Source organism: Aeromonas sp. R1-2, from assembly GCF_040908505.1.
In the GTDB taxonomy this organism is placed as follows: Bacteria; Pseudomonadota; Gammaproteobacteria; order Enterobacterales; family Aeromonadaceae; genus Aeromonas; species Aeromonas veronii.
Genome location: NZ_JBFODU010000052.1, coordinates 1 through 110,237, shown reverse-complemented (window position 1 = coordinate 110,237; position 110,237 = coordinate 1). Strand labels below are relative to the sequence as shown.

The 110,237-nt window shown below is 56.4% G+C and carries 119 protein-coding genes, 1 tRNA gene, 2 other RNA genes and 4 pseudogenes (1 of these 126 running past the window's edge); 61 read left to right on the top strand and 65 right to left on the bottom strand.

Annotated features, from left to right (window positions below; all coding sequences use genetic code 11):
- From AB5Y76_RS18425 to AB5Y76_RS18375, 11 genes are all read right to left on the bottom strand, one after another.
- Positions 1-315 carry the 5' portion of a terminase family protein gene (locus AB5Y76_RS18425; protein ID WP_368177788.1) on the bottom strand. Its footprint begins 1,254 nt before the window's first position, so only the first 315 of its 1,569 coding nucleotides appear in the window; the start codon lies at positions 313-315; its stop codon lies off the left edge, out of view.
- A complete protein-coding gene (locus tag AB5Y76_RS18420; RefSeq protein WP_106843604.1) occupies positions 315-890 on the bottom strand; it encodes a DUF3486 family protein in 576 nt (191 codons plus the stop codon). Before AB5Y76_RS18420 ends, AB5Y76_RS18425 begins: the two co-directional genes overlap by 1 nt.
- Before the next feature lie 14 nt (positions 891-904).
- On the bottom strand, positions 905-1,201 hold the full coding sequence (locus tag AB5Y76_RS18415) for a hypothetical protein (RefSeq protein WP_068982158.1): 297 nt from the start codon (positions 1,199-1,201) through the stop codon (positions 905-907).
- Positions 1,198-1,512 (bottom strand): DUF2730 family protein, encoded by a 315-nt coding sequence (locus tag AB5Y76_RS18410; RefSeq protein ID WP_016350122.1) that lies wholly within the window; start codon positions 1,510-1,512, stop codon positions 1,198-1,200. The genes AB5Y76_RS18415 and AB5Y76_RS18410 overlap by 4 nt, the downstream gene beginning before the upstream one ends.
- Complete coding sequence (locus tag AB5Y76_RS18405) at positions 1,493-1,720, bottom strand: TraR/DksA C4-type zinc finger protein (protein WP_368177789.1); 228 nt, start codon at positions 1,718-1,720, stop codon at positions 1,493-1,495. Before AB5Y76_RS18405 ends, AB5Y76_RS18410 begins: the two co-directional genes overlap by 20 nt.
- Before the next feature lie 167 nt (positions 1,721-1,887).
- Complete coding sequence (locus AB5Y76_RS18400) at positions 1,888-2,109, bottom strand: hypothetical protein (RefSeq protein WP_005353373.1); 222 nt, start codon at positions 2,107-2,109, stop codon at positions 1,888-1,890.
- The gene (locus AB5Y76_RS18395) at positions 2,102-2,419 is read right to left on the bottom strand and encodes a hypothetical protein (RefSeq protein ID WP_368177790.1); all 318 of its coding nucleotides are present in this window, start codon (positions 2,417-2,419) and stop codon (positions 2,102-2,104) included. Before AB5Y76_RS18395 ends, AB5Y76_RS18400 begins: the two co-directional genes overlap by 8 nt.
- A complete protein-coding gene (locus AB5Y76_RS18390; protein WP_368177791.1) occupies positions 2,416-2,991 on the bottom strand; it encodes a glycoside hydrolase family 108 protein in 576 nt (191 codons plus the stop codon). The genes AB5Y76_RS18395 and AB5Y76_RS18390 overlap by 4 nt, the downstream gene beginning before the upstream one ends.
- 440 nt (positions 2,992-3,431) lie before the next feature.
- Positions 3,432-4,013 carry a hypothetical protein gene (locus tag AB5Y76_RS18385; RefSeq protein ID WP_257124841.1) on the bottom strand — a complete coding sequence of 194 codons (582 nt, stop codon included), beginning with the start codon at positions 4,011-4,013 and terminating at the stop codon, positions 3,432-3,434.
- 5 nt (positions 4,014-4,018) lie between these two features.
- A complete protein-coding gene (locus AB5Y76_RS18380) occupies positions 4,019-4,357 on the bottom strand; it encodes a hypothetical protein (protein ID WP_257124840.1) in 339 nt (112 codons plus the stop codon).
- 111 nt (positions 4,358-4,468) lie between these two features.
- Positions 4,469-4,903: a Mor transcription activator family protein gene (locus AB5Y76_RS18375; protein ID WP_368177792.1), complete on the bottom strand. Its 435-nt coding sequence runs from the start codon at positions 4,901-4,903 to the stop codon at positions 4,469-4,471.
- 130 nt (positions 4,904-5,033) lie between these two features.
- On the opposite strand from AB5Y76_RS18375, the gene AB5Y76_RS18370 reads away from it, so the two are divergent.
- Positions 5,034-5,411 carry a hypothetical protein gene (locus AB5Y76_RS18370; protein ID WP_368177793.1) on the top strand — a complete coding sequence of 126 codons (378 nt, stop codon included), beginning with the start codon at positions 5,034-5,036 and terminating at the stop codon, positions 5,409-5,411.
- Positions 5,412-5,481: 70 nt separating this feature from the next.
- Entirely contained in the window at positions 5,482-6,276 is a 795-nt protein-coding gene (locus AB5Y76_RS18365; RefSeq protein WP_368177794.1) for a toll/interleukin-1 receptor domain-containing protein, read from the top strand.
- Here the strand turns inward: AB5Y76_RS18365 and AB5Y76_RS18360 are convergent.
- The 12 genes from AB5Y76_RS18360 to AB5Y76_RS18305 all read right to left on the bottom strand — a co-directional run bounded on the left by AB5Y76_RS18360 (position 6,263) and on the right by AB5Y76_RS18305 (position 12,863).
- A complete protein-coding gene (locus AB5Y76_RS18360; protein WP_368177795.1) occupies positions 6,263-6,727 on the bottom strand; it encodes a gp16 family protein in 465 nt (154 codons plus the stop codon). The two genes, AB5Y76_RS18365 and AB5Y76_RS18360, sit on opposite strands and share 14 nt — an antisense overlap.
- Positions 6,727-6,993, bottom strand: coding sequence for a hypothetical protein (locus tag AB5Y76_RS18355; protein WP_368177796.1), 267 nt, complete (start codon positions 6,991-6,993; stop codon positions 6,727-6,729). The genes AB5Y76_RS18360 and AB5Y76_RS18355 overlap by 1 nt, the downstream gene beginning before the upstream one ends.
- Positions 6,980-7,237 (bottom strand): hypothetical protein, encoded by a 258-nt coding sequence (locus tag AB5Y76_RS18350; RefSeq protein WP_368177797.1) that lies wholly within the window; start codon positions 7,235-7,237, stop codon positions 6,980-6,982. Before AB5Y76_RS18350 ends, AB5Y76_RS18355 begins: the two co-directional genes overlap by 14 nt.
- A gap of 45 nt (positions 7,238-7,282) precedes the next feature.
- An RNA gene (locus AB5Y76_RS18345) (hammerhead ribozyme type II) lies at positions 7,283-7,352 on the bottom strand.
- 7 nt (positions 7,353-7,359) lie between these two features.
- Entirely contained in the window at positions 7,360-7,554 is a 195-nt protein-coding gene (locus tag AB5Y76_RS18340) for a hypothetical protein (RefSeq protein WP_368177798.1), read from the bottom strand.
- 12 nt (positions 7,555-7,566) lie between these two features.
- On the bottom strand, positions 7,567-8,187 hold the full coding sequence (locus AB5Y76_RS18335; protein ID WP_167567774.1) for a DUF3164 family protein: 621 nt from the start codon (positions 8,185-8,187) through the stop codon (positions 7,567-7,569).
- Positions 8,188-8,197: 10 nt separating this feature from the next.
- Entirely contained in the window at positions 8,198-8,377 is a 180-nt protein-coding gene (locus AB5Y76_RS18330; RefSeq protein ID WP_368177799.1) for a hypothetical protein, read from the bottom strand.
- A gap of 19 nt (positions 8,378-8,396) precedes the next feature.
- Positions 8,397-8,645, bottom strand: coding sequence for a hypothetical protein (locus AB5Y76_RS18325; RefSeq protein ID WP_005353401.1), 249 nt, complete (start codon positions 8,643-8,645; stop codon positions 8,397-8,399).
- Between the two features lie 56 nt (positions 8,646-8,701).
- Entirely contained in the window at positions 8,702-9,253 is a 552-nt protein-coding gene (locus AB5Y76_RS18320) for a transcriptional regulator (RefSeq protein ID WP_041217404.1), read from the bottom strand.
- A complete protein-coding gene (locus tag AB5Y76_RS18315) occupies positions 9,237-9,815 on the bottom strand; it encodes a hypothetical protein (RefSeq protein WP_052143514.1) in 579 nt (192 codons plus the stop codon). Before AB5Y76_RS18315 ends, AB5Y76_RS18320 begins: the two co-directional genes overlap by 17 nt.
- Before the next feature lie 69 nt (positions 9,816-9,884).
- The gene (locus tag AB5Y76_RS18310) at positions 9,885-10,607 is read right to left on the bottom strand and encodes an AAA family ATPase (protein ID WP_029300291.1); all 723 of its coding nucleotides are present in this window, start codon (positions 10,605-10,607) and stop codon (positions 9,885-9,887) included.
- Positions 10,608-10,649: 42 nt separating this feature from the next.
- The gene (locus AB5Y76_RS18305; RefSeq protein ID WP_368177800.1) at positions 10,650-12,863 is read right to left on the bottom strand and encodes a DNA-binding protein; all 2,214 of its coding nucleotides are present in this window, start codon (positions 12,861-12,863) and stop codon (positions 10,650-10,652) included.
- A 408-nt stretch (positions 12,864-13,271) separates the two neighbouring features.
- On the opposite strand from AB5Y76_RS18305, the gene AB5Y76_RS18300 reads away from it, so the two are divergent.
- Entirely contained in the window at positions 13,272-14,018 is a 747-nt protein-coding gene (locus AB5Y76_RS18300; protein ID WP_081318870.1) for a helix-turn-helix transcriptional regulator, read from the top strand.
- A 267-nt stretch (positions 14,019-14,285) separates the two neighbouring features.
- Here the strand turns inward: AB5Y76_RS18300 and AB5Y76_RS18295 are convergent.
- The 4 genes and pseudogenes from AB5Y76_RS18295 to fadR all read right to left on the bottom strand — a co-directional run.
- Positions 14,286-14,783: pseudogene (locus tag AB5Y76_RS18295) on the bottom strand (AEC family transporter); the annotation flags it as partial.
- A gap of 12 nt (positions 14,784-14,795) precedes the next feature.
- Positions 14,796-15,353, bottom strand: a complete 558-nt coding sequence (locus tag AB5Y76_RS18290; protein WP_005336887.1) for a YaeQ family protein — start codon at positions 15,351-15,353, stop codon at positions 14,796-14,798.
- A gap of 188 nt (positions 15,354-15,541) precedes the next feature.
- Positions 15,542-15,682, bottom strand: a complete 141-nt coding sequence (locus AB5Y76_RS18285) for a TIGR02808 family protein (RefSeq protein WP_005345965.1) — start codon at positions 15,680-15,682, stop codon at positions 15,542-15,544.
- A gap of 265 nt (positions 15,683-15,947) precedes the next feature.
- A complete protein-coding gene (fadR, locus tag AB5Y76_RS18280) occupies positions 15,948-16,661 on the bottom strand; it encodes a fatty acid metabolism transcriptional regulator FadR (protein ID WP_026034983.1) in 714 nt (237 codons plus the stop codon).
- 333 nt (positions 16,662-16,994) lie between these two features.
- Between fadR and nhaB the strand changes: the two genes are divergently transcribed.
- Both nhaB and dsbB read left to right on the top strand, forming a co-directional pair.
- Positions 16,995-18,575, top strand: a complete 1,581-nt coding sequence (gene nhaB / locus AB5Y76_RS18275) for a Na(+)/H(+) antiporter NhaB (protein ID WP_263717117.1) — start codon at positions 16,995-16,997, stop codon at positions 18,573-18,575.
- A 98-nt stretch (positions 18,576-18,673) separates the two neighbouring features.
- Complete coding sequence (gene dsbB / locus AB5Y76_RS18270) at positions 18,674-19,195, top strand: disulfide bond formation protein DsbB (protein ID WP_005336895.1); 522 nt, start codon at positions 18,674-18,676, stop codon at positions 19,193-19,195.
- 77 nt (positions 19,196-19,272) lie between these two features.
- Here dsbB and AB5Y76_RS18265 read toward each other — a convergent pair whose 3' ends face one another.
- The 3 genes from AB5Y76_RS18265 to uvrB all read right to left on the bottom strand — a co-directional run bounded on the left by AB5Y76_RS18265 (position 19,273) and on the right by uvrB (position 22,366).
- Positions 19,273-19,920 (bottom strand): DedA family protein, encoded by a 648-nt coding sequence (locus AB5Y76_RS18265; protein WP_040069761.1) that lies wholly within the window; start codon positions 19,918-19,920, stop codon positions 19,273-19,275.
- Positions 19,921-20,099: 179 nt separating this feature from the next.
- On the bottom strand, positions 20,100-20,357 hold the full coding sequence (locus AB5Y76_RS18260; protein ID WP_005360976.1) for a YkvA family protein: 258 nt from the start codon (positions 20,355-20,357) through the stop codon (positions 20,100-20,102).
- Complete coding sequence (gene uvrB / locus AB5Y76_RS18255) at positions 20,354-22,366, bottom strand: excinuclease ABC subunit UvrB (protein ID WP_263717116.1); 2,013 nt, start codon at positions 22,364-22,366, stop codon at positions 20,354-20,356. The genes AB5Y76_RS18260 and uvrB overlap by 4 nt, the downstream gene beginning before the upstream one ends.
- Before the next feature lie 133 nt (positions 22,367-22,499).
- Between uvrB and AB5Y76_RS18250 the strand changes: the two genes are divergently transcribed.
- Together AB5Y76_RS18250 and AB5Y76_RS18245 are read left to right on the top strand one after the other, a co-directional pair.
- Positions 22,500-22,575: transfer RNA gene (locus tag AB5Y76_RS18250), tRNA-Asn, on the top strand.
- Between the two features lie 773 nt (positions 22,576-23,348).
- Positions 23,349-25,034 carry an aspartate:alanine antiporter gene (locus tag AB5Y76_RS18245; RefSeq protein WP_005336899.1) on the top strand — a complete coding sequence of 562 codons (1,686 nt, stop codon included), beginning with the start codon at positions 23,349-23,351 and terminating at the stop codon, positions 25,032-25,034.
- Between the two features lie 327 nt (positions 25,035-25,361).
- On the opposite strand, the gene fabB is transcribed toward AB5Y76_RS18245, so the two are convergent.
- The 7 genes from fabB to AB5Y76_RS18210 all read right to left on the bottom strand — a co-directional run bounded on the left by fabB (position 25,362) and on the right by AB5Y76_RS18210 (position 33,244).
- Positions 25,362-26,573 (bottom strand): beta-ketoacyl-ACP synthase I, encoded by a 1,212-nt coding sequence (fabB, locus tag AB5Y76_RS18240; RefSeq protein WP_100645761.1) that lies wholly within the window; start codon positions 26,571-26,573, stop codon positions 25,362-25,364.
- Between the two features lie 530 nt (positions 26,574-27,103).
- Complete coding sequence (locus tag AB5Y76_RS18235; protein ID WP_368177806.1) at positions 27,104-28,183, bottom strand: hypothetical protein; 1,080 nt, start codon at positions 28,181-28,183, stop codon at positions 27,104-27,106.
- A 78-nt stretch (positions 28,184-28,261) separates the two neighbouring features.
- A complete protein-coding gene (locus AB5Y76_RS18230; RefSeq protein ID WP_368177805.1) occupies positions 28,262-28,705 on the bottom strand; it encodes a hypothetical protein in 444 nt (147 codons plus the stop codon).
- Positions 28,702-29,091, bottom strand: a complete 390-nt coding sequence (locus AB5Y76_RS18225) for a hypothetical protein (protein ID WP_338771087.1) — start codon at positions 29,089-29,091, stop codon at positions 28,702-28,704. The genes AB5Y76_RS18230 and AB5Y76_RS18225 overlap by 4 nt, the downstream gene beginning before the upstream one ends.
- A 151-nt stretch (positions 29,092-29,242) precedes the next feature.
- On the bottom strand, positions 29,243-29,842 hold the full coding sequence (locus tag AB5Y76_RS18220) for a Bro-N domain-containing protein (protein ID WP_368177804.1): 600 nt from the start codon (positions 29,840-29,842) through the stop codon (positions 29,243-29,245).
- Between the two features lie 1,256 nt (positions 29,843-31,098).
- A complete protein-coding gene (locus AB5Y76_RS18215) occupies positions 31,099-31,665 on the bottom strand; it encodes a recombinase family protein (RefSeq protein WP_368163426.1) in 567 nt (188 codons plus the stop codon).
- A gap of 334 nt (positions 31,666-31,999) precedes the next feature.
- Positions 32,000-33,244 (bottom strand): tyrosine-type recombinase/integrase, encoded by a 1,245-nt coding sequence (locus tag AB5Y76_RS18210; RefSeq protein WP_368177803.1) that lies wholly within the window; start codon positions 33,242-33,244, stop codon positions 32,000-32,002.
- A gap of 193 nt (positions 33,245-33,437) precedes the next feature.
- On the opposite strand from AB5Y76_RS18210, the gene mnmC reads away from it, so the two are divergent.
- Positions 33,438-35,456, top strand: a complete 2,019-nt coding sequence (mnmC, locus tag AB5Y76_RS18205; protein WP_263717114.1) for a bifunctional tRNA (5-methylaminomethyl-2-thiouridine)(34)-methyltransferase MnmD/FAD-dependent 5-carboxymethylaminomethyl-2-thiouridine(34) oxidoreductase MnmC — start codon at positions 33,438-33,440, stop codon at positions 35,454-35,456.
- A 95-nt stretch (positions 35,457-35,551) separates the two neighbouring features.
- Here mnmC and AB5Y76_RS18200 read toward each other — a convergent pair whose 3' ends face one another.
- Together AB5Y76_RS18200 and AB5Y76_RS18195 are read right to left on the bottom strand one after the other, a co-directional pair.
- Positions 35,552-36,148 carry a DUF922 domain-containing protein gene (locus AB5Y76_RS18200; RefSeq protein ID WP_103252452.1) on the bottom strand — a complete coding sequence of 199 codons (597 nt, stop codon included), beginning with the start codon at positions 36,146-36,148 and terminating at the stop codon, positions 35,552-35,554.
- 183 nt (positions 36,149-36,331) lie between these two features.
- A complete protein-coding gene (locus AB5Y76_RS18195) occupies positions 36,332-36,796 on the bottom strand; it encodes a hypothetical protein (protein ID WP_263717113.1) in 465 nt (154 codons plus the stop codon).
- A gap of 195 nt (positions 36,797-36,991) precedes the next feature.
- Between AB5Y76_RS18195 and dcuC the strand changes: the two genes are divergently transcribed.
- From dcuC to AB5Y76_RS18180, 3 genes are all read left to right on the top strand, one after another.
- Positions 36,992-38,344, top strand: coding sequence for an anaerobic C4-dicarboxylate transporter DcuC (dcuC, locus tag AB5Y76_RS18190; RefSeq protein WP_128815305.1), 1,353 nt, complete (start codon positions 36,992-36,994; stop codon positions 38,342-38,344).
- Positions 38,345-38,435: 91 nt separating this feature from the next.
- Positions 38,436-40,082 (top strand): bifunctional UDP-sugar hydrolase/5'-nucleotidase, encoded by a 1,647-nt coding sequence (locus AB5Y76_RS18185; RefSeq protein WP_263717112.1) that lies wholly within the window; start codon positions 38,436-38,438, stop codon positions 40,080-40,082.
- 186 nt (positions 40,083-40,268) lie between these two features.
- Positions 40,269-41,912 carry a hypothetical protein gene (locus AB5Y76_RS18180; protein ID WP_263717111.1) on the top strand — a complete coding sequence of 548 codons (1,644 nt, stop codon included), beginning with the start codon at positions 40,269-40,271 and terminating at the stop codon, positions 41,910-41,912.
- 196 nt (positions 41,913-42,108) lie between these two features.
- Here AB5Y76_RS18180 and AB5Y76_RS18175 read toward each other — a convergent pair whose 3' ends face one another.
- On the bottom strand, positions 42,109-43,152 hold the full coding sequence (locus tag AB5Y76_RS18175) for an IS110 family transposase (protein ID WP_263717110.1): 1,044 nt from the start codon (positions 43,150-43,152) through the stop codon (positions 42,109-42,111).
- A 61-nt stretch (positions 43,153-43,213) separates the two neighbouring features.
- Here AB5Y76_RS18175 and AB5Y76_RS18170 point away from each other — a divergent pair.
- Positions 43,214-43,961, top strand: a pseudogene (locus tag AB5Y76_RS18170) (IS3 family transposase); the annotation flags it as partial.
- A 42-nt stretch (positions 43,962-44,003) separates the two neighbouring features.
- On the opposite strand, the gene AB5Y76_RS18165 reads toward AB5Y76_RS18170, so the two are convergent.
- From AB5Y76_RS18165 to sixA, 3 genes are all read right to left on the bottom strand, one after another.
- Entirely contained in the window at positions 44,004-44,909 is a 906-nt protein-coding gene (locus tag AB5Y76_RS18165; RefSeq protein ID WP_263717109.1) for a DMT family transporter, read from the bottom strand.
- Between the two features lie 164 nt (positions 44,910-45,073).
- Positions 45,074-45,280, bottom strand: coding sequence for a DUF1107 domain-containing protein (locus tag AB5Y76_RS18160; RefSeq protein ID WP_005336998.1), 207 nt, complete (start codon positions 45,278-45,280; stop codon positions 45,074-45,076).
- Positions 45,281-45,413: 133 nt separating this feature from the next.
- On the bottom strand, positions 45,414-45,881 hold the full coding sequence (gene sixA / locus AB5Y76_RS18155) for a phosphohistidine phosphatase SixA (protein ID WP_263717108.1): 468 nt from the start codon (positions 45,879-45,881) through the stop codon (positions 45,414-45,416).
- 162 nt (positions 45,882-46,043) lie between these two features.
- Here sixA and AB5Y76_RS18150 point away from each other — a divergent pair, with 162 nt between their 5' ends.
- Complete coding sequence (locus tag AB5Y76_RS18150; RefSeq protein ID WP_263717107.1) at positions 46,044-48,830, top strand: insulinase family protein; 2,787 nt, start codon at positions 46,044-46,046, stop codon at positions 48,828-48,830.
- 331 nt (positions 48,831-49,161) lie between these two features.
- Here the strand turns inward: AB5Y76_RS18150 and AB5Y76_RS18145 are convergent, their stop codons facing one another.
- A complete protein-coding gene (locus tag AB5Y76_RS18145; protein ID WP_263717106.1) occupies positions 49,162-49,809 on the bottom strand; it encodes a thiopurine S-methyltransferase in 648 nt (215 codons plus the stop codon).
- Between the two features lie 461 nt (positions 49,810-50,270).
- Here AB5Y76_RS18145 and AB5Y76_RS18140 point away from each other — a divergent pair, with 461 nt between their 5' ends.
- Together AB5Y76_RS18140 and AB5Y76_RS18135 are read left to right on the top strand one after the other, a co-directional pair.
- Positions 50,271-50,774 carry a M48 family metallopeptidase gene (locus tag AB5Y76_RS18140; RefSeq protein WP_005333421.1) on the top strand — a complete coding sequence of 168 codons (504 nt, stop codon included), beginning with the start codon at positions 50,271-50,273 and terminating at the stop codon, positions 50,772-50,774.
- A 26-nt stretch (positions 50,775-50,800) separates the two neighbouring features.
- The gene (locus AB5Y76_RS18135; protein WP_263717105.1) at positions 50,801-51,664 is read left to right on the top strand and encodes a DUF2927 domain-containing protein; all 864 of its coding nucleotides are present in this window, start codon (positions 50,801-50,803) and stop codon (positions 51,662-51,664) included.
- A 176-nt stretch (positions 51,665-51,840) separates the two neighbouring features.
- Here the strand turns inward: AB5Y76_RS18135 and AB5Y76_RS18130 are convergent, their stop codons facing one another.
- A complete protein-coding gene (locus AB5Y76_RS18130) occupies positions 51,841-52,092 on the bottom strand; it encodes a DinI family protein (protein ID WP_005352362.1) in 252 nt (83 codons plus the stop codon).
- Positions 52,093-52,166: 74 nt separating this feature from the next.
- Positions 52,167-54,593 carry a DNA polymerase II gene (locus AB5Y76_RS18125; RefSeq protein ID WP_263717104.1) on the bottom strand — a complete coding sequence of 809 codons (2,427 nt, stop codon included), beginning with the start codon at positions 54,591-54,593 and terminating at the stop codon, positions 52,167-52,169.
- A gap of 166 nt (positions 54,594-54,759) precedes the next feature.
- On the opposite strand from AB5Y76_RS18125, the pseudogene AB5Y76_RS18120 reads away from it, so the two are divergent.
- Positions 54,760-54,969: pseudogene (locus tag AB5Y76_RS18120) on the top strand (YbaK/EbsC family protein); the annotation flags it as partial.
- Between the two features lie 5 nt (positions 54,970-54,974).
- On the opposite strand, the pseudogene AB5Y76_RS18115 reads toward AB5Y76_RS18120, so the two are convergent.
- A pseudogene (locus AB5Y76_RS18115) lies at positions 54,975-55,214 on the bottom strand (thiopurine S-methyltransferase); the annotation flags it as partial.
- Between AB5Y76_RS18115 and AB5Y76_RS18110 the strand changes: the two are divergent.
- Entirely contained in the window at positions 55,143-55,328 is a 186-nt protein-coding gene (locus AB5Y76_RS18110) for a hypothetical protein (protein WP_263717103.1), read from the top strand. The pseudogene AB5Y76_RS18115 and the gene AB5Y76_RS18110 overlap by 72 nt on opposite strands.
- Positions 55,329-55,496: 168 nt before the next feature.
- Here the strand turns inward: AB5Y76_RS18110 and AB5Y76_RS18105 are convergent, their stop codons facing one another.
- Positions 55,497-56,867 (bottom strand): leucine-rich repeat-containing protein kinase family protein, encoded by a 1,371-nt coding sequence (locus tag AB5Y76_RS18105; protein WP_263717102.1) that lies wholly within the window; start codon positions 56,865-56,867, stop codon positions 55,497-55,499.
- A 322-nt stretch (positions 56,868-57,189) separates the two neighbouring features.
- On the opposite strand from AB5Y76_RS18105, the gene AB5Y76_RS18100 reads away from it, so the two are divergent.
- Both AB5Y76_RS18100 and AB5Y76_RS18095 read left to right on the top strand, forming a co-directional pair.
- Positions 57,190-57,954, top strand: a complete 765-nt coding sequence (locus AB5Y76_RS18100; RefSeq protein WP_263717101.1) for an SDR family oxidoreductase — start codon at positions 57,190-57,192, stop codon at positions 57,952-57,954.
- A 51-nt stretch (positions 57,955-58,005) separates the two neighbouring features.
- On the top strand, positions 58,006-58,833 hold the full coding sequence (locus AB5Y76_RS18095; RefSeq protein WP_263717100.1) for a bifunctional transcriptional activator/DNA repair enzyme AdaA: 828 nt from the start codon (positions 58,006-58,008) through the stop codon (positions 58,831-58,833).
- 421 nt (positions 58,834-59,254) lie between these two features.
- Here the strand turns inward: AB5Y76_RS18095 and AB5Y76_RS18090 are convergent, their stop codons facing one another.
- From AB5Y76_RS18090 to AB5Y76_RS18065, 6 genes are all read right to left on the bottom strand, one after another.
- A complete protein-coding gene (locus AB5Y76_RS18090; RefSeq protein ID WP_263717099.1) occupies positions 59,255-60,034 on the bottom strand; it encodes a hypothetical protein in 780 nt (259 codons plus the stop codon).
- A gap of 97 nt (positions 60,035-60,131) precedes the next feature.
- Positions 60,132-60,773 (bottom strand): hypothetical protein, encoded by a 642-nt coding sequence (locus AB5Y76_RS18085; protein WP_263717098.1) that lies wholly within the window; start codon positions 60,771-60,773, stop codon positions 60,132-60,134.
- A 520-nt stretch (positions 60,774-61,293) separates the two neighbouring features.
- Entirely contained in the window at positions 61,294-61,566 is a 273-nt protein-coding gene (locus AB5Y76_RS18080) for a hypothetical protein (protein WP_005337011.1), read from the bottom strand.
- A 380-nt stretch (positions 61,567-61,946) separates the two neighbouring features.
- Positions 61,947-63,536 carry a glutamine-hydrolyzing GMP synthase gene (guaA, locus tag AB5Y76_RS18075; protein WP_040066364.1) on the bottom strand — a complete coding sequence of 530 codons (1,590 nt, stop codon included), beginning with the start codon at positions 63,534-63,536 and terminating at the stop codon, positions 61,947-61,949.
- 84 nt (positions 63,537-63,620) lie between these two features.
- The gene (gene guaB, locus AB5Y76_RS18070; protein WP_005360033.1) at positions 63,621-65,084 is read right to left on the bottom strand and encodes an IMP dehydrogenase; all 1,464 of its coding nucleotides are present in this window, start codon (positions 65,082-65,084) and stop codon (positions 63,621-63,623) included.
- Positions 65,085-65,528: 444 nt separating this feature from the next.
- Entirely contained in the window at positions 65,529-66,080 is a 552-nt protein-coding gene (locus AB5Y76_RS18065) for a cytochrome b (RefSeq protein WP_263717097.1), read from the bottom strand.
- Between the two features lie 290 nt (positions 66,081-66,370).
- Between AB5Y76_RS18065 and xseA the strand changes: the two genes are divergently transcribed.
- A complete protein-coding gene (xseA, locus tag AB5Y76_RS18060) occupies positions 66,371-67,750 on the top strand; it encodes an exodeoxyribonuclease VII large subunit (protein ID WP_263717096.1) in 1,380 nt (459 codons plus the stop codon).
- 116 nt (positions 67,751-67,866) lie between these two features.
- Here xseA and AB5Y76_RS18055 read toward each other — a convergent pair whose 3' ends face one another.
- Entirely contained in the window at positions 67,867-68,586 is a 720-nt protein-coding gene (locus tag AB5Y76_RS18055) for a GntR family transcriptional regulator (RefSeq protein WP_005360030.1), read from the bottom strand.
- 247 nt (positions 68,587-68,833) lie between these two features.
- Between AB5Y76_RS18055 and AB5Y76_RS18050 the strand changes: the two genes are divergently transcribed.
- Positions 68,834-69,289 carry a PTS sugar transporter subunit IIA gene (locus tag AB5Y76_RS18050; protein WP_368177802.1) on the top strand — a complete coding sequence of 152 codons (456 nt, stop codon included), beginning with the start codon at positions 68,834-68,836 and terminating at the stop codon, positions 69,287-69,289.
- Between the two features lie 150 nt (positions 69,290-69,439).
- On the opposite strand, the gene AB5Y76_RS18045 is transcribed toward AB5Y76_RS18050, so the two are convergent.
- Positions 69,440-70,186, bottom strand: a complete 747-nt coding sequence (locus tag AB5Y76_RS18045) for a helix-turn-helix transcriptional regulator (protein ID WP_081318870.1) — start codon at positions 70,184-70,186, stop codon at positions 69,440-69,442.
- A gap of 408 nt (positions 70,187-70,594) precedes the next feature.
- Between AB5Y76_RS18045 and AB5Y76_RS18040 the strand changes: the two genes are divergently transcribed.
- The 12 genes from AB5Y76_RS18040 to AB5Y76_RS17985 all read left to right on the top strand — a co-directional run bounded on the left by AB5Y76_RS18040 (position 70,595) and on the right by AB5Y76_RS17985 (position 77,195).
- Positions 70,595-72,808 carry a DNA-binding protein gene (locus AB5Y76_RS18040; RefSeq protein ID WP_368177800.1) on the top strand — a complete coding sequence of 738 codons (2,214 nt, stop codon included), beginning with the start codon at positions 70,595-70,597 and terminating at the stop codon, positions 72,806-72,808.
- Between the two features lie 42 nt (positions 72,809-72,850).
- Complete coding sequence (locus AB5Y76_RS18035) at positions 72,851-73,573, top strand: AAA family ATPase (protein WP_029300291.1); 723 nt, start codon at positions 72,851-72,853, stop codon at positions 73,571-73,573.
- Positions 73,574-73,642: 69 nt separating this feature from the next.
- On the top strand, positions 73,643-74,221 hold the full coding sequence (locus AB5Y76_RS18030) for a hypothetical protein (RefSeq protein WP_052143514.1): 579 nt from the start codon (positions 73,643-73,645) through the stop codon (positions 74,219-74,221).
- On the top strand, positions 74,205-74,756 hold the full coding sequence (locus tag AB5Y76_RS18025) for a transcriptional regulator (RefSeq protein WP_041217404.1): 552 nt from the start codon (positions 74,205-74,207) through the stop codon (positions 74,754-74,756). Before AB5Y76_RS18030 ends, AB5Y76_RS18025 begins: the two co-directional genes overlap by 17 nt.
- 56 nt (positions 74,757-74,812) lie before the next feature.
- Positions 74,813-75,061 (top strand): hypothetical protein, encoded by a 249-nt coding sequence (locus AB5Y76_RS18020; protein WP_005353401.1) that lies wholly within the window; start codon positions 74,813-74,815, stop codon positions 75,059-75,061.
- A 19-nt stretch (positions 75,062-75,080) separates the two neighbouring features.
- The gene (locus tag AB5Y76_RS18015) at positions 75,081-75,260 is read left to right on the top strand and encodes a hypothetical protein (protein ID WP_368177799.1); all 180 of its coding nucleotides are present in this window, start codon (positions 75,081-75,083) and stop codon (positions 75,258-75,260) included.
- Between the two features lie 10 nt (positions 75,261-75,270).
- Positions 75,271-75,891, top strand: a complete 621-nt coding sequence (locus tag AB5Y76_RS18010) for a DUF3164 family protein (RefSeq protein ID WP_167567774.1) — start codon at positions 75,271-75,273, stop codon at positions 75,889-75,891.
- Between the two features lie 12 nt (positions 75,892-75,903).
- Positions 75,904-76,098: a hypothetical protein gene (locus AB5Y76_RS18005; RefSeq protein WP_368177798.1), complete on the top strand. Its 195-nt coding sequence runs from the start codon at positions 75,904-75,906 to the stop codon at positions 76,096-76,098.
- 7 nt (positions 76,099-76,105) lie between these two features.
- An RNA gene (locus tag AB5Y76_RS18000) (hammerhead ribozyme type II) lies at positions 76,106-76,175 on the top strand.
- A 45-nt stretch (positions 76,176-76,220) separates the two neighbouring features.
- Positions 76,221-76,478, top strand: a complete 258-nt coding sequence (locus AB5Y76_RS17995; RefSeq protein ID WP_368177797.1) for a hypothetical protein — start codon at positions 76,221-76,223, stop codon at positions 76,476-76,478.
- The gene (locus AB5Y76_RS17990) at positions 76,465-76,731 is read left to right on the top strand and encodes a hypothetical protein (protein ID WP_368177796.1); all 267 of its coding nucleotides are present in this window, start codon (positions 76,465-76,467) and stop codon (positions 76,729-76,731) included. Before AB5Y76_RS17995 ends, AB5Y76_RS17990 begins: the two co-directional genes overlap by 14 nt.
- A complete protein-coding gene (locus AB5Y76_RS17985) occupies positions 76,731-77,195 on the top strand; it encodes a gp16 family protein (RefSeq protein ID WP_368177795.1) in 465 nt (154 codons plus the stop codon). The genes AB5Y76_RS17990 and AB5Y76_RS17985 overlap by 1 nt, the downstream gene beginning before the upstream one ends.
- Here the strand turns inward: AB5Y76_RS17985 and AB5Y76_RS17980 are convergent.
- Both AB5Y76_RS17980 and AB5Y76_RS17975 read right to left on the bottom strand, forming a co-directional pair.
- Positions 77,182-77,976: a toll/interleukin-1 receptor domain-containing protein gene (locus AB5Y76_RS17980; RefSeq protein ID WP_368177794.1), complete on the bottom strand. Its 795-nt coding sequence runs from the start codon at positions 77,974-77,976 to the stop codon at positions 77,182-77,184. The two genes, AB5Y76_RS17985 and AB5Y76_RS17980, sit on opposite strands and share 14 nt — an antisense overlap.
- Positions 77,977-78,046: 70 nt before the next feature.
- Positions 78,047-78,424: a hypothetical protein gene (locus AB5Y76_RS17975; protein WP_368177793.1), complete on the bottom strand. Its 378-nt coding sequence runs from the start codon at positions 78,422-78,424 to the stop codon at positions 78,047-78,049.
- Positions 78,425-78,554: 130 nt separating this feature from the next.
- Here AB5Y76_RS17975 and AB5Y76_RS17970 point away from each other — a divergent pair, with 130 nt between their 5' ends.
- The 12 genes from AB5Y76_RS17970 (at position 78,555) to AB5Y76_RS17915 (ending at position 86,009) form a co-directional block, all read left to right on the top strand.
- On the top strand, positions 78,555-78,989 hold the full coding sequence (locus tag AB5Y76_RS17970) for a Mor transcription activator family protein (protein WP_368177792.1): 435 nt from the start codon (positions 78,555-78,557) through the stop codon (positions 78,987-78,989).
- A 111-nt stretch (positions 78,990-79,100) separates the two neighbouring features.
- The gene (locus AB5Y76_RS17965; protein ID WP_257124840.1) at positions 79,101-79,439 is read left to right on the top strand and encodes a hypothetical protein; all 339 of its coding nucleotides are present in this window, start codon (positions 79,101-79,103) and stop codon (positions 79,437-79,439) included.
- 5 nt (positions 79,440-79,444) lie between these two features.
- The gene (locus AB5Y76_RS17960; RefSeq protein ID WP_257124841.1) at positions 79,445-80,026 is read left to right on the top strand and encodes a hypothetical protein; all 582 of its coding nucleotides are present in this window, start codon (positions 79,445-79,447) and stop codon (positions 80,024-80,026) included.
- A 440-nt stretch (positions 80,027-80,466) separates the two neighbouring features.
- Complete coding sequence (locus AB5Y76_RS17955) at positions 80,467-81,042, top strand: glycoside hydrolase family 108 protein (protein WP_368177791.1); 576 nt, start codon at positions 80,467-80,469, stop codon at positions 81,040-81,042.
- Entirely contained in the window at positions 81,039-81,356 is a 318-nt protein-coding gene (locus AB5Y76_RS17950) for a hypothetical protein (protein ID WP_368177790.1), read from the top strand. Before AB5Y76_RS17955 ends, AB5Y76_RS17950 begins: the two co-directional genes overlap by 4 nt.
- Positions 81,349-81,570 (top strand): hypothetical protein, encoded by a 222-nt coding sequence (locus AB5Y76_RS17945; protein WP_005353373.1) that lies wholly within the window; start codon positions 81,349-81,351, stop codon positions 81,568-81,570. Before AB5Y76_RS17950 ends, AB5Y76_RS17945 begins: the two co-directional genes overlap by 8 nt.
- A 167-nt stretch (positions 81,571-81,737) precedes the next feature.
- Positions 81,738-81,965: a TraR/DksA C4-type zinc finger protein gene (locus tag AB5Y76_RS17940; protein WP_368177789.1), complete on the top strand. Its 228-nt coding sequence runs from the start codon at positions 81,738-81,740 to the stop codon at positions 81,963-81,965.
- Complete coding sequence (locus AB5Y76_RS17935; protein ID WP_016350122.1) at positions 81,946-82,260, top strand: DUF2730 family protein; 315 nt, start codon at positions 81,946-81,948, stop codon at positions 82,258-82,260. The genes AB5Y76_RS17940 and AB5Y76_RS17935 overlap by 20 nt, the downstream gene beginning before the upstream one ends.
- The gene (locus AB5Y76_RS17930; protein ID WP_068982158.1) at positions 82,257-82,553 is read left to right on the top strand and encodes a hypothetical protein; all 297 of its coding nucleotides are present in this window, start codon (positions 82,257-82,259) and stop codon (positions 82,551-82,553) included. Before AB5Y76_RS17935 ends, AB5Y76_RS17930 begins: the two co-directional genes overlap by 4 nt.
- Before the next feature lie 14 nt (positions 82,554-82,567).
- Positions 82,568-83,143, top strand: a complete 576-nt coding sequence (locus AB5Y76_RS17925; protein WP_106843604.1) for a DUF3486 family protein — start codon at positions 82,568-82,570, stop codon at positions 83,141-83,143.
- Positions 83,143-84,711, top strand: a complete 1,569-nt coding sequence (locus AB5Y76_RS17920; RefSeq protein WP_368177788.1) for a terminase family protein — start codon at positions 83,143-83,145, stop codon at positions 84,709-84,711. Before AB5Y76_RS17925 ends, AB5Y76_RS17920 begins: the two co-directional genes overlap by 1 nt.
- Positions 84,711-86,009 carry a DUF935 domain-containing protein gene (locus AB5Y76_RS17915; RefSeq protein WP_368177787.1) on the top strand — a complete coding sequence of 433 codons (1,299 nt, stop codon included), beginning with the start codon at positions 84,711-84,713 and terminating at the stop codon, positions 86,007-86,009. The genes AB5Y76_RS17920 and AB5Y76_RS17915 overlap by 1 nt, the downstream gene beginning before the upstream one ends.
- Before the next feature lie 359 nt (positions 86,010-86,368).
- Here the strand turns inward: AB5Y76_RS17915 and AB5Y76_RS17910 are convergent, their stop codons facing one another.
- Both AB5Y76_RS17910 and AB5Y76_RS17905 read right to left on the bottom strand, forming a co-directional pair.
- Entirely contained in the window at positions 86,369-87,031 is a 663-nt protein-coding gene (locus AB5Y76_RS17910; RefSeq protein ID WP_335838130.1) for a hypothetical protein, read from the bottom strand.
- A gap of 44 nt (positions 87,032-87,075) precedes the next feature.
- Entirely contained in the window at positions 87,076-87,219 is a 144-nt protein-coding gene (locus AB5Y76_RS17905) for a hypothetical protein (RefSeq protein ID WP_335838131.1), read from the bottom strand.
- Positions 87,220-87,391: 172 nt separating this feature from the next.
- On the opposite strand from AB5Y76_RS17905, the gene AB5Y76_RS17900 reads away from it, so the two are divergent.
- Positions 87,392-87,703 carry a phage virion morphogenesis protein gene (locus tag AB5Y76_RS17900; protein ID WP_368177786.1) on the top strand — a complete coding sequence of 104 codons (312 nt, stop codon included), beginning with the start codon at positions 87,392-87,394 and terminating at the stop codon, positions 87,701-87,703.
- 62 nt (positions 87,704-87,765) lie between these two features.
- Positions 87,766-89,103 carry a DUF6161 domain-containing protein gene (locus AB5Y76_RS17895; protein ID WP_148610706.1) on the top strand — a complete coding sequence of 446 codons (1,338 nt, stop codon included), beginning with the start codon at positions 87,766-87,768 and terminating at the stop codon, positions 89,101-89,103.
- Positions 89,104-89,185: 82 nt separating this feature from the next.
- Here AB5Y76_RS17895 and AB5Y76_RS17890 read toward each other — a convergent pair whose 3' ends face one another.
- A complete protein-coding gene (locus AB5Y76_RS17890) occupies positions 89,186-90,340 on the bottom strand; it encodes an HNH endonuclease (RefSeq protein ID WP_368177785.1) in 1,155 nt (384 codons plus the stop codon).
- Between the two features lie 73 nt (positions 90,341-90,413).
- Here AB5Y76_RS17890 and AB5Y76_RS17885 point away from each other — a divergent pair, with 73 nt between their 5' ends.
- The 6 genes from AB5Y76_RS17885 to AB5Y76_RS17860 all read left to right on the top strand — a co-directional run bounded on the left by AB5Y76_RS17885 (position 90,414) and on the right by AB5Y76_RS17860 (position 94,819).
- Positions 90,414-91,634 carry a phage protease gene (locus AB5Y76_RS17885; RefSeq protein ID WP_368177784.1) on the top strand — a complete coding sequence of 407 codons (1,221 nt, stop codon included), beginning with the start codon at positions 90,414-90,416 and terminating at the stop codon, positions 91,632-91,634.
- 80 nt (positions 91,635-91,714) lie between these two features.
- The gene (locus AB5Y76_RS17880) at positions 91,715-92,623 is read left to right on the top strand and encodes a Mu-like prophage major head subunit gpT family protein (protein WP_368177783.1); all 909 of its coding nucleotides are present in this window, start codon (positions 91,715-91,717) and stop codon (positions 92,621-92,623) included.
- A 103-nt stretch (positions 92,624-92,726) separates the two neighbouring features.
- Positions 92,727-93,200: a Rho termination factor N-terminal domain-containing protein gene (locus AB5Y76_RS17875; protein WP_368177782.1), complete on the top strand. Its 474-nt coding sequence runs from the start codon at positions 92,727-92,729 to the stop codon at positions 93,198-93,200.
- Between the two features lies 1 nt (position 93,201).
- Positions 93,202-93,627 carry a gp436 family protein gene (locus AB5Y76_RS17870; protein WP_368177781.1) on the top strand — a complete coding sequence of 142 codons (426 nt, stop codon included), beginning with the start codon at positions 93,202-93,204 and terminating at the stop codon, positions 93,625-93,627.
- The gene (locus AB5Y76_RS17865) at positions 93,624-94,070 is read left to right on the top strand and encodes a hypothetical protein (RefSeq protein WP_368177780.1); all 447 of its coding nucleotides are present in this window, start codon (positions 93,624-93,626) and stop codon (positions 94,068-94,070) included. Before AB5Y76_RS17870 ends, AB5Y76_RS17865 begins: the two co-directional genes overlap by 4 nt.
- A complete protein-coding gene (locus AB5Y76_RS17860; RefSeq protein ID WP_368177801.1) occupies positions 94,070-94,819 on the top strand; it encodes a hypothetical protein in 750 nt (249 codons plus the stop codon). Before AB5Y76_RS17865 ends, AB5Y76_RS17860 begins: the two co-directional genes overlap by 1 nt.
- Before the next feature lie 89 nt (positions 94,820-94,908).
- Here AB5Y76_RS17860 and AB5Y76_RS17855 read toward each other — a convergent pair whose 3' ends face one another.
- From AB5Y76_RS17855 to AB5Y76_RS17840, 4 genes are all read right to left on the bottom strand, one after another.
- Positions 94,909-95,583, bottom strand: coding sequence for a hypothetical protein (locus AB5Y76_RS17855; RefSeq protein WP_368177779.1), 675 nt, complete (start codon positions 95,581-95,583; stop codon positions 94,909-94,911).
- Between the two features lie 177 nt (positions 95,584-95,760).
- Positions 95,761-96,045 (bottom strand): hypothetical protein, encoded by a 285-nt coding sequence (locus AB5Y76_RS17850; RefSeq protein WP_368177778.1) that lies wholly within the window; start codon positions 96,043-96,045, stop codon positions 95,761-95,763.
- Between the two features lie 217 nt (positions 96,046-96,262).
- Positions 96,263-96,934, bottom strand: a complete 672-nt coding sequence (locus AB5Y76_RS17845; RefSeq protein ID WP_139747531.1) for a hypothetical protein — start codon at positions 96,932-96,934, stop codon at positions 96,263-96,265.
- Positions 96,935-97,064: 130 nt separating this feature from the next.
- Positions 97,065-97,763 carry a hypothetical protein gene (locus AB5Y76_RS17840; protein ID WP_368177777.1) on the bottom strand — a complete coding sequence of 233 codons (699 nt, stop codon included), beginning with the start codon at positions 97,761-97,763 and terminating at the stop codon, positions 97,065-97,067.
- Between the two features lie 94 nt (positions 97,764-97,857).
- On the opposite strand from AB5Y76_RS17840, the gene AB5Y76_RS17835 reads away from it, so the two are divergent.
- The 8 genes from AB5Y76_RS17835 to AB5Y76_RS17800 all read left to right on the top strand — a co-directional run bounded on the left by AB5Y76_RS17835 (position 97,858) and on the right by AB5Y76_RS17800 (position 110,117).
- Complete coding sequence (locus AB5Y76_RS17835; RefSeq protein WP_368177776.1) at positions 97,858-100,701, top strand: tape measure protein; 2,844 nt, start codon at positions 97,858-97,860, stop codon at positions 100,699-100,701.
- Positions 100,698-101,066: a hypothetical protein gene (locus AB5Y76_RS17830; protein ID WP_016350137.1), complete on the top strand. Its 369-nt coding sequence runs from the start codon at positions 100,698-100,700 to the stop codon at positions 101,064-101,066. The genes AB5Y76_RS17835 and AB5Y76_RS17830 overlap by 4 nt, the downstream gene beginning before the upstream one ends.
- Entirely contained in the window at positions 101,063-104,656 is a 3,594-nt protein-coding gene (locus AB5Y76_RS17825) for a curculin (mannose-binding) lectin protein (protein WP_368177775.1), read from the top strand. Before AB5Y76_RS17830 ends, AB5Y76_RS17825 begins: the two co-directional genes overlap by 4 nt.
- 87 nt (positions 104,657-104,743) lie before the next feature.
- Positions 104,744-105,943, top strand: coding sequence for a hypothetical protein (locus tag AB5Y76_RS17820; protein WP_368177774.1), 1,200 nt, complete (start codon positions 104,744-104,746; stop codon positions 105,941-105,943).
- 3 nt (positions 105,944-105,946) lie between these two features.
- On the top strand, positions 105,947-107,527 hold the full coding sequence (locus tag AB5Y76_RS17815) for a hypothetical protein (protein ID WP_368177773.1): 1,581 nt from the start codon (positions 105,947-105,949) through the stop codon (positions 107,525-107,527).
- A gap of 2 nt (positions 107,528-107,529) precedes the next feature.
- On the top strand, positions 107,530-107,934 hold the full coding sequence (locus AB5Y76_RS17810) for a hypothetical protein (RefSeq protein ID WP_368177772.1): 405 nt from the start codon (positions 107,530-107,532) through the stop codon (positions 107,932-107,934).
- Positions 107,935-107,946: 12 nt separating this feature from the next.
- A complete protein-coding gene (locus AB5Y76_RS17805) occupies positions 107,947-109,896 on the top strand; it encodes a hypothetical protein (protein WP_368177771.1) in 1,950 nt (649 codons plus the stop codon).
- Positions 109,893-110,117 (top strand): hypothetical protein, encoded by a 225-nt coding sequence (locus AB5Y76_RS17800; RefSeq protein WP_111900168.1) that lies wholly within the window; start codon positions 109,893-109,895, stop codon positions 110,115-110,117. The genes AB5Y76_RS17805 and AB5Y76_RS17800 overlap by 4 nt, the downstream gene beginning before the upstream one ends.
- Positions 110,118-110,237: the final 120 nt, after the last annotated feature.

Below are 110,237 nucleotides of genomic sequence, written 5' to 3'. Positions count from 1 at the left end.
CTCACCGGCCGCCTTGTTGTACGCCTTGGCCCACATCGCTACCGCATCGATAAACTCGCGGGCCATCTCCTTGTTGCTGCCCACATAAAAGTGGTGGCAGCCCCCGGCCGTCTTGGTCTTGGAGGCCGTCAGGGCTGCATCAGCAGCCTCCGCCCAGGTGATACCGGTGCGGCGGCTCTTCTCGGCAATCTTGAGCGGGCTCTCGTCGGCAATCCAGATGCGCTGGTATGGCAGCAACACCTCGTCGGGGTTGTATTCGGTACCCAGGGTCTGGGCCAACTGTTGGGCGATAGGGGTCTGAGTAATGGAGGTCATCAGGCAATCCCCAGGATTTCGCGGCGTATCTCGGCGGCGGCTTCACCGCTCAAGCCCGCCTGAGTCACGATGGCTTCAGTCTTGGCGGCGATCTCTTCGGCAAATGCCTGGCGGATCTCTTTCTCCCGCTTGTGACTCTGCATCGCGGTCGATTCGAGCCGCTGGGCCGCCAGCATGGCGTTTTTCAGCATGTCGATATCCACCGCCTCCTCCGGGTTCTGCACCTGAGCCAGCATCGCCTTGAACAACTGGGAACGGCCCAGCTCCAGAATGAGCTTGGTGGTCTCCCCCATCGGCTTGTCGCCAAGCTGGGAGGTCAAGGCGGCCGTGGTTTCGCGCAAATCCCGCAGGTGCTGGCCGACCTGTTCAACCTGGCTGGCATGACGGCTCAACCCGGAGCGGGATAGCTTGAGATCATCGGGCAACCCCGCCTCCTCGATCAGGCCGTTGATCTCATCCAGGATGGCAGCCTGACTGTTGCCCTTGTCCCGCAGCATCTCGTTGAGCGCGTTGCGGATGGACTCAGGCAGCAGCCACACCTTGCTGGCGCGGCCTCGGGTAGGCTTCTCACTCATGCTTAATCCTCCCCTTAATCCCCAGCCCTGGGCTTCTTGACGCCGGGTACCGTTGCCCGGCCCTCTGCCGCATCCTGGCCACGACCGGTCAGGTGAGCCACCTGCACCGTAGCCAGTCGCTCGATGCGTACCAGCCCCTGCTCTTCCAGCCAGGCCAGCAGGATCTTCACCCGATCCCGCGTCACCCGGCCGGTACCCAGCTGGTCAAGGCAGTCATTGAGGATTGACTCGTTGGCGGCACCACCGATATCCAGCAGGGAGCGCAGGATCACCAGCCGCTGCTGGGCGTCCAATATTTGTTGAATGCTCATGGCTTCTCCTTCTGTACAGCGGCGAGCTCATTTTCCAACAGCAGATCGGCAAGGCGACGGGCTTGGCGCAGCTCCGGCTTCACCTCCCGCAACTCCCCCCGCAACTCGCTGATCTCCAACTGCAGCTTGTGCAGCTCACGCTCGCTCGGCAGATCAGCCAGTACCTGCTCCACCCGCTGGACTCTCTGCACCAGGGCCGTGAGGTCTTCGCGCTTGGCGTAGGTTTTGGAGAGCAAGATGATGACCACCAGACCCACCAAGCTGGCCAATGCATAAAGAGGCCCCCAGTTCTTAACGATGAATTCCCACACGGGTCGCCTCCTTGCGCTCATACAGGGTCTGGCACTCGATACAGCGCTCGGCACCAGGCTCGGCGGCAAGGCGGGAGGACGGGATGGCTTCGTCACAATCGCAACAGATACCATCGCCGTGTGGCCTTTCCCTGTTCTGGTGGGCTTCGATAATGCGCCCAGTTCGATCGGCATCGGCCAGCTGGGCACGGTCTATTTGGTCTGTCACATGACCTCTCTCGGAGCCCATCCCATTAGGCTATTTCACTTGCCATTTTGGCCCTGGGCAGTGCTCGAAAGCCTCACGTACTGCGTGTACGCTGCGGTTTCTGCGCGCTGTCCGAGACCAAACTGGCTGCGCCAATAACGCCTACTGGAACAGGCTCAAACAGTGTTTTAACGGACGGTATGGGTCGCCTTGATGCGGCCCCAGATGGCGAGCAGGCCACCCACCGCACTGGCCAGATCCACCAGAGTGGATGCCAAGCTCGCTTGGGTACCCGCATCGACCGGCACACCGAACAGACCCGCAATACCGGCCCCCACGGCAATCACACCACCGATCACGGTGCGGCTTTTAAAGGCAGACTTCGCTTGAGGTAACAGGGAATCAGGCATGATGGACTTCCTTCTTTTTGGGGTGAAATAACGGAGGTTGGCAATGACGGGCACGGGCCCGCAGGCGATCCAGTTCGGTCACCGAACGCCAGCCTTTCTCAAACAGGGATTGACGGGTCTGGTGGTGGCTATAGAGCGGGATCGCCTTCGGGTCAGCGATCTGATTGGCCAGAGCGGCCTTGAGATGGGCTTTGCGCCCATCCTTGAAGCAAGCGAGGTAACGGGGGTTCTTGAGCTCAGGAATGCCAAAGTAGCCCGCAGCCTGGATCGCGGCCGCCGCCTTCTGTTGCTTGATGGTCAGCACGCTCATGCCACCACCTCGCCAACCACGTCGGAAAGGAGGTAGCTCTGCAGACGCAGCAGCCGGTTGATCCAGCCATCGGCATTGGCCCACTGGCTCGGGTCTTTGCGCACAATGCCGTGCATGAAGCTGGCCCGCTGCATCATCAACGCCAGCAACAACTGGCCTTCACCCTTGGCGCCCAGTTGCTGCTTGAGCCTGCCAATCGATACCGGGCCAAGGCGACCATCTGCCATCACCCCCAAGACCTGCTGCAGCTGTTGGATGGCGCGTTTCGGCCCGTGATGCACCGCTGCATCAAACACGGCGATAGCGAGGGCCGGGCTTAAGCTGGCGATCAGGTCACAGCGGGCGGGCGCCCAGTAGTTCTGGCGGTAAAAGGGCTCGGTATGGGCCGGAGTCAGATCACCGATAGCGATATCGGGTACCCCATCCCGATCGAGGTCGGCCATGCCGTCCTTCTTGCCATCGGCGGCATCGGCGATGCCGTACTTGGTATGACCACCCCGGTCTGCCGGGTGGTTGACTTCCCCCCCTTCCACATCAGGACGAAGCAACCATTTAAGAGCGAGTGATAACATAAAGGCCCCTCGGTGAACTGCGTTATCAGCAGCGTACCGAGGGGCCTCTATGGCATGGGTTTATGGTGGGTTAGTTAACTTGAATGCTAGCAAAAAGCCCCTCAGCAAGTCACTGAAGGGCCGAAGCTATTCTTTTTTAAACAGTGTTGTGACCCAGCATAGAAAAGCCATCACGCCACCGGATAAAAATGCGATGTCTATGCGACTAATAATCTCGAGAACCAAGTCCATTTTGTCACTGTTGGTTACACCCAACGTTGCATACAAAATAAATGCGTAACAAACTATAAATAAGAGCGCAATTATATCAAATGTAAGATTGAATCTATGGTTGTCTTTGGTTGGCAAAAAAGATGCCAACTCTTTAAGAGTATTTGGTATGAAGTTAAACAACTGACTAAAATCAGGCATTTTATCAAATCATTTCCTTGACTGGGCCATTACTGTTTTCTTAAAGCATCAACTTTGTTCAGCTGAATGCCACAAGACCCCAGAACCCCAATGCCAGCTAAAACACCTGGAACAACATCTACCCAGCTTAGTAGACCAAAGACTGCAGACGCAATCCCCGCCCCTATGAGTAACGTCACACTATTGACGGTGGTCTTGAAGATTCTTTCACGGTGATCAAGATCGGCAGGACTCAGCATAGAACCTTCCTCCCTTACTGTTTCAGAGACTACAGAAGAGCCTTCAAAAGCTTGGCAATCGCTAGTTGGCTCGATGCTCTCTTCTTCAACGTACACGTCAGACTCACACTTGTCACGTCGTATAACACGAGAAACCTCTGTGGAAACAACGATTGGTGCTGGAGAAATCTTGACATTGCTAGCGCTAGATTGCTGCATAGGAGTCAACGAAACGACTGCAACCGCTGCGCATGAAGTTAAGACTTTAAGCACACCGTTAGAACTCCACGATGGAACTGCTTCATTGACTGAAGAACTCCGAACATAAGGAGGAAACTGCGCAGTGTTTTTTGCACCGTCTTTATGACCGTGAGTGACCATGTCTGTAGCCATCTGGATCAAGGATTGGGGCGCTGTTGCATAGAAATATCTTCAATTAGAGAGTTAAGCATATCCCTTAGACCCATAAGACTCTCTATTGACATACTAACCCCTGTTACATGTTCACGTAACGGGCTCGCCTCAATTTGACCATTCGCACGCATTACAGAGGGGTTGTGTTCATCAGTGACAAGTCCCTCTCGATTATATCGAACTCTATCAGCAAAAAATGACATCTCGATGCGACCATCCATCGGATTTACGGTGACACCACTAGCTACATGAACCTGATAGTTGGAGCTACGAGCATGTTCAACTGTCAGCATTGTTTGATTGTTAGTTGGATGTTCTGTCATTTTAGGACTCAAGCGAATTCATTTTGGTGCCAAATAGGGCTGAACTATATCACGCTAATATCGATAAATCACCATCAACCAATGACTTACTTTATCTTCATCACGAAAACTTCATGTATCAACCGACACAAATAGTCTTCCTTGTCGTTGTTTTAATGCTAATGATCTCTGCTCCGCAACCACAGCATAGGTCTGCGGAACCGAGAGGCCATGCTTACGGGCAAGCTGGTCGATATTGCGGCCATTGAACTCATCCCAGATAGCTCTGTCCCGCAGCGCTGCCTTGAGATGCTCCCCGGTGGGGATGTAGTAGGCACGCCCCCCCATGTAATGGGCCTGTACCAGCGCCAGCTTTCGCGCCTGAGCCTTGGCCTGTTCTTGCACCATTCCCCCTCTTACCAGTTCGCAGGCCAGCACATCCACCAGCTCGCTCAGGGCTTTGGGCCATTTGGCCGTCAGTTCCGAGGCCGGGACCTGGTCGAGGCGATCGACCAGTTGCCCCAACGAGGCGTGATCATCAGCAAAGAGATCCTGATTCTGTTCCATGACTCCCCCGACAAAATAGAAAAAGCGGTGCGCCGATTAGAACACAGGCCATTTTATGCGCACATTTTTTAGCGCATACTGAGTCCCTTAACTCTCTTCCCAACAAAATTCATGGAAAGGTCTGAAAACTATGGGCCGACGTTATTATCGACGGAGAAACCAGTCACTTATTACCGACACCGCCAGCACTATGCTGATGAGTTCCTGGTGGGGTGCTCTAATGCTGGGCCTGATCGGATATGGGCTTTTCTACTGGCTACTACCCGCATGGATCATCAGCAAGATTCAAGAAATCCCTCAGCTCACAACCGGTTTGGATCTCCGAACCATGGCCTTCCAAGCTGTTGCGCGCAGACTACATTGGTCTGAGTTCGTTGGAATGGCATTCCTATGGTTAGGTCTCTTGATTGCAGGTATCAAGCTGCTGGCAACGGGACTGGAACCGAGCCAACACCATTCAGGGCTGCTCGGTTTTCTAGCCCGCTTGCTGGCGCGGTGGAGTGACTAGGATTCTGCTGGCCCCTGTTTCGCCCATCAGATAAAATCCCCCTTCAATCAGCGGGTTAATGGGGTAAGCGATGAAGGTATTTCTGAGTTGGTCGGGGGAACGCAGTCGATTGGTGGCCACCTTGCTGGATGAGTGGCTGCGTTGCGTATTGCAGGCGATCCGCCCCTGGATCTCCACCAAGGATATTGACCGGGGTTCACTCTGGTTTAGCGAAATCCAAGACCAGTTGCAGGATGTGACAACCGGCATAATCTGCCTGACCCAAGAGAACAAAGAGAAACCCTGGATACTCTTTGAGGCTGGCGCACTGGCCAAGGGCCTCTCCAACTCTCGTGTCTGCACCCTGCTGATCGACCTGGAGCCCCACGATATTCGAGACCCCTTGGCTCAGTTCAACCATACCAAGCCAGACCAAGGTGGTATTTATGCCCTAGTGCATACGCTCAACAACCGCTTGGGGGATAACCGCCTAGACCCCGCTATTCTGACCAAGGTACTGGACACCTATTGGGCGCAATTTGAGCAGCAATTTCAAGCCATTATTGCTAATACCCCGGTTACTGAAAGACCAAAAACACGACCAGAGAAAGACATTCTGGCAGAAATTCTTGAGCATACACGTTCACTTAACCAACGTTTAAACCAATTGGAACGCTCACAGGAACAGCCAAAAGATACTTTTTCACTAGCTAGAACAGTGAATGATATTGAAATCAAAGACCGTGGGATTTTATGCTTAGAAATGGCAAACAGTAATATTGAACCAAAAGATATCGCCAAAGAACTTAAAGTTCCCTTGCAGTGGGTATTAAAAACCTTAGATAAATACGATGCCAAGACATCGTATACTTCTAATATGCCCTAATCTTCCTTTCCCACCACTTTTTCAGCGCCTCCAGCACTTTGACGGCCAGAGGCGCATCCAGCCAGCCCACCTCGGCCACCCCGACCCCACCGTTTAAACGGGCGGTCATCCGTTGCACCCAGTGGTTTAATGCGGTTTCCGAGCCATCCCTGATGATGCCAAGGCGGGCCATCTCGCACCAGATGGCCCTGATTTTGGCAATTTCATTGACCCTGACGTGGCTACCGGTCACCGGACTCAGCCGTCTGTTGGCGGCATGGCGAGCAGGCTTGGGCGTAAAGCCCGCCGTCTTGAAGGCAGCCAGCACCAGTTCCAGCTCCTGCTCGTTCAACAGGGCGGCGCTGCGCTTGCCGGTGTGGCTGGCCAACAGGTCGCGGTAACACTCGTCATCGAGCGCCAACGCACGGCGCCCTACCTGTACCAACCGGATCAGTCTGCTGCGTTTATCCATCACCTATCCCCTCCCCGTTCGGCCTTGCTGTCATGGTGCTGCCCGGCCACTCTCAGCTGTTGGTAGTGCTCATTGAGGCACCCCCGACACCAGCTGGAGAGCCCAGAGGCATCGCTAGCCATACCGAAAAACTCGGTATCCCATGGCCAGAACTCGCCACAACGGGGGCAGCGCTGCTCCAGCCCCAGTTCGGTGATGCAGGCCCGACCGCTTTGCAGGCGACGGGCCAGAATATGGGGAGCCAACAGGGGGCTATAGATGGCCATGGCAATCCCCGGCTTCGTGTACCCCGCCACAATCTCTGGCCAATTTCGCCTGCTGCAATTCGGCCACCAGTTGCCAGCGCATCTGGCAGGCTTCTCCGGCCAGCGCATGAAAACCACGGGCGCGCGCCTCTTTATCAAACTGTTTGAGCTGTTTGCACACAGCCCGTTTGTCAGCCGCTACCAGTGCAATGGCTGCGCTGCTGAATAACTTGGTAAGTCGAATATCCATCTCTGTTTTGGTCATCGCCGTGCTCCTTGTATCAAGACGGTGAAGACCTGGGCCCAGATCGTTTGGTTGCTCATCAGTACCCGGCCACCACACCGGGCAGACAGGGCGGCATCGTCGCCCTGTTTCGCAGCGGGCCATTACTCGAACTGCAGTGGCGTCACCCCTTGATACTCCTCGGCATTGAGGGGGGCAGGCCTCAGCCCCAGCGCCCAGAGCAAGGCGGCCTTGATGCCATCCTCATAGGTGTCGTCGGGGTAGCAGGTGCCCTCGGTTTCGGTGATCTGCTCACAGAGCAGCAGTTGCTCTTCGGCTTTTTCTACGTTGATTTCCATCACGCCTCCTCCCTATACCTTGGCCAGATCCAGGCTCATCTGGATGTAACGCCCGTGAGCGTCACGCTCGTAGAGCCGCAGATATTGGCTGGTGCCGGTCACCTGGATGGCATCGACAGCAGCTTGCATGGCCAATAGCCAATCCGGGTCATCGATATTGAGCTGGCGCAGGGAGAGCACCTGGTTCACGTCGATATGACCGCTCTTGGATACCCGAAAGGCATGGTCTACCAGAGCGCGGATCTCGCTGCTGGCGCCATCGCTCCAACGTTCGATGCACTGGTCAATTAGCGCTTTGGCGGCCTGGATCCGTTCATCAAATTTGCGGTGCTCCCCCACTGCCCGAATGAGCTTGTAACGGCCATCAAAACTGAGCAGGGTCACGTTGCCCTTGGTACCGCCCCACGCCACGCCGTACTGCTCGGCGGAGAGATCCACAAAGTCGGCGATCTGTTGCATGGCGCCAATCTTGAAGGCTGCCAGCTGCGAACGCTGCTCGCGGGCAGCAGCGATAATGGCCAGCACCACTTCATCGCGCAGCTTGTCTGCCGGGGCGATCAGGTTTTCCGGTACCCAGTGCCCCTGAGCGTTCTGGCGCATCGGGGTGGTACTGCTTGTTTGTGCTTCTTGCATGGACTTCTCCTTAATGGATCTTTTTGCTGCCGGGCACCGGAGGGCACATCACGGCGCAGTGTTGCTTTGCTGTCGCGCTCGCCAGCTCCTCCTGGTGGGCCGCGCTGCAGAATTCGAGAAACTTGGGTAACTGGCGCAGCACCACCCGCGCCAGCGCCTCGTCTTCTATCTCAAGCTGGATCTTGCTCATCTCATACCCCTTGCCAGTTTCAGGATTCTTGGCGCCAGTGCAGCAGGCACCCGCCAAAGCGCACCAGGGCAACTTCACGCACCACGCCCGCCAGACATTCACGGCTTAACACGGCGCGCGCCTGCATCTCTTTGGGCAGTGGCCCGGTAACCGCCAGCAGCGGGGTATGGCAAACCCGACTGGTGCGAACGTCATATCCCTTGGCCGTCAGCCAGTGGCTGAGTTGCTCGGCGGTCTTTTGCAAATTGCTGTGCAGATGCTTTTTCATCCCGTTCTCCTTGTGATCTCGTCACCGGGCCCACCGCGAAAGAGCCCCACCAACCCTTATTTGCCTTCTTGCTTGTCGAGCAGCCGGTTGTATTTGATGGCCATGATTTTCAGCTCTTCGGCCAGCAGCTCACTTAGGATGCGCAGGCTGCTGCTGGCATTGTCGCCATCGCTTTTGGCCTGACGGCGCAATCTCGAGAGGGTGGCCTCGGCGTCATAGCGAGCCGTTTTCTGCGACCCTTTGCCCTGCTCTACCGATAACCGCATCGGGCGGCGCAGTTGCTGCGCCTCGGTCAGCTGGCTATGGGGGCAACCGCTGCGGCATGCCTTCCAGAGCTTGATATCCATCGGACTGCTGCCCACTTCGCTGGGGCCTCGGCGTTGGTGCGCGAGACACTGATGCGCCGGGATATCACCCAGGATGGGGCACCTCACCTTGTTGCCCATCAGGGCCCCTTCCACCAGGGTCTGTACCCTTGCCATATCGCCGGGATACTTTTCGTTACAGACCTGGCTGATGGTGGTGCGAGAGAGCCCGAGCTTCTCGGCCACCTGGGCTAGCGAACTGGCCGCCACTTCGGCCTGCAACACCTCAAGCCACGTTTCCATGTGTCTCCTCCTCCCGTTGGAACGGGTATAACTGCTGCTGGTTTTGATCCCAGCAACCATGGTCACGACACAGCGGGGCATAACGGCCTGTATCCCTGACCAGCTGATAGCGTCCTGTCAGGCCGTGTCTGGCGGGTACAGGCAGCAAACTGTCAACTTTGAACAGCACTTTGACGTAACCGGCTTTTACCAACCTATCGGTGTAAAACCAGGCTTGTTTCTGACCCGTCTCTGCCGTCAGCATCAGGTCTGTCAGGGTGAAGAAGCGGCTGATCTTCATGGTGTTCCACATTTTCTGTTGATTGGTTTTGCGCTTGTTCCTGCATTTGGGCCGCTTCTGGCCACTGCTTTTGCCAATCGGTGGCATGTATTGAGCGCTAACCACTTTGAAATAGGCCGGGCGGGATACCACGCCGTCCGGGTGTTTAATGAGGTGGCCAGCGGCCAACCAGTCACGCACGACCTTGTAGATATGTGCCTCCGACATTCCCGTCACGGCGATCACGTCCTTGATCAGAAAAGTCTCTTGCTGGCACATCCATTCCCAGGCTTGCAACGTCATTAGCGTTGCTTTTGTATCAACCACTGGAATCCCTCCCGTGCTTTGTTTTTATTGGCTGTAGCCTGACGGCTAGCGGCTGCGACGCACGTCATGGAGCAGCTCGCTGGCGTCAACGTCCTCCAGCCGGATAATCCGGGCATCAGAGGCCATCGCCATTTTTTCAATCTTGTCGAGGGCCGAGACGATGGTGCGCACCACGCCATTGGAACGCTTGCGGATCAGATCCAGCAGTGCATCGTCGATCTCCACGTCCACCTCCAGCATTTCGCTGGCAATCAGGGACACGTCATCGAGATCGGCCGGTTTGAATTCGATCCACTGGGAGATGCGGTTAAACAGTTGCTTGCGCTGGCTGATGCGGCGGGCAATCTCTTCCATCCCGACCAGGATCAGGGGTTGTTCGGTGGCATCGTAGATATCGCGCAGGGTCTCCATGATGCGGGCATTGCCGACCACGTAATCGGCCTCATCCACGAAGATGGCCAGCTCTTCGGCACGGACGGATTCGATGATGCTATCGACCTGAGCACGCAGGTTATGGCGCTGGGGAATGCCGATCTCTTTGGCAATCTGTTCCAGCAGGCTGGTCACCGTGTCGGCCTTGTAGCAGCGGACATAGATGCCGTTCACTTCGTCCTGGTTGAACAGCCATTCCACAGCGGTGGTCTTGCCAAAGCCGGAGGGGCCATGGATCAGGCCAATGCCTGGCACTATGCTGGAGCGGTTGAGCAAGTTGTCGAGCAGCTGCTCGGTCTTGATCATGTTTTTGACTTCAACGATCTTGTGTTTCATAGTGGGTTTGTCCTTTGTTTTTGGGCCTTTTCGGGCTACTCGCTAACCTTTTGCCTGGGTGCGGCGGGTAGCCCGAACTTCATCCAGATGGCGGTTAATGCGTTTTGCCATCAGCTTGTGGCTGTAGAGGTATCGGGTCAGCCACTCCTTCTCCCGCTCTGTCAGCGGGGTATCCAGCTCCCGCTCTGCCAGATAGATGGCTTGCTCGTACTCGGTCTTGAGTGCTCTCGATTCCTGCCCTGCGGTGGCTTGCGCCCGCTGCGCTTTCGCTTCTCGTCTGGCTTCTATGGCGGCCAGCTCTGCCGCATTGAAACGGGCGGGTTCAGCGGGGGTTGAGACCCCGGTGAGCGCGGCCAATGCCGGGTTATCGAGGGTGAGATCGCGCCGACTGAACGCTTCAATACCCTTGGCCTGATCGACGAAGTGGCGCACCACATCCTGATGGAGCTGGTCGATGCCAAAGGTCTTGGCAAGGTTGCGCATCTCGCGGCGAAAACTGGCCAACGCCTTGGCATCGGCTTTTTTGGCCGCCCGGAAGGCATCGGGACTGATGCCATTGCCCAGCAGGTCGATGTTGATAGCCTCGATCCGCTCGTTCCAATCGCCGGTGCGGTACAAGATGGCGCGGCCCACATCGCTCGGATCGAGAAAGACGCTGACCCGCTGGCTCTTCCAGTTGTGCTCCAACAGTTCGGGGGCGCTGTATTTGAGGCCACCGGCCTTGATAAAGCCTTTGGAGACGGTCGCCTCGCCGATATGGTTGAGCAGCAGATCCAGCGCAGCTTCATCGGGGATGGCGCGGCGCTGATAACGGGCCAGTTGGTACTTTTCATTGGGGCTGACCCCTAGGGCACTGTGCTTGCGGTTGTGGTAACGGGCATCGAGCCAGTTATCGAGCAGGGTTTGCAGCTCTGCGGCTGTCATGGCCAGCTCGTAAATCTCTTTTTGCGCATCCGGTTTGCGCTTCTCTTCCAGGCGCTGGGCAAAGCTCTTGCGGGCCTCTATCACCTGACGGTCTGCCACGCAGTGGCCGATATAGGAGGGCAACAGCTCTATCAGGCCATGGCTCAAGGTGCGGAAAAACCGCTCGATATGGGGTTTCTCCCACCCCGAGTAGGCGTTGGAGCGGCTGATGTTCATACCAAGCAGAGTGCAGATGGACATGACCCGCTGGCTCACGTAGTCAGAGCCGTTATCGGTGCGCATCACGCCGTTATCGTTGAGGGTGCCCCAGGCCAGCAGGGTCTTGCGCAACAGCAAGCAGATCCCTTCGCTCGATGAGCTCTTGGCCACCAGCAGACGAACGCGACGGGTATACACGTCGATCACCGCGATGATGCTGTGGCGACCATCCACCAGCATGGCATCGACCGGAGTGCTATCGAACTCCCACACGTCGTTGGGCTGGGCCATCCAGGGGTACATCTCCTCGATCGCGCTGCGGTATTTGTTGTTGTAGGCATCCGGGTTGGTGGTGTAGGTAAACGCCACCTTGTTCTCTGCCAACCATTTCACCATCCAGCGACGCAAGGAGGATTGGCTGGGGATCTGCCATCCCAGCTGGTTCATTTCGCTGTATTGGCTGGCCAGTTCGTGCAGCGCCCCCCACTTGTTGGCCAGATGGGGCTTGGTAGTGACCAGTGCGGTGAGAAACTGGGCCAGATCCGGGCTCTGTTCGACGGTTGATGGCCGCTCCCGCTGATAGTTGCCAGCCAGGGCTGCGGGGCCTTCATCCGCCAGCGCACTTTGCCAGCGGCGCAGGGTGATCAGACTGAATGGCTTTTGCCTTTCATAAACGCTGACAGGCAGGGCTAGAGTGCGGGCGCGGTATGCCTCGATAAAGGCGCGGCGACCCACCTCCCCTTGCTGGCAGGCGTGATAGGGGGCCAGGAAGATATCGGCGGCCTGCAGGATGAGCAGTCTGGCATCGACCTTCTGGCGAGCCCCCTCCCCCAAAGTCAGCAATTTGCGGCCTGCCTCCGGTTTGACCGGCACCTCGCGTGCCAGCAACTTGGCCATGGCCTTGCCACCCGCTGCATGATCGGTCACTGCATGGCCTTGTGTGGCCACAGCCTGTTCTGCCAGGTAACGGCGGGTTTCAATCGGCAGTGAGCCAATGTGGTATTCGGCCCCTTTGCCTTTCTCGCGCTTGCGGCTTTGCCACTCTTCACGCTCGGCCTTTTTGCGCACACCATCGGGGTAAGCGGGCATGCCGACCAATCCGGCCAGCGCCTGGGCGGTGTACCAGGTGCTCATTGGTCACCTCCCAGCAGGTCGATCCCCAGCGACTCGGACAGCAGGGCCATGATGGCGCGGCTTTCCCGACGCTTGGGGCTAATCCCTCTGGCCGGAGCATAGTGTTTGATGCAACGCTGTACGGCTCGGGGGTGCAACCCTTTAGCGCGGGCCCAAGCAGCTTGGGAATATCCGCATTTTATGAGCTCAGCCCTGATCCACTCTGGTGTTTTCCCTGACATACTCACCCCGTTTCGGTATCATCAAGTGTCGCAGTGCGTATCTTTATCATTCATAAAAGAATGATTTTATGTCGCAATGCGTCACATATGAATGATTGATCACCCCAAAAAGATTGACAAGTCTTTTTGTGCGGAATTTTTTGTCTACCGACTCACCAGCATTAGCCACTAGCCGAGAATTCCTTGTATGTCAGAGCGTTATGAAGAAAAACCACAAGCAGCACAAAAAGACGGTGAGGTATCTTTTCTGACGGCGGGAATGGATACTTTGAGTGACCGTCTGGATGAGCTGCGCGGGAGCCTGAGCTACAAGGCATTTGCCGAACTGGTGGGGATGAGTGAGTCGGGGATGCGCAAATACTTCCCACCGTTTAATTCGCTGCCCACCATCGACAAGGCGCTGCGCATCGCGCGGACGTTCAATGTGAATCTGGAGTGGCTGGCCACCGGTCAGGGCCCGAAACACCCCGATGGAGCGGCCGAGCAGATGGTGCAACGTGAGGAGTTTGATGAGGAGTACGCGCTGATCGATGGCTACCATGTCACCGTCAGTACCGGCCATGGTGCGTTTAATGATGATCATGAGGTTAAACGCAAGCTGGCCTTTCGCCGCAAGTGGCTCACGTTTCGCAAGTTAAACCCGGATAACCTGGTGGTGGTCTTCGCCAAAGGCGACAGCATGGAGCCCACCATCCACTCTGGTGACTCTATCCTGGTCGATATCAGCAAGAATCAGATCGAAGATGGATCCATCTTCGTGTTGCGCCTGGGGGAAGAGCTCTACGCCAAGCGCCTGCAGAAAAACTTCGATGGTGGGATCACCATCATCAGCGACAACCGCGATGATTACCCCCTGCAGGTCGTTCCAGCCAACCAGCTGGAGAACCTGGCCGTGATCGGCAAGGTAGTCTGGGCCGGGCACGATTTTTTTTAGCCAAAAACATCCTAACAACTCCGCCAGTTAGGATTTCGTGACCTGTTTACAAAGGGATTAAACAATCCCAATTAAAACTAGGCATTACGCCTAGTTTTTCATTTTCAGCGCATTGGCTAGCAGCTTGACTCGAAAGTTTTCATTTTGCGGTTAAACGGCTTGGCTTAACCGCATCACGCCACAAGCCCCGCTATTCCTGAGTTTGTCCCGCCATTTCCCACTTGTTTTCACCAGCTCCCGGTTTTTCATTCTTGGTGGTGGGTTACAGTTGGCCACCAGCAAACCGGCCAGCGCGGCCCAGAGCACAGGGCTGCGCAGCCACAACCAGCGAGAGGTATTGGCCGAGAGGATAAACATGCCGACCGAAAAGTGCAGCAGATTGGAGAGCACAAAGAGGATCACGATGGCCCCCAGTTGCTGCTCGCCAAATGCCAGCACCATCAAGGGGATGCCAAGATTGCCGGTATTTCGGAACATGGCGGGCAAGATCAGCGCTGCCCGCTCAATCCCTTTGAGTTTGAGCAGCGCGAGCAGCAGACCGGGTAACAGAATAACCAGCGCCCCCGCCGCAATCAGCGGCAGATGCTCCGCCAGCGCCAGCGGATACTTGACCAGCGCGGAGAAGACCAGCGCAGGGGTAAACAGCTCGATATTGGCCCGATTGACGTAACCGAGCACAGCCCCCGGTCGCAATCGCCCGTAGAGGGCGCCGAGCCCGACCACACCGAACACCGGAATGACGATATTGAGCAAGGCGCTGAACATGGGCGGCGTCCGTTACAGTTCGCGGGCCGGTTTGCCCATCAGCACCACCGGATCCAGCGTCACTTCCAGTGCGCCATTGCTTACCCAGAGCTGACCATCGGAGATAGTGCAGGTGAGCTGCATGGTGCGCTCGACCATGGCGGTGAGCGGCAGAGTCTGGCTGTCGGAGAGTTCGATGATGCTGAGGTTGTCATGCTGGCTCAGCTTGCCCTGGTTCTGCTTCCACCAGACGCTGGTGCCACGACCGCCGTAGAGGTAGAGCACCACCTGACGGGCGCGGTTGCAGGCTTTTTTGAGCCGTTTTTCATCGGGTTGGCCCAGCTCGATCCAGAGCTCTATTTCGTCCGAGTAGTTCTTGCACCAGAGTTCGGGTTCATCATCGGCGCTCAATCCCTTGGTGAATTCCAGTCGCTCGGCAGCGTGCCAGGCAAAGGCCGCCAGCCGGATCATCATCCGCTCATCGGTTTCGGAGGGGTGGCGCGCCAGCGTGAGGGAGAAGTCCTGATACAGATTGCGATCCATATCAGACAAACTGATCTGGGCCTTGAATACGGTTGCCTTGAGAGCCATAGAAAACCTTGAACCCCTGATAAGAGAAGGGTGAGTGGGAAATACGGGCGCCAGTGTAATCAAAATCGGCGGCAGGTTCGACCATCCTGACCAAAGATTTCCCCTTCCCTGCCGGGATAAGTGCTTTAAAAAACACAAAAAACAAATGCCAGTCCGAAGACTGGCATTTGGCGGCATGGAGAAGCGACTCACTTCTCGGCGGACTGTACCCCGAACGCGTTCAGCAGCATGCAACAGGTCACTGCCACCGCCACGAATCCGCTTAGAAAGATAAAGGGCATGGCCCCGTATCCCAGTACTGTCCAGATGGTGTGTTCAAGAAGACTCATTGTTGTGTCCTTCATCCGGTGAAAGGTGTGTTCCTTCTGGCGGATATTGGCTCCGCTCTTGATGCCTCCATTTGACCTCAATCAGCGGTTGGGTCCTATGCCACCAAAGTGATAAATGCAGGGTTCATTTGCGCTGGATCAAGCTTTTTGGCCAAATATCCATGCAGTTCAAGCAATTACCACTGCCAATCAAGGATAGACACAAACACGGCAGAATAAAAAAACGCGCCGGATGGCGCGTTTCTTGGACAGCACAGGCAAGGGATCAGTTGTCGCACAGATCGCTTGGCATGTCCTGACGCAGGCGGGTCCACAGCTTGCCGGACTCGATACCGTACTGACGCACCGTCATGAACACGGCTTCGTGGTTCTTGGTCTCCGCCAGATTGAGCAGGGTCTTGTAGTAGGCATCTGCGGTCTCGCGAGCCTGCTTGTCGGAGAAGTAGTAGCTGCCGACCCGGCTGTACAACCCTTTGAAACCGTTCAGGATCAAAGCGTAGATCGGATTGCCGGAAGCAAACGCCAGCTGGTGGTGCAGGCGATAATCGAACTCGGCATAAGCCTGGGCGTTGTTCTCGACCCCATCGGCGCCACGCAGGATCTCGGCGGCCTGTTCCGGATTGTGACGGATCGCCCCGCGGATAAAGATGGTGCAGATGTGGGTACGGGCGGAAAGCAGCTGAGCTATCAGATCAGGTACCTTGTCCTGATCCAGACGAGCCAATGTCTCCAGAATATTGAGGCCGGAGGTTTCCCAGAAATTATTCACCTTGGTCGGCTTACCATGCTGTATGGTCAACCAGCCATCACGGGCCAGTCGCTGCAGCACTTCGCGCAAGGTAGTCCGCGTCACCCCGATCAACTCGGATAATTCACGCTCGGCGGGCAGAATAGATCCGGGAGGAAAGCGATTGTTCCAGATGGACTCGATGATGTATTCCTCGGCAAACCCAGCTGGGCTCTGCGCTTTTATAACCATGAATTGACTCTGTTGTAATGCGTAAAAAGGCTGACGAATGATATCAAAGCGATGATGGCTGGCAAGCATAAGGTCAGTCCTCTGCTCACATATGGCAAATATAGTGTTGGGAATATGTATCTAATCGCCACGAGGGAGCCAGCCAACCCCGACAAGGTGGTTATAAAACAGACAGATGGGCAGAGATCCATCGGCTATCATTTATAATCGTCACGCTTTTTGATTAAAATCACGAGGAATCAGACAGATAAAGGCCAACATCGGGAGGCACAGGTCGAATCATCCTTGACTGCATAGAAGCAGATCCTAACAACAAAGTTGAGACCCATTATCATGCCAATAAGCCTAGGGCAGGCATTCGCCAAGAACTTCTTGGGCAATGCACCACTGTGGTATAAAAGCGCCATCTTGCTATTTCTGGTGATCAATCCGATTGCCTTCCACCTTGATCCTTTCATTGCGGGCTGGTTACTGGTCGTTGAGTTTATCTTCACCCTGGCCATGGCCCTCAAGTGCTACCCCCTGCAACCGGGTGGTCTGCTCGCGATCGAAGCCGTGTTGATCGGCATGACCTCCGCCGATCAGGTCAAACACGAGCTGGTCGCCAATATCGAAGTGCTGCTGTTGCTGGTGTTCATGGTGGCAGGCATCTATTTCATGAAGCAGCTGCTGCTTTATGTCTTCACCAAGCTGCTGATCGGCGTACGCTCCAAGATCCTGCTCTCCCTCTCCTTCTGTCTGGTCTCCGCCTTCCTGTCAGCTTTTCTCGATGCCCTGACCGTGATTGCCGTGGTGATCAGCGTCGCCACCGGCTTTTACGCCATCTACCACAAGGTCTCGTCCGGCAAGGAGTTTGGTCACAGCCATGACCATACCGATGATAAGGAAGTCGCCGAGCTCAATCGCCAGGATCTCGACGATTTTCGGGCCTTCCTGCGCAGCCTGATGATGCATGCAGCCATCGGTACCGCGCTGGGTGGTGTCTGCACCCTGGTGGGCGAGCCGCAAAACCTCATCATCGGCGAGCAAGCGAGCTGGAACTTCGCCGAATTTGCCATTCGCATGTCCCCCGTCACCGTCCCCGTCTTTATCTGCGGTTTGCTGACCTGCGTGCTGGTGGAGCAGTTCCGCTGGTTTGGCTATGGTGCCCGCCTGCCGGACACGGTGCGCGCCATCATGGAGGAGTACAACCGCTACGAAGAGGCAAAACGCAGCCCGCAAGACAAGGCCAAGCTGATCGTTCAGGCATTGATTGCGGTCTGGCTGATCGTCGGTCTGGCCATGCACCTGGCAGCCGTTGGCCTGATTGGCCTCTCGGTCATCGTGCTGGCCACCTCCCTGACCGGGATCACCGAGGAGCACTCACTGGGTAAAGCCTTCCAGGAGGCACTCCCCTTCACCGCCCTGCTGGCGGTCTTCTTCAGTGTTGTCGCCGTCATCATCGATCAGCAGCTGTTCAAGCCGGTGATCCAGCTGGTACTGGCAGCCAAACCAGAGAACCAGCTGGCCCTCTTCTATCTGGCCAACGGGGTGCTCTCCATGGTCAGTGACAACGTCTTTGTCGGCACTGTCTACATCAATGAGGTGAAGACGGCCATGCTCAATGGTGCCATCGACCGCGCCCAGTTCGATCTGCTGGCGGTAGCCATCAACACAGGTACCAACCTGCCGTCGGTCGCCACTCCCAATGGTCAGGCCGCTTTCCTGTTTATGCTCACCTCGGCATTGGCGCCGCTGCTGCGTCTCTCCTATGGCCGCATGGTCTGGATGGCGCTGCCCTACACATTGGTGCTGGGGCTGATCGGCTTTTTCTCTGTCGAATTGCTGCTTGGTCCTGCCACCGAGTGGTTCTATCAGCACGGATGGCTGGTGATGGAGAGTGCGCTGCCAGCGGTACAGCCGGCGCTGCATTAATCAATTGAGATGGTTTCCGAGGGCCCTTTCAGGGCCCTTTTCTTTTCGGTTCCGCTCTGCTCTAATTCAGCCACTGTTTTTTCTGAGAGATCAATGAGATGATCGAGTTTCTCCGCCGTATCGCCGCCCATCGGCTGGCTTGGGGCCTGTTGGCAGCATCAGCCCTGTTCCTCGAGTTGTGCGCCCTCTTCTTCCAGCATGTGCTGGGCCTCTCCCCGTGCGTGATGTGTGTTTACGAACGGTTGGCGACCCTGGGTGTGCTGGCCGCTGGTCTGCTCGGCATGGTGGCGCCGGATAAGTGGTATGTTCGCTGGAGTGCCATGTTGCTGTGGGGCTACAGTGCCTTCCGTGGCTTCCAGCTGGCCCTCAAGCATGTGGACTATCAGGTTAACCCCTCCCCGTTCAACGTCTGCAGCCCGTTTGCCGACTTCCCGAGCTGGGCTCCGCTCGATCAGTGGCTCCCCTGGCTCTTTATGCCGGAAGGGGATTGTGCCCAGATCACCTGGCAGTTCTTCGGTTACTCCATGCCCCAGTGGCTGGTCGTCATCTTCGCCGCTTACCTGTTGGTCTTCACCGTAGTGGCCATCGGCAATCTGGTGAAAGGGCGCTGCTGCAACTGAGTGTCATGCCCGCGTGGAGATAAAAAGGGGGAGCCATAATGGCTCCCCCTTCTCGTTCTGGTTGACCGTATTTCTGGTTATGCCCTGGCTGTACTCATCTTGGCCTTGACCGCGCCAATTACCATGGGCAACAGGGAGATACCGATGATGCCGAATATCAGCAGGGTAAAGTTGTGACGCACCACCGGCAGATTGCCAAAGAAGTGGCCGGCATAGACGAAGGAGAGTACCCACAGCAGGCCGCCAACCAGGTTGAACGCCAAAAAGCGCGGATAGGTCATGGCCCCCATCCCTGCCACGAACGGCGCAAAGGTACGCACGATAGGCAGGAAGCGGGTGATGATGATGGTCTTGCCACCATGCTTGGCATAGAAGGCGTGGGTCTTCTCCAGATAATCCCGGCGGAAGATCTTGGAGTCCGGGTTGCGGAACAGCTGCTCGCCGAAGAAGTGGCCAATGGTGTAGTTGACCACGTTGCCCAGCACGGCAGCGATGATCAGCACGGCCGCCAGGGTATGGACGTCCAGCACGCTGCCCACGGTAAGCGCACCGGCAGCAAACAGCAGGGAGTCACCCGGCAGGAACGGCGTCACTACCAACCCGGTTTCACAGAAGATGATGAGAAACAGGATGGCGTAAACCCAGACGCCATAGTTCTCGAACAGCTCTTTCAAATGCACGTCAACGTGCAGGATAAAGTCGATTGCAAAGAGGATCAGATCCATTTTTTCCATACCCATAAAGTGAACGGCGTGGAGTCTACGCCAATGCCATTCGGGCGACAATCACCGAGGCAGCCTCTTTTTCATCCCACTGCGCCCACCTTCAAATGAAACCGTTTTTCTGCTTCCTTCGAGGGTGGGGGCACAAAGAGTGATGTCGAGCGTGGTGTTGAAAAGGTGAACTAGGAGGCCTGTTCCAGATCGCTGCGCACTGCGGGGGGCAAACAACGCTCCCAACCCCATAGCAACACCAGCAGCAGGGTCACATCATCGAACCAACCCAGCAAGGGCACCACGTCGGGGATAAGATCCACCGGACTGATGCCATAGAGCAGGATAAGGATCACCAGGCCCCTCGCCCACCATGGGGTACCGGGATGGCGAAAACCCTGATAGAGACGACGAAGTCGTTGCCAAATCAGCCAGCGTTTACGGCTCATGATTCGATCAACTCGCTGCGCAGCCGCTGGATCTGATCCCGCAGTGCCGCCGCCTGTTCGAACTCCAGATCCCGGGCATGCTGGAACATCTGCTCCTCCATCCGCTTGATCTCTTTGGCAATCTCGCTGGCTGAGCGGACATGGTATTCCCCTTGCGGCTCGGCTGCCTTGCGCATCCCCTTGCCTGGTTTGCCTGTCGTGCGGCTGCCCCCCATGTCCATCACATCGCCAATGGATTTGTTGAGCCCTTTGGGGGTGATCCCATGCTTGAGGTTATGGGCATGCTGCACGGCGCGGCGCCGCTCGGTCTCCTCAATGGCGACCTTCATCGAGTTGGTGATGGTATCGCCGTAGAGAATGACCTTTCCGTTGAGGTTACGCGCCGCCCGGCCGATGGTCTGGATCAGCGAGCGAGTGGAGCGCAGGAAGCCCTCTTTATCTGCATCCAGAATCGCCACCAGCGACACTTCCGGCATGTCGAGACCTTCCCGCAGCAGGTTGATGCCCACCAGCACATCGAACTTGCCAAGGCGCAGATCGCGAATGATCTCCACCCGCTCGACCGTATCGATATCGGAGTGGAGGTAGCGCACCTTGACGTCGTGCTCCGCCAGATACTCGGTCAAGTCTTCCGCCATCCGCTTGGTCAGGGTAGTAACCAGCACCCGCTCCTCGACGGCGACCCGCTTGCGGATCTCGGAGAGCAGATCGTCCACCTGCGTGGTCACCGGACGCACCTCGATCTCCGGATCGAGCAGGCCGGTTGGGCGCACCACCTGCTGCACCACATCGCCGCCGGACTTCTCCAGCTCGTAGGGGCCGGGAGTCGCCGAAACAAACACCGTCTGCGGCATCAGCGCTTCAAATTCGTCGAACTTGAGCGGCCGGTTGTCCAGCGCCGAGGGGAGCCGGAAGCCGTACTCCACCAGGGTCTCCTTGCGGGAGCGGTCCCCTTTGAACATGGCGCCGATCTGCGGCACCGTGACGTGGGACTCATCGATGATGAGCAGGCCATCCCCCGGCAGGTAGTCAAACAGGGTGGGCGGCGGCTCCCCCGGCGCACGGCCAGAGAGGTAGCGGCTGTAGTTCTCGATGCCGGAGCAATAACCCAGCTCCTGCATCATCTCCATGTCAAACTGGGTACGCTGGCTGATGCGCTGCTCTTCCACAAGCTTGTTGAGGGACAACAGCTGCTCGCGGCGACTGCGCAGCTCCTCCTTGATATGCTCGATAGCCCCCAGGATGGTCTCACGCGGGGTAGCGTAGTGGGTCTTGGGATAGATGGTGTAGCGCACTACCGTCTGCTCGATGGCGCCGGTCAGGGGATCAAACTGGGAGAGGCGCTCCACCTCTTCATCAAAGAGTTCTACCCGCAGGGCCAGCTTGTCCGACTCGGCGGGGTAGATGTCTATCACCTCCCCCCGCACACGGAAAGTACCGCGTTGAAACGCCATGTCGTTGCGGGTGTACTGCAGCTCGGCGAGACGGCGCAGGATATCCCGCTGGTTGATCACATCCCCCACTTTGAGATGCAGCATCATGCTCAGATAAGATTGGGGATCCCCCAGACCATAGATGGCCGACACCGAGGCGACGATCACCACGTCGCGCCGCTCCAGCAGCGCCTTGGTGGCCGACAATCGCATCTGCTCGATGTGATCGTTGATGGAGGCATCCTTCTCTATAAAGGTGTCAGTGGTCGGCACATAGGCTTCGGGCTGGTAATAGTCGTAGTAGGAGACGAAATACTCCACCGCATTGTCGGGGAAAAACTCCTTCATCTCGCCATAGAGCTGGGCGGCCAGGGTCTTGTTGGGAGCCAGGATCATGGTCGGGCGGTTCAGGGTGGCGATGACGTTGGCCATGGTGAAGGTCTTGCCCGAACCGGTCACCCCGAGCAGGGTCTGATGAGCCAGCCCCGACTCGATGCCATCCAGCAGTTGGGCAATCGCCGCGGGCTGATCCCCGGCGGGTTGAAACTGGCTGGCTAACTTGAACAATTTGCTCATGAACACTCCCGACACAAAACAGCAGAGGAGCAGTGTAACCGAGGGTTTGGCAGCGGTACACCCGTGCCATCATCCAGCGAATGGCTTGACCGCCCCGGACACCTTCTGTATGATGCTCCTCCTTGCCTGATGTTCCCCCGTAGTTCAGTCGGTAGAACGGCGGACTGTTAATCCGTATGTCACTGGTTCAAGTCCAGTCGGGGGAGCCATTTCCTCACCATCTCAGTGCAAGTTATCCACTTTAGTGCCCTCCTCTGCCAATTTTAATGCACAAGATCCTTCTTGCTGCTGACGCTCCCTTTTGTTACCCGTCCCGGCTCGACAGAGCTTTCTCCTGTCGCACCTAACTATTTGATTTTTATACAAACATTTTTCTTCCGGTATTTTTTGAACAGCCCTTGCATCCCAGTACTGGCGCGGCTTTCAGGGTGATGAACAAGTTTCATAAACAGGGTTATCCACAGATTCTGTGGGTAAGTGCAGCAAGCCCTGTCAGGACGCGGGATTGCCCTTGATGACCCCCGGCGAAGAGTCATTTTGCTGGCCAACCTGATTTTATGCTGTTTTTTTGTCCCCTCAGGAACAGCGGGGTGACAGGCTCTATTGGCACTTTTCAGAGGCATCTTTTTGCCAACCCTTTTCCCGTGGACGAACGGGTAAATATCAAGCTGATTTCCCCCTCAGCTAACCATGGCGGCCATCGGTTGAATCTGCTGAAACTGATCCCCGCCAAGCGGTCGAACAGCAGAATCTAAAATATCGGCCTGCGCCAGAGCACTTCGGTCGCGGACAGCAGATTTCACTAATTGACAGCGACGGTTACAGCAAAAATTGCCAGATTTCATCCGCGTGTCTCCCTATCACGCCGCCGGTTCCACAAATAGCGTCCGATAACGTCCGATTAATCGCTCCCTTGCGCTTCTTTATTGGGGATAGATCCGGCACAATATCGACCCCACTTTTTTCCTCGGTTTTTCCGGGCATGACCATAGATTTCGTGACACTGCTACATCAAAGCGACTCCCTGCTGCTGTTCGTGGTATTGGCCTTCGGCCTGCTGCTTGGCAAGGTGCGAATTGGCAACTTTCAGATTGGCAACACCATAGGTGTGCTGTTTACCGCCCTGCTGTTCGGCCAGATGGGCTTCGAATTTGCGGCCACCACTGAAAACGTAGGCTTTATGCTGTTCATCTTCTGTGTGGGGATCGAGGCGGGCCCTCACTTCTTCAGCGTCTTCCTGCGCGACGGCATCCACTACATCACTCTCACCCTGGTGATCTTGCTGACCGCCCTGCTGCTGACGGTGGGGCTGGCCAAATTCTTCAATCTGGGGCCGGGCATGGCGGCGGGGATCCTGGCGGGTTCCCTCACCTCGACCCCGGCGCTGGTGGGTGCCCAGGATGCCTTGCGCAGTGGTCTGCTCAACCTGCCCCATCAAACTGATATGCAGGCTGTGCTCGACAATATGGGCATCGGCTACGCCCTGACCTATCTGGTGGGTCTGGTGGGTCTGATGCTGGTGGTGCGCTACCTCCCCTCGCTGGCTCGCCTCGACCTCAATACAGAGGCGCAAAAAATCGCCCGCGAGCGGGGTCTCTCCGACAGCGAGAGTCGCAAGACCTACCTGCCCATCATCCGCGCCTATCGGGTCGGCCCAGAGCTGGCAGCATGGATAGGTGGTCGTACCCTGCGAGAGACCGGCATCTATCCCCATACCGGCTGCTATGTGGAGCGGATCCGCCGCAACGGCATTCTGGCCAGTCCCGATGGCGATGCCGTCATTCAGGAAGGGGATGAGATCGCCCTAGTGGGCTATCCCGAGAGCCACGAAAAGCTGGATGTAAACTACCGCAACGGTAAAGAGGTATTTGATCGCAACCTGCTTGACCTGCAGATCGTCACCGAAGAGATAGTGGTAAAGAATGACTCCGTGGTAGGCCGCCATCTGGTGGAGCTCAACCTCACCGAGAAAGGGTGCTTCCTCAACCGGGTGGTACGCTCCCAGATCGAGATGCCGTTCGATCGCAACATCATGCTGCAAAAAGGCGATGTGTTGCAGATCAGCGGCGAGAAGCAGCGGGTCAAACTGCTGGCCAACAAGATCGGCTTTATCAGCATCCACAGCCAGACCACGGATCTGGTGGCCTTCACCACCTTCTTCGTACTCGGCCTGCTGATCGGCTCCGTTTCGCTGGTGTTCGGTCAGATCGAATTCGGCCTCGGCAACGCCGTCGGCCTGCTGCTGGCGGGCATTTTGATGGGTTACCTGCGGGCCAACCACCCGACGGTCGGCTACGTGCCGCCAGGCGCGCTCAGATTGGCCAAGGATCTCGGTCTGGCGGTCTTTATGGTGAGTACGGGCCTGAAAGCTGGTGGCGGCATCCTCGACCACCTCAGCGAGGTGGGTACGGTAGTGCTCTTCTCCGGCATGCTGGTGACCACCTTGCCGGTGCTGGTAGGCTATCTGTTCGGGGTCTGGGTGCTCAAGATGAACCCGGCACTGCTGCTCGGTGCCATCACAGGTGCCCGTACCTGTGCCCCGGCGATGGATGTGGTCAACGAGGCAGCCAACAGCTCCATTCCGGCGCTCGGTTATGCCGGTACCTATGCGGTGGCCAACGTGATGCTGACGCTGGCGGGCTCCTTTATCATCGGCTTCTGGTTCTAGCCAGTACCCATCACATTACCGCTAACAAAGAAGGGAGCCTCAGGCTCCCTTCTTGCTATCTACCCCGCTAGAGAGATGTAGATCAGGTTCATTGGTGTGGCGTCACCTCCCACCATCTGCGCTGAAATCTGCCACTAACCCACTCTTCCTATTCCACAATGGCCTCTGCTCTGCTCTGCTCTGCTCTGCTCTGCTCTGCTCTGCTCTGCTCTGCTCTGCTCTGCTCTGCTCTGCTCTGCTCTGCTCTGCTCTGCTCTGCAATGAGTGATGGCAGATCCCGAAGACAAAAAAAGCGCCCTGAGGCGCTTTTTTCATATCAACCGGATATCAGCCTTTGAACTTGCTGAACACCAGAGAGGCGTTGGTACCGCCAAAGCCGAAGCTGTTGGACATGACAGTGTTGAGTTCGGCCGCTTCGTACTCACGCACGATGGGTAGACCTTCGGCCTTCTCGTCCAGAGTCTCGATGTTGATGCTGGGAGCGATAAAGCCGTGTTCCATCATCAGCAGGGAGTAGACAGCCTCGTGCACGCCCGCAGCGCCCAGCGCATGGCCGGTCATCGCCTTGGTGGCAGAGATCTTGGGACCGTTGGCGCCAAACAGCGTCTGGATAGCTTCCAGCTCTTTGGTATCACCGACCGGAGTGGAGGTGCCGTGGGTGTTGATGTAATCAACCTTGCCCACACCCTGCATCGCCATCTTCATGCAACGCACCGCGCCTTCACCGCTCGGAGCAACCATGTCGTAACCATCGGAGGTGGCACCGTAACCGGTCAACTCGGCATAGATGTGAGCACCACGCGCCAGCGCATGTTCCAGCTCTTCGATCACCAGAATGCCGCCGCCACCGGAGATAACGAAACCATCGCGGTTCGCATCATAGGTACGGGACGCTTTTTCCGGCGTGTCGTTGTACTTGGTGGAGAGGGCACCCATGGCGTCAAACTGGATGGTAGAGGACCAGTCCAGCTCTTCACCGCCACCGGCGAAGACCACATCCTGTTTGCCAAGCTGGATCAGCTCAAGTGCGTGACCGATGCAGTGCGCAGAGGTGGCGCAGGCGGAGCTGATGGAGTAGTTGACACCCTTGATCTGGAACGGGGTCGCGAGGCAAGCAGAGGTGGTGGAAGACATGGTGCGCGGCACCATGTAAGGGCCCACACGCTTGACCCCTTTCTCACGGGCGATGTCCACAGATTCCGAGGTGTTCTTGCCGGAGGCACCACCTGAACCGACCACCAGGCCGGTACGCTCGTTGGAGACCTGATCTTCCGCCAGACCGGCATCTTCAATGGCCTGCTGCATGGAGAGGTAGGCGTAGGCCGCAGCATCGCCCATGAAACGCATGACTTTACGGTCGATCAGTTCAGACGGATCGAGTTTGATGTTACCCCAGACACGGCTGCGCAGGTTGTGCTGCTCGAACTGCTCGGAATAGGTGATGCCGGATTTACCTGCTTTCAGGGAGGCCAGCACTTCTTCCTTGTTGTTGCCGATACTGGAGATGACGCCGATACCGGTGATCACTGCTCTTCTCATTAATTCATCTCGTCTGGAAAAACTGGCGCCAAGTCTACCCGCTTTCGGCTGCCAAACTGGTCTGCTTTCACGTAGAGCATAGAAATGGTGCCTTTATGGTTGAACTGTGAGTTTATCATGGTGACTTCTTGGTGTCAGCGTTAACACATAGTCAGGGTTAAATCGCAAAGAAAGGCCACCCGCTAGGGCGACCCTTGATTGATTTACATCTAACAAGTGACAACAGCGTGACAAGGAACGCCAACGAGACTTAGTTAACTACGGGAGGGAGCACAAATTAGCCCAAGTAGTTGATGCGTTCTCTTCGCAATATGCCTCAACCTCCTGAACCTGCTCGGGCGTAAGAAGCTCCATGCCTCCGCTCGGGCTGGTTAAACGGAAGCCGGTGGGATACACCAAATCGCCTTTAGCGTAGTGAAGGACGTCAAAGGCAAAACCCAGAGAAGGCTTTGTGTAAAGGAGGGTATATTTGTCAGCGAAGGAAACATGGCCGTGTGACCCGTTCCAATCCAATTCAATGATACCAGTCATCACAATGAGCCCTCGGTAAAGGTGAACTCCCGAATCAGCGGCAATGCCACCTCAACAATGGAGCCATCCTCACGCTTGGCCTTGGTGAAACCTTCCATCAAAAGGTCAGCTACCGCCACAATCTCCAAAGCTGTGCTCTGTGTATCAGGCTTGCGAGTGACCATGCACTTGAACACCTCGCCATCCTCACGCTCACGAAAAGAGATGCAGATAGCCCGCTTGGGGGCAACGATAAGACCGAACTCAAGGCCGTCAGGGTCGTTGTAGAGGGAGACCTCAGTGCCAACAAAGTGATTCACACTGCTGACACCAGTACGGCGAGCCACTCGGGCAAACGCCTTGTGCAGTGCAGGGGTCATCAATACGGAAAAGTCCTCGATAGACTGACCCATGATGTCCAGAGCCTTTGTCGCTTTGTCTAGTGCGTCCTCAGCGGCTTCAACCTTGGGGTTAACACCTGCACCACCATTCAGTGTGACGGTCTCAGATACCATCAGGGCGGCTTTCTTCGGGGACTCTTTGACAGCTTTCACAATGGCGTTAGTTGTCTCGAAGTTCAAAGACTCAACCAAGCGCATGAACTCCTGATGCAGTGTCAGCTCGGTCAGTGTGCCATCAACCTCAGAATCACCACGCTCCAGCGCGAAGGACAACAGCAGGGCATCAGCAGCGGGCTTGGACACAATGCTCTCCCCTTGAAGGATGGTCAGCTTGCTTGGCATGGTGTTGTTGCTGTAGGGGTCTTTCATGTTCACGGTCACAGAGCGGTTCGTCAGGCTCGGGACAATGATGGGTGTCGGGGCGTCAGTATCGCGGTGGAAAGCAAAGAGTCCCTCGCCTTCCATCCCCATGCACTCTTTGTACTCAACACTATTCATAATGCGGTCGATACGAGATGCCAACAGAGAGATATAACTGGTCGATGGGCCTGCGTTGGTCACTTCCATGTTATGAGTTTGGCCATTCTCGGGGTTGGTATGAGACACGATGCCTGAGAAACATGGTTCGCTACCACGGTCGATGATTTGGATGTTGGTGGCGGCGATGTCATTCTTAGTGGTGTTCGTTGCGGTTTGCATAAAAGGTTCCTCCTGTGTTTTGGTGGTTGTGGTAGTTACTCCTGTGCCAGTAACCTAGCTGTGGTGAAATGGCCCCAATTACAGGGCCAGAATGTTCAGACCTTCGGGCAGCTCTCTGCGTTGACCAGATGAGGCTCGCTGTTTGCGTACCTCTGCGGCTACTTTCTCAGCTTTGGCCTTGCGTTCCGCTCGCTTGCGCTGGTCTTCTTTGAGTTCCTCGGGGGTCGGGAACATAGCGCGTCTACGTTCTTCATACTCTCGGGCTTCTTGCTCTGCTTTCTGCTGGGCCTCTAGGCGCTCAATGAGGAAACGCTGAATCTGGGGGTGTCGCCATACCGGATAACGAGAGGGAACCCCAGCCCGTTCCATAGAGGCGACCAGAGCGGAAACAGACCAGTTTTGCTCTATGAGTGATGGCAGGATGAAATGAGCAAGGTAATCAAGAGTGACAGCTTGACCAAGGAAAACAGCAGTGTTGTTATCAGCGTTGATTTCAATGTCATAAATATTTGTAACACTCATGCCATCACCTCCTTGATACTAATTCCATGTTTACTGACATAACGAGCTACATCATGGGCGCACAAAGTAGCGCTCTGATAATTGTCCCATTCGATGGCCTCCTGTACCTTTTCTAGTTCAAGGGCCGCATCTTCTTGTTTGACCATATTACGCGCCAAGATGAATGATGTTTCTTGCTTACCTTTAGCCGCAGCGGAATAACGGACACCTCGCTCACCTTGAAGAATACGTTCAATACATTGGAGCGCTTCGGTTGATGCTGGGTCGCTCCATTTACGCAAGACCTCTTGTTGCTTTCGCATAATTCGAATTTGTTCAGAGAAACGGTATTTAGGTTGGTTAATACGACCACGGGATGTATATGAATGGGCGTGAGTGTTGGACATAATGATTCCTCCTTATGTTGGTGGTTAATAGTGGTGATAGAAGTCGGTCGATATAGGTAGAAGAGATGGCCTAAAAATTTAGGAGACCAAACTCTCAGATTCAGCCACCTGAAAATTTAGGCCGTTAAACTCTGGGAAGGGCGATTTAGATTTACTTGACCATCCCAGCAAGCCCCTTGCGTTGCAATTCGGTAATCAAACTCTCAGGCACATTGAAACGCTTAGCAATCACTTCTCGGATAGTCTTTTTCGCTGCATCAGAAGCAGTCCCGAAGTAGTCCATTCGGTCAAGCTCATCAAGCATTCTTCTGGTCTGCCCTTCGATGTGAACAGCCAGCGCATGTTGTAATTCAGGCTTGAGGTTGGATTCAGCGACAGCCTTGGAGTACATACCAGAGCGTCTGATTGATGGCAGAACCTCCTCACAGACCCATTCCTCGAACTTCTCGGCAGTCTTGAGGCGTGACTTCATGATTAGGCGGTAAACGTCAGATTCAGGGATAAAGTTCATATTAGGGTTCCCCCCCGTTTTGGGGTAGGAACTCCCAAGCTCCGCGATGTTGACCATAACGGCCCTTTTACAGTGGTCGCTGATTGCCTTCTCGGACTTCTTGTAACCCAGAGCCTCAGCAACGTCTTTCCCACAGAACAACACTGTGTCATCCTCGGGTCGATACATGGTTCTAATCTGCTTGTATCCGTCAAAGTGGAACACTTCGGATATTGGGTTATTAGCGGTGGTGATATTCATGATTGTCTTTTCTCCTATTGTGGATGCCCTCTTGTCAGGTCGCCTCCTGTCTCAGCCTCCAGCACCGAAACAACCAACGGTTAACCGGACAGGCAAGACAAGAAGGCACCGACAATAAGCGGCTGGATTGGATTTACTGGATTGATGGTCTCGGCGATGAGACACTGGGTAGAATCGAGGGCGTGTACACAACAATAATCCACCAAGGTGATGCTCCTTCCCTCCTATAGTCAGGGTTTAATCGAGGTCACTCTAAATCAGGGCTTTCTTAGCATGATCCACCCCAGTAGGTTCCCATACTGAGGCGGAACTCTAGGCTAGACCATTAAGCTAGACCTTGAGATGGTCACTAGGCCTTATCTTAATGACCATCATTAACGTCTAACACTGAGCTAGGATGATATTTATTATTACAATATCCATCCTTAACAATGAGAATGGTCATCATCAATCCCTATGGTCTTCACACTGAGTATTGTCTCAATGCTCACACCATAGGAAACATGATGCAATATCTAAAAGTTCATCTTAATGTTTTATCAAGGACTGGCCTGTAGCCAATGGTCTCCATGAATAATGGTCTCCATAATCGTAGTCTCCTACTTGCTATTTCTAGCCATTGTCAATTCCTCTACGATGGGTGCCTGAAACCCAAAGAGTACGTTAATGATTTATCATTCTGCCCAGCCTAATAGTCATCCCCAGAGACCCCGCCAAGGGTATCCTTTCAGACGTGCATAGTGTTAACCCAGAGATTGAGCAATGAGAGGTCGATAGGTTCTAACGACATGATGGCTCACTGGGTTCAGATGATGATGAGTGGATGAAAATAAATGTGATGGTGAGAGGTCTCTCTCCCTATAGTCAGGGTTTAATCACAATGGGCTAAAACCTTGATGGAGAGCACAGCCAAGAGCTTAACGTAAGGCCATTGAGTGGGTAGAATGACTCCCATACTGATTACTTAAACAACTAGAGGATTACGTTATATGTTCGCTCGATTCTGCGGTGCTTTGGGCATGACGGGATTTCTAGGGGTCTTAATATATTCAATCGTGTGGAGCCTGCATTCACAAGGGGTTGACCCTTTATGGGCTCTTGGTTGTTTAACAACTGTGTATCTGGGATGGCTATACATAAACCACCTGTATGAACACATAAAGTATGGGCACGACAGAAAGTAGGTATTAGGTGGCTATTGCAGCATACAGATAGGGAGACACATGGCCTCCCTTTTCACTGAACGTGATGCAAATCTACTTGTTCCAATGTCTCTTAACGGTAGCCAGTGAGATTCCCAGCTTGTCCGCTACCTTGCTCTGACTCAGCCCTTCCCCTTTGGCTCTCTGAACGGCCTCAGTGGTGTCTACTGCAACGGGTCTACCCAGCGCCTTACCCTCGGCCTTAGCTCGTTGTAGCCCCTCCTGTGTACGCTCCCTGATGCGATTACGTTCAAACTCAGCGAATGCCCCCATGAGTTGCAACATGAGCTTACCCTCTGGTGATGTTAAGTCAGACACTGGCAAATCAAGAGACACCACTTTGATCCCTCTCTCGGTCAGGCTGGTGATAGTGGTCTGCACATCAATGTTATCCCTACCCAATCTGTCCAACTTCAAGACAACCAAGGTATCACCGCTTTCCATACGCTCTAGCAGCTTCCTGAACTCAGGGCGTGTACTGGCTTGGGTTGACCCCGAGATGGTCTCAGTGACGACTCTGTGCGGCTCTACAGTGTATCCCCGCTTGGCAATCTCAAGGACTTGGTTCTCGGTGGTCTGCTCAACGGTAGACACTCGGCAGTAAGCGAAGGTGCGGGACATGATGCTTCAATCTCTCGGTGGTGTCATAAAGTGGTATCATCATAATTACCGGTAGCAACTATGGTCAATACCTATTTTGATGACACCAACAAATGACCCTGCCCTCTGGTATCACCTAACGGTTGTTTGATGACACCAACAAAATGAGAATGGTTCGCACAGCTACGCAAGATTAGAAGAACAAGCAAGATGTCTGCCCCTATGTTTTCACACAGGGACTCGACTAAGTGACTGAATCAGAAGGGCATGAGGGGGTGTTTTGTAGGTATATACAATTACATGGGGTCTCATAAATTTATGACAATTTCTAATCGAGACCCCCTTATGCCACTGTTTACCCGTCCTTGTGCAGCAACTCAGAGATGGCCTGATGCAGCTTCAACCATTCCCCTTTACGTGCCTCAATGGCCCCAGTGATGTAACGCTGCGTCACCTCTGAGCCTGCTACCGCTTGGGCATGCCCCATAAACTGAGAGAGAAGCACAGGGTCTAAACCCAAAGTCGCCAAGGTGGTAGCCGCTGTGTGACGTAATCCATGAATGGTCAGGCCATCACCATTACTCATCTGGAAGGCAGCCCTCTCGGTCTTGCTGAGGTTCTCCAATGACCCACCACCACATAGCAGAGTGTCATCACTGGGCAGGGTCTCAAGGTATGCCTCGAACTCTGACAGGTTGAAACCATTCAGACCATCCACAAGCGGGAGCATTCTGTCAGCTGCCTTTGATTTGGTTCCCTTGATATGGATACCCATCAATGAGCCTTCCCTCACTATGTCGCCTTTCCGCATGGCCTCGGCTTCACCCTTTCGGCAACCTGTAGCGAGAGACAACCAGAGTTGCCAATAGGCCCCTGAGCGTCTGACCCTGTTAGCCTCGGAGAGGTGCGGAGAGTTCATCTTGTCGGCTAACTTAGCGGATACCTCGGTAATTGCCTCAACGGGCCATGCTCGGTCAACCGTCTTAGATTCATCCTTTAGAGGCTTCAATCCGGTCAGGTGCTTAATGGCTTTCGTGAAGTCGAGCCCCTCGTCTTCCCCATAGACCTGCTCAACCTCTCGGAGTGCTTGGCATAGATGTCTGAACACAAGATTGATAGACCCAGCTTTCATACCATCATCAATCATCCCCTGTCGGGTTGTATCCAATGTGGCTCGCTTCAAGTCAGCAACCGGTAAAGACGCTAGGCCCAAAGAGTTGAGCTTGGTAAAGCTTGTCCTATAAGCCCCTGCCGAGCTTTTCTTCCAGTCAGGGAGACGGAGTTGTAAGAAGCGTTCATAGACTTGACCCACTGTCGGCCCTTGGTCTCTGGCGGCTGCCTCCTCTGTGTTATTACCCGAGGTCTTTACAAGGGCTTCAACTGGAGTTGTCACATCAGGTTCAATCTCAGGGGCAACCTCAGTGATCAAGTCCATCCAGTCCCTAGAGGTCTGACGCTGTGGGCCTCTCTGTGCCCTTTGTTCGCATTCAGCAATAACGGCAAGGGCTCGGTCTTCACCATAACCACGAGCCAAGAGAAGACGATTCAGCAGGGTCAGTGCGTCCCATTTATCGGAGACTGTGACGGCATAGGCTTTCATGATGGGTTTAACTCTCTCATTGATGAACTGACGTACTAGCTCTACATCTTCACCACTGGGGATGGCCTGTGAGACTGACCACTTTGAACCGCATCGCATCCGAACGAAGGACTTTCCGGTAGAAGAACGGCGGGTAGTTACGTCAATGGCTATTCGCTGAGGATTGGAATTCACGTAGAATGCCCGCGATTTTGTGACGCGAGCCGAGGAAAACGTGAGTCAAACATCCTTACATCATGCCCGATTGGACTGGAATGAAGCGGGAACTCCTGTCTCCAGTGACTTCGGGGATGTGTACTTTTCCAATGATAACGGTCTAAGTGAAACCCGCTACGTCTTTTTGCAGCAAAACCGGCTACCTGCGCGATTTTCGCACCACGATAGTGACAGTTTCGTGATAGGTGAAACAGGTTTCGGCACAGGTCTTAACTTTCTGGCGACAATGCAAGCCTTCCTGGAACAGGCGCCTCAATCAGGCAATGGCTCCCGTCTGCACTTCATCAGTTTCGAGAAATACCCCCTGACCCAAGACGATCTGCGCAAGGCGCTGGCCGCCTGGCCTGAACTTGGCCACTTTAGTCAGGATCTTGTCGCCCAGTGGCCGCTGCCAGTCTCCGGTTGCCACCGCCTGCATTTTGCGGGCGGGCGCATTCGCCTCGATCTCTGGTTTGGCGATATCAAGGATATGCTGCCGCTGGTGCCTCACCGGGCAGAGGGGCTGGTGGATGCCTGGTATCTGGATGGTTTCTCCCCGGCCAAGAACCCGGAGATGTGGACACAGGATCTGTTTGACGGTCTCGCTCGCCTCGCTCGTCCCGATTGCTCCATCGCCACCTTTACCTGTGCCGGTTTTGTCCGTCGCGGCCTGATTGCCGCCGGTTTTGCCATGAAGAAGGTGAAGGGCCACGGTAGCAAGCGGGAGATGCTGGTGGGGGATCGCACCGACAAGCAGCCGCAGCATACCATAGTCCCCTGGTATGCCCGTCCTGCCGGACGCGCTGGCGAGGTGGTGATCATCGGCGGCGGCATCGCCTCGGCCATGACGGCGCTCTCTCTGGTGGAGCGGGGTCGCAAGGTGACGTTGCTGTGTGCAGATGGCGAACCGGCCACCGGCGCCTCGGGCAACCGCCAGGGTGCCCTCTATCCACTGCTTAACGGCGAGCACGATGCGCTGTCACGCTTCTATTCGCTCGCTTTTGGCTATGCCCGCCAACGGCTGCTGGCGTTGGCCGAACGCCATCCTATCGCTTTCGAATTATGTGGAGTGACCCAGCTCGGTTATGACGACAAATCGGCAGCCAAGTTGGCGAAAATGAACCAGGGCCCCTTCCCGTCCGAACTGATGCATCCCCTCTCTACAGCAGAGGTAAAGCAGGTGGTTGGCCTGCCTTGCGGCCACAGCGGCGTCCGTTACCCGCTGGGGGGCTGGCTCTGTCCGGCCGATCTCACCCGAGCAGCCATCAAGGAGGCGCAAGCCCGTGGTCTGCTGCAGGTGGAGTACCACACCCAAGTAAGCGCCATTGCCGAGCAGGCCGATGGCTGGCAAGTAGAGAGCCAGGATGGCCGCCACTGGCAGGCCCCCAATCTGGTGGTCGCCGCCGGTCACCAGTTGCCAGCACTGCTCCCCTTTGCCGAGCTGCCGCTCTATCCGGTGCGCGGTCAGGTGAGCCATGTGCCGACCACGGCCAGCTTGAGTCAACTCAACACAGTGCTCTGCTACGATGGCTACCTCACACCTATGCACAACGATCAACACTGTATTGGTGCCAGTTATGGCCGCAACCAGAGCAGCCTTGAGTTTCGTGCCGAGGAGCAAATCCAGAATCAGGTGCGGTTGCAAGCCTGCCTGCCGGAGCAAACTTGGCCCGCCGAAGTGGATGTGAGCGGCAACGAGGCGCGCGTAGGGGTGCGTTGTGCCAGCCGGGATCACCTGCCGGTGGTGGGGCCAGTGGCCAGATTGCAAGGTCTGGCGGATCACTATGCGCAGCTGCAGCATGATCAGCACAACGCCCAGCCGCTCCCCCTTCACCCCGGCCTCTATGTGCTGGGGGCGCTCGGTTCTCGGGGTCTCTGCTCGGCGCCGCTCTGTGGCGAGCTGCTCGCCAGCGAGATCTGCGGCGATCCCCTGCCGCTGGCCGCCGATCTGCTGGAAGCGCTCCACCCAGCCCGTTACTGGGTGCGCAAACTGCTCAAAGGCAAGGCGCTGGTCTAAACCGGACTCTGCAAGCAAATAGAATGGCCGCCCATCGGGCGGCCATTCTATTTATCAAATCGTGCGATGCTGGATATTGCGTCTTGAGATAGCGCTCACTTGGGCCAGTGCACCCCGAGCTGTTCGCCGTAACCTGTCTGACGCTGGAATCCGTCGAGCCGTCCCTTGACCTTGCTCAGCTCGCCACTGCCCGCAGCCCACGCGGCATAGCGCAGTGCCTGGCAATCTGCATGACCGGGTAATCCCGCAATGGCGCCACCCACCTGATTGGCCCCTTGCAGCACCATCTCCTTGAAGCGAGATTCGTAGTCAAACATGCTGGAGAGCAGCCGCCCCCAGCGCTGGCGGGCAGGATCGTTACTGTTAGCACTCTGACGCCAGCGGGGCAGCAACACGGTGGCGTTGGTGGTCACCGTCACCCGGTTGAGCTGGCAGCGCCCCGGCAACTGCTCGGTATCCAGCTGCCAGTCCACCTGATAACTCGCCTTGCCGAGTACGGGCTTGCCATTCACCTTGGGAGCACTCTGGGCAATCGCCCGGGCAAGCTGCTCCGGACTGGTTGCATTGACCTCATAAAAACGGACATTGATGCGGGACTCTGGCACCACTTGCGGCCGGCTCGGCTGAGCCTGACTCATCAGGGGCAACAGCAACAACCCGACCCCCACTACTCCATAAACCTTGCTGACCATGCCAGACTACCTTCCTTGATTGCACGGGCGGAGTACCAACCTTGGTGAACCCCACCGCCACACAGATGACGGGTATAGCCTATGTGTGACGACGAGGCGGCGCAATACAATGATGCGTCCAGAAATCAGAGCACGCTCACAGGTTGCGTGAGCAGAGTATGGCACAAGGGCAAAACTGTATTTTTATTGAGCATGACGGCTGATGCGCTGCCAGTCGAGGTGATAGTTTTTCACATTGATGTCATGACCATCTATCTGAATAAAATGATCATTTTTAAGGCGGTTGGCAAAAAAGTCCTGATCTGCCCCCTCATTGAGCCACAGCTCGCAAAGTCCCCGTTTTCCCTCTTTGGCATAGAATCTCGGAGTAACCAGCAGCGCGACTCCATCTACCCGGATGGCATGACGGGCCAGGCAGTTTGCTTCCGTGGTTTTGGATGCCAGCGCGGCAAAACGGGGTCTGTTCCCCTCGGCAACCACCAGAACGCCGTAAGAGTGAGGAGCCATGAGACGCCGCATGGCGACCGCCTGATGAGGACCGGTTTGATGAAAACCGTCATTGGTTACCGCAAACACGCAAGTAGGTGAAAATAGCATCGCAAGCAGGAAAATAGAGCGTTTAATGCCTAAAAAATCACCAATCACCATATAAAAGCCTCAAAAGACAACCAAGGCTGGCAAGAGTAGGTAGCCAAACCCGCTGGGTAAAGTACCTTTACCTTTCTTTAATTCTGTTCATGGGGTTAAACGTTGATTTAGCTCACACAACATCCTGTTTCCAGTCGCCACTCTACCCCTATCGGAATAGACTCCCTCCACTCTCATCCAATCAGAAGGCAACATATGCTGGAACTCATCGTTGGCACCCTGATCACCCTGGTGGTGGGCCGTGCCATTTTCAAAGGATACTCCGCGACCGGGGTGCTGCTGAGCGGCGGCTTGCTGCTGCTGGTCATCACCGCCATGATGGGCAAGCCGGTACTGCCGAGCAAGGTGGTCAGCACCGGTTATATCGCTACCGATATCTTCGAATACGTCCGCTTCCTGCTCAATGACCGTGGCGGTGGACTGGGGATGCTAATCATGGTGCTGTGCGGCTTCGCCGGCTACATGAGCCATATCGGCGCCAACACCATTCTGGTCAAGCTGGCCAGCAAGCCGCTCGGCATCATCAAGTCCCCCTATATCCTGCTGGTGGCTGCCTATCTGGTGGCCTGCGCCATGTCGCTGGCGGTGAGCTCCGCTACCGGCCTCGGCGTGCTGCTGATGGCCACCCTGTTCCCGCTGATGGTCAACATGGGGATCTCCCGTGGCGCGGCGGCGGCCGTGTGCGCCTCGCCAGCCGCCATCATTCTGGCACCAACCTCGGGTGACGTGGTGATGGCCGCCCAGGCCGCCAACATGCCGCTGCTGGACTTTGCCTTCAAGCTGACCCTGCCCATCTCGCTGGTGGCGATCGCCTGTATGGCGGTGACCCACTTCTTCTGGCAGCGCTACCTTGACCAAAAATCCGGTGAGCACAACGAGCCGGTCGCCCCGGGTGATCTGGTGACGACTGCGCCTGCCTTTTACGCCATCCTGCCCTTTACCCCCATCATCGGGGTGCTGGTGTTTGACGGCAAATGGGGTCCGCAGCTGGATATCGTCACCATCATCGTCATGTGCATGGTGCTGGCCAGCCTGCTGGAGCTGGTGCGGATCCGCAATGGCAAGGAGCTGCTGGACGGTCTGCAGGTCTGCTGGCGCAACATGGCTGACGCCTTTGCCGGTGTGGTCATGCTGCTGGTCGGTGCCGGTGTCTTCGCCCAGGGTCTGATGACCATCGGCTTTATCGACACCCTGCTGGCTCACGCGCAGGATCTCGGCTCAGGCGGCCTGATCATGATGCTGTCACTGGTGGTGATCACCACCCTGGCCGCCTTCACCACCGGCTCGGGCAATGCCCCCTTCTACGCCTTCGTGGAGCTGATCCCCAACCTGGCCAGCAGCCTTGGCATCAACCCGGCCTATCTGGTGATCCCGATGCTGCAAGCCTCCAACCTGGGTCGCACCATTTCGCCGGTCTCCGGGGTAGTGGTCGCCTGTGCGGGGATGGGCAAGCTCTCGCCGTTCGAGGTGGTCAAGCGCACCAGTATGCCGGTCGCCGTCGGCCTGCTGGTGGTGATCGTCGCCACCCAGATCATGGTACCCGCCTGATCATTGACCAGCCCGGCACCCTGTCGGGCTGGTATCCTCCCCCCCCTTTGCAGTAGACTCGGTGCTCATTTTCCCCCTAAGGAGGACCGAGATGAGTATTACGGTTCAACTTGCCCATTTCAGTGATTGCCACTCCCACTTCGATGGCGCGCCCATGAGCTTCTCCCCTGTCGGTGAAGGCCAGTGGCGCACCCAGTGCGGCGGTTATGCCCGGATCCTGACCCGACTGACCCAACTGCGTGCCCAAGCCGCAGCAGCCGGCCAGCGTTTTCTGTTTCTGCACGGTGGCGACTCCTTTCAGGGCTCTCTCTATTTCAACCGCTTCAAAGGGCGCGCCAACGCCGACCTGCTCGCCATGCTGGCCCCCGATGCCATGGTACTTGGCAACCACGAGTTCGATCTGGGTAACGGCCCGCTGGTGGAGTTCTTGCGCCAGCTCGATTTTCCGGTGCTGGCCGCCAATTTGGACAACAGTCAGGAGCCAGCCGACACGCCGCTTGGGCTGTGGGATATTCCCCACCTCTACGACGCCCATCAGCCCTGGCATCGTCGGGTGATCGACGGGGTTCCCTTTGCGCTGCTCGGCATCACCCTCGCCCAGATGGCTGCCATCGCCAACCCGGATCCCCACACCCGTTTCCACGCGGTCGCCGACACCCTCACCAGGGTGTTGCAGGAGATCAAGCGCGAAGGGATCCAGCATATCGTGCTGCTGAGCCACCTCGGGCTGGATCAGGACAAGCTGCTGGCAGAGCGCTTCCCCGAGCTCAGTCTCATCATCGGTGGCCATACCCACAGTCTGCTGGGGGATCTCGCGCCGCTAGGTCTGCCAAGTGAAGGCAGCTATCCGCTGATGAACAACGGGGTGGCTATTTTGCATGCTGGCCACAGCGCCCTCTGCCTCGGTGTTTGCGAGCTCACCTTCGATGAGGCGGGCCGCGTCGTGCAGAGTCAGGGTCAGCTGGAGTGGCTCCCTTGGCTGCCCTGGCCGTACGCCTCCACCCCACCCGCCGGGCTCACCTTCTGCGAGCCGGATCCACAGCTTGAACAACATCTGGCCAAACGCTATCGGCCGGAGATTGAAACCATGAGCCAGCGCATCGTCACCCGACTGGCGGCGCCACTGCCCCATCAGCGGCTGCCGGATGCCACCCTGCCCCACGGCAGCCAGCTCGCCCCGCTGGTGGCCCGCGCCATGCTGACCGCCGCCCGTGAACAGGTAGGCGAGGTGGACTTTGCCCTGCACAATGCTGGCGGCGTGCGCTGCTCGCTGGAGCCGGGCCCCCTGAGCGAAGCAGATATCGCCGGTCGCCTGCTGCCGTTTGCCATTCCCCTCACCCTCTATCGGGTGCACGGTCACGAGTTGGCGGAGGCGCTGGAGAATGCCATCGACAACGCCACCAACAACGGCGTGGTCGGCAATGGCAACGGCAGCTTCCCCTACACCGCAGGGGTGCGATTCACCTATCAGGCCGATCGGCCCAAGGGTCAGCGCATCACCCGACTGGAGTGGGAAGCAGCCCCCGGCCAGTGGCAAGCGGTCAATGCCGAACAGGTCTATCGCGGGGTGTCGAGCGCCTATACCGCCTCCGGCAAGGAGGGTTACACCGCACTGGCGCGCACCCTGACCCAGCACAATCAGGAGCTCGGTATCACCTTGGCCGACGCCTTTATCCGCTGGGCCCGTCACCTGCCGACACTGGAAGCGCAGCCGCCCCTGGTTGAGTACTTCAGTTGATATCGGAGGGATGCTTTGCCACATCCCCCTGACGGCCAATATTGCCGCAGCCAGCGCCCGGTTCCCTGCAAGAACCGGGCTTTTTCGAGAATATTTGCCCCACACGGGCCTGCCCCATTGCATCGCACTCACTAGCTCGGCAAGATAGGCCCGCTTTCAAGACCAGCTGCAGGAACAGGCGACTTCATGAATCACTCCATCCGTTTCACTCCCCCTCGCGTCAACCCGGGTATCAAGCCAGCCATTGTGCTGCTGACCGCCTTGCTGGCGCTGCTCTTCTGTCTGCGCAACCCGCTCTTCCACGCCATGGCGCCAGGCTTTGATGCCTCGCTGTTCGCGGTGATGGGCAAGATGTGGAGCGAAGGTGGCGTGCTCTATCGCGACATGATCGACATCAAGGGGCCGATGATCTTCGCCCTCGATGCGCTGGGCTATCGAATGGGGGGGGTTGTCGGGATCTGGGCGCTGGAGTGGGTGCTCTGCTGGCTCGGACTGCTGGCCAGCTGGCAAGCCTTTGCCCAGCTTGGACTCTCGTTCAAGGCGCGTCTCGGCGCCATGCTGGCGGTGCTGGCTCTCTACGGCACCCGTTACTACTACGGCAACATGACTGAGGACTGGACCTTCCACCTCGCCCTCATCGCCCAGTGGGCCTTCATCACCCTGCTGCTGGACAAGGGATTTCGCTGGTGGCCCGCGCTGGCGGCGGCTCTCACCTTCGCCATCGTCGCCTGGATGCGCACCAACAACGGCGCCTTCTGGGGTGCCTGGTATCTGGTGCTGTTCTGCCACTGGTGTCTGCACGAAAAGTGGCGTGACGCCATCTTGCTGCTCATCTCCAGCCTGCTGGGGTTGGCGCTGATTGGCGGCCCGCTTTACGCCTACTTCCAGCAACATGATCTGCTGGCGGCCTTCAAATACTACGCCTTCGACATCTTCTTCGAGGGGAGCTACGGCAACGGCTTCTCCCCCATGGTGGGCGCCGTCGGCCTGCTGCGCACCGGCCTTGTGATGCTGCTGCCCGCCTTCATCATTCTGATGTTGAGCCGCCGTCAGGAGTGGTATCTGCCCGCCCTGCTGGCGACCCTGTTTGGGGTGCTGTTTACCCTGATCGCCAACTCGGTCTCCGGCCATGTGTTCGATCACTATGACGTGCTCTATCTGCAACTGGCGGTGCTGCCGCTGGCGGTATTGCTGGATCGCAGCGAACAGCAGGCAGATGCCATCGGGCTGCTCTGCATCTCGCTGGTGGTGCTCACCGCCAGCTGGCTGCTGGCCCAGCAGCTCGCCTTTGGCTGGAGCACCAAGGAGTGGTCCCTCGAGCGGGTCAACGAGGTGCTCGGTACCAGCCTGCTGTGGGCACTGCCGGTGCTGATCCTCATCCCCCTCTGGCGCGCCTGGGATGTGCGCAGTGCCACCCCCTGGCTGGCAACGCTGGCCATGCTGCTGCTGATGATCAACAACGCCTGGGAAGGCACCCTCAAGGGTCGCCCTTTCAATCCGGCCGCGCAGGTACGGGTTGATCGCATCAAGGCCGAGACAGTCCCGAGCGACAAGATCTGGGTCGATGGCATCCAGCCGCAATATTATCTCTGGACCGATCGCCAGCCAGCGTCCGCCTACCTCTTCTTTGCCAACGTCAATCCGCCCTATGACGTGCGCGAGCGAGTGCTGGCCGATATCCAGCGCCAGAATCCGAAGTTCATCATCGCCAAGCCGGATCGGGTGAGCGAGGAGCTGAAAAAACCGAGCACCCCTTCCCATCTCGCCTTCTATCAATACCTGACCAGCCACTACGAAGAGGTGGATCCGGGTCTCTATCGCCGACGCTGATCGTCAATACGCCCCGCAGGGCGGCCATTGTTGCAATGGCCGCCTTTTTTATTGGCTCTGTTTGCATGAGGCGCTGGGGCACCCCATGCAACACGTAATTGGGACATAGCCTTTATTTAGCCAGGCTGCAACGTCGTGGGGTGAACGCTTCTGTCATCTGTTTTTGGCTCGCAAAACCGGGTATGAGTTATATCTGTTAAACAGCTGAACTTGTGTTGGGATACGGTTGGTAATCCCTGCCGGATGTCAGTACTTTCCAGCAAATTCGCATTATCTTGTTGGCCAAGGCGATAAGGACCACATGATGGTGATGGCCGGCCTCCAGCCTGGCGACCCATTCGCCTAACGATGATTTGTCACGCTTCATGTGAATTTTCAGCGCTTTGGTGCCCTGAATAACCATTTGCCTTAAATAGCTATTGCCACGCTTACTGATCCCGCCGAGCGAAGATTTTCCGCCCGTTGAATATTGCCTGGGGACCAGCCCCAACCAGGCTGACAGGTCGCGGGCTTTCTTGAATTGTGAGCCATTGCCAATCGCGGCAATCAACGCGGTTGAGACAATCGGTCCAATGCCGGGGACGGTACTGATTTTTTGGCACAAACTTGATGCGCTTGAGGCTTGTCCGAGCATGAGGCTCATGTCATCAATCTGAATATCCAGCTGTTGCCACCGTTCTCTCAGACGCAATACCAGAGCGCGGATAAAGTCAGGCAAGCCATTCTCGGCATCTTCAAGGATCGTCGGCAGAGAGCGCTCGGAGACTTTTCTGCCGACTGGCACGGTGAGCCCATATTCCAGCAGCAACGCTCGCATCTGATTGACAGTGGCGGTACGTTCGACGATGAAACGCTGACGGACGCGATGAGTCGCCTGCAATGCCAATTGTTCATGAGATTTCAACGGGGCACAGCGCATAGTGCCTCTGCTACCAGCCTCGGCAATGGCGGTGGCATCGTTGAAGTCATTCTTGTTCGATTTGAGGTAGGGCTTAACAAATTGAGCGGGAATAATCTTGGGCTCGAACCCCGCCTGTTGGAACAGGCGCCCCCAGTATTGCGAACCAGGACATGCCTCGAAGGCAACCCGACAGGGTGGGGTCGTACTGATGAACTGTTTCAGTTGTGAACGAGTGAGCTTTTGCTTGGTCAATACATGCCCCATGCGATCCATCGCCACCAGGTGAAACCAGTTTTTGCCTAAATCGATACCGTAAATGTAAATCTGCGCTTGAGTCATGATGAGCCTCCTTGATGCTGGCTCCAGCATAGCGGGGTGGATGGAGCAGACCATCCCATTAGGCTACTGCTCTCTTGATGGCGGACGAGTTCACACGTACGCGCTGATAGACCGATTAAGGGAGCAAGCCCCCATCACTCTGGTCTGCTGCGCCTTCGATGTTCCCACCTCCTGTTTTTACGATTATCTGGCTCGCAGGCGGACGATTAACCGTGAACGTATGCAACAGCGCTGTGAGTTGCGCCGTTTGTTCAAAGAAAGCCGGAACTCAGCGGGCAGCCGCGCTTTGATGTCGATGATGCGAGAGTTGGGGTATCAGATTGGCCGATTCAAAGTACGTAACCTGATGAAGGAGGCCGGGTTGGCATCCAAACAGCCGGGCGTACACCGTTATAAGGTGGCACGGTCAGAACGACCGGACATTCCCAATCTGCTGGCCCGAGAATTTGATGTCCAGCAACCCAATCAGGTGTGGTGTGGCGATATCACCTACGTCTGGGCCGGTGGTCGCTGGCATTACCTGGCAGCGGTTCTTGACCTGCACACCCGGGGGGGCGATGTCTGATAAGCCTGATGCAGAATTGGCCATCAAAGCACTGGAAATGGCATATCAGCAACGAGGTTGCCCATCTGGCGTGCTGTTTCACTCCGACCAGGGTAGTCAATACGGCAGCCGGGCATTTCGGCAACGACTGTGGCGTTATCGCATGACCCAGAGCATGAGTCGGCGTGGCAACTGCTGGGATAACGCCCCGATGGAACGGTTATTCAGAAGCCTGAAGTCAGAGTGGCTCCCGGCGACGGGATACCGCCAGCAAAAGCCGATATTTGGCCTAACCAAGTATCCGGATTTAGTTAACCACTACAACCCGGCGGCGACCCACCACCACCGGACGCACCAGCAGCTGTGCCAGCAAGACCCCCAGCAGGGTCAGCCCACCCCCGATCAGGTGATAGCTGGTCAACCGCTCCCCCAGCAGGATGATGGCAAGGCCAGCCGTCATCACCGGCAGCAGGTTCATAAAGATGGCGGTACGGTTGGCACCGAGCAGAGCGATACCCTGCATCCAGAGCCAGGGCGAGAGCGCCGAAGTGGGGATCCCGGCATAGAGGATCAGCCACAGGGCCCGCCCATCCGGCCACTGGCCATCCACCAGCAAAAAGAAGGGGGTCAGGATCACCACACTGCAGATCACCTGACCGTAGAGCAGCGACCAGTTGTCGAGCCTCAGATCCCACTTCTTGAGCAGCACACTGTAAAGGGCGTAAGTACCCGCCGAAATCAGCATATAGACAGAGCCGATATGAATGCCTTGGGTAAACAGCCGGGTAGGATCTCCCTGCCCCAGCAAGATAGACAAGCCAAGGATGGAAAGCAGCGCCCCCAGCACGGCGCCCCAGGTGGGCCGCTCGCGCAGCAGCCAGATGCTGAACAACACGGTCAGCAGCGGCGTCAGTCCCATCATCAACCCCATCTCGGTGGCTCCCAGGGTTTGCGCCGCGTAGTACCCAAAAGTCTGGTTGAGCACCATGCCCAGCGAAGCCAGCATGGCGATCTGCCAAAAACCGGCACGAATGCGGGCACGCGCACGCCATACCCGACGGGCTAGAAACGGGCTTAATACCAGCGCAGCCACCATCCAGCGCGACCAGGCCAAGGCTGCAGGGGACAACACACCAACCGCCAGTTTACTGACGATGCCATTGCCAGCCCAGATGGCAATGCAGGAGAAGGGGAACAGAAAGGCAAGGGGCATGAGAAGATCCAGACCGAAGAGACAACAGCGGGCCAGTATAGGGGGCGATGGGAGATAAACAAAGGTGTGGGCCTGAACAGCCACGCGGTAAACGCCAGTCGCCAGAAACAAATATGCCCGCAAAAGTGCGGGCATATCAGTGCAGAAACAGGTTCAGAAGCGCATCACGCGGCATCCATGTGCAGTCTGGAGATCAGCTCGTTGACCTCGGTGACTGTCTGGCGGTGGGGAATATCCGCCGGATTCGGCATCAGCAACAAACCGGATTGGAAATCAAACCGCCCCCGACCATGGATGTAAATCCGACCTTTAAAGAAGGTTTTGACATGCTTTGCCACCATCAGTGGCAGGTACTTCTTGAACACTCTCATCGTTTGCAACCTCTTGCAGTTGTATCCGTATGACAGCAGCTTCTGCGAATTAATTCCGTAAAGTACTTATAAAAATCCGGAAAACTCGCCCATCTCTTCCCAAAAAATTCAACCTATAACTTTTTATTAACTTTTAGCCTATTGTATGCGGCCCTTCGAGCCAGAGCAAGGTTCCTTTGCCATCGTGCCACTCGATACAGGCGATGCCCGAGGTGGCGAACATGGGTGCTCCTGCGGCCGGGCAGAGGCTTTGCACCAGATAACCCACCAGCGGCAGATGGCTGACCATCAGGATCTGGCCATGTTGCTCAGCCAGAGTGGTGAGGTAGCTGGCCACGAAAGCGGGATCACCATAAGGGGTAATGTCGCCACTCTCTTCAACGGCTGCTGCGTCAGGTAATTCACTGCATATGGCTTGCCAGGTCTGGCGTGCCCGCAGATAGTTGCTGTGGATCACCCGATCCAGCGGGCCAATCAGCTGAGGCGCCAGCCAGCGGGCCATCTGGATAGACTCTTCAATACCCTGCTCGGTCAATGGACGCTGTTCATCTGTTTTCGCATTCATGCCAGCCTGGCCATGACGCATGATATAGATCTTCATTACAACCTCGCCCAACGGGCCTGTTTTGATAGCCGGGGGATCTTACCCCGCCACGGGTGTGGAAACAATTGCGCTACCTCTCAGAAAAGGGTTTGCCTGACGGGATAGCGGGGTCGATAATCATGTTTAAATTCAAATAAATCCAACGTGAGTCACACGCCAATGAGCCCATATGCCAGTCCCAATGACCATCGGCAATACCATTTTCTGGAGCTGGCCAACCGGCTCAGGGTCTTGTTGATTTGTGATCCCGACACCGACAAATCTGCCGCCTCGCTGGCGGTCAATACCGGCCATTTTGACGATCCCGCCGACCGGCAGGGAATGGCCCATTTTCTGGAGCACATGCTGTTTCTCGGCACCTGCACCTACCCCAAGCCTGGTGAGTACCAGCAATTTATGAGCCGTCATGGCGGCAGCAACAACGCCTGGACCGGTACCGAGTTCACCAACTTCTTCTTCGAGATCGACAACGGCTTCTTCGAAGCAGGGCTGGCTCGCTTCTCCCAGTTCTTTATCTGCCCCACCTTTGATCCGGAGTGGGTGGACAAGGAGCGCAACGCGGTCGACTCCGAGTATCGCCTCAAGCTGCAGGACGACATGCGCCGCAGCTATCAGGTGCATAAAGAGACGGTCAACTCGGCGCACCCCTTCTCCAAGTTCTCGGTGGGCAACCTCGATACCCTGGCCGATCTGCCGGGACGGGATCTGCGCTCCGACCTTATCCGTTTTTACGAAAGCCACTACAGCGCGGATCGCATGGCGCTGGTGATGATCTCGCCGGAATCCATCGATACCCAGTTGCAGTGGTGCTGTCGCTACTTTGCTCCCATTTTGAATCGCAATTTGGGAACCCCGACCCTCACCATGCCACTCTACCGGCTCGACGATCTCGGCGTGCGCATCCACATCAATCCGGTCAAGGAGACCCGCAAGCTGTCGCTCTGCTTCCCCCTGCCCAATGTGGACGAGTTTTACGACAAAAAACCCCTCACCTTCCTGAGTCATCTGATTGGCTACGAGGGGGATGGCAGCCTGCTCTCCCTGCTCAAGGCAAAAGGTTGGGTCAACCAGCTCTCTGCGGGCGGTGGCATCAGCGGCGCCAACTTCAAGGATTTTGGCGTCAACTTCGGCCTCACACCTCTGGGCCTTGAGCATGTGGACGACATCCTCGCCGCCCTGTTTGGCTATCTGAAACTGATTGGCCGCGAAGGGCTGCAGAGCTGGCGCTATGACGAAAAACGGACCGTACTCGAATCGGCGTTCCGTTTTCAGGAGCGCGGCCGCCCCCTCGATACGGTATCGGGGCTGGTGCTCAACCTCTTTAGCTACAAACCAGAGGATCTGCTCTACGGCGACTACATGATGCGCGAATATGACGAGGGGCTGATCCGCCGCTTCCTCGCCAAGCTCACCCCGCACAATTTGCGTATCACCATCACTGCACCGGAAGTGGCGACCGATCGGCTGGCCCGCTGGTATCAGACCCCCTACAGCGTGGCGACCATTACCGAGGCCGAGAAAATTCGCTGGCAGCAGAGCGAACCGGATCCGGCGCTGGTGCTGCCCAAGCCCAACCCCTTTATCAGCAGTAGGCTCGATCCGCGCACACCCGAGCTTGCCGCCGACATGCCCGCCTGCCTTATCGATCGCCCCGGTTTTCGCCTCTGGCACCTCCATGAGCACCTGTTCAGCGTGCCCAAGGGCAATCTCTATATCTCCATCGACAGCGAACATGCAGTCAAAAATCCGCGCAATATCGCCATGGCGCGCCTCGCCGTGGAGCTGTTGGCCGACCATCTCAACGCCCTCACCTATCCGGCGGAGCTGGCGGGGCTGGGCTATCAGATCTATGCCCATCAGGGGGGCTTTACCATCAACCTGAGCGGCTTTGCCGACAAGCAGCCGCTGTTGCTCGACATGATCCTCGGCAACCGCACCCTGGGGTATCCGGATCCGGGTCGCTTCGCCGAGATCAAGGAGCAGCTCATCCGCAACTGGGACAACCAGTCCAAGGCGCGCCCCATCTCCCAGCTCTTTAACCAGCTCACCAGCCTGTTGCAACCCAACAACCCGCCGTTCGAGCAGTTGCTGCGTCACCTGCGCACCGTCGAGCTGGAAGAGATGCCCGGCTTCGTGGCCCAGCTGTTTGGCGAGGTGCATGTCGAGGCACTGGTGCATGGCGACTGGACTGCCGCCGAAGCGCTGGAGCTGGCCGCCCTGATGGAGCGCCACCTGAGCGACATCAATGGCACCAGCAGCAAGCCGAGCGGCGAGACCCGCCGCCCGCTCATCTCCATTCAGGACAGAGGCACCCTTATTCGCGAGCAGGGTTGCGATCACGAAGACTCGGCGCTCTTGGTCTATTACCAGTCCCGCACCACCCGGGCGCGGGATCTCGCCTGCTTCACTCTGGCGAACCACATCATGTCCTCCACCTTCTTCCACGAGCTACGTACCCGTCAGCAACTGGGGTATGTGGTGGGCGCCGGCAACCTGCCCCTCAATCGCCATCCGGGCCTGATCTTCTATATCCAGTCGCCGGTGGCGGGGCCGCAGATCCTGCTCGATGCGGTGGAGGAGTTTATCGACCTCTTCCCGCTCGCCATGCTCGAATTTACCGAGCAGCAGTGGCAGGAGAGCAAGGCGGGACTGCAAGCCCAGCTGAGCGAGCGGGATGCCAACCTGCGCAGTCGCGGCCAGCGGCTGTGGGTCAGCATCGGCAACAAGGATCTGGGGTTTGATCAACGGGAGCGGGTCTGCGATGAGGTGGGCAAGTTGAGCCGCGCCGATCTGGTGCGCTTTATCACCCAGCTGCGATCGCGCACCTCCGATCGGCTGATCCTCTGCAGCTATGGTCAGGGGCACGAACATGACGAGCGGATCACCGGCCAGTTTATCGACGACCCACGGGCATTTCGGCTCAATGCCGCCACCTTCGAGGCCTGATCAGACCTCGCACTCCCCCGTTTTTCCTGCCCACGGCAAATCGCAGGCAATAAAAAGCCGACCCATCTGGGTCGGCTGGAAAAACCATAACAATTGCGACCAAAGCCGCCAAAAGTGAACATGAGCGTGAAAATCAGACACTGAGTTGCTGATCAGCAAGCGGGAAAGACCCGATACTCGCTTTGCAATGCCAACAGTGATTGAGAAACAGCCTCATATTAGGCACTCCCCCCGCCAGTCACGTTGATCTACGTCAAAGGAGGTAGCGAAGAGCATGCAGCCCGATGATTTGTCGGCGCAGACCACCCTTTGGCCGCCCGTTAGCTGCCCGTTAACCCCGGCGAACCAGCCGGTAGGCTACCTCATCAAAGTAGGAGAGCTGACCCGACAACACCCGCGGGTGATCCACCTCGGCGGCGCGCCCCAGCACCTCGATACGAAAATCGCGCTCGAACAGCGCCCGCACCTCTATCTCACCCACCGAGAAGGGGGGCTGACTCTGCTGCTCAGGCTGATATTCAAGGGTCACCAGCAGGATCTGGCCACCGGTCTCGACTAGCGAACTGATCAGGGCCGCATACTGGCGGCGCATCGCGGTCGGCAGGGCGATCAGCGCCGCGCGGTCATAGACCAGCCGGTAACGGCGGCCCAGACTGGAGGCGGCGAAAAAATCCCCCTGAAAAATGCGCAGGCTGTCCACCTGATGGCACTGATAAGGGCCCATTTCGCTCACGGTCGCGGCGAGCTGGTTTTCACTGAAGAACTGGCTGACGGCAAGGCTCGATAGCTCGAAACCGTCGACCGGATGGCCCTGAGCGCTCAGCCAGAGCATGTCGCGGGACTTGCCGCACAGGGGAACCAGCACCGGCTCGTCCGCTTGCTGGGCTGACCACCAGGATTGCAGCCAGTGGTTGAAGTCCGCCTGATGAAAGCCAATTCGGTTCTCTTCCCAACGCTGATGCCAAAACGCAGCTTCCATCGTTATTACCCTTTTGTACTAAAGATGCCTCAATATCACAACTTAACCGGCACCGCGCAACCCTCTGCCCTGCCCTTTTTGCCGCGCAGCCTCTGCCTGTTATCGGGCGAAAGACTGGGCTTCTCTTTGCCATGTGCCTCGCTGTCGCAATGAGCGCTATTGGCTGCGTTTATAACGTGCAGAGGCACACCAATCCATACGAACGAGTCATGCTGAATCGCCCCCAGTTCCCTAGATCTGACCTCTCTGTAGGTTATTCACTCTGGGCATTCCCGGAGAATTGGAGGCGCCAACCAAACTAATCACCCGAGGTACCCCAGTGAACAGCTATAAAAATGACCGATTAACCGCCTTCGGTCGACAGCTTCTTGTCTCTAGTATCCTTGAGCAGGCCCTGAGCGTTTGAAGAGCCCGCCCGAGATAACTACAATGACGCTCTTTTTGATGTAACGAGTAACACCATGGCGGAACTGACTTATCTGGGCGGCTATCCCGACCCCCTCAAGGCACAGGTACAGCAGCTGATTGCGGCGGGCAAGCTGGGGGAGATGCTGGCCAAACGCTATCCGGAGAGCCACCAGATCCAGAGCGACAAGGCGCTGCTCGCCTACACCATGGAGCTGAAGAACCGCTACCTCAAGAGCTCGGCGCCCCTGTCAAAGGTGGTGTTCGATGGCAAAATCAACGTGATCAAGGATGCCCTCGGCCTGCACACCTACGTCAGCCGGGTGCAGGGCAGCAAGCTCAAGGCCAAGAACGAGATCCGCATCGCCGCCCTGTTCAAGGAGGCACCGCCCCCGTTCCTGAAAATGATCGTGGTGCACGAGCTGGCCCATATCAAAGAGAAGGATCACAACAAGAGCTTCTACCAGCTCTGCCAGCACATGGAGCCGGACTATCATCAACTGGAGTTTGATCTCAGGCTCTGGCTCACCTGGCGCGATATCGACAAGGCCAACCGCTAGGCTGACAACCGTTTCAGGGAGGAAACATGTCATTTGCCGCCACCCCCTTTGGTGCCACGCGCTTTATTGCCACTTTGGTAATGGCCAACTTGGGCCGCGCTGCCCGTCCCCGCCGCGCGTCACGCGGGCTGCTGGCCCTGCTGCTTCTGCTCGCAGGCCACAGCGCCCGGGCCGATGAGCGCTGGCAGAGCGACAGCTATCTCACCGAGAGCTTTATGGCCATCGCCATGGAGCGGGAGTATGGCGAAGCCAGGCAGACCCGTTTTGCCCGCTGGCAGCAGCCGATCCGGCTGCAACTTATCAACGAGTCAGGTGACAAGCCGCTGCAGGCCGACGTGGTGAAGGTACAGGCAGCCCATCTGGCCCGTATCACCGGCCACCCCATCAGCATGGTGTCCGCAAAGCCCAACCTCACCCTGATCATGACCGACTACAGCAAGATGAAGAGCTGGGCCAACCGCACCATGGGGGGGGATCCATCGGTCAAGATGGCGCTCAAGGAGGGGCTCTGCCTTGCCAACTTCGCAACCAATGCAAAACACGAGATCAGCCGTGCCACCATCATCATTCCGATAGACTACAGCCGGGCCAAGGGACGCTTTCTCGACTGCGTGGTGGAGGAGTTCACCCAGGTGATGGGGCTGCCCAACGACTCGGACAAGGTGTTTCCCTCCATCTTCAATGACAACAGCATCGACAGCTTTTTGACCGGGCTGGACTATGTGCTGCTCAAGATGGCCTATCACCCGGCCCTCAAAGCCGGGATGAGCAGTGCCGAGATCCGCGCCGCACTGCCCATTGCGCTGGCCGACCTGCGCGCTAGGGGGGAGATCCGCGAAGCCAATCGCCGGGTGCAACAGCAGAGCCTGAAAAGCTGGGCGGGGTTGTAACGGGCCTGGCTCAACCCAGAGCTAGAAAAACCACCGCGAGCCTCTCACCACCCACAAAAAACGCAGCCACCTGGCTGCGTTTTTGTTGTCCGGGGATCAGCGGATCATTCGCGGGCATGCCCGTTTATCAGCTACCCATTTATCCAACGCCCGAGTTATCCACTGACAGTGCGGGATCAGGAGGCGACGTTCTCTTCCGGCATCCAGCTGTCGGCGTTCTCCCACACCTCCTGCACCATGGCTTCGGCCAGCTCTTTGTCTTCCTTGCTGGCACGGCTAACGGTCAGGGCCATGGCACTGCCCGGTGCGACCCGCACATGGATGTCGGGGAATTTTTCGCCAAGCTGCTTGAGCAGCTCCTGACGCAGCGCCTCCATGGTCGAGGTCGGGATCTGATGTTTTCTGTCGATGATGATTTCAAGACGCATAGGAAACTTCTCCATGATTTATAACTGTATTTTTATACAGTATTTATGGGAAGTAAAGTGCCATCTTGCACCAATCAGAAAAGATCCAGCTGCTGACCACAGATCCGGTCGAACGACTCGCCGATAAAGGGCAGGATGGCATCGGCAATGGGCCGCAACTGCTTGTCTATGTAGTGTTCGTAATCGATGGCACTGCGCCTGTACTCCAGCGGCTCGGGGCCATTAAGGGTCATCAGATAGGCGATGGCGCCCCGATGCTGATAGCGCTGGGGCAGACCACGGCGCAGGTTCTCCTCATCGGCCAGCCGCGCCGCCCGCACATGGGGCGGCACATTCTTCTGATACTCTTCGAGCTTCTGGCGTAGCCGTTTGCGGTAGATGAGCAGATCGTCGTGACGACCGGCACGAGTCTCATCCACCATGGTGCGCACATAGCCGCTGGGATCTTCATCGTGAAATACCAGCTCATAGAGGCGGGTCTGAAACTGCTTGGCCAGCATGGTCCAGTCGGTACGCACCGATTCGAGCCCCTTGAATACCAGCTGTTCACTCCGCTCACTGGCTTTGCCAACCAGCCCCGCATAGCGCTTCTTGCTGCCCTTCTCCAGCCCGCGGATGGTGGGCATCAGAAAGCGGCGATAGTGGGTCTCGTACTGGATCTCGAGATAGCTCGGCAGATCGAACTCGCGCCTGATCAGTGCAGCCCAGTTATCGTTGATCATTTGCGCCAGTCGCTGGCCAATCTCGTCCGCCTCATCCGGGCTGGTCTCGCGCCCCAGATGGACAAAGGTGGAATCGGTGTCACCATAGATCACCTCGAACCCCTTCTCTTCAATCCACTCGCGGGTCTGCTGCATGATGCTGTGACCACGCAGGGTGATGGAGGAGGCTAGGCGCGGATCATAGAAACGGCAGCCCCCCGACCCCAGCACGCCGTAGAAAGAGTTCATGATGATCTTGATGGCCTGGGAGAGCGCCTTGTTGCTGGCGGCCTTGGCCCGATCCCGCGCCGCCCACAAGGTAGCGATGAGATCCGGCAAGAAGTGCCGCTCGCGGGAGAACATGGCGCCGCGAAAGCCCGGAATGGCGTGCTCGGGATGCTGCAGCCCCTCGATAAGTCCCATGGGGTCGATGCAGAAGGTGCGGATGATGCTGGGATAGAGGCTCTTGAAATCGAGCACCAGCACGTGGCGATAGAGACCTGGTTTGGAGTCCATCACATAGCCGCCGGGGCTCGCCAGCCCACCGTCGGCTGGCAGATTGGGGGCCACGTAGCCGCCACGATGGAGCCGCGGCAGATAGAGGTTGGTAAAGGCCGCCACCGAGCCCCCTACCCTGTCCAGCTCAAGACCAGTGAGGGAGGCGCGCTCGATGGCAAAGGGGATGAGATGGCAGTAGTCGAAGATCTCCCACACCAGCTTGCAATCTTCCAGGTTATAGCGAGCTAGCGCCTCCTTGTCGGAGTGGAACAGCTCGGTGATCTTCTCCCCCCGATTGGCCACATCCTCGATATCCTTGCCACGGCCGAGCAGTTCGCTCGCCACCGCATCCAGGCTGTAGCTGGCAAACTGCCAGGTGGCGCTTTTCAGGGTATCGATGCCATCGAGCACCATGCGCCCGGGGATAATAACGTTGCCGGTCTGGGGATCGCCCCGTGACGAGCGCCAGAAACAGAGCTCGCGCCCCCGCCCAAGCCGCAGCCTCCGCTTGTTAAGCTCGGCGCGGCGCAGCAGCAGGCGAAAGTCAAAATTGACCACGTTCCAGCCAATCACCAGATCAGGGTCATGCAGGCTGAACCAGCTCTCCAGGGCACTCAGCAGGGCGCTCTCGTCCTCTACCCACTGGACCTGGGTGCCCCAACTCTCGGCATCCGCCTCCGGGGTGCCGATCATGATGACCCGCGCATCCTGCTCGCTGTAAAGACCGACCGAGAACAGCGCCCCGTCCATGGCGCACTCCACGTCGAGGGACACCCAGGAGAGGGTCGGTGTCACCGCCTGCGGCGCGCAGCGTGCCTCGTTGACCTCCCAGTATCCCTGCTTGCCCCCCTTTTTTACCACCCGGCCATCGAAGCACACACCAGCGGTGATGAAACGCTCCATCAGAAACCGCTCCGGCAGCCGGATATCCGCCTCGAAGTGCTCCAACCCGCGAATAAGCAGCAGCTCGATGGCTCGGTGAAAGGCACTCAGGGTAGCGAAATAGCAGCCCACCACAGGGCGGCCATCGAAGGTGTGCATCGGCAGGCGGCGAAACCGCCCGCTCACCCCGGCCCCCTTGAACAGCTCGGCGGCTTCTGCCATATGGCTCTGCGGCAAGAAGAACACCAGCTCCTGCCCCGGCACCACCAGCCGCACCGGCCCCTGCGCGCTCCAGAGCCACATCACGATTTCGGTGGTTGCAGGCAGCCCGTTGCGGCCGCGCACGTCCCGACCGTGGCGGGTCAGGATAAAACCGTCGAGGGGCGGAGTGGCGGGTACGGTGGGCTGGGTTGCAGTCATGAAGCATAAAGGGGCTGTCCGAGAATGGGACTATTGTACGTTCATACAGTGCCTGCTCGCAATCATCACGCTGGCTGCGGGGCGGGAGTCAAACTGGTAAGCTCGATCCGGTCATTATTCCCGCCCATCCCGTTCTGACCACTCTTCGCCGACAAAAGGAGTCTTTGTGGCAATCTATTCCCTGCTGGATCAGCTGGCTATCCCCTACCAGCGTTTCGATCATCCCCCCGTGTTTACCTGTGAGGAGGCGAGCAGGCTACTGCCCGACCTACCCGCCGCCAAGACCAAGAACCTCTTTTTACGCGAGCCGAAAAGCGAGCGGCTGTTTCTGGTGGTGAGTCCGGAGGAACGCCGGGTCGATCTCAAGGAGCTGGCGCTCGCGGCGAGCTGGTTTTCACTGAAGAACTGGCTGACGGCAAGGCTCGATAGCTCGAACCCGTCGACCGGATGGCCCTGAGCGCTCAGCCAGAGCATGTCGCGGGATTTGCCGCACAGGGGAACCAGCACCGGCTCGTCCGCTTGCTGGGCTGACCACCAGGATTGCAGCCAGTGGTTGAAGTCCGCCTGATGAAAGCCAATTCGGTTCTCTTCCCAACGCTGATGCCAAAACGCAGCTTCCATCGTTATTACCCTTCTGTACTAAAGATGCCTCAATATCACAACTTAACCGGCACCGCGCAACCCTCTGCCCTTCCCTTTTTGCCGCGCAGCCTCTGCGTGTTATCGAGCGAATGACGGGACATCCCCTTGCCCTGCGCCTCGCTGTCGCAATCGGCGCTATTGGCTGTGCTTATAACGGGCAAGGCACACCAATCCATGCAAATACGTCATGCATTTATAGCCATTACTGAGAGAAGGGAATGACGTTGGCAGGCCAAAACGTGCCCGCCAACGCCAGAAAGATCACGACAGCGTGGCGCGAGCAGCCGCCAACTGACGCTCGATATAAGCAAAATCGGGGCGTTCGGCGGGGAGTTCCGAGAGACAGGCCGCTTTGAGCTGATGCAGCCCATCGAGCTGTGAGCCTTGCGTATCGCAATGGGCCAGCAGCTCCTCCAGCAGGCAACCAAATGCGCGCACTTCCAGTCGCTCAAGGCCCACGGCCCGCTCGCGGTCGCAGCGGTCATACAAAGAGGCGGCGCCAAAATCCCCGAGCAGGGCGCGAGCCAGCGCGTCAGGCCCGCGGGTAAACAGAATATTGTGGCCGTAGAGATCCCCGTGCATGATGCCCGCGCGGTGCAGATGGCCCGCCACCGAGGAGATGCCGTGGGCCATCGCCAGCGCATCCGGCACACTCAGGCGCAACCCCTCGGGATAGACATCCCGGGTGCAGGAGTCCAGGCTCGGCGGCCCGGCCAGATTGGCAAAGGCCGGATCGATCAGCTCCATTACCAGCGCCGGAATACCGGAGGGGTGATCCGCCACCTTGCCCATCACCTTGATAAGGTTGGGATGAGTGCCCGCCGCCAGCGATACCGCCATCTCGCAGCGGGGCAAGCCATCGCTGGTCACCGCCCCCTTGAACAGCTTGACCGCCACCTGACTGCCAACGCCTCTATCGCTCGCCTGAATCACTGCATCAGCAGGATTAGCCACAAGGGTGGCGCGATGGATAACGCCGGATGCTCCCTGCCCCAGCAGCTCGCCCAGCGCCAGCGTCTCCCAGGCAAGGGGTTCGACATGGGCATCATTGATGGCCCGCGCCTCCGCCCCTTCGCTAAAGGGGTTGCCGGAGTAGGCAAGCCATGAAAGGCGAGGCAGCGAGAGCAGCCACTCGGGGAAGCATTCGATGCGGTTGGCAGCGATACGCAGCAGCTCCAGCTTGCGGCAGTTGGCAAGGCTGGCCGGCAGCTCGGGCAGGCGGTTGCCCGCCAGCATCAGCTTTTGCAGGGCGTCGCACTGGCCCAGCTCATCGGGCAGCTGCTCAATTGCGTTATCGGTCAGGATCAGCCAGCGCAAACCGGCGGGCAGCGCCTTGGCCGAGACAGTGACAATCTGGTTGGCCTTAAAGCCCACCATGGTGAGCGCCGGGCAACGCCCCAGCACCTCGGGCAGCTCGGTAAATCGGTTCTCGGAGCAGAAGATAATGCGCAGTTTGCCAAACCCGGCCAGCTCGTCAGGGAGCGTACTTAGCTGGTTGCCGGTGAGATCCAGCACCTCCAGCGTCTCTTTCAGGCTCAAAATCTCGCTGGGGAACTCCGTCAGGTTTTCAGAAAGCTTCAGATGGCGGGCACCGCACAGTTCACCTGCGCGCAGCTGTTCCAGAGTATGCATAACCGTTTCTCAATCCTGATGATCTGCCTGATGGCACAGCGACCATCAGCGCACGCCGAACTCGGGTCCGGCGATTTTAAAGGGGGGCATTATAAAGAATTCGGGGCGCAGTTCTCCCCTTTTGTTGCCGCGAAGGCCTGTATCGACATGTCGCAAAACGACTTGGGAACAAAGAGAGCAAGATTCGGGTCGTTCCAGCGAGGAGTGGTTGCCATAGTGGGGGCCAAACCCAAGTCGGTTGGAACCTATTGGGGTTCTAATCTACTGCCAACCTTGTGCGCCTCTAAATCTGACGCACAGCACACTCAGCGAGGGAACTGCCATGTCATTACTGTCCAACAAGGTCGCCATCATCACCGGCGCCAGCTCCGGCATCGGTCGCGCCAGCGCCATCCTGTTTGCCCGGGAGGGAGCAAGTGTCGTCGTCGGCGCCCGCCGCCAGCCCGAGCTGGATCTACTGGTGGAGGAGATCCGCCACGAGGGGGGCCAGGCGGAGAGTCTGGCGGGAGATGTGAAAAGCGAGACTTACGCCCGCGATCTGGTGGATCTCGCGCTGACCCGTTTCGGCGGGCTCGATATCGCCTTCAACAACGCCGGTACCACAGGCATGCCGGGCAGCGTAGAGCAGCTTGAGCTGACGCAGTGGCAGGAAATTCTGGATACCAACCTCACCAGCGCCTTTGTGGGAGCCAAGTACCAGATCCCCGCCATGCAGGCGCGCGGCGGCGGCTCGCTTATTTTTACCTCTACCTTTGTCGGCCATACCCTGGGGCTGCCCGGCATGGCGGCCTATGCGGCGAGCAAGGCGGGCCTCATCGGTCTGACCCGGGTGCTGGCTGCCGAGTATGGGGCACAAGGGATTCGGGTCAACGCCCTGCTGCCGGGGGGCACCGACACCCCGATGGGACGGGCCTTTACCGATACGCCGGAGAGTCTCGCCTTTGTGCAGAATATGCATGCCCTCAAACGGCTGGCCCAACCGGAGGAGATCGCCCGCTCGGCCCTTTATCTCGCGTCCGATGCATCCAGCTTTACCACCGGCATTGCCCTGCTGGCCGATGGTGGGGTATCAATTTGTCGCACATGACCTTGTCGCCCCCAAGATCCTGCGACCGAAACCTTATCGTGAGAGCGCCTTATGTCTGATTACGCCCGCATCGCCGATGCCATCCGTTTTATCGCAAGTCAGGTGGAGCGCCAGCCCACTCTGGACGAGATAGCGGCGCACGTGCACTTAAGTCCCTTTCACTTCCAGCGGCTGTTCAGCCGCTGGGCCGGAGTGACGCCCAAACGCTATCTGCAAGTGCTGACCCTGGAGCGGGCCAAGGCGCTGTTGCAGGAGTCGCGCCCGCTGCTTGAGGTGGCCGATACCCTGGGCCTTAGCAGCGGCTCGCGGCTCTACGATCACTTCGTGCAACTCGAAGCGGTAACGCCGGGCGAGTACAAGCAACGCGGGGCCGGGCTGGTTATCGATCACGGGGTGCACGACACCCCCTTTGGTCAGGCATTCGTCGCCCTGACCCCGCGGGGGGTGTGCAACTTCTCGTTTCTCGATGAAAAGGCCCCAGAGACGCCGCTGGCCGCCCTCGCCCACAGCTGGCCTGCGGCAAGGCTGCAAGAAGCGCCATCACGCACCCAGAACATCATCAACACCATGTTCGATGGCAGCAAGGCGCCGGATCGCCCCATCTCCTTGCACGTGAGCGGCACCAACTTTCAGATCAGCGTCTGGCGGGCGCTGCTGCAGATCCCGCCCGCCAAGGTGGTGAGCTACGCCCAGGTGGCGAGCGCCGTCGGCAATCCCAAAGCCGCCCGCGCCGTGGGGCTGGCGGTGGGCGCCAACCCCGTCGCTTTGATGATCCCCTGCCACAGAGTCATCCAGCAAAACGGCAGACTCGGCGGCTATCACTGGGGCGAAACCCGCAAACAGGCGATACACGCCTGGGAAGCGGCGAGGTATGAGTGAAGGTGGGCTTTTTCTGTCCGCCTGATGAGGAACACAGGCATCTTGGTAATGAGTCAGCAGACAATCAGGCAGCGCCAGACAAGCGTGTGGCGATATAAAACGGGGACATAAGAAGAATCGGGGCGCAGATCGCCCCGTTTGTTGCTTTGGCAAGGCTCAGCGCTCAGCCGCCCCACCCCAACAGATTGACGAAAAGACGTAGGGTGCAATCAGCGCAGCGCATTGCACCATTTGTCGAGCGGCTTTAGTGCAAGGAATGAGGAACAAAAGTAGAGGTGCAATTTCATTGCACCCTACGACAATTCTCTGATTAACATCACGAGGAGTGAACAACGCAATAATGAAACAGCCCCCCTTTAAAAACTTAAATCAAAACATAGTAAAAAATGCTACGCGTTGCGAATCCCTCTTGAACAGATTGTTATTCTGTTCCCCCTTCCCAATCAACAAAATCTAGGTCTTCTTTTAAAAATCGCCAGACATCTATGGTAAACTCAATGAACACCTGTACCGTCATTATCCCAACAAATATTGCGAAACCAGCAAGCTCAACTGAATACCCGTTAAAGTTAAAGAGGAATAAAGACACATATAAAGCCAACATTAAGCAAACCAAGATAAGCCCTTTAGCTAACGTCGAGAGTATCGTCTGAGAAGTGATTTGTTTTATAGCAGCCAAGAAAAGCGCAGAATTGTACTTTTCTATATTCCCAATATATGTTGTGATCTTTAGATAATTAGAGTAACTTTTATCATCAAGTTTCTTCAGATGTTCATGGAAATTTTCGTGTACTTCAGACTTCGTCATATATGGAAAGTCTTGGGGATCTTTTGAGATGAATTCGAGAGCTAACCGCTTACAAATACCATTGCTATCTGGCATTTCATTGGAAAACAAATAATCTCTAAGAGAACATATTTCTGCCATTAATTGACTAATTAGAGTTAGACGTTCAGATTTTCCGTTTTGCATATGATGCAAAATGAATGCAAAACATACACTACAAAACAATGCTAACACTGTCATAATTCCTGCCGTAAATGACAGCGCATCACTTTTTGAAAAATCAATAAAAGAACCACCATATAGTTCCACTTTATGCTTTATAACTAGATAAGTTAAAACAGATAGATATATTGAAAATGAAAGTTGCCATCGAACATGCGTAGCAAAGGCGTATAATTTTTTGTTCTTTATCAAAGATAACCTCTATCTATAAATTTCATGAAATAATAACGCCGGTCTAAGTGACTAGAAACTCTACGTGTTGACAATCCCTCTTGAGGCATTTTCAGGCTTAAAATTTGCACTTTGAACTTTTAGAAAACCATTCTGTATCTCTACATGCGGCCTCCAAAGCTGATATTTCAGAAGTCAAACTTAGCGGCGTCCAATAGTCACCAGAAACCAAATACTTGTTCTTTGTAACTGAATTTATCCATCCAAAACTAGCTAGCTTTTTATGGAAAAAATTTATAAACAAGTTTGTTGGCATCACCTTATATTCGATAAAAACTATCATTGCCGCTGGTTTATAGTAAGCACGAGCCGATAGTGGTGGAACCCTAAATACCTCACTACTATTAGAAGAAATATCAATACCATCTAACTCTTTGAATTCATAAGCAGGAATGTATGTTTCATTACCACCAGGCACAGAAACACCATATCCATCAACTGGCAACTCAATAAGAATATCTTTTGTAAGAATGAAAACGACTTCCTGATTAACGTCTGGAAAAACCCTAAATTTTTCTATGGTATAATCTACCGGGCTACTATTGGTCACTTTGAATTCATAACCAGAACCTAATGGTCTAATAAACGATACAGTCACACTTTCATTAATATAGTTAAACGAAACCTGTAATAATACTAATAATAAACCACTGCCAATCAAAAAGGTCCAAAATTGCTTCAGTCTGGAGGGTTTATTCATAATAGGAACTTGGTGGAAAACTTTCTTTGACGAATTCCTTGAAATTTTTTTCTTTGTCTTCGACATACCCTCTAACCTAGTTAATTTTCATTCATATGTAAGCTAACACTAATTAGATAGAAGACGGTACTGATTCAATAACAGTACTCTCCGTATAACGCCGCTTCATTTTCACAACCATCATAAAAAATCATTTTAAATCATAATATTACCAAACTGGTACCAGCATCTGATCGCATTCGCTTCCATCCACTGCGGTTTCCACCTAGCTCATAGATAAAACCAAAACATACATCTCCAAACGACTATCATACCGAGCAAGGCAGATAAGCAACAGAGGGGGATGAGATTTTGATGAGCAAGATCAACAAATCAATTAATAAGTACAAATACCGACCACATATCAGCAGTGCCGGAGCATAGATAAAGAAAAGACGCCCTAAGGCGTCTTTTCTTTTATCTGGAGTCTGGAGCAAACCGGTTAAGAGATCTCCCCCTCCCCGCCTTACCCGCAACCCCATCAGATCGGGGTGATGGAGGTGATATGGGCATCCCCGTCCAGTGATTTGAAGATCTGCACCACGGCTTCGCCATGGATCGGTTTGGCAAGCGGCACTGTGCTCTTGCACTTGAAGCGGTAGTTGGTGCCAGCCACCACTTGAGTGGAGACTTCAAAGGGTACATATTGCACCCCGACAAATCCTTTCAGCGCCTGATCAAATACCGCCTGATCTTCGGCGGTCAGCTTGTGATATGCGGTCCATCCACCCACCAACACTGCTTGTTCTGACATATCAAACTCTCCGTGCTCTATGATCCCGACTCGTTTGGCCGTTCGGGCTGCGCCCCGTTGATTCAAGTGGTTTCCGGTCTCCACCGGGGTGTCATCACTGCCGGTTGGCGCGATAACAATGGGCAAATTTACGCAGCTATCTGTAACTGGATCAGCCCTCCCCCCAGCCACGAGCCGCTGTTGACAGCGGGCTCAATTGGCATGAGAGAGCCTAGTGCGGGATGGCAAAAATGCCCCTGTCACATATGACAGGGGCAAGTTGGCGAAAAAGCTGCTCGAAAAAAGAAGATGTGTGGCGCAAACGATTGAGAAAAGAAAAGACGCCTCAAGGGCGTCTTTTTTGCATTTTTATGCTCGAAGGGTAGAAGGGCTAGCGCCGCTTATTCCCATTCGATAGTTGCGGGCGGCTTGCCGGAAACGTCGTACACCACGCGGGAGATACCGTTGATCTCGTTGATGATGCGGTTCGATACGTGACCGAGGAAGTCGTACGGTAGGTGAGCCCAGTGGGCGGTCATAAAGTCGATGGTTTCGACAGCACGCAAGGCAATGACCCAGTCATATTTGCGACCATCGCCCATCACGCCAACGGAGCGCACCGGCAGGAAGACGGCGAACGCCTGGCTGACCTGGTTGTAGAGGTCGGCTTTGCGCAGCTCTTCGATAAAGACCGCATCGGCGCGGCGCAGAATATCGCAGTACTCTTTCTTCACTTCGCCAAGGACGCGCACACCCAGACCCGGGCCCGGGAACGGGTGACGGTAGAGCATGTCGTAGGGCAGACCCAGCTCCAGACCAACGCGGCGTACTTCGTCTTTGAACAGCTCGCGCAACGGCTCGACCAGACCCATCTTCATCTCTTCCGGCAGGCCGCCGACGTTGTGGTGAGACTTGATGACGTGGGCCTTGCCGGTCTTGCTGGCAGCGGATTCGATAACGTCCGGATAGATGGTGCCTTGTGCCAGCCACTTGGCGTTTTTCAGCTTTTTCGCTTCGTCGTCGAACACTTCAACGAAGACGCGGCCAATGATCTTGCGCTTGGCTTCCGGCTCGTCAACACCGGCCAGGGCAGAGAGGAAGCGCTCTTCCGCTTCAACCTTGATGATGTTCAGACCAAAGTGGTCACCAAACATCTCCATCACCTGCTCGCCTTCGTTCAGACGCAGCAGGCCGTTGTCAACGAAGACGCAGGTCAGGCGATCGCCGATGGCGCGGTGCACCAGCATGGCAACCACGGAGGAGTCGACACCGCCGGAGAGACCGAGGATCACTTCATCGTCACCCACCTGCTCGCGAATGCGGGCAACGGCGTCGTCGATGATGGTGGCCGGGGTCCAGAGGCATTCGCAGCCGCAGATGTCTTTGACGAAGTGCTCCAGCATGCGGGCACCCTGACGGGTGTGGGTCACTTCCGGGTGGAACTGCACGCCGTAGAAGCGCTTGGCTTCGTTGGCCATGGCCGCGTGCGGGCAGGTCGGGGTCTGGGCGATGGTGGTGAAGTCGGCCGGAATGGTGGTGACCTTGTCACCGTGGCTCATCCAGACATCCAGCAGGGCATTGCCGTTGTCGGCGATGGCATCTTCGATGTTGCGCAGCAGTGCGCTGCTCTTGCCAGCCTCGCCCAGCACTTCCACCTTGGCGTAACCGAATTCACGCTCGGTAGAGGATTGCACCTTGCCACCCAGCTGCTCAGCCATGGTCTGCATGCCGTAGCAGATACCGAACACAGGGACACCGGCGTTGAACACATACTCGGGGGCGCGCGGGCTGCCCGCTTCGGTGACGGACTCGGGGCCGCCGGAGAGGATGATGCCGCTCGGATTGAATTCGCGGATCTGCTCTTCGGTTACGTCCCAGGCCCACAGTTCGCAGTAGACGCCGATTTCGCGCACGCGGCGGGCGATCAGCTGGGTGTACTGGGAACCGAAGTCGAGGATAAGGATACGGTGCTGGTGAATGTCTTTAGTCATTTTATTCCTGCATCAGGCTGATGTTGTCACAAAGGGCACGGGATAAAAAAAGGGTGGAAAAACGGGGCGCAGGGCCCCGTCTTATCAGCCCATCCGATAGTTGGGGGCTTCTTTGGTAATGGTCACATCGTGGACGTGGGACTCTTTCATCCCGGCGCCGGAGATGCGCACGAATTCAGCTTTAGTACGCATGTCGTCGATGGTGGCGCTGCCGGTCAGGCCCATGGAGGAGCGCAGGCCGCCCATCTGCTGGTGGATGATCTCTTTGAGGCGACCCTTGTACGGCACGCGACCTTCGATGCCTTCCGGCACCAGCTTGTCGGCGGCGTTGTCGGTCTGGAAGTAGCGGTCGCTGGAGCCTTTGGACATGGCGCCCAATGAACCCATACCACGGTAGGATTTGAAGGAGCGACCCTGATAGAGCTCGATCTCGCCCGGCGCTTCTTCAGTACCGGCGAACATGGAACCGACCATGACGCAGCTGGCGCCCGCGGCAATGGCCTTGGCGATGTCGCCGGAGAAGCGGATACCGCCATCGGCAATCACCGGAATACCGGTGCCTTCCAGCGCGTCAACGGCGTCGGAGATGGCAGTGATCTGGGGCACGCCCACACCGGTCACGATACGGGTAGTACAGATGGAGCCCGGGCCGATACCGACCTTGACCGCATTGACACCGGCAGCAGCCAGCGCCTTGGCGCCCGCGGCGGTCGCCACGTTGCCACCGATGATCTGCAGATCCGGATAGGCGTCGCGAGTGGCCTTGATGCGATCCAGCACGCCCTGGGAGTGGCCGTGGGAGGAGTCGATCAGCAGCACGTCAACACCGGCTTCCACCAGCGCGGCGACGCGCTCTTCGTTACCGGCACCGGCACCGACCGCAGCACCGACCCGCAGACGACCCTTGTCATCTTTACAGGCGTGGGGCTTGCGCTCGGCTTTCTGGAAATCTTTAACGGTGATCATGCCCTTGAGTTTGAAGTCGGCGTTCACCACCAGCACTTTTTCGATGCGGTGCTTTTGCATCAGGGCTACCACCTCTTCGCGAGGGGCACCTTCACGCACGGTGACCAGACGATCTTTCTGGGTCATGATCTGTTCAACGGTCTGGGAGAGGTCAATCACGAAGCGCACGTCACGGCCGGTGATGATACCGACCAGCTGATTGCCGTCAGTCACCACGGGGTAACCGGCGAAGCCATTCTTGTGGCTCAGCTCCTTGATTTGGGCGATGGTCATGTCAGGGCGCACGGTGACGGGGTCAGTAACCACGCCGCTCTCGTACTTCTTGACCTTGCGCACTTCGGCAGCCTGCTGCTCGATGGACATGTTCTTGTGGATAAAGCCGATACCGCCTTCTTGGGCCAGTGCGATAGCCAGACGGGCTTCGGTCACTGTGTCCATGGCAGCGGAAATCATCGGGATGTTCAAGCTGATGGCGGAGGTCAGCTTGGTACGCAGATCGGCAGTATTGGGAAGAACTTCGGAGTGGGCGGGAACCAACAGTACATCGTCGAAGGTTAACGCTTCTTTGGCAATCCTGAGCATGGCAATATCTCACCGTTGAGGAAGTGGGGGTGTAAAATATTGCCGACGAAGTTTACTCACGCATTGGTCACTGGTAAAGAAGTTTTTTGAATTTTTTATGGCATAGCCCTCTTTTAGGCGGCCAAAACGCCAAAAAACCAAGATTATCAGTACGAAAAGCGCCGTTTCGGGGCAAAAGAGTTGGCTAACCGGTGATTTATGCAAAACCGGTAGGTGCCGACGCAGCCCAACCCCCATGCCAAGGGATGGTCGACAGGGGCTCAGGGGGCAAGCGGCCTCTGACCACCCTCCCCTTGTTTTGTGTCCTTGTATTCTCTCTTGCCCTCGCGGCGACCACTCGCACCGGTATCATTCTCCTCTCCATGTCCTTTGCTCGGTCTGGCTAATAAATTTAGCCCGCTGCCAATATATATCTTCTTGCACAGCAAGGAGTGCCTCTCTTTATTATTTTCGCCCCACCATCCGCAGCAAGGTATTATCTTTATCCAGCAGATGATGTTTCAACGCCCCGACAATGTGCACCAGCAAAAATGCCAGCATTACATATGGCAAATAAATATGGATTGTGTGAGCAATATCCCGAACGGATTCACTGAATGGAATCACGTTGGCAGGATCACGGGTATCTGGATTCATCGGAATAATAGACCAGCCAAATATCGCAACACCTCGGCCAGCCGCAGCGGAATAACAGAGACCGGACACCGGAATAAGCAGCGTTGAAATCAGCAAACTCCAGTGGATCGCCCTGGCTGCCAATGCCTCGTAAACAGGATATTGACGCACAGGCTCAGGCCACCCTTTAACAAGGCGGAGAATGGCGCGGGGCAGGATCAAGATCAGTGCAATCACCCCCAGAGATTTATGCAGCGCATAGAGATCCCATATTTCAAATTTAACCATCAGATAACCCACAAGGGTCAGGCCAATCATCAGCAAGGCAACCGACCAGTGCAGCAAACGGGTCGTCAAACTTAAGTGGATTGAGGGATTCATAAGCTACTCCAAACAGGGGGCGAGTGAACGCTGGTCAAGATGGTGGCGCCGTGAACATCAGCAGCACCTGAGATATCAACAGCATCTAGGCAAGCCGCAACTTGGCCCGATGCAGGCAAGCGCGAGGGCTTTTATCGGAAGCCATACTGCCTGCACGGATAAACGGCAGCGTTTCCAATCTTGCTTTTCTGCTGCTGGCGCCTCCTGCTTAACGCCCTCCCCCTGTTTCGGGTTAAGATAGCGGCCATCGTTTTATCCCGGCACCGCCGGGGCAGACTACAGGTACGCCTTTGAACCGATTTACCCCATCCAGTGCGGCGAGCGGCCGTGAGCAGCAGGTCTTTACCGTCACCCGCCTCAACAGCGCCGTGCGCATGATCCTGGAGCAGGATCTGGGGCTGGTGTGGCTGACCGGCGAGCTCTCCAATCTGGCGATGCCAAGCTCCGGCCACTGGTACTTCTCCCTCAAGGACATGTCGGCGCAGGTGCGCTGCGCCATGTTCAAGGGCAACAACCGGCGGGTGGCGTTTCGCCCGCAGGATGGCATGCAGGTACTGGTGCAGGCGCGGGTCTCCCTCTATGAGCCGCGCGGCGACTACCAGCTGATCATCGAGTCGATGCAGCCCGCAGGCGATGGCGTATTGGCCCTGCGTTTTGAAGAGCTCAAGCGCCGTCTCGGCGCCGAGGGGCTGTTTGACGAAGGCCGCAAGCGGCCGCTGCCCCGTGAACCGCGGGCGGTGGGCCTTATCACCTCCGCCACCGGTGCCGCCCTGCACGATATGCTGACGGTGCTTAAACGGCGCGCGCCGGATCTGCCGGTCTTTATCTACCCGACCCAGGTACAGGGGAGCGCCGCCATCAGCCAGATCGTCGCGGCGATCGCCAAAGCGAACCAGCGCGCCGAGGTGGATGTGCTGATCGTCGGGCGCGGCGGCGGGTCGCTTGAAGATCTCTGGTGCTTTAACGAAGAGGCGGTGGCGCGTGCCATTGCCCACTCCGCCATACCTGTGGTGAGCGCGGTGGGCCACGAGGTGGATGTCACCATCAGCGACTTTGCCGCCGACTTGCGTGCCCCTACCCCGTCGGCCGCCGCCGAGCTGGTGGCGCCGGATCAGAGCACCCGGGCCCAGCGTCTCGTTCACCTCAAGCAGCGACTTCTGCAGGCAATGAACCGCCAGCAGACCGCAGCCCGCCACGATTTCATCCTGCTGCAAAAGCGGCTCGACCATCAGGACCCGAAGCGGCGACTGGAACAGCAGTCCCAGCGCCTCGATGAGCTTTCCACCCGTTTGCAACAGCTATTGCGCCAGCGGTTGCATCAGGGGGAACGACGCCTCACCAATCTTGAGCTGCGCCTGCAGGGCAAGAGCCCGGAGCGCTTGCTGGCTGCCGGCAAGCGCCGCCACCAGCTGGCCGAGGAGCGGCTTCATACCCTGATTGCCAAGCGCCAGGATCTGGCGAGCCACCGCCTCGCCATGCTCACCACCCGCCTCGACGGGGTGAGCCCGCTTGCCACCCTGGGGCGCGGCTACTCCATCACCCGCACTGCGCGTGGCGAAGTCATCAGCCGCGCCGATCAGGTCAACAGTGGCGATCAGCTCGTCACCACCCTGGCGCAAGGGAGCTTGCAGGTACGGGTCGAGGGAGTTATCAACGACTCAGCGCAGTAGATCGGCTGCATCAAACCACCCGCCAATCTGCTATTCAGCCTAGCAATCAGCCAAAAACAAAGGCCACCACCGCAAACACGGTGGTGGCCTTTTGTATCTCGGGTGCTGGCAACCGCTCACCCCTTGGTACGGCGCGCCACCAGAGTGAACTTGTAGTCATCGCTCTTGAAGAAGTTGCGACTGAACTCGAACACGGTGCCATCTTGCAAGAAGCCGCGGGAGACCTTCTCGATAATGGGCTTGGCTGGATCGATACCGAGCGCCTCCACCACCTGCGCCGAAGGGAGCACCGGAATGATCTCCTGCTCGCTGCGGTCAATCACCAGCTGCTTCACCTCTTCGATGTAGTGGTACTTGGAACCCTGCATCACCGCATAGCTGAGGTCGGGGAAGAGGGCGAGCGGCATCCAGGTCTCCTCCAGCGTTACCGCGATCTGGCGAATAAAGCGCACCCGCTTGACGTAATAGACCAGCGCCCCTTCCAGCAGATTGAGCCGCTCGGCCAGCTCGCTGCTTGCCTTGATCACCTCGAAGGCAAGAATGTCGCTGTGGGTCTCGGCCGCAGGATCGGTCACCTTCTCGTAGAGGCTGGTGAGCTGATAGATGTCGTAGTTCACCTTCTCCTGCCGCACATAGCTGCCGCTGCCCTGAATGCTCTCGATGACGTTGAGTTCGGTCAGCTGCTTGAGGGCCTGACGCACCGTCACCCGGCTCACCCCGAACTGCTCGCGCAACTCGGCTTCGGTGGGCAGGGCATCGCCAGGGGCCAGCTCCCCTTGCGCAATCCACTGCTGGATGGTGTCGGCTATCTGGCGATACATGGGTTTTTTCGACACGAAAGGCCACCTCGTCGGCTCTGCGCCATGATAAATGGAAGAGGCGCCATTCTACCCCAGTTACCCGGCAGACAAAACGGCTCGGCCTCATTTGACCTAACAAATCACCCCGATAAAACAATACAAGAACAATACAAATAACGAATTGTATGATACCACTCACAAAAATCAGTCGGCCGGTTTGTTAGCATCGCTGTCACTTTCACCATGACGGCTTGCTGGCAAGCCAACCTGACAGAGGATCATCATGAATCTGACCAGTCTTACCGGCCCCCATCTCATCACGCTGCAAACCCGGTTTGCCGATCGGGATGCGGCCATTCATGCCCTGGCTGATCGGCTCGATCAGGCCGGCAAGCTGCACGACAAGGCCGCCTTTCTGGCTGCGGTCATGGCCCGCGAGGCGCAGGGCCCCACCGCCCTTGGCGAAGGGCTGGCGGTACCCCACGGCAAGTGTGATGCGGTGCGTGAAGCAGCCTTTGCCGTCGCTACCCTGAGCGAGGAGCTGGGCTGGGAGGGGATCGACGGCCCTGAGCCGGTCAACCTGATCTTCATGCTGGCGATCCCAACCGATCAGGCGGGCTCCTGTAACCCACCACCAAGAATGAAAAACCGGGAGCTGGTGAAAACAAGTGGGAAATGGCGGGACAAACTCAGGAATAGCGGGGCTTGTGGCGTGATGCGGTTAAGCCAAGCCGTTTAACCGCAAAATGAAAACTTTCGAGTCAAGCTGCTAGCCAATGCGCTGAAAATGAAAAACTAGGCGTAATGCCTAGTTTTAATTGGGATTGTTTAATCCCTTTGTAAACAGGTCACGAAATCCTAACTGGCGGAGTTGTTAGGATGTTTTTGGCTAAAAAAAATCGTGCCCGGCCCAGACTACCTTGCCGATCACGGCCAGGTTCTCCAGCTGGTTGGCTGGAACGACCTGCAGGGGGTAATCATCGCGGTTGTCGCTGATGATGGTGATCCCACCATCGAAGTTTTTCTGCAGGCGCTTGGCGTAGAGCTCTTCCCCCAGGCGCAACACGAAGATGGATCCATCTTCGATCTGATTCTTGCTGATATCGACCAGGATAGAGTCACCAGAGTGGATGGTGGGCTCCATGCTGTCGCCTTTGGCGAAGACCACCACCAGGTTATCCGGGTTTAACTTGCGAAACGTGAGCCACTTGCGGCGAAAGGCCAGCTTGCGTTTAACCTCATGATCATCATTAAACGCACCATGGCCGGTACTGACGGTGACATGGTAGCCATCGATCAGCGCGTACTCCTCATCAAACTCCTCACGTTGCACCATCTGCTCGGCCGCTCCATCGGGGTGTTTCGGGCCCTGACCGGTGGCCAGCCACTCCAGATTCACATTGAACGTCCGCGCGATGCGCAGCGCCTTGTCGATGGTGGGCAGCGAATTAAACGGTGGGAAGTATTTGCGCATCCCCGACTCACTCATCCCCACCAGTTCGGCAAATGCCTTGTAGCTCAGGCTCCCGCGCAGCTCATCCAGACGGTCACTCAAAGTATCCATTCCCGCCGTCAGAAAAGATACCTCACCGTCTTTTTGTGCTGCTTGTGGTTTTTCTTCATAACGCTCTGACATACAAGGAATTCTCGGCTAGTGGCTAATGCTGGTGAGTCGGTAGACAAAAAATTCCGCACAAAAAGACTTGTCAATCTTTTTGGGGTGATCAATCATTCATATGTGACGCATTGCGACATAAAATCATTCTTTTATGAATGATAAAGATACGCACTGCGACACTTGATGATACCGAAACGGGGTGAGTATGTCAGGGAAAACACCAGAGTGGATCAGGGCTGAGCTCATAAAATGCGGATATTCCCAAGCTGCTTGGGCCCGCGCTAAAGGGTTGCACCCCCGAGCCGTACAGCGTTGCATCAAACACTATGCTCCGGCCAGAGGGATTAGCCCCAAGCGTCGGGAAAGCCGCGCCATCATGGCCCTGCTGTCCGAGTCGCTGGGGATCGACCTGCTGGGAGGTGACCAATGAGCACCTGGTACACCGCCCAGGCGCTGGCCGGATTGGTCGGCATGCCCGCTTACCCCGATGGTGTGCGCAAAAAGGCCGAGCGTGAAGAGTGGCAAAGCCGCAAGCGCGAGAAAGGCAAAGGGGCCGAATACCACATTGGCTCACTGCCGATTGAAACCCGCCGTTACCTGGCAGAACAGGCTGTGGCCACACAAGGCCATGCAGTGACCGATCATGCAGCGGGTGGCAAGGCCATGGCCAAGTTGCTGGCACGCGAGGTGCCGGTCAAACCGGAGGCAGGCCGCAAATTGCTGACTTTGGGGGAGGGGGCTCGCCAGAAGGTCGATGCCAGACTGCTCATCCTGCAGGCCGCCGATATCTTCCTGGCCCCCTATCACGCCTGCCAGCAAGGGGAGGTGGGTCGCCGCGCCTTTATCGAGGCATACCGCGCCCGCACTCTAGCCCTGCCTGTCAGCGTTTATGAAAGGCAAAAGCCATTCAGTCTGATCACCCTGCGCCGCTGGCAAAGTGCGCTGGCGGATGAAGGCCCCGCAGCCCTGGCTGGCAACTATCAGCGGGAGCGGCCATCAACCGTCGAACAGAGCCCGGATCTGGCCCAGTTTCTCACCGCACTGGTCACTACCAAGCCCCATCTGGCCAACAAGTGGGGGGCGCTGCACGAACTGGCCAGCCAATACAGCGAAATGAACCAGCTGGGATGGCAGATCCCCAGCCAATCCTCCTTGCGTCGCTGGATGGTGAAATGGTTGGCAGAGAACAAGGTGGCGTTTACCTACACCACCAACCCGGATGCCTACAACAACAAATACCGCAGCGCGATCGAGGAGATGTACCCCTGGATGGCCCAGCCCAACGACGTGTGGGAGTTCGATAGCACTCCGGTCGATGCCATGCTGGTGGATGGTCGCCACAGCATCATCGCGGTGATCGACGTGTATACCCGTCGCGTTCGTCTGCTGGTGGCCAAGAGCTCATCGAGCGAAGGGATCTGCTTGCTGTTGCGCAAGACCCTGCTGGCCTGGGGCACCCTCAACGATAACGGCGTGATGCGCACCGATAACGGCTCTGACTACGTGAGCCAGCGGGTCATGTCCATCTGCACTCTGCTTGGTATGAACATCAGCCGCTCCAACGCCTACTCGGGGTGGGAGAAACCCCATATCGAGCGGTTTTTCCGCACCTTGAGCCATGGCCTGATAGAGCTGTTGCCCTCCTATATCGGCCACTGCGTGGCAGACCGTCAGGTGATAGAGGCCCGCAAGAGCTTTGCCCAGCGCCTGGAAGAGAAGCGCAAACCGGATGCGCAAAAAGAGATTTACGAGCTGGCCATGACAGCCGCAGAGCTGCAAACCCTGCTCGATAACTGGCTCGATGCCCGTTACCACAACCGCAAGCACAGTGCCCTAGGGGTCAGCCCCAATGAAAAGTACCAACTGGCCCGTTATCAGCGCCGCGCCATCCCCGATGAAGCTGCGCTGGATCTGCTGCTCAACCATATCGGCGAGGCGACCGTCTCCAAAGGCTTTATCAAGGCCGGTGGCCTCAAATACAGCGCCCCCGAACTGTTGGAGCACAACTGGAAGAGCCAGCGGGTCAGCGTCTTTCTCGATCCGAGCGATGTGGGCCGCGCCATCTTGTACCGCACCGGCGATTGGAACGAGCGGATCGAGGCTATCAACATCGACCTGCTGGGCAATGGCATCAGTCCCGATGCCTTCCGGGCGGCCAAAAAAGCCGATGCCAAGGCGTTGGCCAGTTTTCGCCGCGAGATGCGCAACCTTGCCAAGACCTTTGGCATCGACCAGCTCCATCAGGATGTGGTGCGCCACTTCGTCGATCAGGCCAAGGGTATTGAAGCGTTCAGTCGGCGCGATCTCACCCTCGATAACCCGGCATTGGCCGCGCTCACCGGGGTCTCAACCCCCGCTGAACCCGCCCGTTTCAATGCGGCAGAGCTGGCCGCCATAGAAGCCAGACGAGAAGCGAAAGCGCAGCGGGCGCAAGCCACCGCAGGGCAGGAATCGAGAGCACTCAAGACCGAGTACGAGCAAGCCATCTATCTGGCAGAGCGGGAGCTGGATACCCCGCTGACAGAGCGGGAGAAGGAGTGGCTGACCCGATACCTCTACAGCCACAAGCTGATGGCAAAACGCATTAACCGCCATCTGGATGAAGTTCGGGCTACCCGCCGCACCCAGGCAAAAGGTTAGCGAGTAGCCCGAAAAGGCCCAAAAACAAAGGACAAACCCACTATGAAACACAAGATCGTTGAAGTCAAAAACATGATCAAGACCGAGCAGCTGCTCGACAACTTGCTCAACCGCTCCAGCATAGTGCCAGGCATTGGCCTGATCCATGGCCCCTCCGGCTTTGGCAAGACCACCGCTGTGGAATGGCTGTTCAACCAGGACGAAGTGAACGGCATCTATGTCCGCTGCTACAAGGCCGACACGGTGACCAGCCTGCTGGAACAGATTGCCAAAGAGATCGGCATTCCCCAGCGCCATAACCTGCGTGCTCAGGTCGATAGCATCATCGAATCCGTCCGTGCCGAAGAGCTGGCCATCTTCGTGGATGAGGCCGATTACGTGGTCGGCAATGCCCGCATCATGGAGACCCTGCGCGATATCTACGATGCCACCGAACAACCCCTGATCCTGGTCGGGATGGAAGAGATTGCCCGCCGCATCAGCCAGCGCAAGCAACTGTTTAACCGCATCTCCCAGTGGATCGAATTCAAACCGGCCGATCTCGATGACGTGTCCCTGATTGCCAGCGAAATGCTGGAGGTGGACGTGGAGATCGACGATGCACTGCTGGATCTGATCCGCAAGCGTTCCAATGGCGTGGTGCGCACCATCGTCTCGGCCCTCGACAAGATTGAAAAAATGGCGATGGCCTCTGATGCCCGGATTATCCGGCTGGAGGACGTTGACGCCAGCGAGCTGCTCCATGACGTGCGTCGCAGCCGCTAGCCGTCAGGCTACAGCCAATAAAAACAAAGCACGGGAGGGATTCCAGTGGTTGATACAAAAGCAACGCTAATGACGTTGCAAGCCTGGGAATGGATGTGCCAGCAAGAGACTTTTCTGATCAAGGACGTGATCGCCGTGACGGGAATGTCGGAGGCACATATCTACAAGGTCGTGCGTGACTGGTTGGCCGCTGGCCACCTCATTAAACACCCGGACGGCGTGGTATCCCGCCCGGCCTATTTCAAAGTGGTTAGCGCTCAATACATGCCACCGATTGGCAAAAGCAGTGGCCAGAAGCGGCCCAAATGCAGGAACAAGCGCAAAACCAATCAACAGAAAATGTGGAACACCATGAAGATCAGCCGCTTCTTCACCCTGACAGACCTGATGCTGACGGCAGAGACGGGTCAGAAACAAGCCTGGTTTTACACCGATAGGTTGGTAAAAGCCGGTTACGTCAAAGTGCTGTTCAAAGTTGACAGTTTGCTGCCTGTACCCGCCAGACACGGCCTGACAGGACGCTATCAGCTGGTCAGGGATACAGGCCGTTATGCCCCGCTGTGTCGTGACCATGGTTGCTGGGATCAAAACCAGCAGCAGTTATACCCGTTCCAACGGGAGGAGGAGACACATGGAAACGTGGCTTGAGGTGTTGCAGGCCGAAGTGGCGGCCAGTTCGCTAGCCCAGGTGGCCGAGAAGCTCGGGCTCTCTCGCACCACCATCAGCCAGGTCTGTAACGAAAAGTATCCCGGCGATATGGCAAGGGTACAGACCCTGGTGGAAGGGGCCCTGATGGGCAACAAGGTGAGGTGCCCCATCCTGGGTGATATCCCGGCGCATCAGTGTCTCGCGCACCAACGCCGAGGCCCCAGCGAAGTGGGCAGCAGTCCGATGGATATCAAGCTCTGGAAGGCATGCCGCAGCGGTTGCCCCCATAGCCAGCTGACCGAGGCGCAGCAACTGCGCCGCCCGATGCGGTTATCGGTAGAGCAGGGCAAAGGGTCGCAGAAAACGGCTCGCTATGACGCCGAGGCCACCCTCTCGAGATTGCGCCGTCAGGCCAAAAGCGATGGCGACAATGCCAGCAGCAGCCTGCGCATCCTAAGTGAGCTGCTGGCCGAAGAGCTGAAAATCATGGCCATCAAATACAACCGGCTGCTCGACAAGCAAGAAGGCAAATAAGGGTTGGTGGGGCTCTTTCGCGGTGGGCCCGGTGACGAGATCACAAGGAGAACGGGATGAAAAAGCATCTGCACAGCAATTTGCAAAAGACCGCCGAGCAACTCAGCCACTGGCTGACGGCCAAGGGATATGACGTTCGCACCAGTCGGGTTTGCCATACCCCGCTGCTGGCGGTTACCGGGCCACTGCCCAAAGAGATGCAGGCGCGCGCCGTGTTAAGCCGTGAATGTCTGGCGGGCGTGGTGCGTGAAGTTGCCCTGGTGCGCTTTGGCGGGTGCCTGCTGCACTGGCGCCAAGAATCCTGAAACTGGCAAGGGGTATGAGATGAGCAAGATCCAGCTTGAGATAGAAGACGAGGCGCTGGCGCGGGTGGTGCTGCGCCAGTTACCCAAGTTTCTCGAATTCTGCAGCGCGGCCCACCAGGAGGAGCTGGCGAGCGCGACAGCAAAGCAACACTGCGCCGTGATGTGCCCTCCGGTGCCCGGCAGCAAAAAGATCCATTAAGGAGAAGTCCATGCAAGAAGCACAAACAAGCAGTACCACCCCGATGCGCCAGAACGCTCAGGGGCACTGGGTACCGGAAAACCTGATCGCCCCGGCAGACAAGCTGCGCGATGAAGTGGTGCTGGCCATTATCGCTGCTGCCCGCGAGCAGCGTTCGCAGCTGGCAGCCTTCAAGATTGGCGCCATGCAACAGATCGCCGACTTTGTGGATCTCTCCGCCGAGCAGTACGGCGTGGCGTGGGGCGGTACCAAGGGCAACGTGACCCTGCTCAGTTTTGATGGCCGTTACAAGCTCATTCGGGCAGTGGGGGAGCACCGCAAATTTGATGAACGGATCCAGGCCGCCAAAGCGCTAATTGACCAGTGCATCGAACGTTGGAGCGATGGCGCCAGCAGCGAGATCCGCGCTCTGGTAGACCATGCCTTTCGGGTATCCAAGAGCGGTCATATCGACGTGAACCAGGTGCTCTCCCTGCGCCAGCTCAATATCGATGACCCGGATTGGCTATTGGCCATGCAAGCTGCTGTCGATGCCATCCAGGTGACCGGCACCAGCCAATATCTGCGGCTCTACGAGCGTGACGCTCACGGGCGTTACATCCAGATGAGCCTGGATCTGGCCAAGGTATAGGGAGGAGGCGTGATGGAAATCAACGTAGAAAAAGCCGAAGAGCAACTGCTGCTCTGTGAGCAGATCACCGAAACCGAGGGCACCTGCTACCCCGACGACACCTATGAGGATGGCATCAAGGCCGCCTTGCTCTGGGCGCTGGGGCTGAGGCCTGCCCCCCTCAATGCCGAGGAGTATCAAGGGGTGACGCCACTGCAGTTCGAGTAATGGCCCGCTGCGAAACAGGGCGACGATGCCGCCCTGTCTGCCCGGTGTGGTGGCCGGGTACTGATGAGCAACCAAACGATCTGGGCCCAGGTCTTCACCGTCTTGATACAAGGAGCACGGCGATGACCAAAACAGAGATGGATATTCGACTTACCAAGTTATTCAGCAGCGCAGCCATTGCACTGGTAGCGGCTGACAAACGGGCTGTGTGCAAACAGCTCAAACAGTTTGATAAAGAGGCGCGCGCCCGTGGTTTTCATGCGCTGGCCGGAGAAGCCTGCCAGATGCGCTGGCAACTGGTGGCCGAATTGCAGCAGGCGAAATTGGCCAGAGATTGTGGCGGGGTACACGAAGCCGGGGATTGCCATGGCCATCTATAGCCCCCTGTTGGCTCCCCATATTCTGGCCCGTCGCCTGCAAAGCGGTCGGGCCTGCATCACCGAACTGGGGCTGGAGCAGCGCTGCCCCCGTTGTGGCGAGTTCTGGCCATGGGATACCGAGTTTTTCGGTATGGCTAGCGATGCCTCTGGGCTCTCCAGCTGGTGTCGGGGGTGCCTCAATGAGCACTACCAACAGCTGAGAGTGGCCGGGCAGCACCATGACAGCAAGGCCGAACGGGGAGGGGATAGGTGATGGATAAACGCAGCAGACTGATCCGGTTGGTACAGGTAGGGCGCCGTGCGTTGGCGCTCGATGACGAGTGTTACCGCGACCTGTTGGCCAGCCACACCGGCAAGCGCAGCGCCGCCCTGTTGAACGAGCAGGAGCTGGAACTGGTGCTGGCTGCCTTCAAGACGGCGGGCTTTACGCCCAAGCCTGCTCGCCATGCCGCCAACAGACGGCTGAGTCCGGTGACCGGTAGCCACGTCAGGGTCAATGAAATTGCCAAAATCAGGGCCATCTGGTGCGAGATGGCCCGCCTTGGCATCATCAGGGATGGCTCGGAAACCGCATTAAACCACTGGGTGCAACGGATGACCGCCCGTTTAAACGGTGGGGTCGGGGTGGCCGAGGTGGGCTGGCTGGATGCGCCTCTGGCCGTCAAAGTGCTGGAGGCGCTGAAAAAGTGGTGGGAAAGGAAGATTAGGGCATATTAGAAGTATACGATGTCTTGGCATCGTATTTATCTAAGGTTTTTAATACCCACTGCAAGGGAACTTTAAGTTCTTTGGCGATATCTTTTGGTTCAATATTACTGTTTGCCATTTCTAAGCATAAAATCCCACGGTCTTTGATTTCAATATCATTCACTGTTCTAGCTAGTGAAAAAGTATCTTTTGGCTGTTCCTGTGAGCGTTCCAATTGGTTTAAACGTTGGTTAAGTGAACGTGTATGCTCAAGAATTTCTGCCAGAATGTCTTTCTCTGGTCGTGTTTTTGGTCTTTCAGTAACCGGGGTATTAGCAATAATGGCTTGAAATTGCTGCTCAAATTGCGCCCAATAGGTGTCCAGTACCTTGGTCAGAATAGCGGGGTCTAGGCGGTTATCCCCCAAGCGGTTGTTGAGCGTATGCACTAGGGCATAAATACCACCTTGGTCTGGCTTGGTATGGTTGAACTGAGCCAAGGGGTCTCGAATATCGTGGGGCTCCAGGTCGATCAGCAGGGTGCAGACACGAGAGTTGGAGAGGCCCTTGGCCAGTGCGCCAGCCTCAAAGAGTATCCAGGGTTTCTCTTTGTTCTCTTGGGTCAGGCAGATTATGCCGGTTGTCACATCCTGCAACTGGTCTTGGATTTCGCTAAACCAGAGTGAACCCCGGTCAATATCCTTGGTGGAGATCCAGGGGCGGATCGCCTGCAATACGCAACGCAGCCACTCATCCAGCAAGGTGGCCACCAATCGACTGCGTTCCCCCGACCAACTCAGAAATACCTTCATCGCTTACCCCATTAACCCGCTGATTGAAGGGGGATTTTATCTGATGGGCGAAACAGGGGCCAGCAGAATCCTAGTCACTCCACCGCGCCAGCAAGCGGGCTAGAAAACCGAGCAGCCCTGAATGGTGTTGGCTCGGTTCCAGTCCCGTTGCCAGCAGCTTGATACCTGCAATCAAGAGACCTAACCATAGGAATGCCATTCCAACGAACTCAGACCAATGTAGTCTGCGCGCAACAGCTTGGAAGGCCATGGTTCGGAGATCCAAACCGGTTGTGAGCTGAGGGATTTCTTGAATCTTGCTGATGATCCATGCGGGTAGTAGCCAGTAGAAAAGCCCATATCCGATCAGGCCCAGCATTAGAGCACCCCACCAGGAACTCATCAGCATAGTGCTGGCGGTGTCGGTAATAAGTGACTGGTTTCTCCGTCGATAATAACGTCGGCCCATAGTTTTCAGACCTTTCCATGAATTTTGTTGGGAAGAGAGTTAAGGGACTCAGTATGCGCTAAAAAATGTGCGCATAAAATGGCCTGTGTTCTAATCGGCGCACCGCTTTTTCTATTTTGTCGGGGGAGTCATGGAACAGAATCAGGATCTCTTTGCTGATGATCACGCCTCGTTGGGGCAACTGGTCGATCGCCTCGACCAGGTCCCGGCCTCGGAACTGACGGCCAAATGGCCCAAAGCCCTGAGCGAGCTGGTGGATGTGCTGGCCTGCGAACTGGTAAGAGGGGGAATGGTGCAAGAACAGGCCAAGGCTCAGGCGCGAAAGCTGGCGCTGGTACAGGCCCATTACATGGGGGGGCGTGCCTACTACATCCCCACCGGGGAGCATCTCAAGGCAGCGCTGCGGGACAGAGCTATCTGGGATGAGTTCAATGGCCGCAATATCGACCAGCTTGCCCGTAAGCATGGCCTCTCGGTTCCGCAGACCTATGCTGTGGTTGCGGAGCAGAGATCATTAGCATTAAAACAACGACAAGGAAGACTATTTGTGTCGGTTGATACATGAAGTTTTCGTGATGAAGATAAAGTAAGTCATTGGTTGATGGTGATTTATCGATATTAGCGTGATATAGTTCAGCCCTATTTGGCACCAAAATGAATTCGCTTGAGTCCTAAAATGACAGAACATCCAACTAACAATCAAACAATGCTGACAGTTGAACATGCTCGTAGCTCCAACTATCAGGTTCATGTAGCTAGTGGTGTCACCGTAAATCCGATGGATGGTCGCATCGAGATGTCATTTTTTGCTGATAGAGTTCGATATAATCGAGAGGGACTTGTCACTGATGAACACAACCCCTCTGTAATGCGTGCGAATGGTCAAATTGAGGCGAGCCCGTTACGTGAACATGTAACAGGGGTTAGTATGTCAATAGAGAGTCTTATGGGTCTAAGGGATATGCTTAACTCTCTAATTGAAGATATTTCTATGCAACAGCGCCCCAATCCTTGATCCAGATGGCTACAGACATGGTCACTCACGGTCATAAAGACGGTGCAAAAAACACTGCGCAGTTTCCTCCTTATGTTCGGAGTTCTTCAGTCAATGAAGCAGTTCCATCGTGGAGTTCTAACGGTGTGCTTAAAGTCTTAACTTCATGCGCAGCGGTTGCAGTCGTTTCGTTGACTCCTATGCAGCAATCTAGCGCTAGCAATGTCAAGATTTCTCCAGCACCAATCGTTGTTTCCACAGAGGTTTCTCGTGTTATACGACGTGACAAGTGTGAGTCTGACGTGTACGTTGAAGAAGAGAGCATCGAGCCAACTAGCGATTGCCAAGCTTTTGAAGGCTCTTCTGTAGTCTCTGAAACAGTAAGGGAGGAAGGTTCTATGCTGAGTCCTGCCGATCTTGATCACCGTGAAAGAATCTTCAAGACCACCGTCAATAGTGTGACGTTACTCATAGGGGCGGGGATTGCGTCTGCAGTCTTTGGTCTACTAAGCTGGGTAGATGTTGTTCCAGGTGTTTTAGCTGGCATTGGGGTTCTGGGGTCTTGTGGCATTCAGCTGAACAAAGTTGATGCTTTAAGAAAACAGTAATGGCCCAGTCAAGGAAATGATTTGATAAAATGCCTGATTTTAGTCAGTTGTTTAACTTCATACCAAATACTCTTAAAGAGTTGGCATCTTTTTTGCCAACCAAAGACAACCATAGATTCAATCTTACATTTGATATAATTGCGCTCTTATTTATAGTTTGTTACGCATTTATTTTGTATGCAACGTTGGGTGTAACCAACAGTGACAAAATGGACTTGGTTCTCGAGATTATTAGTCGCATAGACATCGCATTTTTATCCGGTGGCGTGATGGCTTTTCTATGCTGGGTCACAACACTGTTTAAAAAAGAATAGCTTCGGCCCTTCAGTGACTTGCTGAGGGGCTTTTTGCTAGCATTCAAGTTAACTAACCCACCATAAACCCATGCCATAGAGGCCCCTCGGTACGCTGCTGATAACGCAGTTCACCGAGGGGCCTTTATGTTATCACTCGCTCTTAAATGGTTGCTTCGTCCTGATGTGGAAGGGGGGGAAGTCAACCACCCGGCAGACCGGGGTGGTCATACCAAGTACGGCATCGCCGATGCCGCCGATGGCAAGAAGGACGGCATGGCCGACCTCGATCGGGATGGGGTACCCGATATCGCTATCGGTGATCTGACTCCGGCCCATACCGAGCCCTTTTACCGCCAGAACTACTGGGCGCCCGCCCGCTGTGACCTGATCGCCAGCTTAAGCCCGGCCCTCGCTATCGCCGTGTTTGATGCAGCGGTGCATCACGGGCCGAAACGCGCCATCCAACAGCTGCAGCAGGTCTTGGGGGTGATGGCAGATGGTCGCCTTGGCCCGGTATCGATTGGCAGGCTCAAGCAGCAACTGGGCGCCAAGGGTGAAGGCCAGTTGTTGCTGGCGTTGATGATGCAGCGGGCCAGCTTCATGCACGGCATTGTGCGCAAAGACCCGAGCCAGTGGGCCAATGCCGATGGCTGGATCAACCGGCTGCTGCGTCTGCAGAGCTACCTCCTTTCCGACGTGGTTGGCGAGGTGGTGGCATGAGCGTGCTGACCATCAAGCAACAGAAGGCGGCGGCCGCGATCCAGGCTGCGGGCTACTTTGGCATTCCTGAGCTCAAGAACCCCCGTTACCTCGCTTGCTTCAAGGATGGGCGCAAAGCCCATCTCAAGGCCGCTCTGGCCAATCAGATCGCTGACCCGAAGGCGATCCCGCTCTATAGCCACCACCAGACCCGTCAATCCCTGTTTGAGAAAGGCTGGCGTTCGGTGACCGAACTGGATCGCCTGCGGGCCCGTGCCCGTCATTGCCAACCTCCGTTATTTCACCCCAAAAAGAAGGAAGTCCATCATGCCTGATTCCCTGTTACCTCAAGCGAAGTCTGCCTTTAAAAGCCGCACCGTGATCGGTGGTGTGATTGCCGTGGGGGCCGGTATTGCGGGTCTGTTCGGTGTGCCGGTCGATGCGGGTACCCAAGCGAGCTTGGCATCCACTCTGGTGGATCTGGCCAGTGCGGTGGGTGGCCTGCTCGCCATCTGGGGCCGCATCAAGGCGACCCATACCGTCCGTTAAAACACTGTTTGAGCCTGTTCCAGTAGGCGTTATTGGCGCAGCCAGTTTGGTCTCGGACAGCGCGCAGAAACCGCAGCGTACACGCAGTACGTGAGGCTTTCGAGCACTGCCCAGGGCCAAAATGGCAAGTGAAATAGCCTAATGGGATGGGCTCCGAGAGAGGTCATGTGACAGACCAAATAGACCGTGCCCAGCTGGCCGATGCCGATCGAACTGGGCGCATTATCGAAGCCCACCAGAACAGGGAAAGGCCACACGGCGATGGTATCTGTTGCGATTGTGACGAAGCCATCCCGTCCTCCCGCCTTGCCGCCGAGCCTGGTGCCGAGCGCTGTATCGAGTGCCAGACCCTGTATGAGCGCAAGGAGGCGACCCGTGTGGGAATTCATCGTTAAGAACTGGGGGCCTCTTTATGCATTGGCCAGCTTGGTGGGTCTGGTGGTCATCATCTTGCTCTCCAAAACCTACGCCAAGCGCGAAGACCTCACGGCCCTGGTGCAGAGAGTCCAGCGGGTGGAGCAGGTACTGGCTGATCTGCCGAGCGAGCGTGAGCTGCACAAGCTGCAGTTGGAGATCAGCGAGTTGCGGGGGGAGTTGCGGGAGGTGAAGCCGGAGCTGCGCCAAGCCCGTCGCCTTGCCGATCTGCTGTTGGAAAATGAGCTCGCCGCTGTACAGAAGGAGAAGCCATGAGCATTCAACAAATATTGGACGCCCAGCAGCGGCTGGTGATCCTGCGCTCCCTGCTGGATATCGGTGGTGCCGCCAACGAGTCAATCCTCAATGACTGCCTTGACCAGCTGGGTACCGGCCGGGTGACGCGGGATCGGGTGAAGATCCTGCTGGCCTGGCTGGAAGAGCAGGGGCTGGTACGCATCGAGCGACTGGCTACGGTGCAGGTGGCTCACCTGACCGGTCGTGGCCAGGATGCGGCAGAGGGCCGGGCAACGGTACCCGGCGTCAAGAAGCCCAGGGCTGGGGATTAAGGGGAGGATTAAGCATGAGTGAGAAGCCTACCCGAGGCCGCGCCAGCAAGGTGTGGCTGCTGCCTGAGTCCATCCGCAACGCGCTCAACGAGATGCTGCGGGACAAGGGCAACAGTCAGGCTGCCATCCTGGATGAGATCAACGGCCTGATCGAGGAGGCGGGGTTGCCCGATGATCTCAAGCTATCCCGCTCCGGGTTGAGCCGTCATGCCAGCCAGGTTGAACAGGTCGGCCAGCACCTGCGGGATTTGCGCGAAACCACGGCCGCCTTGACCTCCCAGCTTGGCGACAAGCCGATGGGGGAGACCACCAAGCTCATTCTGGAGCTGGGCCGTTCCCAGTTGTTCAAGGCGATGCTGGCTCAGGTGCAGAACCCGGAGGAGGCGGTGGATATCGACATGCTGAAAAACGCCATGCTGGCGGCCCAGCGGCTCGAATCGACCGCGATGCAGAGTCACAAGCGGGAGAAAGAGATCCGCCAGGCATTTGCCGAAGAGATCGCCGCCAAGACTGAAGCCATCGTGACTCAGGCGGGCTTGAGCGGTGAAGCCGCCGCCGAGATACGCCGCGAAATCCTGGGGATTGCCTGATGACCTCCATTACTCAGACCCCTATCGCCCAACAGTTGGCCCAGACCCTGGGTACCGAATACAACCCCGACGAGGTGTTGCTGCCATACCAGCGCATCTGGATTGCCGACGAGAGCCCGCTCAAGATTGCCGAGAAGAGCCGCCGCACCGGTATCACCTGGGCGGAGGCTGCTGATGCAGCCCTGACGGCCTCCAAGACCAAGACGGCCGGGGGCTGCCACCACTTTTATGTGGGCAGCAACAAGGAGATGGCCCGCGAGTTTATCGATGCGGTAGCGATGTGGGCCAAGGCGTACAACAAGGCGGCCGGTGAGATCCAGGAGGAGGTGTTCACCGACGATGAGGATAAAGCGATCCTCACCTTCGTGGTCTATTTCGCCTCTGGCTTCAAGGTGCAGGCGCTCTCCAGTAACCCCTCCAACCTGCGGGGGATGCAGGGCAATGTGACCATCGACGAGGCCGCATTCCACGACCGACTGGCCGAGGTGTTGAAGGCCGCCATGGCGCTGACCATGTGGGGCGCCAAGGTGCGGTTGATCAGTACCCATAACGGCGTCGATAACCTGTTTAACCAGCTCATCAACGACAGCCGCGCGGGCCGCAAAGAGTATTCCATCCATACCATCAGCCTGGACGATGCTTGCCGCCAGGGGCTCTATCGCCGGATCTGCCAGGTCAAGGGCGGCCTTTGGACACAGGAAGCAGAGGACGCCTGGAAGGCGGGGCTGCTCAAGGCCACCGCCACCGAAGAGGATGCCCTTGAGGAGTATTTCTGCGTACCCAAGCAGAGCAGCGGCGTCTATATCAAGCGCACCCTGATCGAGCGGGCGATGCAACCGGATATCCCCATCCTGCGCTTTACCGCCCCCAAAGACTTTGAGCTCTCGAGCGAGGAGACCCGCAAGGCAGTGGTGGATATCTGGTGCGAGGAGAACCTCAAGCCCTGTCTGGAAGCGCTCGATCGCAGTTGCCGCCATGCGTTTGGAGAGGACTTCGCCCGCAAGGGGGACTTGTCGGTGTTCGTTCCGCTCTCCATCACCACCAACTTGCGCAAACAGGTGCCCTTTGTGGTGGAGCTGGTCAATGCCCCCTATGAGAGTCAGCGCCAGATCCTGTTCTACCTGCTGCAGGGGTTGCACCGTTTCACGGCGGCGGCCTTCGATGCCACCGGTAACGGCGGCTATCTGGCAGAGGCTGCCAGACTGCGCTGGGGCGCCAGCATGATCGAGTGCGTGATGCTCAATGACCCCTGGTATCGGGAGTGGATGCCCAAGCTCAAGGCAGAGTTTGAGGATGGCAACCTGACCATCCCGCGCCATGCAGACGTGCAGGATGACTTGGGGAAAATCCAGGTCATCAACGGCATCCCCAAGATCGACAAGGGCAAGAACACCGGCCAAGGGGGCCAACAGCGCCACGGTGACTTTGCGGTGGCCTTGGCCATGGCGGTGCGGGCCAGCTGGATGGAGGGGGGCGCCATCGAGTTCACCCCACTACCAGGTAAACGTGATGACCATGGCAGCGACAACAACGATGACTATCACCGATATGAGCGAGGAGCCTGGTAATGGGCAGGATCATTGATATCCATGGCAAAACCATGAGCCTGGAAAAAGAGCCGCAGACCGAGAACGATGCCAAGTTGGCCCAGCTGCGCCGTCACTACAGCGATCACCCGACTATCGGGCTAACCCCCGGCAAAGCGGCGGCTGCGTTGAAAGAGGCCGAGGAAGGGGGCCTGCTCGCCCAGTGCGAGCTGGCCGAAGATATGGAGGAGAAGGATGCCCACCTGCAGAGTGAGCTCGGCAAACGCCGCCGCGCCCTGCTGGGGGTGAGCTGGACAATCGAGCCGCCCCGCAATGCGTCTCCAGCCGAGAAGCGCGATGCCGAGCTTATCCGGGAGCTGCTGGAGGACTTCACCTGGTTGGATGATGCCATCTTTGATGCCACCGACGGGATCCTCAAGGGGTTCAGTGCCCAGGAGTTCTGCGGCTGGGAGATGGTCGAGGGGCTGCAGATCCCCAAGGGCATCGTCTGGCGCGACCCTGCCTGGTTCCAGACCCACCCGGATGATCGCAATCAGCTGCGCTTGCGAGACGGCAGCCAGGAAGGGGTTGCCCTCAACCCCTTTGGCTGGCTGCTGCACAAGGCCAAGTCCAAATCGGGGTATCTGGCCCGCACCGGTCTTGTCCGTACCCTGATCTGGCCGTTTCTGTTCAAGAACTACAGCGTGCGGGATCTTGCCGAGTTTTTGGAGATCTACGGCCTGCCGGTGCGCCTTGGCAAATACCCGGAAGGGGCGACCGAGAAAGAGAAGGCCACTCTGCTGCAGGCGGTACTATCTATCGGTCATAACGCCGGGGGCATTATTCCGCGTGGGATGGAGATTGAGTTCCAGAACGCCGCCAGCGGTCAGGCCGACCCCTTTGTGGTGATGATGGAGTGGTGCGAGCGCTCCATGAGCAAGGCCATTCTGGGGGGCACCTTGACCTCGCAGGCCGATGGCAAGAGCTCGACCAATGCTCTGGGTAATGTCCATAACGAGGTGCGTCAGGAGGTACGGGATGCAGATCTCCGCCAGCTGGCCGCCACCCTGACCCGCGATCTGGTCTATCCCCTCTATGCCCTGAACGGCAAGAGCTATCAGGGCCCGCGCCGTAGCCCCCGGCTGGAGTTTGATGTGACCGAGCCGGAGGATATCTGCCGTTATGCCGACAGCCTGCCCAAGCTGGCAGCCTGCGGCATGCGCATCCCGCTCGACTGGGCCCACAAGAAGATGCAGATCCCGCAGGCCGAGCCCGATGAGCCGCAACTGGTTGCTGCTACGTCGGCCAGCAAACCGCCAGCTGATAAAGGGGAGGGGTGATGGCGGTTGCTGTTTTTAGCGACCGATCTTCTTTAGCCCCCTCTCCCCTTGCGGGAGAGGGGTGGGGTGAGGGGGAGGTTGCAGGGGGAAAATAAAAATACCCAAGCGGCCAGATACTGACGGCTTGGGTATCGCGCCCACCCCTATCCCTGTTGGTATACAGCCATTTCGGCTACTGGGAGACCTGTTCGCCTAGCTCTGTATGAGCCGCCTGCATACCCCTTGTTGATTTGAATCGCGCCGTGAGAGCAAAGGGCTGTTCACAGGGCTTAACTCGCAAGAGTGCTCAAATCTGTGGCGGTATTGCCGCCTTTCAGAGCGTTAAGGTGCTCTGACACCTGTTTGGGTGTCCGGTGAGGCTACCACTGTGCCGGGAACTCCTCAATCCCTTCCACCTGAAAGCCGTGTTGCAGCAGGGCTTGGCGGATCAGAAAGGGGACAGTGTGAGCATCGCTAGGCCATGTGGACGCTATTTCAGCGCTGGCCTTATCAAGGTGGCCCACCAGTTGTTTGCAAGTTAGTGGGGGAGAAATGGATGAGAACCAAATCGAATCATCCTGATGGCTATCGAGTAACAGCCCATCGTTAAATTGAATGCGCGCTTGAAAAACTATTCGAAAGGTATCCTGCCCTTGGTGATGCACAATCAGGCGCTCTTCCGGGTTGATCTTGTGCTGTTTTCCGCTGCGGGCATCGCGCCGCAGGTTGTAGAAGATGTGCTGGAAAATCACCTTGCCCTCAACCCGATAAAATTTCTTCGTCTTGGTTTCATCATCGATAGACCAATAGAGGCGAAAGGATTGGCGGCGCAGCGTATGGCCATAGCGGGTCAGCAATTCGGTCAGTTGCCCCTCATTGGCCAGTTTCGTCCCTTTTGCCCACGCGCTGACAATAGATTGCTGGGTTCGGCAAAGTGCGGCGATCTCTTTTTGCGTAAGACCATCGTTGAGAGCAAGCCGGATAAGGGCCCGAGTCTGTTTAAAAGGGCGCTTGGCGCCGGTGGATTGCTCGTTCTGTGTCATAAGGATCCAGATAAGGGGGGACTGAGCCCCCCGGTGCCTCTTGCTTACTTTTTGCCGCCGCTTTTCGGGGTCTGCGGATTCAATTGCCAGCCACGGTTCCCCTGATTACGGTCATAGGTATGGTTCGTACCGTTCGAGCCTTTGTTGGGGTTGCTGATATCGGCATTGTGGTTTGATTGCTTGGTCATAACATTCTCCCTTGTGTGTGTGATGACGAGAGAAATGTTAGCTAATTCATAATCTTATACCATTGATGATTTAATGATAAAAGTTGATAAACCGTGATATTTGACCTGGCTGCCCAATTTTCATTGGGCGCAGGATACAAGCACTGGCACAACAAGCAGCAGGGGGAATCAGATGGCAAATAACGAGAGTGTGCTCAATATGGTGGGGTTGGTGGAGGCTAGCGACTATCTGGCCAGCTTGCTGGCACGGCTCGCTGCACTGGAGCAGGGGAACGGTGTGGCTGCGGTCAGCGCGTTGCCAGAATTGCTGGCTGCCCAGCCCGATCCCCGCTCTCTCTACTTCGGTACCCCGCTTGAATATGGCGCGGCCCACCAGTTCGGGCGCCCAGAGATCAACCTGCCAGAGCGCCGCGCTCTGGGGCTGTCAGAAGGGGATAAAAAGAGCGTGTTGGAGACGCTGGAGGGGTATCTCATAACTGATTGAAAAGGATTGAGATCTAGCTAGTGCCAATGTCATCATATCCAGAATTCGATTGAGGCTGGTGCATGATGAGCGAACAAAGTATTGATACTAAAATTTCTGTTCCGCTAGGTAATGGAAGAGGTGAGAAAGTATTTTCATCAATTGACCAATATAACGATTTCATTAGAGGGGAGAGAGAATTCTGGAAATGGACAGATAGAAGATTTGATTATCCATTGAACCATCTGCAAGACTTCGTGAGGTCTTATTGTATTAACAATTTATTGATAGAAATTAATGATGGTAATGCTAAAAGTCAGTGGGATATATTGGTAAATAGGCAACATCAATGGTTGCCTATTTACTCATTCACCCCTGAAGGGGAGTTTGTTAAGTCCCTAGAGAGTGAATATGGTCATATAATTGCCATGTTTGCGCTGATTCATATCACGGATCTAACCCATAATGGATTGTCAACGGAATGTCAGCGTAACAGTCATTGTGCGGAAATGATGAAAATATTCTCTACTCAAAATTCATTTGCAGTTAGTTTGGTTCTTTCATTTGGCAATAAACTTTGTATAAACCAAGTTTCTTCATATATAAGCTCTGTTGAAAATTCACATAGACAATTTATGTCTACATTAGAATCAGTGGAAAAAGATCTCTCCCAATCAGTAGAGGACTATAGCAATAAACTCTCTGAAATAGTTAACAAGCATGAACTACTCCACAAAAAAACAAAAGAAAAAATAAAAAGATGGAGCTATAGATGCTTGTCAGGAATTAATAAAACTAGGGTTTTTGCAAAGAAAATCTTCGATGAGTCCAAACTGGATATAAGCCAAGCAGCAGCTGCATACCATGAGCAGATCGATTTAGATGCTTCAGTAACTTACTGGAATTCAAAAAAAACCAGAAATAATAGAAAAGCTTTCATATGGTTTGTTTTTGGAATTGGAGGATCTGTGGGGGCTACCTTTTATTTATTGGCAAAATACTATGCAAAAGGAGGTATTATTGGTATATCTGCAAAGTTGGCTGATGTGGGGGAGGCTGGCACAGCAGGTGTTAATAAACTCCAATCTGTTACTCCTGTGATAAGTAGTGGCATGGAGCATCTGGTATTTAACACTACAGGAGCCGCTCTTGTAGTCACCCTGATGGCTGTTATTATCAGAGTTGCATTACGTCAATTCAACACCTATTCCCATCTTAGCCTTGAGGCGGAGGAACGGGTCACTATGGTTAAAACTTACTTAGCCTTGCTTAATGAAGGCAAGCTCAAGTCCGATCAGGATCGCCATCTGGCATTGGAAGCTTTGTTCCGAACTTCTCAGACCGGCATGATTGCCGAAACCTCCTTTAACAGTCCCGTTGATATCATAGTGAAGTCACTAGCTGACAAGGCTAAGGTGTAGACGTTTTGGATAGCTGCCCCATCCCACTAGGTGGGGCACATGCTTTAGCTGCATTTGAGAGAGATTTAAACACCATTAAACACTAATCGGTTGATTGTTCATCATTGTAGTATTGGACAGGAAATGGTATTTGAAGATGTCTAAGGTAATAAGGTATCAATCTTTTCATAATAGATGTTACCAAAGAGTCTCTGATTTCTTCCGTCAAAATAGCACCTTCAGGATACATGCTAAAAAATTCATTTGTGGCTGATTTTATTAAATCGTCAAAGTGTTTCTTATTCTGAAGTATACTTGATATCGAATTTGCTCTTATAAGTCGCTCACGAATTTTGCAAACAGTTGCATCGTCAAGTTCACACGATGCTGGAATCGTATCTCTGTCAATTAATAATGGAATGTCTTTGCTTTCCTCCAAGTCTGTAACAATATTGTGACTATATGTTTTGTTGAGAGCAGTTCCAGTGTAATTATCATTTAATATAATCAAAAAACAGTGAGCACTAAAATATTCTATATAACAGTATAGTAATCTTGTCTGAGGGCAGCCTCGTAAATGAATCAAATGTGCTATCTCATATTCTGATAGTGACCCCATGACCATATCTGATGGATAGTTAAATACACAATCCACTTCATCATTTCCAATTATGTAACCAAGAAGGTGTTGTATAAATGAACGTTCACCACCAGAATGTATATAGAAATTTATTGCTGCTTTGCATACTGCTCTGAAGGTATCATCTCCCCCTACGCTAGAACTAATCCGAAGAGAGTCATTAAGATACACTGATTCTTTTTTTATTTTTGATTCAAGCATTGCTGTATTGATTTGTGGGTATTTTCTTTGGAGGCCAGAAAGCACTTGTTCTAGTTGCTTCTTGTCTTTAGCGTTGACATTTATAGTCACTTCCTTGTCAGAATTCTCTATTTTGATTTTTGGTACTTTTAGCTCAGGGTAACCACCGGGCCTGATATTATAGGCTATTCCAGTGTTTATATCTGTTGCGACAATATTAGGGACAGTCTTTCTATGTCTTTTTACATTGAACGAATTAGATAAAAATAAGAGTTGTGATGCTAGAGTCGCATCATACCTCTCACCTAAGGTAGAATTGCACTTGACACATATTAAATCCTTGGATGTAAGTTTTCCCCCACATGCATTCAATATAATATGTTCTTCAGTTACATTCTTACCGGCCAGCTCAGTGTTACATATATAGCAATTACTCATTGTTTCATCCTCAGCTGGTTATATAAGAGCTAGAGTTTACAGCATTAATCTACCATAAACCCCATCCCCCTTCATGCCGCCGCACTATGGCGGCATGAACATATCCAAGACCCCATACTCAGCGCCTTTCGTGGCTATCCTCCAAGCCAACCCTGTCAGCGGGGAGCGGCTGGCGGTGCTCGATGCGCAGCTCACCCCCCAAGGCGATGGCTGGTACCAGCTGCTGCCTGTCGGCCCGTTCAAGGCCCGTGATGGTCGTCCGTTCGATGTGGCGAGTGGTCACTGGCAACTGGACGGGCAGATCGCTGCAGCCCTGATTGCCCGTGCCAAAGCGCTCGGGCAAGACATCCTGATCGATTACGACCACCAGACCCTCAAGACTGACCAGAACGGCCAGCCAGCCCCTGCGGCCGGTTGGTACAACGCCGACGAGATTGTATGGCGCGAAGGGCAGGGGCTCTTTATTAAGCCGCGCTGGACGGAGCGGGCTGCCGCCCTGGTGGCTGCCAAAGAGTATCGATTCCTTTCTGCCGTCTTCCCCTATGACGCTCAGGGCCGCCCGCTGGAACTGCGGATGACAGCCATTACCAATGACCCCGGTGTGGTGGGCATGCAGGCGCTTGCCGCTTTGAGTGCGTTACCCGTTTCAAGCCATATGTCTATCCAACCCGGCCAGCTGGCCACCTCATCCCATGTTGCACAACAGGAGAAATCCATGAACGAACACCTGATCGCGCTGCTCGGCAAACTCGGCATCCAGCCGGGTGCCGATGGCCAGTTTACCGCCGAGCAGGGGACTGCCGCTCTGGCAGCTCTGGATACCCTGCAGGCCAGCGCTGCGAGCGCGCCGGAGCTGGAGGCGGCACTCTCTGCCGAGAAGGCATCGCTGGCTGCGCTCAAGGCGACCGTCGCCACAGGGCAGGGTGGCCAGATTGACCTGGCCAAGTATGTACCGGTGGAGACCTATAACGCCCTGGTGACGGAAGTCGCCACCTTGAGCGCCAAGGTTGAGACCACGGATGCCGCGACCTTGATCAAGGAAGCCCGTACCCAGGGCAAGGTGGTGGCAGCAGAAGAGGAGTATTTGACCGCCTATGCCGCCCAGAAAGGGGTGGCTGCCCTCAAGGCGTTGCTGGAGCCCCGTCCGGCGATTGCCGCCCTGGCCGCCAGCCAGACCACCCAGGTGACCCTGCCCGAGAAGAAGGGAGAGGCAGTGCTCTCGGCGGATGACAAGTATGCCGCCGATCAGCTCGGCATTTCCTATGAAGAGTTTGCCAAGGCAAAAGGCCGGTAGATTCGCTTAGCCGCGTAGCGGCGTAATCGGACGAACGCGACCGCCAGACCAACCTGTTTAACCAGAGAAGGAACACCCGTATGGCCATTGTTACTCCCGCGCTGTTGCAGGCCCTCTTCACCGGCTTCAAGAAGAACTTTGAAGACGCCAAGGGTGAAGCACCTGCCCAGTACACCAAGATCGCCACCGTGATCAAATCGACCACCAAGTCCAACACCTATGGCTGGCTGGGCAAGTTCCCCAGTCTGCGCAAGTGGGTCGGTGATCGGGTGATCGAGTCGATGAAGGCGCACGGTTACCAGATCGTAAACGAAGACTTCGAGGCCACCGTGGCGGTCGATCGCAACGATATCGAAGATGACGAGCTGGGTATCTACGCGCCGATGTTTGCCGAGATGGGCCGTTCGGCGGGCATTCACCCCGATGAGCTCTGTTTCGGTCTGCTCGGTGCTGGCTTCACCACGCCTTGCTATGACGGCCAGTATTTCTTCGACACCGATCACCCGGTCTATCCCAAGGCCGATGGCACCGGTACCCCTGTCTTGACTGCCAACGTGGTGGTGGATGCCGGTTATCAGGGGGAGCCCTGGTTCCTGCTCGATACCAGCCGCGCCCTCAAGCCGGTCATCTTCCAGGATCGCAAGTCACCGCAGCTGATTGCCATGACCAAGATCGATGACGAAGCGGTGTTTACCCGCAAGGAGTTCCGTTACGGGGTCGATTGCCGTGATGCCGCAGGCTTTGGCTTCTGGCAGCTGGCCTTTGCCAACAAGCGGGCGCTGACCCCCGACAACCTGTGGGATTCCTTCTCCAAAATGCGGGAGTTTCAGGCTGATGGCGGCCGCAAGCTCGGGGTGAAGGCCACCATGTTGGTGGTACACCCCTCCCTTGAGAAGCTGGCTACCCAGATGCTGGAGCGAGAGCTGTCGAACAGCAGCAGCAACGAGCTGAAAGGCAAGTTGGAGCTGGTGGTGGCTGACTACCTCTAACCCTGCGTTATGCCTGTTTAAAGCGGGGTTAAACAGCTGCCAGGCACTGTTTAACCCCCGGTTTAAACAGCCTCTCTATCAGATACGACGAGGAAAACATGAGATGGAACAAGAGATGGAACTGGCTATTCGAGTGGGGATTTATTGCCAAACAGGGTCAACAGTTCGTCAGGTCTATTTTCGCGCGGGCCTGCCGATTGTACCGGGCAAGTCTGAGATGGTTGTGTCGCCTGAGCAGTGCGCGACCCTGGAGAACGACCCGCGTCTGGTGGTCGTCCGGTTGGCTGAAGACACCAGCCTTCAGGCAGGTGATGCACCATCGGCGCCTGGGGATCTGGACGCAACACTGGGCGTCCTGACCGGTTCGGGCTATCTGGCAGGGGTTGCCACCTTGGCTGGCAAGGTCACGCCGCTGGCCGAGATGAAGGTCGATGAGCTGCGCGATCTGGCGGTGCAGATGGGTATCCCGGATGCGGCCAAGCTCAAGAAGGCAGAGCTGGTGACAGCGATCGCCGCGACCGACGTGCAATACCCGGTCAAGGATGAGCCGTCATCTGGCCAGAACGGAGAGCAGTGATATGTACGCCAGCGTCAATGACATGGTGATCCGCTTTGGCGAGGCTGAGTTGCTGCGCTTGAGTATGACGCCGACCGGTGAGCTGGACGAGGTGGCCTTGCGCCTCGCCCTGCAGGATGCAGGTGCCTTGATCGATGGCTATCTGGCGGGTCGCTATCCCTTGCCGCTGGCCCATATCCCGAGTGCCCTGGTACCTATCTGCGCCGATATCGCCCGTCACCGTCTCTATGGTGAACAGGCACCGGAGCAGATAGCCAAGCGCAACGAGGCGGCTCTGGCCTTTTTGAAATTGGTTGGCAAGGGGGAGCTGGCGCTGGGGTTGGCATCTGATGGGGCCACCCTGGAGAGCCAGAACCTGGCTCAACTGCAGTCGGATGGGCGCATCTTTGGCCGAAGTCAGGGGCGCGACAAGGGGGGCTTTCTATGAGCCAGCCCGCCAACCAGTCTGGTACCGAACTCGACTACCTGCAGGCGGGCGAGCGGCTGCGTGAGCTGCTGGCCCCCCTGATCGCCAAGGGGCTCAAGGATGTGTTTGTGGCCACCGATGTGGCGGCCATCGCCAATCTGGGCCAGCACAGCCCGGCGGTGCATGTGGTCTATCAGGGCGAACGTGAGAGCGAAGGCTCCCAGTCAGGCCGGGCCAGCAGCTTTGATCAACTCTGGTTGCTGGTGCTTGTGCATCGTGCCAGCCCCAAGGAGGTCAGTGCCGGAGTGTGGCTTGCCCGCATCCTGCAGGCCGTCAGTGGGCGAGCATGTGGTGACAGTACCTTTCGCCGGGTCACCCCACCGGTCAAACCCAGTTACAGCGGCGGTGCGGCTTATTTGCCGCTTGCCTTTACTACCCGAGTGAAATTCAAAGGAGAGCGATGATGAGCGAAACACTGCACCTGGAAGGGGATCTCTTTATCGAGACCTTTACCAACGGGGTCTCGGGCGGGGTGATTGGCCCCATTGATGTGGATAGCCTGGAAGTGAAACCCGACAGCCAGAAGATCTCCATTCCCAGCAAGCGCAAGGGGCAATACGGTCAGGCGCGGGAGAACTACCACATTCCCAAGCCCGCCATGGTCACCATCAAGACCACCGAGATCCCGCCCGTGCTGCTGGCTGCCGCCTTTATGGGTCTGGAGAGCCCCATAAATCAGGGGGCCGGGACGCTTACCGATCTGCCGGTGACCCTGCCCGCCTGGCCGAAGTGGGCCCAGCTGGGCAAAAGCAATATTGCCGCAACCGGTCTGGCCATCAAGGAAGGGGCCACGGCGCTGGTGGTGGGTACCGATATCGAGGTCAACTATGCGCTCGGGCTGGTACGGGCGATCAAGGGGAGCTCGGTGGCAGATGGCGGCAGCCTGACGGTCAGCGGTACCTATAACGCGGTGACCGGTACCCGCATCGCGGGCAACATCCAGCCGGAGATCAAGGCGCGGCTGCTGCTCGATGGCCGCAGTATCGTCAGCGGCGAGGCCATCAAACTGACGGTGCCCCGTGCCAGCTTGTCCCCCAAGAAGGCGGTGGACTTTATGAGCGACAAGCCCATCGAGATCGAGCTGGAAGGGGAGTTGCTGGCCGTGGATGGCGAGACCGCCCCCTTCTATGTGGATCGGCCGGTGACGGTGTGATGATTGGGGTGGGGAAGGGGAATGAAAAACGGCGGGGAGGCCCGCCGTTTTTCATATCGTTCATAGTCATTGGTCAGAAGCTTGATGTTTTATTGATCTCTATCTAGTCCAAAGATATATATCGTTCTCTCGAGAATATCACAGTTGGTATCGTACATGTTTTTAAATGCTCGACCATATCTAAAGTTGTAAAATTCACGAGTTGTTTCATCTTTAGTGATAAGTTCTACCTTTTCTATCAAATAAGACAAGTTCTCGGCTTCTTGGCATAAAACAGCAATCTCAATTTTAAGATTTGATTTTATAGCATCAATTTCATTCTGGGTGACTTTGCCACTTCGATTGCCGCCAAAATACATCAAGCAAAAATATACACTCCATATCTTCCTGTTCTTTTCACAAGGAATAATATTATGGATTATGTCGTCGACATCTTTGTCTAGTATGGCATCTATTCTTAGTGTAGTAGAGTTCAGTAAGGGCTGTAGTTCCCCTAGCTTCTTCTGTGAATTAGCAATATCCAGTTGTTTTTGCTGTAAATTGTAAGTGTACAGGACTCCAATGACAGTGAAAAATGATAGGGCAGAGCCGACTGTTCCTCCAATGAAGCTGCCGAAATTTCCCCATGTTTGGTTATTCTGAAAGCTATACTTTGATAAAAGGCCAAACTCCGAATAGTAAAAGTGAAGAGGAAAAAAAACTATCATTACAAGTAGAAGTAAAAGAGTTAGCCAAATGAGAGCTCTGAATGCAATTTTTACCATGTCGGACCTTTTATTCGTGATTCAGCATAAACCTATCCATTTTGCCATTTATTTATAATAAGGTATATCTTTACCTGACAGGAATACCTCATGCTCAGCTCCAAAAGTCTAAGCTTACCTTGGATCTCGCGATTGGGAACAGTTGGCTGATGTGATCAGATAAGAAGGGGCTTAGGCTTAGCGTAATGCCAGTCGCTTAATCATGACCAGTGGTTGAGATGAGGCAGAAAGGGGCAAGATGGATTGCTCTAACCACTGCCAGTCCAGCGGCGGAGTGCCTTCCTTAAATTTCTGATATGGCACGCCATCCTTGATGGTCAGAAACAGGGTGCAAGGCGTATCGGCACGACACACATAGCGCACCATCACATCGCCATGGAGTGAGCGCAGTAGATGTTTCAGGATTGGCAGCCCTTGTATGGTGTGGTGCCCCCCTTCATGCCAGATGCCAAATTGATGCATTCCGCCCATACCTTTCAACACAAGTAAATCTAAGTTTTGACCGTCTAGGCCAACTTGCCACTGTCAGAAATGACAGTTAACTTGTAAAAGTGGGAAGGTTGTTAGCCGTAGATTAGAGACAAAGAGAACGGAAAGCGGCGGGAGGAGCCCGCCGTCATGCTATTTTATATTGTCTCGAGATTTCTATGATATCTATCAATTAATAGTATCTATAGCCTTAACCTGAAATAGAGTGAGTTTGATTACTTGCTTTTGATAGGGTATCTATTTGTTCCTTAGACAACATTGTCTTAAGAGGGTTCGCAATCTCAATGGACTCCATTGAATAGCCAAAGGCAAGCAGCACGTGCTTTGTTGAATCAAAAGAATTTAGTGATGAACTACCAGTATAACGTTCCTTCTCAATTTTCATTCTATGCAAGTGGTAATATACATAGCACGATTTAGATATTATATTCCTGATAGAACGAGTGTTGTAATAACATTCATCTTGAATGTCTCTACGCAAAGACTCTGACTGTTCAACCAACATTAGGACAGAACCATCAATTATTTTGATAGTGTTTCTTTGCGCTGGATTAAGCATTTTTAATGCTTCGCAGTAAAAAGTATGAATGAATTGAGTGTCATATTTTTCAACCAGAGGCACTACTATCGGATTGCTTAAGTTAATCAAACCATTCTCATTTTTGTTTTTTTCCAAATGATACAAAAAATCAAAATGACTTATTATTATATTTTCGAGATATGAACAGCAATCCTCAATCTCTATGTATAGGCGTTCATTGTGTTGTTTGGTGTTTAATAAATAATCCCACTTTTTTATTACTGGGTTCAAAAGAACCCCAGCAATGAAGGTAGTGAATGCGATGAGGGCTGAATAATCCATATAGATAGACTCCAGATTTATTATAGAGTTTTAAAAGTGCCAGTTGATATAAAGTCATAAATGTAATATATCATTTTTTTAGTTGCTGTCTATGCATCTGGTAACATATTGGGGGCGTATTTTTCAATATTTATAAAAATTCATTTTGCCGTTTTTTTAGTGACAATAAATCATCAGCGAACTTCGTGGTTGAAATGATACAGTCAATTAGTAGTCGATGTTCTTTGACATAGAATTTTAGTACTTTCGATGACCCTCCGCATGAGAGATATTCCTCATAAATCTCATCTGTATTTATTAGTATCTTCGTGATCTCTTTTATTTCTCTGTATGGAAAAACATCATCCATGCAGCTAAGTCGATGGGTTATATTATTTGCTCTGATAGGACTAAGGCTTTCATTTGTTTTTGACTTTAAGTTCATAAACATTAAAAGGTATTCTTGGATTGTCATCTTCCGTGTGTCTTCCAAAGGAAAAGAACAGTACACTAATTGTTGTAACATAAGTTCTATAGTTTGATGCTGATTGCTAATTAAGCGCTGCAGCTCATCTAAAATGCCTTGGTTTTTAGCTATGGTCAGTTGTTCTCGCTGTACTTTATAAGTGGCCCAAACGCCGTAGAAAGCGCAAGCAGAGAGTAGTGGGCCGAGAGTGCCTCCAATAAAACTGCCAAAGTTAGCCCATGCTTGATCATTACGAGCGAGGCTATAGCCTGACTGGGGACCGAAAATATAAAAGTAGAAAATGAAAGGAGTCAGCAGCCCTGCAGCTGTGAGTCCACCAAGATAGCATTTCGTTTTAAGCGACATATTATCTATCAGCTTCATTATTCCCTCATTAATTCTCAGTAATTAGCCATAAACCCTCCTATTCTGCCATTTCTTCACAATAGGGCATATCTGAATCTGATCGGAATGCCCCATGTCCACCTCTACCACCCTGAAACTAGCCTTGGAGCTGGCTGCCAAGGTCACCGGCCGGGAAGACCTGGCCGCCTTGGTGGGTGAGGTGCAGGAGCTGGGCCCGATCTCGGATGAGACGGCCGCCGAAACGGCGCAACTGGCGCAAACCCTCGAAGCGTTAAGTCGCCAGCAGGCGTTGATCCAGCAGTTCAATGACTCAAAGGCCGCCCTGACCCAGCTCGAACTGGCGACCGTGCTCAGCCGTGACAAGCTGGAGCAGTTGCGCCGCTCCAGCCAAGCAGGCGCCGGTGATGCCAAGGCGCTGGCCGAACAAGAGCGGTTGCTGACTTCCGAGGTCAAGCAGCTGGAGCGCCAGCTGGTCGCTCAGTCAGCCAGTCATACCCGCCTGCATGCAGGGCTCAAGCAGTCCGGGCTCGATACCAAGAACCTTGCCCAGGAACAGCAGCGCCTGCAGCGTGAGCTGACCAAGAGTGTCGCCCAGACCGAACGGCTGGGGCGCGAGTTTAGCCACGGCAGTCAGCAGGCCGGTAGCTTGCAGGGGGCCATCGGCAGTCTGACCGGGCGCCTGGTGGCGCTGGCGGGTACCTGGTTCGGTATCCAGACCCTGACTACCCAATTGCTCGCCATGTTCCAGACCGGCGATCAGGCAGAGCGCCTCGATGTGCAGCTCAAGGCTGTGATGGGGTCGATTGCAGGTGGCAAAGAGGCGTCAGCCTGGATCCAGGACTTTGCCAAAAACACCCCCCTGCAGCTTAGTGAAGTCACCCAGGTATTCGTGCGCCTCAAGGCGTTCGGCATCGACCCCATGGCGGGGGCCATGCAGGGCATTGTCGATCAGGCGTTCAAGTTGGGCGGCGGTTTTGAAGAGGTGCAGGGCATCTCCCTGGCCCTTGGCCAAGCCTGGGCCAAGCAGAAGCTGCAGGGTGAGGAGATCCTGCAGCTGATTGAGCGAGGCGTGCCGGTCTGGCAGATGCTGGAGCAGGTGACGGGCAAGAATACTGCCGAGCTGCAGAAGCTCTCTGAGGCGGGCAAGCTGGGCCGCGAGACCATCTCTGCCCTGATGAACGAGATTGCAGCCCAATCGCGCGGTGCGGCTGCCGACAACATGAGCCTGCTCTCCGGGCTTATCTCCAATGCCCAGGACAACCTCGCCAAGTTTTACCGGATGGTGGCCGAGAACGGGGCGCTGGCCTGGCTCAAAAACCAGCTGGCCAACCTTAATGCCGAATTTGAGGCGATGGCCAGGGATGGCCGCCTGCAGGAGTGGGCCAAGCGCCTCTCCGATGGCTTTATCACCATGGGGGAAACCCTCAAGTCACTGATCCAGACCCTCTATGAGTGGCGCACCGCGCTGACCGTGCTGGCTCAGGCTTGGGTCGGCCTGAAAATCGCGGGTTGGATTGGTGATCTGCGCAGCCTCTACGCCCAGTTTATTGCCATACCCGCGGCGACCGCGACAGCAGCAGGCGGCATGACGACAGCGGGCACGGCAGCAGCAGGAGCTGCCATTGGGGTCAGGGCACTGGGCGCTGCCGTTAAGGGGCTGCTGGCCGCCATGGCGGTCGAGTCCATCATCCAGATCACCCAGTTTGCCTCTGCCCTGCGCCAGCTGGTGCAGGCTGAGCTGGCACTCCGGGAGGCGCAGGGGCTGCGCTCCGAGACTCAGGCCCGCCTCAATGGTCAGTTTGCCGCCCTGTCAACGGAGCTGGGGTTTGCCATCACCAGCATGGCGGATCTCGATCGCCTAGTCGCCGAGGGCAAGGTGCATTACGACGAGGCCACTGGAAGCTGGCGACAAGGCGCCGCAGCCGTTAAAGCGCTGGGTGATGAGGCCAAGAGTTCCCGTGATTATCTGGCCGAGATCAATGCGGTGGCCAAGCAAACCGCCGCCGATGGCCCGGCCCAGTTGGCCAAGGCGTTTGAGGCGTTGGGGCTGGACTTCGAACGGGCCAATGGCCGTATCGGTGCGGGCTTTCAGAAGACCATCGGCGCCCTGGATGTATTGGTGGCGCACACGGGGGCCAGTAGCGCCGCCATCGAGGAGGCGCTGGCCAGTGCCTACAACAGCGCCAAGACCACCGCCGAGATCGATGCGTTGATCGCGCGTCAGAAGCAACTTGCCGCCCAGGGCAAGATCACCGGGGATGCGCTGGCGCGGTCGATGGCCATCGCAGCCGATGCCATGGCCAAGGTGAAAGGGGGGAGTGGCGATACCAAGCAGGCCGTCGCGGCCATTGGTGATGGTTTTGATGAGGCCGCCGCACGGGCCAAAGGCGCCACCGATGCGATGCGGGCGGGGCTTAAAGGGGTACAGGATGAAGCCAAGCAGACCAATGCCAGCCTTGCCAGTAGCGGCGGGGGCGGAGGTCGAGGCGATATCACCCGTACCGTGAACGCCGGTTCTTTCTACTACAAGAGCGTGGATATCAATAGCCTGCGCGGTAATGCCGAGGGGCTGGCCAATACCCTGGCCGGGGTGGAGGAGGAACTGGCCCGCTACAGCCAGAAGGTCAAGGATATTCCGGCCTACAGCGAGTGGAGCAAGTATTACGGCGAGAAGTTCCAAAAAGAGATGGAGGCGATGCAGGCTCGCCTCAAAGAGGAGCTCAACAAAGCGTTGGCCAAAGAGAGTGCCAAAACCAATCAGGCCGCCGCCCAGCCACCGGCCCCGGCTGTCGCGCCATCTACCCCCAGCACCAACACCCCAGGGACACGCAGGCTGTTGTCCGAGCGGATCACCATCGAGCTCAAAGGGGCAGGGGGTTCGGCCGAACTGCAGGCGGATGAGGCCAATGCGAATGCCCTGATTTCCCTTCTTAAACAGCAAGGACTGCGGCAATGAACGTGACCTTAAACAGCGTGCTGCTACCAGATGATCTGGTCTGGCGCGACGAGTTCGAGTGGGCGCCGGTCGAGCAGGTGGTGACCCCGACCCTGAGCGGCGCCCTGTTGGTGGAGGAGACCGCCAAGCCCGAGGGACGACCGCTGACCCTGAGCGGGCATTGCTCCCGCGCCAAGGTGCTGGAGATCAAGGTGCTGGAGGCTCAGGTGGCCCGGCTGATGACGTTGACCCTGCTCGATGGCCTGGCTCGCACCGTGGTGTGGCGCCGCCCTGGTGTGGTGGCCATGCCACTGATCGAGATGGCCGACCCGGAAGGGGGCGACCCCTATGCCTTGACCCTGAATCTCACAGAGGTAACCCCATGACCATTCTATCTGGCGATATCGTGTTGTTGGCCAGCCAGCGCCTGGTTGATACCGATGACGGCGGTGGTCGCATCACTGGCCGCGAGATCATCAGCGGCAACCATAACAGTCTGTTCCCTGATGTCAGCGACATGGATCGGGCCTATGGCACCGTGAATATGCGCAAGGCGTTTCTGGCGGTGCAGACGGACGACACCGACACCTACTATGGCGCCAATGCCATGGTGCTGCTGCCGCCCAGTGACCCCAGCGTCAACCTGACGCTGATGACCACCAAAGACCACAACGACACCAGAGGCAACGCCCGCAACACCCTGGAACGCTATCAGGCCAGAGGCCCGAAGTGGCAAGGGGTGCTCTACGATACCCAGCTGGAAGGGCAGCGGGCGATCCGCATCCTGCAACGGGTAGAGGTACGGTTGCCGGAGGTTGGGGAGGTGCTGGTACTGGTCGGCAACGAAGGGAAGGGGAACGAGGTTGAGCAGTATGTACGGGTTGACCGGGTAACCGCCGAGCTGCGCAAGTTCGGGGTGGCTGGCTATCAGGGCGAGTTCACCCGCAACGTGGTCACCTGCGTGATCACTGACCCGCTGCGCCACACCTTTGAAGGGGAGCAGCCCAGCCCTTATGACCAGGCAACCACCAAGACCACCCTGCGGGAAACCGTGGTGGCCGATGCCGCCAACTACTTTTCGACCACCAAGCTGGTCGCGGATGCGGCGCTGGGGGCAATGCGGGTGCAGGCCAAGACCATTTTCACCCAGCTGGTACCCAGTGCCCGCAGTGAAACCCCGGTGGTGGATCTGACCGCTGCCGGTGAGCTGGGCGCCCTGCTGGAATCCGGGGTGGGCAGTCCCCACACCTTCACCACCACCTCACCGGTCAGCCCTAGTCAAGGGCTGTTCCTAGGGATTGGTGCCATGCCGGGCAGCGTATCGGTCACCATCGGTGCGGCGGTGATCACCGACAAGGGCGGCGAGCTGTTCCTGGTCGGTACCGTGGTGGGGGCTATCGACTACGGGCGCGGCCTGCTGACCTTCAACAGCCAGTGCCCGAACTATGGCGCGGCCAGCAAAACCGTGAGTTTTCGCCCGGCAGTGATGCCATCGCGCATTGCTGACACGGCCCAGATCCAGATCGCCGCCAACAACCGGGGCTATGCCTACACCGCGACCCTGCTGCCCACCCCTTGCCCTGGTTCGCTGACCGTCAGCTATCTGGCCCAGGGCAAATGGTACGACCTGAAAGATAACGGGCGCGGGGAGTTGTTTGGCCAGGACAAATCCTATGGCTCTGGCCTGCTCAACTTCACCACCGGCTCTGTGGTGTTGACCCTGGGGGCGCTGCCGGATGTGAACAGCGCGATCATGTTCAGCTGGGGTACCAAGGTCTCTTACCTCAACCGCGCCAGCATGGTGCTGGATCCGGTGCAGCTGGCCCATAAGTTGGCCCATGAGGGGATCACCCCCAACAGCCTGACCCTGACCTGGCAAGCCGGTGGTGCGACCAAAACCGCCATCGACAACGGGGCGGGTCAGCTGACCGGGGATGCCACCGGCACCATCAATTATGTGACCGGCGATCTGGCCCTGCGGGTAGCGACCCTGCCCGATGGCGGTCAGGAGTACCAGGTTGTTTACCAGTACGGCGACCCGGACACCCAACGCTTTGACTACCCGGCCCGCAACCCGGACGGGACGATCACCATGCAGCTGGCCAAGCAAAACCTGACCCCCCGAATGGTCTCGCTGCGCTGGAATGCCCTTTATGAGGAAGTGAAGGACGACACCGAACTGGTGATCGCTACCCGTGACCCGATCATCAGTGTGCGCGACAACGGCGCGGGCAAGCTACTGGATGCGGCAGGGGTTGAACGGGGCAGCGTCAACTACACCACCGGCCAGATCACCATCAAGCCGGATGGCCAGGGCGGCATTCCGAAAACCCGCTATGAGTGGCGCACCATCGGTACCTATGGCGATGGTCACGGCAACACCATTGCCCGCCAGCGCTGGACACTGGTGGAAATCTACTATGTGCAGGCCGCCTACCTGTTCCCGGTGGACGACAGTGGTTGGGTCGAGGTGGAGTACCGCAGCAATAATGCAAGCCAAGCGGGCCAGGACACCGTGAAGGCTACCCCGCTGGTGCTGGATATCACCCCGCGCAACGGCGAGGCGATCCTGGCCAACTCAGTGCGCTTTGCGCTGGGCGGGTCTGTCTATGTGGACAGGCAAGGGATCCTCTATCGCAACATCGACCCCGCCACCGGGGCCGGTGAGCAGGCCGGGACACTGGATTATGCCACCGGCAAGGCGACCGTCACGGTCTGGAACCCTGGCGCGGTGCCCGTGCCAGCCCTGAGTTCGTTGGTCACCAGCCTGGTGGCCCAGACGGTGGACGAGGTGACATTCAGGACGCCGGGGGCACCCATTGCCCCATCCAGCCTCTACCTGAGTGGCAACACCGCAGACGGACGCCGGTTTGAGGTGACCGCCAACGGCGATGGCACCATCACCAGCCAGGATGTAACCGGCAAGGTGGACTATCAGACCGGGGTGGTATCGGTGCGCTTTGGCCGCCTGGTGACGGCTGCGGGCAACGAGGGTAAACCCTGGTACGACCCGGATATGGTGGTCGATGGCAAGATCTGGCGCCCCTTGTCGGTGGTGGCTGACACCATCCGGTTTAATGCGGTGGTCTATAGCTATCTGCCGCTCGATGCGGATCTCATCAAGCTGGATCCGGTGCGCCTGCCATCCGATGGCCGGGTGCCCTTCATTCGCAAGGGTTACATCGTGGTGGTGCATTCCACCAAGCGCAGCGCCTTTCCTATGGGTGTACAGGCGGGGCAGCAGCTCAACACCGGGCGCGAACGGCTGGCCTATTGCCGGGTGGAGGACAAGAACGGCAAGGAGCTGGCGCCGCAGCTTTACAGCGTCAACATGAACAGCGGGATGGTGACCTTGGCCAGCCCGCTGAACCTGACCGGCTATGTAGAGCCGCTGACCGTGGTTCACCGGATCGAGGATATGAGCTTGGCCACCGATGTGGAGATTTCTGGCCGGATCACCCTGGCTCGGCCCCTCAGCCACAACTATGAGGCGGCGGATACCCTGGTCTCCAGCGCCCTGATCATCGGTGACTTGTGGGCCCGTTATGGGGCGCTGTTCGACCAACGTACCTGGACAAATAACTGGTCTGATTTTCTGATTGGCGACCCCTGCACGGCGGAATACAACGATACGGACTTCCCGATCGTGGTGACCAACCGGGCGACGCTGCAAGAGCGATGGGCCATCATCTTCCAGACCTCCACCACGTTTATTTTGGTCGGCGAGCATGTGGGCCAAATTGCGGTGGGGGACGTGAATACCGACTTTTCACCCATCAACCCCAACAACGGCCAGCCCTATTTCAGGCTTGACCGCCGTGGCTGGGGCGCCGGGTGGGCTGCGGGCAACGTGCTGCGGTTCAACACCTACGCCGCCAATTACCCGATCTGGTTTATCCGCACCATCTTGCAGTCGGTGGCGGCGGTAGATACCGACCGTTTCGAGGCCCAGCTCAGGGGCAACGTCAACCGTTAACAAACCGGGTAGGGCACTCTTTTCTCAGAGAGCGCCCCACCACCTTTTGGCAATGGGGCACCGCGCCCCGCCATGGAGAGTACATATATGGCTGTTTATCCGGTGAAGTGGTTCGCCAGTGAAATGCAGGGGGCCCCAAACCTGGGCGACACAACTGCTGGTACTTTGGCTGCCTTGCTCAAGGCGGTGCTAGTTACTGGCTTTGGCACTCTGACCATCAATGCACTGGCCTTTGATGTTGCCAAGGGGTGGGCAGTGGCGACCTTTACCGGTGGTCATGCTTATCTGCAAGACTCAGTTGTCCTGGTCGAGGGGGTATCGCCTGCCGCCTACAACGGCGAGCATCGAGTGATGCAGGTCACCGCCACTCAGGTCTGGTTTGAGATTGACGGTGGTAACCCTGGTGCAGCAGGCAGCGGCGCAGCCATGACCATGAAGGTTGCCCCGTTGGGGTGGACGATGACCTTTGAAAGCGGCGACAGCAAAACCTTTATCGTGCGCCCTACCAATGTTAACGAGTCGGGTAATGTCTCCTTGCGTATCGACAACACGGCATTTAGTGGTTGGATCGGTGCCAGCTACGGTGCCTGTTTGGCCAAGGTAGCGATGGTTGAGGATGTAGTTGATATCAATACCTACACCACGATTTTTGAGCACCGTTGGCCCTGTACCGGGCGCTATTCAAATAAACGCTGGGATCTTGTGGGTGATAGCCAGTTGTTTTACTTCATGCCAGCTTATGCTGCTGGTAACTGGCAATTCATGTATAGCTTTGGCTATATCCGTTCTATTCGCCCCGGTGACCGTTATCACGCCGTTCTTAACCACTATCCGACCACGGCAGCAGATGATGCTGGCCGTAACTGGGCTGGCGGGTCAGGAGGTAATACTAGCTGGGGTAATCAGTATCCGTATTTTGATAACTCGAACTGTCGAGCTATCGCCCGCCCATATCATCAGCTGTTTGGTGCCATTAACTGGTGGTTTAAAGGGTTGTTCGGTCGGTTTGGTAACGGGTTGAACATCCCCAATGGCCCTGACAACGGCATTTATGTGACCCCGGATCCCACCATCGTGATGGAGGCCGGTAACCATCTGCGTGGTTATTTGCCGGGGTTGGTGTGCCCGTTCGCTACGGTTGCGGCTTGGGATCGAAAAAACTTCAAAGACCTGCCAGCCATACCAGGAAAGTTATTGCGGTTTATTCGGGTAGGGTTTGAGGAGAACAACTACACATGGGGGCAAGTCACCATGATGGGGTTCGACTTAACCGGCCCATGGAGGTAAGTCATGGCGACTTTCTTGCCGTCAAAAGGGTGGCTGATGGTTTCCAAAGCGGGAACAGTCACGTATGACGCCACCTGTGATGTAACGGCTACCACAGGCCCCGAGTGGGCAGACTGGTTTGGTGACACGGCGGATATTGGTCTGTTTCGGTATAACTTCAACCGAAGCTCTTCCGCAGATACAGGGACATGGAGTGGCTCTATCCAGTTCCGGCCACTGGGGTATCGCTTTAAGTTAGGGGCATACAATAACTGCTGGGTAAATGATCTATGCGATATGGATCTGGAGTTTCTGGATGCTGTGGGCAATGTGGTTGGGGCTATTCGTACCAGAACTGACGGTAACTATCGCAGCGGTTTATGGTACGGCAAGACGTTGGCAAGTCTGACCAAGGCTCCGCAGCGTGGGCCATATCCTGCAACCTATGGTGAGCTGACCTTTACCGACACCAGTCTGATTTATACCGATGATGGCCTGGATAATCGCAATGCGTCATTTACCTTGGTTTGCGCCATGGCATCTGTCACCACTCTGCGTTTTACCAATATGCGGGCCTTTGAAACCTATACCGGTGGGTCAGGCTGTTCAGCTGGAAGCTATCTGAGGATTGCCAGTGCGCCATCAGGGTTTAACGGTGACTTTGCCGCGCTGACGGCAGAGCAGTACGCCATTTTGCAGCCTGACTTGGTATTGCCAACCGGTGCCGCTATTGTCCACCAACCAGGGGTTGGCCTGGTCGCCTCTGGTATCGCGCCATCCTACACCTTGGCCAGGGGGATTTTGCCTGGTCAAACTGGGGTGCTGTTTGATGCGGCTGGTGCAGTGGTTGCAACGCTTGCCTATCTCAATGGCAAGGCAACGCTGACAGTTGGCGGGGTAACGACAGAGGGCCCCGCAGATGCACCATATCTTGGCCTTACGACCATCAACGGCCAGGTGTTTGGCTACTACCAGACCAAGATTTTCGTCCGTTCAATCAAAATGATTGCGCCGCCGAAAGCAAAAATATGGATAGAGCTGCAACCAGGGCAAACCCTGCGAAAGATAGGGCTTGAGTCCGTACCCCTACAGGTCGAGTTTACCTATGTGCTGTTCACTACCCCGATGACCGTCACCGTGGCCAACCAGGAGGCTCGCGCTCAGTTCGTGCCGCAAGATGTGGCGTGGAAAGGAACCCCACCATTTGTCGCTGGCCGATTGATTAACCAACCAATGAATCAGCAGTTGTTATGCAAGGGTCGGGACTATTTCTGGATCCGCGATGGGGTGCGCAACGTGGAGCAGGGGTTTATTGAAAGTACGGTGACCATCAGCGGGATGGGAGTGCGGCGCCGGGTTCTTTGCTTTACCCAGGATGGTGAGCTGGTTGGCGAGACCTACAGCCGCGCATCGGATGGGGTCTATCGGTTCGATCTGCTGTGGCTGAATCGCCGTTATATGGTGGTCGCCCAGGATGACCCGGCATATGGCCCCGCCGACTACAACGCTGTGGCTGCCGACTATCAGGCGCCAAAACCCTATCCGCCTGGTGGTGGGGGGGCACCTGCATCATTCCCCCAGCTTGCCCCGATCAAGAGGAAATAACCATGATCTCCTATGCCGAAGGGCTGCGCACCAGTCGCGCCCAGCTATTGGCCACGGCCATTGATACGGGCAGCGGGGCGAGTGCCAAGCTGACCATCTACACCGGCACCAAACCGGCACCGGGGGCGGCCACGACTGACCAGCTGGCTCTGGTGGTGCTGACGTTCAGCCACCCTTGCGCCAAGACGATCGCTGGTGGGGTGCTGACCCTGAAACCCCTGGCGGAGCAGATGGCCACTGGCAGCGGTGCCCCCACCTGGGGGCGCATTGTTGACCGGGATGGGGCCTTTGTGGCGGATCTCGATGTCGGAGTACCGGGCAGTGGCGCCGATCTGGAGCTGCCCGCAGCGGAGTTTTTTGTCGGTGCGCTGATCCGCATCAATACCGCCACAATCACTGAACCGTAACCGGGGAACCATATGGCCAGAAAGGATGCCAGCCTAGCGCTGCATAAGGCTCGCAGCATCAATGGTCAGCTGGAGCTGAACCAGTCCGACGTGGTGCGCCTGGTCGGCATCCTGAATAGTACCAACTTGCCGCCACGCCTGAGTGCGTCACCTGGTCTGGTACTCGCATCGGTATTGGCTGGCGCCCCGCATCGCTCCCGCGCGATGCTGGACGGCTCTGTGGTACTTGATGCGGTGATTGCCAGCCAAACCCATAGCCATGGGGAGCTGGTAGGCACGTTCGTCATTGAATGCACCATTGCCAGCACATCCCGCATCCCGGTGCCGATGCTCGCCGGGGAGTATGACCAGAACGTATTCCGAGGCCCTGCCAGTGCAATGGGGGATGCCTGGGAGCGGGCGGATAGCCATTACCAGGCCCTCAGTAGCGAATGGCAGAAGGCAGGCAACGAGCGAGCAACCAACCGATCCCTGTGGCAACAGGCCGCCGCGTATCAGCAGCAGGTGGCCGAGCAGGGCGAGCAGATGCCCCAGACGTTCATGGCCAATCGACAGCGCTTTGCCGAGGGGCTGCCGATCAGCCAGCAGAGCCGCCAGGGCTATGACAGCCTGGCCGCTGGCCATGTGGCGAATCAGTCTCTGTGGGTTGAGGCGGCGCCGGTCAGCAGCTGGCGCCTGGTCGGGTTCACCAACCCGCCGCGCTTTGACCAGGTTTGGCAGGCTGACCAGTGGCAAGAGGGCATCCCCATCGGTAAAGGGGTGGCCGCTCAAGCCTGGCACCACGGCAAGCCGCTGATAGAGGGCTGGCGTGATGGCTGGGACGAGGCCATGTGGCCACCCAAGGGCAAAATGCCGCCGCCAGAACCACCTAAACCATCGATTCGCCCCGATAAGCGGGTGTTGCGGCTGGCGTTCGGTCGCAAGCGCGACACGGCAGAGCTGGAGTTCGTCTGGCAGGGCTGTGATGCGGCAATTGTCATTCCAACCCGGAGGGTTTATCTGGTGAGCAATACAGCAAAGATCGTGCGGGTACGCGATGGGCTAGATATCCCAGCTACTGCGGTGAGTATCGAACTCGATACCGACTCCTGGGCGTGGCAGTTCAGCGCTCAAATCCCCCGTATCGCGGCGGCTGCGCTGACCGATGAGGAAGAGGTCAGCATCCATATCAATAGGCAGCAATGGGACTGCGTGTGTGATGGCTGGCAATCGAGCCAGAGCTTTGGCCGTGAGTCGGCAACGCTGACGGGACGCTCTCGCACCGCTTACTTGTCGCCGACTCATGTATTGGCGCAGGCGGTGAGTGAGCGTGCAGCCGCGACCATGGCCCAGCTGGCTGCGGCCGTATTGCCGGTGGGTTGGACGCTGGATTGGCAAGCGGCTGACTGGTTGGTGCCTGCCGGGTTCTTTAGCCTGGATAACCAGACCCCGATCGAGGTGGTCAGGTACCTGGCCGAGGCGGCCGGTGGCTTTGTGCTGCCACACCAGCGCAACCGTCATCTGGTCATCAAACCACGTTATCCAACGGTGCCGTGGCAGCTCGATACTGCAGAGGCCGATGTGGCGATCCCCCGCGCCATCATTACCACCCTGGGCAGTGACTTCCAGCCGGGTCATGCCGCCAACGGGATCTGGGTCAGCGGTGGCCACCAGGGCATCAGTGCGCGGGTGGTGCGCCAGGGTACGGCTGGCGAGCAACAAGCGCCGACCATCACCCACCCGTTGGTGTGTGATGTGACGGCCGCCCGTGCCCAGGGTGTGGTGGGGCTGGCCAAGACTATGCCCAAGCGTACCCAGACCATTGAACTGCCGTTGTCAGCTGATACCGGCTTGATCCTGCCGGGTGCGCTGCTCGCCGTGGACGGTTGGAAGGGTTACAACCGGGGCGTCAGGGTCTCTGCTGCGCTGCAGAACAGGGCCATGACGGTGCGCCAGCAACTGAGTGTGGAGCGATTTGTATGAACCTGTTTAAGCGATTCCTTGAGCTGGTACCGGGCGCTGATCCCTTGCAGGTTGGTACCGTGACAGCAGTAGGCACCACGACCACCACTCTCACCGCGTTGGCGGGTGGAACGGTCACAGTACGGGGCACCGGGGTAGCCATCGGCAAGAAGGCATTTTACAGGGGAGGGGAGCTGGCAGGAGAGGCGCCGGATTTACCGACCTATGAGATAGAGGTTTAATGCCGGTTTAACTTGCTTATCAAACTCAGTGATTCCGGTGCCACCAAGTTTGATAAACTACTGGGCCGATAGCTTTTCATTTTCCCCGTAACTCTTTTTCATTTTCGGCGGCGGGCTACA

Bases quoted from the DNA above. Each gene is read 5' to 3' on its own strand.
- AB5Y76_RS17885 (WP_368177784.1), top strand. From the start codon at position 90,414: ATGCCGCCGCACTATGGCGGCATGAACATATCCAAGACCCCATACTCA.
- guaA (WP_040066364.1), bottom strand. From the start codon at position 63,536: ATGACTAAAGACATTCACCAGCACCGTATCCTTATCCTCGACTTCGGT.
- AB5Y76_RS18020 (WP_005353401.1), top strand. From the start codon at position 74,813: ATGAAAAAGCATCTGCACAGCAATTTGCAAAAGACCGCCGAGCAACTC.
- sixA (WP_263717108.1), bottom strand. From the start codon at position 45,881: ATGAAGATCTATATCATGCGTCATGGCCAGGCTGGCATGAATGCGAAA.
- AB5Y76_RS18220 (WP_368177804.1), bottom strand. From the start codon at position 29,842: ATGAATATCACCACCGCTAATAACCCAATATCCGAAGTGTTCCACTTT.
- AB5Y76_RS18395 (WP_368177790.1), bottom strand. From the start codon at position 2,419: ATGAGCGTGCTGACCATCAAGCAACAGAAGGCGGCGGCCGCGATCCAG.
- AB5Y76_RS17955 (WP_368177791.1), top strand. From the start codon at position 80,467: ATGTTATCACTCGCTCTTAAATGGTTGCTTCGTCCTGATGTGGAAGGG.
- AB5Y76_RS18130 (WP_005352362.1), bottom strand. From the start codon at position 52,092: ATGCGTCTTGAAATCATCATCGACAGAAAACATCAGATCCCGACCTCG.
- AB5Y76_RS18370 (WP_368177793.1), top strand. From the start codon at position 5,034: ATGGGCCGACGTTATTATCGACGGAGAAACCAGTCACTTATTACCGAC.
- AB5Y76_RS18065 (WP_263717097.1), bottom strand. From the start codon at position 66,080: ATGAATCCCTCAATCCACTTAAGTTTGACGACCCGTTTGCTGCACTGG.
- guaB (WP_005360033.1), bottom strand. From the start codon at position 65,084: ATGCTCAGGATTGCCAAAGAAGCGTTAACCTTCGACGATGTACTGTTG.
- AB5Y76_RS18210 (WP_368177803.1), bottom strand. From the start codon at position 33,244: ATGAAAGCCTATGCCGTCACAGTCTCCGATAAATGGGACGCACTGACC.
- AB5Y76_RS18195 (WP_263717113.1), bottom strand. From the start codon at position 36,796: ATGGTGATTGGTGATTTTTTAGGCATTAAACGCTCTATTTTCCTGCTT.
- AB5Y76_RS18160 (WP_005336998.1), bottom strand. From the start codon at position 45,280: ATGAGAGTGTTCAAGAAGTACCTGCCACTGATGGTGGCAAAGCATGTC.
- AB5Y76_RS17810 (WP_368177772.1), top strand. From the start codon at position 107,530: ATGATCTCCTATGCCGAAGGGCTGCGCACCAGTCGCGCCCAGCTATTG.
- AB5Y76_RS18150 (WP_263717107.1), top strand. From the start codon at position 46,044: ATGAGCCCATATGCCAGTCCCAATGACCATCGGCAATACCATTTTCTG.
- AB5Y76_RS17895 (WP_148610706.1), top strand. From the start codon at position 87,766: ATGATGAGCGAACAAAGTATTGATACTAAAATTTCTGTTCCGCTAGGT.
- AB5Y76_RS18145 (WP_263717106.1), bottom strand. From the start codon at position 49,809: ATGGAAGCTGCGTTTTGGCATCAGCGTTGGGAAGAGAACCGAATTGGC.
- AB5Y76_RS18235 (WP_368177806.1), bottom strand. From the start codon at position 28,183: ATGCAAACCGCAACGAACACCACTAAGAATGACATCGCCGCCACCAAC.
- AB5Y76_RS18265 (WP_040069761.1), bottom strand. From the start codon at position 19,920: ATGGATCTGATCCTCTTTGCAATCGACTTTATCCTGCACGTTGACGTG.
- AB5Y76_RS18140 (WP_005333421.1), top strand. From the start codon at position 50,271: ATGGCGGAACTGACTTATCTGGGCGGCTATCCCGACCCCCTCAAGGCA.
- AB5Y76_RS17855 (WP_368177779.1), bottom strand. From the start codon at position 95,583: ATGGTAAAAATTGCATTCAGAGCTCTCATTTGGCTAACTCTTTTACTT.
- AB5Y76_RS18165 (WP_263717109.1), bottom strand. From the start codon at position 44,909: ATGCCCCTTGCCTTTCTGTTCCCCTTCTCCTGCATTGCCATCTGGGCT.
- AB5Y76_RS17875 (WP_368177782.1), top strand. From the start codon at position 92,727: ATGGAACAAGAGATGGAACTGGCTATTCGAGTGGGGATTTATTGCCAA.
- AB5Y76_RS18080 (WP_005337011.1), bottom strand. From the start codon at position 61,566: ATGTCAGAACAAGCAGTGTTGGTGGGTGGATGGACCGCATATCACAAG.
- AB5Y76_RS18125 (WP_263717104.1), bottom strand. From the start codon at position 54,593: ATGACTGCAACCCAGCCCACCGTACCCGCCACTCCGCCCCTCGACGGT.
- AB5Y76_RS17800 (WP_111900168.1), top strand. From the start codon at position 109,893: ATGAACCTGTTTAAGCGATTCCTTGAGCTGGTACCGGGCGCTGATCCC.
- AB5Y76_RS18335 (WP_167567774.1), bottom strand. From the start codon at position 8,187: ATGCAAGAAGCACAAACAAGCAGTACCACCCCGATGCGCCAGAACGCT.
- AB5Y76_RS18355 (WP_368177796.1), bottom strand. From the start codon at position 6,993: ATGGCCATCTATAGCCCCCTGTTGGCTCCCCATATTCTGGCCCGTCGC.
- AB5Y76_RS17815 (WP_368177773.1), top strand. From the start codon at position 105,947: ATGGCGACTTTCTTGCCGTCAAAAGGGTGGCTGATGGTTTCCAAAGCG.
- AB5Y76_RS17945 (WP_005353373.1), top strand. From the start codon at position 81,349: ATGCCTGATTCCCTGTTACCTCAAGCGAAGTCTGCCTTTAAAAGCCGC.
- AB5Y76_RS18245 (WP_005336899.1), top strand. From the start codon at position 23,349: ATGACCATAGATTTCGTGACACTGCTACATCAAAGCGACTCCCTGCTG.
- AB5Y76_RS17985 (WP_368177795.1), top strand. From the start codon at position 76,731: ATGGATAAACGCAGCAGACTGATCCGGTTGGTACAGGTAGGGCGCCGT.
- AB5Y76_RS18225 (WP_338771087.1), bottom strand. From the start codon at position 29,091: ATGTCCAACACTCACGCCCATTCATATACATCCCGTGGTCGTATTAAC.
- AB5Y76_RS17835 (WP_368177776.1), top strand. From the start codon at position 97,858: ATGTCCACCTCTACCACCCTGAAACTAGCCTTGGAGCTGGCTGCCAAG.
- AB5Y76_RS18325 (WP_005353401.1), bottom strand. From the start codon at position 8,645: ATGAAAAAGCATCTGCACAGCAATTTGCAAAAGACCGCCGAGCAACTC.
- AB5Y76_RS18385 (WP_257124841.1), bottom strand. From the start codon at position 4,013: ATGGCTACAGACATGGTCACTCACGGTCATAAAGACGGTGCAAAAAAC.
- AB5Y76_RS18175 (WP_263717110.1), bottom strand. From the start codon at position 43,152: ATGACTCAAGCGCAGATTTACATTTACGGTATCGATTTAGGCAAAAAC.
- AB5Y76_RS18330 (WP_368177799.1), bottom strand. From the start codon at position 8,377: ATGAGCAAGATCCAGCTTGAGATAGAAGACGAGGCGCTGGCGCGGGTG.
- AB5Y76_RS18390 (WP_368177791.1), bottom strand. From the start codon at position 2,991: ATGTTATCACTCGCTCTTAAATGGTTGCTTCGTCCTGATGTGGAAGGG.
- fabB (WP_100645761.1), bottom strand. From the start codon at position 26,573: ATGAGAAGAGCAGTGATCACCGGTATCGGCGTCATCTCCAGTATCGGC.
- dcuC (WP_128815305.1), top strand. From the start codon at position 36,992: ATGCTGGAACTCATCGTTGGCACCCTGATCACCCTGGTGGTGGGCCGT.
- AB5Y76_RS18305 (WP_368177800.1), bottom strand. From the start codon at position 12,863: ATGAGCACCTGGTACACCGCCCAGGCGCTGGCCGGATTGGTCGGCATG.
- AB5Y76_RS17905 (WP_335838131.1), bottom strand. From the start codon at position 87,219: ATGACCAAGCAATCAAACCACAATGCCGATATCAGCAACCCCAACAAA.
- AB5Y76_RS17870 (WP_368177781.1), top strand. From the start codon at position 93,202: ATGTACGCCAGCGTCAATGACATGGTGATCCGCTTTGGCGAGGCTGAG.
- AB5Y76_RS18320 (WP_041217404.1), bottom strand. From the start codon at position 9,253: ATGGAAACGTGGCTTGAGGTGTTGCAGGCCGAAGTGGCGGCCAGTTCG.
- AB5Y76_RS17930 (WP_068982158.1), top strand. From the start codon at position 82,257: ATGAGCATTCAACAAATATTGGACGCCCAGCAGCGGCTGGTGATCCTG.
- AB5Y76_RS18315 (WP_052143514.1), bottom strand. From the start codon at position 9,815: ATGACGTTGCAAGCCTGGGAATGGATGTGCCAGCAAGAGACTTTTCTG.
- AB5Y76_RS18360 (WP_368177795.1), bottom strand. From the start codon at position 6,727: ATGGATAAACGCAGCAGACTGATCCGGTTGGTACAGGTAGGGCGCCGT.
- AB5Y76_RS18290 (WP_005336887.1), bottom strand. From the start codon at position 15,353: ATGGCTCTCAAGGCAACCGTATTCAAGGCCCAGATCAGTTTGTCTGAT.
- fadR (WP_026034983.1), bottom strand. From the start codon at position 16,661: ATGGTTATAAAAGCGCAGAGCCCAGCTGGGTTTGCCGAGGAATACATC.
- AB5Y76_RS17970 (WP_368177792.1), top strand. From the start codon at position 78,555: ATGGAACAGAATCAGGATCTCTTTGCTGATGATCACGCCTCGTTGGGG.
- AB5Y76_RS18365 (WP_368177794.1), top strand. From the start codon at position 5,482: ATGAAGGTATTTCTGAGTTGGTCGGGGGAACGCAGTCGATTGGTGGCC.
- AB5Y76_RS18030 (WP_052143514.1), top strand. From the start codon at position 73,643: ATGACGTTGCAAGCCTGGGAATGGATGTGCCAGCAAGAGACTTTTCTG.
- AB5Y76_RS18200 (WP_103252452.1), bottom strand. From the start codon at position 36,148: ATGGTCAGCAAGGTTTATGGAGTAGTGGGGGTCGGGTTGTTGCTGTTG.
- AB5Y76_RS17900 (WP_368177786.1), top strand. From the start codon at position 87,392: ATGGCAAATAACGAGAGTGTGCTCAATATGGTGGGGTTGGTGGAGGCT.
- AB5Y76_RS18185 (WP_263717112.1), top strand. From the start codon at position 38,436: ATGAGTATTACGGTTCAACTTGCCCATTTCAGTGATTGCCACTCCCAC.
- AB5Y76_RS18415 (WP_068982158.1), bottom strand. From the start codon at position 1,201: ATGAGCATTCAACAAATATTGGACGCCCAGCAGCGGCTGGTGATCCTG.
- AB5Y76_RS17950 (WP_368177790.1), top strand. From the start codon at position 81,039: ATGAGCGTGCTGACCATCAAGCAACAGAAGGCGGCGGCCGCGATCCAG.
- AB5Y76_RS18180 (WP_263717111.1), top strand. From the start codon at position 40,269: ATGAATCACTCCATCCGTTTCACTCCCCCTCGCGTCAACCCGGGTATC.
- AB5Y76_RS17840 (WP_368177777.1), bottom strand. From the start codon at position 97,763: ATGAAGCTGATAGATAATATGTCGCTTAAAACGAAATGCTATCTTGGT.
- AB5Y76_RS17965 (WP_257124840.1), top strand. From the start codon at position 79,101: ATGACAGAACATCCAACTAACAATCAAACAATGCTGACAGTTGAACAT.
- AB5Y76_RS18100 (WP_263717101.1), top strand. From the start codon at position 57,190: ATGTCATTACTGTCCAACAAGGTCGCCATCATCACCGGCGCCAGCTCC.
- AB5Y76_RS17865 (WP_368177780.1), top strand. From the start codon at position 93,624: ATGAGCCAGCCCGCCAACCAGTCTGGTACCGAACTCGACTACCTGCAG.
- AB5Y76_RS17805 (WP_368177771.1), top strand. From the start codon at position 107,947: ATGGCCAGAAAGGATGCCAGCCTAGCGCTGCATAAGGCTCGCAGCATC.
- AB5Y76_RS18420 (WP_106843604.1), bottom strand. From the start codon at position 890: ATGAGTGAGAAGCCTACCCGAGGCCGCGCCAGCAAGGTGTGGCTGCTG.
- AB5Y76_RS18230 (WP_368177805.1), bottom strand. From the start codon at position 28,705: ATGAGTGTTACAAATATTTATGACATTGAAATCAACGCTGATAACAAC.
- AB5Y76_RS18215 (WP_368163426.1), bottom strand. From the start codon at position 31,665: ATGTCCCGCACCTTCGCTTACTGCCGAGTGTCTACCGTTGAGCAGACC.
- AB5Y76_RS18085 (WP_263717098.1), bottom strand. From the start codon at position 60,773: ATGAATAAACCCTCCAGACTGAAGCAATTTTGGACCTTTTTGATTGGC.
- AB5Y76_RS18040 (WP_368177800.1), top strand. From the start codon at position 70,595: ATGAGCACCTGGTACACCGCCCAGGCGCTGGCCGGATTGGTCGGCATG.
- AB5Y76_RS18310 (WP_029300291.1), bottom strand. From the start codon at position 10,607: ATGAAACACAAGATCGTTGAAGTCAAAAACATGATCAAGACCGAGCAG.
- AB5Y76_RS18260 (WP_005360976.1), bottom strand. From the start codon at position 20,357: ATGAGCCGTAAACGCTGGCTGATTTGGCAACGACTTCGTCGTCTCTAT.
- AB5Y76_RS18135 (WP_263717105.1), top strand. From the start codon at position 50,801: ATGTCATTTGCCGCCACCCCCTTTGGTGCCACGCGCTTTATTGCCACT.
- nhaB (WP_263717117.1), top strand. From the start codon at position 16,995: ATGCCAATAAGCCTAGGGCAGGCATTCGCCAAGAACTTCTTGGGCAAT.
- AB5Y76_RS18005 (WP_368177798.1), top strand. From the start codon at position 75,904: ATGGAAATCAACGTAGAAAAAGCCGAAGAGCAACTGCTGCTCTGTGAG.
- dsbB (WP_005336895.1), top strand. From the start codon at position 18,674: ATGATCGAGTTTCTCCGCCGTATCGCCGCCCATCGGCTGGCTTGGGGC.
- AB5Y76_RS18035 (WP_029300291.1), top strand. From the start codon at position 72,851: ATGAAACACAAGATCGTTGAAGTCAAAAACATGATCAAGACCGAGCAG.
- AB5Y76_RS17980 (WP_368177794.1), bottom strand. From the start codon at position 77,976: ATGAAGGTATTTCTGAGTTGGTCGGGGGAACGCAGTCGATTGGTGGCC.
- AB5Y76_RS18380 (WP_257124840.1), bottom strand. From the start codon at position 4,357: ATGACAGAACATCCAACTAACAATCAAACAATGCTGACAGTTGAACAT.
- AB5Y76_RS18025 (WP_041217404.1), top strand. From the start codon at position 74,205: ATGGAAACGTGGCTTGAGGTGTTGCAGGCCGAAGTGGCGGCCAGTTCG.
- AB5Y76_RS17990 (WP_368177796.1), top strand. From the start codon at position 76,465: ATGGCCATCTATAGCCCCCTGTTGGCTCCCCATATTCTGGCCCGTCGC.
- AB5Y76_RS17845 (WP_139747531.1), bottom strand. From the start codon at position 96,934: ATGGATTATTCAGCCCTCATCGCATTCACTACCTTCATTGCTGGGGTT.
- AB5Y76_RS18105 (WP_263717102.1), bottom strand. From the start codon at position 56,867: ATGCATACTCTGGAACAGCTGCGCGCAGGTGAACTGTGCGGTGCCCGC.
- AB5Y76_RS17860 (WP_368177801.1), top strand. From the start codon at position 94,070: ATGAGCGAAACACTGCACCTGGAAGGGGATCTCTTTATCGAGACCTTT.
- AB5Y76_RS18015 (WP_368177799.1), top strand. From the start codon at position 75,081: ATGAGCAAGATCCAGCTTGAGATAGAAGACGAGGCGCTGGCGCGGGTG.
- AB5Y76_RS17880 (WP_368177783.1), top strand. From the start codon at position 91,715: ATGGCCATTGTTACTCCCGCGCTGTTGCAGGCCCTCTTCACCGGCTTC.
- AB5Y76_RS17890 (WP_368177785.1), bottom strand. From the start codon at position 90,340: ATGAGTAATTGCTATATATGTAACACTGAGCTGGCCGGTAAGAATGTA.
- AB5Y76_RS17975 (WP_368177793.1), bottom strand. From the start codon at position 78,424: ATGGGCCGACGTTATTATCGACGGAGAAACCAGTCACTTATTACCGAC.
- AB5Y76_RS18300 (WP_081318870.1), top strand. From the start codon at position 13,272: ATGTCAGAGCGTTATGAAGAAAAACCACAAGCAGCACAAAAAGACGGT.
- AB5Y76_RS18340 (WP_368177798.1), bottom strand. From the start codon at position 7,554: ATGGAAATCAACGTAGAAAAAGCCGAAGAGCAACTGCTGCTCTGTGAG.
- AB5Y76_RS17925 (WP_106843604.1), top strand. From the start codon at position 82,568: ATGAGTGAGAAGCCTACCCGAGGCCGCGCCAGCAAGGTGTGGCTGCTG.
- AB5Y76_RS17915 (WP_368177787.1), top strand. From the start codon at position 84,711: ATGGGCAGGATCATTGATATCCATGGCAAAACCATGAGCCTGGAAAAA.
- AB5Y76_RS18285 (WP_005345965.1), bottom strand. From the start codon at position 15,682: ATGAGTCTTCTTGAACACACCATCTGGACAGTACTGGGATACGGGGCC.
- AB5Y76_RS17920 (WP_368177788.1), top strand. From the start codon at position 83,143: ATGACCTCCATTACTCAGACCCCTATCGCCCAACAGTTGGCCCAGACC.
- AB5Y76_RS17820 (WP_368177774.1), top strand. From the start codon at position 104,744: ATGGCTGTTTATCCGGTGAAGTGGTTCGCCAGTGAAATGCAGGGGGCC.
- AB5Y76_RS17910 (WP_335838130.1), bottom strand. From the start codon at position 87,031: ATGACACAGAACGAGCAATCCACCGGCGCCAAGCGCCCTTTTAAACAG.
- AB5Y76_RS18095 (WP_263717100.1), top strand. From the start codon at position 58,006: ATGTCTGATTACGCCCGCATCGCCGATGCCATCCGTTTTATCGCAAGT.
- AB5Y76_RS17850 (WP_368177778.1), bottom strand. From the start codon at position 96,045: ATGCATCAATTTGGCATCTGGCATGAAGGGGGGCACCACACCATACAA.
- uvrB (WP_263717116.1), bottom strand. From the start codon at position 22,366: ATGAGCAAATTGTTCAAGTTAGCCAGCCAGTTTCAACCCGCCGGGGAT.
- AB5Y76_RS17825 (WP_368177775.1), top strand. From the start codon at position 101,063: ATGACCATTCTATCTGGCGATATCGTGTTGTTGGCCAGCCAGCGCCTG.
- AB5Y76_RS18350 (WP_368177797.1), bottom strand. From the start codon at position 7,237: ATGACCAAAACAGAGATGGATATTCGACTTACCAAGTTATTCAGCAGC.
- AB5Y76_RS17995 (WP_368177797.1), top strand. From the start codon at position 76,221: ATGACCAAAACAGAGATGGATATTCGACTTACCAAGTTATTCAGCAGC.
- AB5Y76_RS17830 (WP_016350137.1), top strand. From the start codon at position 100,698: ATGAACGTGACCTTAAACAGCGTGCTGCTACCAGATGATCTGGTCTGG.
- AB5Y76_RS18050 (WP_368177802.1), top strand. From the start codon at position 68,834: ATGAATCTGACCAGTCTTACCGGCCCCCATCTCATCACGCTGCAAACC.
- AB5Y76_RS18400 (WP_005353373.1), bottom strand. From the start codon at position 2,109: ATGCCTGATTCCCTGTTACCTCAAGCGAAGTCTGCCTTTAAAAGCCGC.
- AB5Y76_RS18045 (WP_081318870.1), bottom strand. From the start codon at position 70,186: ATGTCAGAGCGTTATGAAGAAAAACCACAAGCAGCACAAAAAGACGGT.
- AB5Y76_RS18010 (WP_167567774.1), top strand. From the start codon at position 75,271: ATGCAAGAAGCACAAACAAGCAGTACCACCCCGATGCGCCAGAACGCT.
- AB5Y76_RS18375 (WP_368177792.1), bottom strand. From the start codon at position 4,903: ATGGAACAGAATCAGGATCTCTTTGCTGATGATCACGCCTCGTTGGGG.
- AB5Y76_RS17960 (WP_257124841.1), top strand. From the start codon at position 79,445: ATGGCTACAGACATGGTCACTCACGGTCATAAAGACGGTGCAAAAAAC.